Consider the following 115,343-nt stretch of genomic DNA (forward strand, 5'->3'; position numbering starts at 1 on the left):
ATTTCCCTAAAGAGCCGTTGAAGACTACGACGTTGATAGGCAGGGTGTGGAAGTGCAGCGATGCATGTAGCTAACCTGTACTAATTGCTCGTTTGGCTTGACCATACAACACCCAAGTGGTTTGTATGAAAGCTCTAATTAATCTATCTTGTAAAGCGAAAGCTTTAGAATATAATATTTCGATATCACCTTTAACCTTGATTCAGTTAGGTTATAAGTTGGTCGACCATAAATTAAACACTTATAGTCAAAACAATAATAACAGACTCATATCTAACCCCCTTTGCTGACGACAATAGCACGATGGAACCACCTGATCCCTTCTCGAACTCAGAAGTGAAACATCGTCGCGCCAATGGTAGTGTGGTTCGCCCATGTGAGAGTAGGTCATCGTCAGCTCTCTATTCCTGAAAATCCCCCTTACGCGAAAGTGTGAGGGGGTTTTGTTTGCGTGCCTGGTTTAAAGAATAACCAAGAATATTTATAGTATTGTTTTTGCTTGTCATTAATTCTAGTAGAGATTGATGATTTGAGGTATTAGTGCTAAATTTGTATGATAATAAATTGTTAAGAGTTAGGAGTTGTATGCTAGTTTCTAGAAGAACTAAGTTTTCATTGGCTCAATTTTTGAGTGTTATAGAACGCCCGATAGTTTATCAGTTGTTCGATAAACTTGGTTTTGATCCACAATCGGTTTCTTCTCCTGTTAGTATTAGTAATGAAATCATCTCTGGTAAAGATTCCGTTTTATCTGATTTATTAATAGAGGTTATTCAAACAAATAGAACGTTAAGAAATCAAACGTCTCCGAAGTACAAATTCGATGATCAGTATTCAGTTATGCAGAAATCATTATTACTCGATGGTTACTTAGTAGAGAATGAATCTATCATAGCACTGGATCCAAACTTCGTAGGACATGAACCAGTTGAAGACGCATTATTAAAAGAATTAGATAGCTCTACTTTACAGAATAAAGAAGATATAAAACTTGCTGTAAAAGCCTCTGCAGATGATTTCATTAAAGTAAAGCCAGACTATAATGGTAGCCTTACAAATATTCGTATTGCTCTTGAAACTCTTATAAGAGAAATTGCACTAGACAAAGGCTTTACCACAACAAGAAGTGGCAACACATGGGGACCTTCATTGGGACACTTGAAAGTATGCGGTTTTATAGATCAAAAAGATGAAGATGCACTTTCCTCAGTTTTTACTTTTATTAGTAACGGCGCCCATATTCCTCTTGGTTTCAGTCAAGAAGAATTTGTTCGTTTAGGAAGAAATATGTGCTATTCAATGTGTTACTTTGTCATCAAAATGTATAATGCCTAACAGTTTACTCGTTCCTTGTAAATTTTAGCCAGCTATTTTACGACGCAAAGTGCTACGTTAAAGTATAAATTTTTTCTCTAAAATTTGTACTTTAACCAACAATATCTTTGATACCTATATTCTATCAATGAGCTATTATATTTTTCGAAGAAAGAGAACCCTATAATAATCAAAAAGAGAATCATATGACAACTTCAAAAGTAACTTACCAAGGCGACTTGCGTACTACTGCCATCCACTTACAATCAAACAATGAAATCATTACCGATGCCCCAACAGATAATCAAGGCAAGGGGGAAGCCTTTTCACCGACTGATTTATTGGCCACCAGTCTAGCCAGTTGTATGTTGACCATTATCGGTATTAAAGCTCGTGATATGGATATCGATATAGCAGGCACTACGGCTGAAGTGACCAAAGTTATGGCTACTGACCCAAGACGCGTTAGTGAAGTGCATATTGCCATTACTTTTAATCAAGAGTTAGATGACAACACGCAAAAGATATTCTATAACACCGCGCTCACGTGTCCGGTTGCGAAAAGCATCCATACTGATATCATCCAAGAATTGACGATAAATTCCAAAAACCAGTGACCTCTATAAGGATGATTGAGATGACTAGCAAAACCTTACTTATCGTCGCGCATGCGCCATCGCCTAATACCAAAAAATTGGCACAAGCGGCTTATGATAGTGCCAATCATCCCGATATAGACATTAATGTCATATTAAAATTACCACAAGATACCCAGCCTGCAGATGTGCTCGCGGCTGACGCGCTGTTATTAGGGACAACTGAAAATTTGGCTTATATGGCAGGACTGACCAAAGACTTTTTCGATCGCTGTTATTATCCGGTGTTAGAAGAGAAGCAGGGTATGCCTTTTGCACTTTATATTCGAGCCGGTCATGATGGTACAGGTACTAAGCTTGCTATAAAGACCATTACCACTGGACTGCGTTGGGAATGGGTTCAAGAAGCGCTGATTTTACAAGGTGATTGGCAAGAGGCATTTACTGAGCAAATCGAAGAGCTGGCGATGACGCTGGCAGCTGGGGTAGAGGCGGGTATTTATTAGTAATTTATTTATCAGCTGTTCGGGATATTAATTGCCAGATGAAAGAGAAAAGAAGAAGCTATGAATAAAGACAGCGCAACAAGTAATCATCTCTTTGACGCTTCAACCTTACCGTTTTCTCAAGCGTGTAAGAACAATAAACAGCCGATTTTGGAAGTTTTACAAAAAGAATTGAAAGACTCTTTGCATGTGTTAGAAATTGGCTCAGGAACGGGTCAGCATAGTGTTTATTTTGCACCAAGATTGACCCATTTAACATGGCAGACTAGTGACGTGTTAGCCCATCATGCCATTATCAATGCTTGGCATACTGCTTATCCTGCGCCCAATCTATATGCACCGATGGCTTTTGATTTGGCAGTCGATTCATTACCGATGAGTCTTGCTAGCAATCAGCCCTACGATGTGGTATTTACTGCTAATACCCTACATATCATCTCATGGTCTTTGGTGCAAAAATTGTTTGAGTTAGTGGGTAATGCTTTACCTATCAATGGAAAATTGATCATTTATGGACCATTCAATGAGAACGGTGATTATACCAGCGTGGGTAATCAGCAATTTGATATCAGTCTGCAACAACGCGACCCAAAGAGCGGTATTCGTCATTTAGAAGACATAATAGCGTTGGCAAATACGCATATGCTAAAACTGTCTGATAAATATGCGATGCCCGCTAATAACCAGCTATTGGTATTTCAAAAAATTAGATAACGAATCTTTGGCATAAAAAGACCTCTTAATCGATCGTTATAAGATCTTGATTGAGAGGTCTTTTTTTATATCTATAATTGATCCCAAATAAAAAAGATGGGTTATATTGCAACGCGGAACTGGAATAAATTCTTCTTGCGTGCTGTGTCTACGCCGACAGAGGCTGCGAAAAATTTATTCCCGTCCCGCTATATCATTTTAATACTGAATTTACTATATTTAAATTATATACAGTCAAATTATTTATAGGCTTCTGCTAAAAAATCCAAATAACGTTTCCAAGAACGCTCATCAGCGCGAGCATCATATCTATCGCTGCCGAACACACTAAAGGCATGTGGCGCACCACTATAAGTGACCATCTCATGTGGTACTTTTGCCGCTTCTAACGTCTTACCCAAAGTGGCAAAGCTTTCAAGGGAGACGGATTCATCCGCAGAGCCATGAAATACCAGTATTTCGCCAGTCGTCTTATCATAACTTTGGCCTATTGGGGTATCAAAGGCACCGTGGAAAGGGACAAACGCTTTTTGCGGGAATCCTGAGCGTGCTAGCTCTAAAGCAACTGTACCACCAAAACAATAGCCCATCGTCACGCCTGTGCGTGCATCATTACCTTGCGCTTGACCGGCGTTCAATGCGCCTTGTAGCAAGCGGCGCATTTTGCTGCGATCGTCATATAATGCTGCGGTTAAGCGTTTATTGTCTTCTATAGTCGTCGGGCGAATGCCTTGCCCAAACATATCAGCAGCCAGTACGTTATAGCCCTCACTTGCCAACATATCAGCGCGCTTACGCTCATAGTCGGTTAGCCCATCCCAATCATGAATCAGTAATATAAACGGCGCATTCGCTTTGTCGGCTTTGGCGTAATAGCCTTCGTATGCTTGGTTGTCTACCGTATAAGTGATGTTTTTAGTCGTAATGGCTGCAGCAGTTTGGCTAAGTAGTAGTGCTGTTAAGCCTACAGATGCGCTGTACAATAACTTTTCGCCGTAGCGCTTAGGAGATTCAGTAGAATTAAATGTCAATGGAAATGTCATAGGGAGCCTCATTATGTCAGTGAAAAAATAGCAGTGAAAAATAGTGTATTTCAAAATCAATCTACCCTTTGAACCCTAATGAGCAGACATCTATTACAGAATAGCGCAAAGAATAATGACATGACAACGCTATATTGTTAAAAATAATAGGCGTTGAAATCGTTTGTAAGCTTAACTAATGCCTATTTCTCTTAACCAAATATCAACACGCTTAACCATATAGTTGACATACCTGAGCAAGATTTTTGAGTAAGATAATTGTTGATCTCATCATTGCTATCTCAAGAGTGCTTGAGTCAATTTTTATCCTTAACCGTGCTACCACACAGAAAAAAAACGAACATTTGAAGTTGCCATTATCTCTACGGATATAAAAACTGTGTCAGCGCTTATGTAAGTGGCCTATTGATAACCCATTTTTACTCATCAGCTAGCTAGGATATTTTATGAATAAGAATATTGATCATACCGACCCCGCTAAAGATATGAATATGGAACGTGGCAATGGTGGTGAAACCCATCAGCGTGCCAGTGACGATACCAAAGTATTGACTACCCAGCAGGGTGTGCCAATTTCGGACAATCAAAACTCACTCAAAGCAGGACCGCGCGGACCGACGCTACTTGAGGATTTTGTCTTACGTGAAAAAATACATCACTTTGACCATGAGCGTATTCCTGAGCGTATTGTGCATGCACGCGGTAGTGCCGCACACGGGTATTTCGAACTGACCGAATCTCTAGCAGAATATACCACGGCGAAAATTTTAACTGAAACCGGTAAGCAAACCCCACTATTTACCCGTTTTTCGACGGTTGCTGGTAGCAAAGGCTCAAAAGATACGCCACGTGATGTCCGTGGCTTTTCAGTAAAAGTTTATACCGAAGAAGGTAACTGGGATTTGGTGGGTAATGATATGCCCATTTTCTTTATCCAAGATGCGATGAAATTTCCAGACCTTGTCCATGCGGTCAAACCTGAGCCGGATCGCGGTTTTCCGCAAGCGGCGTCCGCTCATGATACCTTTTGGGACTTTGTATCATTAAGTCCTGAAACCATGCACAACGTCATTTGGTTGATGAGTGATCGCGGTATACCGCGTAGCTTACGCATGATCGAAGGTTTTGGTATTCACAGTTATCGCCTAATTAATAAAGACGGCAAAAGTACCTTTATGCGCTTCCACTGGAAACCAGTGCTCGGTGTACAATCAACGACATGGGATGAAGCGGTAAAAATCTCTGGTGCCGATCCTGATTATCATCGCCGCGACTTGTTTGAATCGATTAATAACGGTGATTTCCCTGAATGGGAATTTGGCGTGCAATTATTCACAGAAGAAGAAGCCAATGAATTTCCGTTCGACCATTTAGATGCGACCAAGCTGATTCCAGAAGAAATGGTGCCCGTCAAAATCGTTGGTAAAATGGTGCTAAATCGTTATCCTGATAATTTCTTTGCTGAAACAGAGCAAGTGGCATTTTGTCCATCGCATGTACCGCCGGGTATCGATTTTAGTAATGATCCATTACTGCAAGGTCGTCTGTTCAGCTACTTGGACACTCAGTTGTCGCGCTTAGGCTCACCGAACTTTGCACAAATTCCTATCAATGCACCCAAATGTCCGTTTGCTAATAATCAGCAAGATGGTCATATGCAGATGCAAGTGCCAAAAACGCGCGTGCTTTATGAGCCACAAAGTCTTGATCCAACGCGCCCGCGTGAGAGTGTGAAGAAAGGCTTTGCGTCTTTTTCTGAGACGTTAGATGATGGTGTCAAAGGTCGCGTGCGCGCTGAGAGCTTCGCCGATCATTATAGTCAGCCGCGTATGTTCTATCGTAGCCAAACGACAGTTGAGCAAGCACACATTGCCTCAGCCTATGCTTTTGAGCTTGGTAAAGTAGATACGGCGCATGTCCGCAGTCGCACGCTTAGCCATCTCCGTAATATCGATGAAGATTTGGCAAGTCGTGTAGCAAAAGCGCTGGGTATGGAGCTGCCAGAAGCTGCTGAAGCGGCCGCACCTATCCAAGATATGGAAGTCTCTCCTGCGGTACGAACGATTGGTCTGTCCCCTAAGAGCTTAAAGGGTCGCATGATTGGTATTTTGGTGGCAGAAGGCTCAAAGCATAGTGAAATAGAAAAATACGAAAAGGCGGCGCAAGCGCAAGGTGCCAGTGTCAAAATTATTGCACCGAATAAAGAAGTCAAATTGGACGATGATACCATCATACAAGCTGATGAGCGCGTAGCAGGGGGTCCGTCCGTAATGTTTGATGCCGTGGTTAGTATCATTATGCCAGACCAAGCTAAAAAGCTGGCTAAAGACAGTGCCACGTTAGACTGGTTCACAGACGCTTATGTGCACTGTAAAGCGATTTCTTATTGCGGGGCGACAGATGAGTTCATCTTAAGTAAGCTACCGATTGAAAAAGATGCGTTCGTCACGCCATTATCTGATGTGGACGTTTTTATTGAAAATGCCAAATCGCGTCTATGGGAGCGTGAGCCAAAGGTTCGCGACTTGGCTTAACTTGGCTCAATGTATTTGTATTTAAATCGCTAATAAAGAACTCAGCCACTGTGCTGGGTTTTTTTATGGGAATGTCTTATTTTTTGATCTGAATAGTTTTTAGTCACAAGCGTTCACTGAATATTACTCATAAACCCATATTGAACGTTATAATGACAGAATATATTGCTTAATAAAATGAAGAAGACGGCAATAAATAAGCTGGTTGAAGGTATCTTTACTTTCATATATGGATATTTATAAGTCGCTAATATAATCGTTATATTAGCTAAAGGGATGTTATGAGTTTAGTAGATATCGTTGCGGTAGAGGGATATATCCAGACAACGTACATGGCGGTTTATCCTGACAAGTTGCTATTGTTAGATTCGGGATGTCGATGTGATGTCGATAAAATTTTAGCCTATATTACCGATACCTTAAAACGTCCGGTCGAGCAACTTAAGACAGTGATGGTCACGCATATGCATCCGGATCATGCGGGCGGTGCTAAATTATTGCAACAAAAAACTGGCTGTCAAATAGTCACTGCGATGTCTGACAAACCTTGGTATCATGGTATTTGGGGAAGAGTAGCCCATCTAAATGATTTGGGGTTGACCTATTATGTCGCCAGTCGCCAAGGTAAATCGATCACCAATGTCTGGTACAACCCTATTTTAAAAGCAGATATCAACGTACAAGATGGCGACCGTGTGCCGAACTTTGAAGATTGGATTGTCTTGGAGACGCCAGGGCATACCGATCGAGACTTATCTTTATGGCATCCGCAAAGCAAGCAGGCGTATACAGCAGATCTGATATTACTCATCAAAAATAAATTTGTGTCGCCTTATTTGATTACGTTACCTGATGCTTACCGTGCATCATTAAACAAAGTTAAAGCACTGCAACCAACTATGTTGTTACTAGCGCACGGCAAAAGAGCTGAAATCAGCGATGAAGACTTTGAAAGATTGATAAAATGGACACCAAACGAACCACGCAAAACAACGCTAAAAAATGGTTTTAAACTCATTTTTTCACAAGTTAAGTTTGCTCGTAAAAGGGTGAATACCCCTTAACTAAGTAGCTATAGTGAGTTCAATATAAAAGAGTTACGCTCAGAATAGCATGATGCTGGGATAAATTTCTCTCGCTTGCTGTGCGCTTCGCACTCCAGAGGCTTCGCAAAATTTATCCCAGCACTACTGTGTTCTTTTTAAATTGAATCGACTACATCAAACAGTATAGACAAAAAAAAGCCCAATCATTAAATGAGTGGGCTTTTCTAAATATGGTGGGCCGACCGCGACTCGAACGCGGGACCAATTGATTAAAAGTCAACTGCTCTACCAACTGAGCTATCGGCCCTGAGAAGCGTTAAAAAATTGCATGACAATTTTAGCTTCGCAAGATAAATTTCCTTAAAGGGAAATTTATTAAAACTAGACATCAAAAAGGATGTCTTTAAACTTATTACGCCACTACCGGATAGGGCAGCATACCTAACAAGGATAATACTAAATATGGTGGGCCGACCGCGACTCGAACGCGGGACCAATTGATTAAAAGTCAACTGCTCTACCAACTGAGCTATCGGCCCTGAAGAGCGTATAAAAAAAGCACTGCTTTTTTAGCTCTGCAAGATAAATTTCCTTAAAGGGAGATTTATTAAAACTAGACATCTAAAAAATGTCTGTAAGCTTAACTTCTTTATTTATCGACTGATCAATATCAAAAGAGCCATCAAACTTGTCTCATATTTAGACAATTTGTATCTCTAAACGTGAGAGCACATTATATATATAATTAAGACAAATACAACCCCGAATAAGCAAAAAAGTGAAAAATCTTGTTTAATAATGAGGAATTTTTAAATTTAATGCGGATTTGTTTATCAAGTAAATTCTTATCGCGCTCCATTTTTTACTTTGAAGAGAGTGTTTTAAACTTTTTGCTTAAAATCCTATTAATCTCTAGAGAGTGCTTCTACAGGGTCAAGTTTGGCTGCATTACGTGCTGGTAAAAAGCCAAAAATCACGCCAATCAGCGTTGAGCAGACAAAGGCGGCAATAATGGACGTTGATGAATAAATGACTTTAAAGCTATCGCCGCCGACACGGTTAATCAGCTCACCGATGGCAAATGCCAGTCCAATACCTAACAATCCCCCTAAAATACAAACCAAAATAGCTTCTATCAAAAACTGCTGCATGATATCGCTTTGACGGGCGCCGACTGCCATACGTACGCCAATCTCATTGGTGCGCTCGGTCACGGATACCAGCATGATATTCATGACGCCAATACCACCTACGATGAGCGAGATAATGGCGATAGAGGATATCAGCAAGGTCAGTGCTGCCGTTGTAGATTCAATGGTTTGACGGATAGAGTCAGAATTACGTATGCGAAAGTCATCGGTACCGTGACGGCTTTTCATCAGATCTGAGATAGCAGACTCAGCGGCAGAAGAGGAGATATTATTGTCAATCAGCGCCACAAAGCTTTCGATATAAGTGCTGCCTATGAGCCGTGACATCATGGTGGTATAGGGCATATATAAAGTAGGGGAGTCGACACTTCTACTAAAGCCGCCCTCGTTTGGCTCTAAAACGCCAATTACGCGCCCAGGGACGCTACCTATCAATAGCACCTCACCGATAGGGTTTGCTGTAGTAGGAAAAAAGGTCTTATGCGCATTGCTGTCGATAATAATATCTTGGGTACGGCGTAAGATACTTTGTTCATCAAATCCTTGTCCCATTGCTAGTGTTTCGCCGCTGACATCGAGATAATCTTTACCAACGCCGCTGATGCTCGCGGCTTCTTGGACATTACGATAACGCACGCTCATATTGCTATTGAGCTGCGGGCTGACACTGAGCACATAAGGCTGATCAGCAATCGCTTGAGCGTCTTGTGGGGTCAAGTTGTTATCATTGTACTGGCGTCTAGGATCGCCGTAAGGGTAGCCGTCAGTGACGGTGATGGTATTGGTACCTAGTGAGCTGATATTGGACAATATCTGCTCTTGTGAGCCTTTACCGAGTCCAACGACTGACACCACAGAGGCGATACCAATGATGATCCCTAGCATGGTCAGTAGGGTACGCATTTTGTGGGCCCGCATGGCAAGCAAGGACATTTTAAACGCTTCAAACAAGCGGTCGATAAAGCTGCCAAAAGCGCTCTTACGGTGTTCGTCTATTATCGAAGTAGATTGTGCGGCTGGGCGCTGATAGTTGTCGTTTTTATAATCGGCAATGATATAACCGTCTTTGATTTCAATCACGCGCTCAGCTTGGGCAGCAAGACTCGGGTCATGCGTCACCATAATAATGGTATGACCTTGCGCATTTAAGTCTTTTAAGATTTGTACGACATCTTTGCCAGACTTGCTATCTAGCGCGCCTGTTGGCTCATCCGCTAAGATGATGTCACCACCATTCATCAGCGCTCTTGCGATGGACACACGCTGCTGCTGACCGCCTGATAGCTGGCTTGGGCGATTATTGACTTTGTCCGCCAGTCCCAAGTCTGATAAGAGCTTTTCGGCACGCTCATTGCGTGCTTGACCATCCATCCCTGCATAGACGGCAGGCACAGAGACATTATCACGGGCACTGATATCACCCAATAAATGGTAACGTTGAAAAATAAAACCAAAGTGCTCACGGCGCAGTTTTGCCAGCTCATCAGGAGCTAAGCGATTCACAGATTGACCAAATACTTGATAATCGCCGGCAGTCGCTTGATCTAAGCAGCCTAAGATATTCATCAAAGTTGACTTACCTGAGCCTGATTGCCCAATGATAGCCACCATCTCACCTTGATGGATGGTTAGATTGATATCGTGCAATACACGAATGGTCTGCTCGCCGGCTTTAAACTCTCTGATCAAGCCTTTGACTTGCATCAAAGGCTTACCAGTGGCGGCGTTAGCATAAAGGTCTTGGCTGCTCATTTACTATCCTGCTTATCTCAATCAATATCAAAGCTGATTTTTCGCTCGTTTGAATGTCATTTGAATCTTGTTATGTTTGAGTCTGTAATTGGTGCTAGAACGGTCGACCGCCTTTACCACCGCCGCCTTTACTGCCACTATCAGGTTCTTCTTCGCTTAAGATAACCTCGTCACCTTTTTTAAGACCACTCAATATCTCCGCATTGACGCGGTTATTGATACCGACTGTGACGGCTTGCTCAACCACTGTGCCATCATCTTTAAGAACGCGGACATTCGCCATAGTTGTGCCAGAATCACTGTCAGCATTTGCCGTAGTATTCTTAGTAGTCACATTTTTTGAATTTTTAGATTTTCCAGTTTTACCGGCAGGTTGCAGTGCGGCAGAAGGGATAAGTAGCGCGTCTTTTGCTTGATTAATGACAATATAAACTTGCGCGGTCATATCGATACGAAAGCGGCGCTCGGTATTGGGCACTTCGATATAACCGACATAATAAATGGCAGCATCGGTAGAGCTGGTATCACTAATCTTTTCAGGAGCCGGTTCAATGGCTTTAAGGGTAGCATCATATTTTCGGTCGGGATTGCCGATGATATTAAAATAAACCGGCAAGCCTGCTTTGACGTTAATGACGTCAGCTTCAGAGATTTGTGCATTGATGCGCACGGTAGATAAATCCGCTAATGTCACAATGGTTGGCGCTGTTTGATTGGCGTTGACCGTCGTCCCTTGCTCAGTGGTCACAGATACGACGGTGCCTGACATCGGTGCCCGAATGGTGGTATAGCTTAAATCTTCTTGCGCAGTACTGACGTTGGTCTGAGACTTACGTAACGCTGCCTGCTGACTGTTAATATTCGCGGCACTAGTGGCAATAGCAGCTTTAGCCGTATCGATAGCGGCACGCGCATTGGCGACTGCTGCCTGTGCGGTTTGTACCTTTGTCCCCTGTGTATCATAATCCTGCTGTGATATCGCGTCGATAGCGAGTAAGCCTTGCAAGCGTGAAAAATCTGCTTGGGCTTGTCTTAACTCAGCTTGACGGCTTACAAGATCTGCTTGTGCGCTTTTTAAACCTGCTTGACGACTTAATGACTCAGCACGTGCACTTTGCAGACCCGCTTCACTTTGCTCAAGGCTCGCTTGCTCATTACTTAAACTGTTCTTTTGCGTTACTTGGTCAATCTGTGCAATCAAATCGCCTTTTTGCACTTCATCACCGACTTCAACGAATAGCCGCGTCACTTCACCAGAAACCTGCGCACCAACATCGACAGTATTAAGTGCTTTAACTTTACCCGATGCCATGACGTTATTTTCGATATCACCAATCTCAGCGGTTGCTGTCAGATAATTTGGCATCACTTCTTTTGGCTTAAATGTTTTATAGGCTAAAAACCCAAAAGCGATGATGACGAGGGCAATAATGCCCCATTTAATAGCAGAGTTTTTGCTGATTTTGCGCATGACGACAATCCAATAACAAGGAAATCAAGTATAACTGTAAATGTAACTATAATAGAGGCTCGATGGACAAAAGGGAATGGGAGTTAGTTTGCGAAAGGTTAAGAAGCGATGTTGAGGCAGGTTTTGCAGAGGCTATTTGGATTTGTGCAGGAAGTCTATCGATGAAAAAGCAGGTTAAGAAATACTATCGTTATTAGAGATATTATTGATTATTGAATGATAAATAACTAACTAAGAATTCATAACTTTGGTTATTTAGTAGGGAACAAACGCTTACCTGTTAATTCAAGCGCGGCCTGCAATAACAACTCCCATGCTGGTTGGATGATAAGCCCTTTTATCGCCTGATCACAGCGATAAAGCAGCGCAGGCCACGCGGCTGTTTGCGCTTTTGATTGACGACGACAAGCTTGCTGATATAAGCCTTGTTTACTGCGCCAAATACCTAGCGCTTGCGGATCTTGTCCGTCCATTAATTGCATGATTTGCCGCATATCTTTACTAATAGCCCATAAAACCAAGGTTGTTGGCTCATCCGTGGCTTTGAGCTGAAATATAATTTTGGCAACTTGGGCGCTATTGCCAGAAAGCATTGCATCGGACAAATCAAAGACACTGAACTGCGCATCGCTGACCAATGCCGCTTGCAAGTCTGTAATGTCTAAGGCGACCTGTGACAAGGGCGAGCTAGAATTACTATTTTCTTGAGTAGCGACATTATTATTTGCCATGAGCTGCGGGGCAAACAGATAAGATAAGCGCCATAAGGTTTGATAGGCACTGAGCAAATGATGTTCGGTATGTGACATCAGTAGCTGCCAAGCATCTTGCGATAGCGTTAAGCCAAACTGCTGCGCTTGTATCTGTAATAACTGCTGACGCTGCTGCTCATTATACAAATTGCAGTCGATGACATGACCATATTGCGCAAATGGCGCAAACCATTTGCTGCTCTGAGCGCGTTTGTCTTGTTTTGGGGTCAACCATAATAAGCTATGACCGTGGCTACCTGCTTGAGCATCCTGTGCAAAGCGTTCAAGTTCCGTAATGACTGCCTTATCAGGCTTATGATTGCCTGTGACAATCAAGGCACTGGCATCATCAAATAAAGACTGGCTACCAAGCTCTGACAATACTTCTTGCCAGCTCTTAACTGATATCAATTCTATACGCTTAATGGCATAGTTTTGCGCACGCCAATGCGGTCGCAGTGCATCAACAAGCCATTGACTGAGTAATGGCTCATCACCATGTGACAGCCACAAGCCTGCTACAGCAACTGCGGATTGCTGTAGCTTTGGATAAGCTTGTATAAAAGTATCTTGCATAAAGGCTGACATACACAAAGTTATGAATAAAAAAGCAAAGCTAAAAAATTGCTAAGCTATACTTGAGCTATATCAAGGTTTGGGCACAAGAATCGCCGTAGCGCCTGTACCTTTACCGATTTGTGCAGAAGTAGTGGCGCTGGCAGGTGTCACCTTTGGCAGGGCAATCGCGACATATTGATCGGTGATACGTCTTGCTAAACTGTCATAGAGCCATTCACGAATTTGATCGCCTTGCTGATCGTCGGTGCTCACTGAGGCTTCGTTATACTGATAGCTACGCTCAATCTGAATTGGATTGCTGAGCGTCACAGGCTTACCGTTATCTATGCTTTGATAGCTGACATCCGCTGATATCACCAAGCGAATTTCTGTTAATACGCCGACCAGCTCATAACGCTTAAAACGTAAGTTGTTGACGGTAATCGCAGCGATGGTTTCAGCGCCAACCTTTTGGTTGTTATTAGCGACATCAGCCAAGGTCATGTTATCAATGACGTCAACGCCTAGTGCCTCTAGATGTCTTGTGAGTGGTAACTTCAGTGGAAATGACGTGCGATTGTCTTCGATAATCACCGCTGTTTTTGCCACATCAAACAGCATGGGCGTATCATAACCGCGTAGCTGAAAACCGCAACCGCTGAGACTGGCAGCCGCCCCAACAATGGCAAACATTGGCAACGCTGCCAGTAATGCGGTCGCTAGTTTTTGTCTATTTGACTTATTAGGCATGTGCTTTTTCCCTTACATGATTTTTGATATGACGGCAGAGCAAGGTGCTTATCCGTCATAATCGCTATTCTTATTGTGATAAGAAAACCTAAAATATCCGCGTTTAATCAGCCTTAGCCTGCAACCACAATATTAACCAGTTTATTAGGTACGACGATCTCTTTTTTGATCTCACCGGTCAAGAACTTTGCTACGCTCTCAAGCGTACGTGCCTGTGCTTTTAGCTGCTCAGGATCGCTATTTGGCGCCACATCCATCTTACCGCGCATTTTACCATTGACCTGAATTACCATGGTAATCATGTCATGTACCAGTGCGTGCTCGTCGACTGTTGGGTAGCTGAGCGTCACCGTATCAAGTCCTAATTGCTCAAGTAAATGCTCGCCAATATGCGGCGCATATACCGATAGCATAATCAATAAATCAATCAATGCTTCATGCTGTACTTGTAGCTCTTGCTCGCTATTGGCTTTAAAGTTACTCAGCTCATTAGCAAGCTCCATCAAGCTAGATACTGGCGTATTCAGTGCCAAACGCTGACCCAAATCACTGTCAATCTTGCCAATGGTTTCATGAGTTTTACGACGTAAAGCTTTGGCTTCTTTGCTTAAGCTGTCCGTATTTAAGGCTTCACCATTGAGTGTGCCATTGTTCAGAGTATTAAGGCTCAAATTGGCATCGGTTAACGCCTGTATATGCTCAGAAGCAATGCGCCATACTTTTTTCACAAAGTTATAAGGACCTTTTAGCGCGTCATCTGACCATTCTAGCGTTTGGTCGGCAGGGGCAGTAAATAAGGTATAAAGGCGAACGGTATCAGCACCATATTTATCGATGGTAATCTGTGGGTCAACGCCGTTGTTCTTGGACTTAGACATTTTTTCGATTTTGCCAATCGTCACTGGCTGGCCGTCTGCTTTTAGGATGGCTTTAATCGGCTGACCGCGCTCGTTAAAATCAATATCGATGTCTTCAGCAAAGTAATAAGTGGTGCTGCCATCAGCATTAACACGATAGAAGGTACCAGCAAGCACCATACCTTGGGTCATCAAATTGGCAAATGGCTCATCACCTGATACCAAGTTTTCATCACGCATCAGCTTATGGAAGAATCGTGCATAAAGCAGATGCATAACGGCGTGCTCGACACCGCCGATATATTGGTCAACTGGCAACCATTTATTTGCCGCCGACTTATTAACCATATTGGTCGCATCATGTGGGCTGGCAAAGCGCGCATAGTACCAGCTTGACTCTACAAAGGTATCAAAGGTATCGGTTTCGCGCTCAGCAGGATTACCACATTTAGGACAAGTGGTATTCACAAACTCTGGAATGTTTTTTAGCGGATTGCCGCGACCATCAGGGACGACGTCAGTTGGTAAAATCACTGGCAAATCTTGCTCTTCAACCGGTACCGTGCCGCAATGTTCACAGTTAATCATTGGGATAGGGCAGCCCCAATAACGCTGGCGTGAAACGCCCCAATCACGTAGACGATATTGAATTTTTTTCTTAGCAAGACCTTGTGGCGCAAGCTTGGCTAGCATGGCCTCAAAAGCCTGCTCAAAGTCCATGCCATCAAACTCACCTGAATTAACCAAGGTATTGCGCTCGGTATAAGCACGATTGTCATTACCTTCTTCTACCTCATCAAAATACTTGACAGGAATGTCGATCACTTGCTTAATTGGTAGCTTATATTTGACGGCAAACTCATAATCACGCTCATCGTGCGCCGGTACTGCCATGACCGCGCCTGAGCCATAGCTCATGAGCACATAGTTGGCAACCCATACTGGCACTTCTTCGCCAGTGAGTGGATGGGTCACAGTCAGACCAGTATCCATACCGATTTTTTCTGCTTTGGCTAGGTCTGCCTCTGCAACCGAACCTTTTTTGCAAAGGGCACAAAACTCAGCAATCGCTTTATTATGCTCAGAGGCATATTGGGCTAGCGGATGCGCTGCTGCCACTGCCACATAGGTGACACCCATCAAGGTATCAGGGCGAGTAGTAAAGACATCCAAGCTATTGCTTTGACCGGCAAGCTCATAAGGGAAATGCACTTCCATACCAGCACTACGACCAATCCAATTGCGCTGCATGGTGATGACTTCAGATGGCCAATGACCCTCTAGCTGATCCAAATCATCAAGCAGCTCATCAGCATAATCGGTGATGTTAAAATAATACATCGGAATATCGCGCTTTTCGACCATAGCGCCACTGCGCCAGCCTTTACCGTCGATGACTTGCTCATTGGCGAGAACCGTATTGTCAATCGGATCCCAGTTGACCGTGGCAAGCTTTTTATAGACCAAGCCTTTTTTGTATAATTGCAAAAACAACCACTGTTCCCACTGATAATACTCAGGGCTACAAGTGGCAAATTCACGTGACCAGTCAATAGACAATCCAAGCAATTTTAGCTGCGCGCGCATGCTATCAATATTTTCAAACGTCCATTTGGCAGGCGGTGTTTGATTGGCAATTGCGGCGTTTTCAGCGGGCAAGCCAAAACCATCCCAGCCCATTGGCTGCATGACCTCGAAACCTTTGAGGCGATAATAACGGCTCAATACATCAGAAATCGTATAGTTACGCACGTGACCCATATGTAGCTTGCCGCTTGGATACGGAAACATCGACAGCATATAACGACTTGGTTTATCACTTGGCTCATTGCTCACTTCAAAACGTTTGTCAGTTGCCCATTTGGCTTGCTGCTGCGCTTCGATGAGCTGTGGCTGATATTGGCTATTATCGTTAGAAGTATTATTAGTATGGTTAATATTGGCAGTTTCTGCTGTCACGGCGTTGTTGCTCATAATTGGCTCGAAATGGTTATTACAGATAGATGGGGTGAAATTTTATAATGCCATAGCATAGCGTAATTTGGCGAAAATTGCGACGATATGATGCCGCCTTTGATGGATTACCTATAGTTAAAATATCTTAAAAAACACTACAGTGCTGCTGGTATAAATTTTTTGCAGCCTCTGTCTGAGTAGGCACAGCAAGCAAGAAAAATTAATATCAGCAGTACTTGATGTATCAATATTACTTTTCCCTGACTATAGTGGTTTTTCGGCTTAGATTTATCGCTTGCCGATATCCAAATTTGACATGTGCCAGCTGCAGGCAGTATTTGAGTATAATAGACCGTAACGTTCATTGACGAGGAGTTCTTATGACCATCACCATTTACGGTATTGAGTCTTGTAGTACTATGAAAAAAGCCTTTACCAAGCTTGATGAGTTGGGCATCAGCTATGATTTTCATGATTATAAAAAACAAGGCATCGACAAAGAAACGATACAGCGCTGGGTAAACGAGCTTGGGATAGATAAAGTGTTAAACAAGCGCGGAACCACATGGCGCAAGCTCGACGAAGAGCAAAAGCAAGCGGCAGATAGCAATATGGATAAAGCCATTGATTTGCTGATTGACAACACCAGTATGATTAAGCGTCCGATCGTTGAAGGTGAGTTTCCTGATAAAAATAAGCCGATATTATTATGCGGCTATGATGAAACCGAGTTCGATACAGGCTTTGCTTAAAAAAAGCTGTTTTGTGAATTAAAAAAGCCCGAGCTTGAATGTTAAATGCCAAGCTCGGGCTTTCTAATCAACGATTATCGCTGTTATTTTGACAGCGAATCCAAATCGCGACTGATCAATGTACCGACACCTTCGTTAGTAAATATTTCTAGTAAAGTTGCATGAGGGACGCGACCATCGACGATAACGGCACTTTTTACGCCGCCACGAACCGCATCAAGCGCACACTGAATCTTAGGAATCATGCCGCCTGAAATCGTACCATCTTCAATTAAGCTATCCACCGTCTTAGGCGTCAAACCAGTGACTACCTCGCCATCACGTCCCAATACCCCTTTGATATTGGTTAGTAGCATAAGTTTCTCTGCCTGCAAGAATTCTGCGACTTTACCTGCGACCAAATCCGCATTGATATTATAGGTATTGCCTTCTTCATCGACGCCAAGAGGGGCGATGACAGGGATAAAGTCAGAGGCAATGAGCATATTAATCACGTCTTTATTGACGCTGACCACGTCTCCTACAAAACCTAAATCTACTGGGACAGCAACACCGTCTGCGCCAATTTTTTCCATCATTAATTTCTTGGCTAATATTAAGTTGGCATCTTTACCGGTCAAACCAATGGCACGGCCACCATGCTTATTGATTAAGCTGACGATAGATTTATTGACGCTACCGCCAAGCACCATCTCGACGATATCCATAGTGCTCTTGTCAGTCACCCGCATACCGTCGATACGCTCAGACTGTCGACCGAGTTCTTTTAACAGGTTGTCTACTTGTGGGCCGCCGCCATGGACAACGACAGGATGCATTCCAACCGTTTTTAGCAAGACAATATCGCGGGCAAATGAGCTTTCAAGTTTGGGGTCAGTCATGGCATTACCGCCGTATTTGACCACGATGAGCTTGCCCACAAAACGTTGAATATAGGGTAATGCTGTGGTCAGTACTTCAGCAGTGGTTTTGGCGTCATCTAAATTCAATGTCATTATAAATTCCTAAAATACGGTATTAAGCGGTTGGTTATTGCTATAAAAATGTATGGATAAAAAAGCCATGCCTGAAATAAACTGTGCTAACACTCAAAATTGATTGATATGACGGGTTATTGAGGAGCAATAGCCACAATCTGCGCCGCTAAAGTTTCATCAAAGGGACGGCATAGCGCGGCAAATTTTGCTTGAATATCTTGTAAATGTGCCATGCTGTCTCCTGCAAAGCGCGCCGTTAAATTGTGACTGGTGTTTGATTGGCGTATAACCCCAAAACCATGGGCAAAATCCAAACGTACCCCATCGATGCAGCTCAGTTTGGTACCCACTGGCAACAAGTCTTTGGCTTGCTCTATGCTGATAGGTAGGTTTTTAATAGAGCAACTACAAAGCGCTCGCTGACAGGTGCTGAATGCTTGATGATTCGACAATGCAGCGGTTGCTTCTATAAGTTTTTGCAAATACAGACATAGACGAGTTAGCTGCTCAACGATTGAGCAATCCGTTATAGTATTCGTTGGTAGCGGTAAATAGTGATCGGCAGTACTGACAATATCTGGCAAATTATGAATAATATCAGCAAGATTTGTCGTAGCATTTAGACGATTAGCACTGTTAGCTGCCAGCCAATGTAACAGCCTTAAAGCGGCATAGATGGCATCATCATAGACAATAAAGCGGCTGTCGTTAAAGATAAAATGCCCCGACAACTCGCCAGCGAACACAATGCGCCCAGCAGAGTTTTGCATCTGTTGGCGCATCAGACTACTACCTGTTTTGCTAATAATAGGTTCTGAGCCAAGCGCAGTCAGTAGCTTTGGCAAATGATGTGAGCATTTAATATCAAAGAGAACTTGCGGCGGAGACTGCGACTGGGTACAAGCGACTGGACGCTCAGCCAGTGTCACCTCTGCTAACAAGTAGAGCAGATGATCGGGTGTGACTGTCTGACCCATATTATTGACAATCATTAATCGGTCACCATCACCATCAAAGGCAATACCTATATCTGCCTGATGATTAACGACGCTTTGCTGCAACTGTGTGAGCCGATTCGGCTCAGTAGGATCAGGATTGCCTGCAGGAAAATCTCCATTAGGCGTGTCATTAAGCATGATGACGCGGTGGCAAAAATGCTCAAACAATTGCGGCGCGATATGACTCGTCGCACCATGCATACAATCGATAACAACCACCAAATCTAGCTTGGTAAAAGGCAATTGGGTGCTGGTATGACCGAAAGTATGAGTAGTCGGTTGGTTATTGTACGGATAGAGCTCTTTGAATACTTGTACAATAGCATCGATATAACGGGTCGCTACTTGCTCAGGCGATAAAGACATTTGCTGATTGCTAATAGAGTTATCCACTACATGTCGTGGAGTGCTTAACGCTTTATGGTTTTTTTGATTGTCTTCTACAACAATGGTTTTTCGAACATTGATTGTGTCAAAATCCGTTTTTTGCAGACTGTGCTCATGCAAGCCACTTTTCTCAAGCATGCTGTTGTATAAAGAACGTTGAGTTAACTGCTGATGAATGACTTGCTGGTAAAGCGCCTGAATGTCGTCCCTGCTAGGAGATTGATGATTGACCAACCACTTAATACCTAAAATATCTTTGGCCGAATGACTGGCAGTCACGATAATGCCATGTCCTTGATATTCCTCAGCCCAAAAAACCATCATAGGCGTGGTAATCAGTCCCAACTGGATAACTTGTAGACCACATTGGATCAATATAGTGGCAAGGTTTTGAGCAATAACGTCACTATCACGACGTACATCATAGCCAATCACGACGATGGCTTTTTGGCTAGGGGTGCGATGAGTCAAATGTGGCGCAATTATGCTGTTATCAAAATCATGCTCTACTAGAGATAGAGATAGAGATAGAGAATGGGATGGCGCGTGATAACGATGCGCAAAAGCGTACCCTAAGGCGTGTATAAAGTCAGTGGTGAAATGCTGGCGCGAACCGCGAATATCATAAGCACGAAATAAGGAGTGCTGTGCAGCAAAATACGGCATCGCTTACTCTCCTTATTGTCGTGATTGATAGGCTAATGGTTGATAAAAAATAAATCGTTTAAGAGTGTTAGGCGTATAGCTGATCGTTATTTTAGAATCGCTACTATTGACGACCGGAGTGTCCAAAACCACCAGCACCGCGCGCACTGGTATCGCTAAATTCTGTCACGACTTCAAATTCAGGGCGGGCAACAGGAACAACCACATATTGTGCCATGCGCTCTGCTGGATTTAATACAAAGTCTTGCTGACTACGATTCCAAATACTGACCATCAGCTCACCTTGATAATCCGCATCGATCAAGCCGACCAAATTACCCAAGACGATACCGTGCTTATGACCAAGACCTGAACGCGGCAAAATCATGCCAGCAAAGTTAGGATCTTGAATATAAATCGCCAAACCAGTTCCAATCAAATGCGTGGCACCCGCTTTAATCGTTAAAGGCTCATCAATACAAGCACGCAAATCAATGCCAGCACTACCGTCAGTCGCACGTGTCGGTAAAGAAAATGCGGCATCTTCGGTAATTTTGGGGTTTAAGACTTTAACTTGGACAGCTTGCATAACGCACTCACTTAACGATTTAATGGTTTTATAAACAGAATGAATCATATTTTTAAATTTTAGTTTTCAAATGCTTAACAGCAACTATTATAATAAATAGCTGATGGTTTTTAACTTTCAGCCTTTAACTTTCAGCCTTTAACTTTTAATAGGCGATTGATTATAGTATCAGTACACTTGCCAAGCCCAAAAACGACATAAAGCCGACAATGTCCGTCACCGTGGTTAGGATAACCGAGGCAGACAATGCCGGATCGATATTCATGCGTTTTAGCATCAGCGGAATACTAATGCCCGAGACATTGGCAGCGGTCATATTAATCGCAATCGCCAGACCGATAACGGCACTAATTTTAATGTCATGAAACCACAATTGTGCAATAAATGCCATGATTATCGCCCATATGATACCGTTTATCGCCCCAACCCACAGCTCTTTATTTAATAACCATACGCGGTTAGAGCCACCGATTTGCCCCATTGCCATACCGCGAATGACGACGGTAAGCGTTTGCGAGCCTGCAATACCGCCCATGCTAGCGACCACGGGCATGAGAATTGCCAGTGCCACTACTTGTGCCAATACTTCCTCAAACTGTCCAATTACCGCTGCCGCTAAAAGCGCGGTACATAAATTAATACCGAGCCAAATACTACGGCTTTTGGCACTGGTCAAGATAGGCGCAAACAGCTCTTCATCTTGACTGACACCAGCCAGGTTTTTCATGGTGCTATCGACATCATCTTGGATAATCTCCATGATGTCCTCACCGTTTAGTTGACCAACCAGCTCGCCATGACTGTTAATCACTGGGGCAAAACGAATGTCTTCTGAGCGAAAAATCGCCGCCGCATCTTGAATGTCCAAGCGATCATTGATGGTAATGGCGCTATCAATCAAATCGGCAACTAAGGTGTTTTGGTCATGCTTAATCAAATCAGCGAGACTTAATAAACCAAGCAGTTGCTGACTTTGATCGACAACCAATAGCTCTTGGCTTTCATCGTTGAGCAGCTCAATATCTTCTCGTAACCAGTTTTGGACATCCGCCAGCGTTATATCTTCTCGCACCTGAATAAGCTCAGGATCCATATAGCTGCCGACTTCCCAGTCGGCATAGGTATCGAGTTTATTGACCTGAATGCGTATATCTTCATCCAAAGTCGCCATCACCGAAGTACGCACGCTTTCGGTAACGGTGTCTAAAATCTCTGAAATATCTTGTGCATCAAGATCTTGAGTAAACAGCGATATCTCTTTTGACGAGATATTTTCCATCAATGGCTGGCGTGTATCGAACTCCAGCTCAGCTAACACTTCACCTTTGATATTTTCTGGTACTTGTGCCCAAATCAGTAGTCGGCTCTGAGTTGGGAACGACTCTAATAAGTTGGCAATCTCATATTCTGACTGCTTGCCTAAGAACTCAGTAATCGCCTCATACGCTTTATTCGCAACCAACTCCTGCAAATAGAGTAGTTTATACTCAGCGTTAGATTCAGCCGGATTATAATCTCCCTGTCGTGTTAATGGTCGTGCAGAATTCGGCGTAGGGGCGGGCATAAAAGTTCCAAGTTTCTCAAAATATTAAATAATGATGACTAAAATATATAGTTAATCCACTTTTTAAAAGGTACAGAACTAATGGGGTTAATTATTCGCAGCCTCTGTCTGCATAGGCACAGCAAGCAAGGAAAATTAACCCCATTAGTTCTTTATAACATTTGTACTTTTTTTATTTCGGATCGACTATAGGCGTAGCGTTTAATGGATGAGTTCTGTTAATTGGCTATTTTTTTAAAGGTTAACCATTAGCGATTGCCCAATAAAGCCCGAATATTAGCCAAGTATTCATCAGCAACGGCTGCGGGATCTTTGGTGGCTTTTTGTTTTTTTGCTTTGGCAGGCCAGTCGATATGATCTTCTGGCAACTCATCTAAAAATCGTGATTCAGACGTGACGCGCATTTGACCACCAGCACGGCGCTGAGTGGCGAGCGTCAAAGTCAACTCACGACGGGCACGAGTAATGCCCACATACATCAAGCGCCGCTCTTCGTCGACCGTCTCGCTTAGGATAGAGTTGCGATGAGGTAGCATTTCCTCCTCAAGTCCCATGATATAAACAAAATCAAACTCCAAGCCTTTTGCCGCATGTAAAGTCATCAGATTGACTTTATTGGTATTTTCTTCTTCTTGCTGCTGCTCAAGCATATCAAGCAACACCAGCTTGCGAATAATGGTATCAATCGTCCGATCTTCGTCTTCTTCAGCGCGATTAATCAGCGATTGAATACTGGTATAAAGCATATCGATATTATCAATGCGGTTTTTTTCTTGCTGCGGTGTTTTGGAATCACTGCGGACAAAATCAATATAACCTGTCTCGTCAATCATCTGACGGACGATGGGTACAGGGTCAGGATGCTGATCTAGCTCGCGAGTATAATGCTCAATAAAATCGCCAAACTCTTTTAATGTGCTATAAGATTTTGATGGCAAGACATGAGCAAGACCGGCATGCGTACAAGAGGCCAGTAGCGAGATGCTATGTTCTTGTGAAAATAAGCCAAGTTTTTCGAGCGTGGCTGGTCCCATGCCGCGCTTGGGTGTGTTAATCACGCGCAAAAATGCACTGTCGTCTTCTGGATTCAAAATCAGCCGCAAGTAGCTCATGACGTCTTTGATTTCGCTACGGGCAAAGAACGACTGACCACCGGACAATTTATAAGGCACTTGCAATTGACGCAACTGCGCCTCTAACATGCGCGCCTGAAAGTTACTGCGATAAAGAACCGCATATTGCTCCCACTCGTTGCCAAAACGCAGTTTGTGCGTGACGATTTCTTTGGCGACACGCTCAGATTCATCATCATCATTACGGCAGTTAATAATGCGGATTTTTTCGCCTTGACCTTTGTCTGACCAGAGTTTCTTTTCAAATAAATGCTCATTATTGGTAATCACCGCATTAGCAGAGGTCAAAATACGCGTGGTCGAGCGATAGTTTTGCTCAAGCATGACAATCTTTAATTTTGGAAAATCCTCTTTAAGTAATCCCATATTTTCAGGTTTAGCACCGCGCCATGCATAAATAGATTGGTCATCATCACCAACGACCGTAAAGCGCCCTTGCGGTCCGACCAGATATTTAATCATCTCATACTGAGCCGTATTGGTATCTTGATATTCATCAACCAGCAAATAGCGGATACGGTTTTGCCACTTGTCACGTAGCTCTCTATTTTCACGTAAGATTTTGGTCGGTAGTACAATCAAATCATCAAAATCAACGGCGTTATAAGCCCGTAGATTGCGCTCATATAAAGCATAAAGCGTCGCAAAAATCATGTCTTCTGGATCGTCTAAGGTTTCCATCGCCTTATCCGGCTCAATCAAATCATTTTTCCAATCAGAAATCATTTTTATCGCTTTGCCGACCAACTCACGACTTTCTGCGCCGCTTAAGTTGTCGCGCATCATCAGCTCCATCAGCAAGCGCTTGCTATCGTCGCTGTCCATAATGGAGAAGTTGCCCTTCAATGGCGTATGAAGCAGCTCATAACGTAAAAACTGCAGCCCAAATTGGTGAAAGGTTGACACCGTTAGGCCGCGCATTTTATCGCTTGGCAGCAATTTACTGACCCGCGCTTTCATCTCACGCGCCGCCTTATTGGTAAAGGTCACCGCGGTAATGCGCTCAGCTGGCATGTTGCATTCTTCAATCAGATAGGCAATTTTACGGGTAATCACCGATGTCTTACCGGAGCCAGCACCTGCTAGCACGAGCAATGGACCAGATACGTAGAGCATCGCTTCTTGTTGTTTGGGATTAAGTTGACTCATAAGATGACCTGTAAGACAAAAGCAAAAAGAGGGTAACAGTTGATCGTAAAATGCCACTAGCTGCCATCAAGCGAAAAATACATTCGTTAAAACAGAGGGTATATTGGCATTTTTAATGGGATGACTCACAGAATAATTTTAAAATTTTGTGGCAATCTTTGAGAAAAATTAGGTGAGCTATTATAAAGCAAAACCGAAGCTTTTGGGCAGGAGTTAGTAGCGTGGAATATGTAAGGTTATGAGGTATATATAAGGTACGTCTTAAAAAATGGCTTGGAGAAACATTTTGTTTCAATGGAAAGAGTCAAAAATTTGGCTAACACAAGCTCATTTCCTATGAATAGAAATAAGGAGTTAGACGGCAATACTATTACTTATGAGAGTAGAAGTTAACTAATTATAAGCTGTCACTAAATGTGCGGTTTATATACATTTTTTACCTTATTTGACATTCAATTAATAGAATGTCTTTTAGAGTGACAGAAGGTTTTTAGAGCCGGATGACAGATAATCTATAGCATAGTTTGCGCATAAAAAAACCTATTTCTTTTACTGAGAAAGTGACCGTTCAATACAGTTAAAAACTAGCTTTTGATTGCCAATATGCGTATAGTACGTAAATAATTTATGCCAGTTGTCACGTCATTGTTGACCACGTGTAATGAGCTATTAAATCAATTAAATAAACCATCGAATATGATATTGATTTAATACGTTGATCTTACGTTGTTAGAAGATGCGTTGGGCGACCAGCCTTTATCCGCAAATAAGCGGACACTCTACAGTTGGTTATGTCTGACATCGTCGTCAATAAGCTTGATAATTGGTTGTTACCAGTACAGAACCTAACATGTGACTCAATGACAGTTACTTAAATGCAGCGACAGTTACTTAAGTGCAGTGACAGTTGCTTTGTGTTTTCGTCTGCGTTATGCCTGTCGCTTGACGACCTTAAGTAGGTCGGCACTTGCGGCGTGTAACACTCGATTGGGTGAGGAGCACGTATTATCATGTCTGCTTTTAATTGGTCAGCCATTGCTTTTATTTTAGCCGCCATTGCGCTAGTTGTGTTCATGTTGGTCGTGCCGCGTTTACTTGGCGGTCGCTCTCATGGCTCACAAAAAGAAGAGATATTTGAAGCGGGTGTTGTCGGATCTGGCAACGCCCGTATTCGTTTGTCTGCCAAATTCTATTTGGTAGCAATCTTCTTTGTTATTTTTGATCTAGAAGCCCTCTACTTATATGCTTATGCAGTCTCAGTTCGTGAAGCCGGTTGGCTTGGCTTTGCTGCTGCCGCTATATTTATCACCATCTTGATTATTGGCTTGATATACGAGCTGAGCTTAGGTGCGATGAACTGGGCACCAGCTGATAAGCTGCGCAAAAAAGCCCGCCTATATGCAGCACCCGCGGGATTCAGTTTAGCAGATATCACCAAGTTCGATGGCGTTGATGAGCTCATGGTTGACCCTACAGGCAAGATACCTGCGCAGTCTTCAGGACAGATTAATGTCTCAAACAATATTGAGACCAATCGTCGTCACTTGCAAAACATCGATCATATTAATACCACGGGTAATGTGACTTCTGTGGACTTTGCGACGTCTGCGCAAACAGATAACATTAAGCGTTAATAAATAACAGTGCGCGCTGATTAATAGCATGACACGTAAATAACAAAATTATTTAATAATGAAATTATGGCGATAGTGATGACAAATGATTGTCAAGCATTGCTTAAAATAAAGGTTGTATGTTATGAAATACACATTAACAAAAGCCAACCCTGATGCAGATGTCTATCCTGCTCAGACAAGCCAAACCGTCAATGATCCGATGGAAGATGAAGTCAATAAAAATGTCTTTATGGGTCGCCTAGAAGATCTTGTACATTCAACAGCGAACTGGGGGCGTAAGCACTCATTATGGCCATTTAACTTTGGTACTTCATGCTGTTATGTCGAATATGCGACGACTCTAACGGCGGTTCATGATTTGTCACGCTTTGGTGCCGAAGTTATTCGCGCCTCGCCACGTCAGGCGGATGTGATGATCGTTGCTGGTACTTGCTTTGTTAAAATGGCACCGGTTATTCAGCGCCTATATGAGCAAATGCTTGAGCCCAAATGGGTCATCTCTATGGGTGCTTGTGCCAACTCGGGCGGCATGTACGACATCTATTCTGTTGTACAAGGCGTGGATAAAATTATCCCCGTCGACGTCTATGTGCCAGGTTGTCCGCCACGCCCAGAAGCGCTGATTCAAGGTTTGATGTTATTACAAGAATCTATTACTAAAGAACGTCGCCCATTGGGTATTCATGTCAATGATCAGGGTGTCTATCAGCCGCAGATGACGCCTGAGCGTGACCGTAAGCAAGCGGATCGTATTGCTGTGAAAAACTTACGTAGCCCAGATAGCATTTAGTTAAGCAGTTTGGCGTAGTTATTAATAATTCTTAGAAGTGCGCGTACGCTCATCATAGCTTAGTTATGATTATCATCTTTTTATGGTGATTGTCATGGTTCAGTTATGATTAATGAAGGAATACATCATTCATGGTCACGGTAGTCGAAAACATAGATCCTAAGATCAAGCCTGTCCCAGCAGTTATCAAAGAGCTGGAAGAAAAATATGCTGGTAAGTTCGTTGTGCAGCACACGGTTGATGACATTCCAACGGTTTGGGTGGCACGCGCTGATTTATTAGACGTTCTCTTATTCTTGCGTAAATTGCCAAAACCTTATGTCATGTTATTTGACTTGTCAGCGATAGATGAGCGTTTGCGTCAGCATCGCCAAGGTTTGCCTGACAGTGATTTTACGGTGTTTTATCACTTGATGTCGCTTGAGCGTAATAGTGATGTTCGTATCAAAGTCGCGCTCAGTGAAGAAGATTTAAACGTCCCAAGTGCGACGCAGATTTGGCCAAATGCCAACTGGTATGAGCGTGAAGTGTGGGATATGTTCGGTATTGTCTTTAGTGGTCATCCGCATCTAACGCGTATTTTATTACCTAAATATTGGGAAGGTCATCCACTGCGTAAAGAGTATCATGCGCGTGCAACTGAGTTTACCCCGTATTTCCTAAATACGGCCAAACAACAATACGAGCAAGAAAACCTGCGCTTTGTTCCAGAAGAATGGGGCATGAAGCGCTCGGGTCGTGATGAAGACTTTATGTTCTTGAACATTGGTCCTAACCATCCCTCCGCTCACGGTGCGTTCCGCTTGGTACTTCAGCTTGATGGCGAAGAAGTTGTTGATTGTATTCCAGATATTGGCTATCACCATCGCGGTGCAGAAAAAATGGCTGAGCGTCAAACATGGCATTCATTTATTCCTTATACCGATCGTATCGATTACCTCGGCGGTGTGATGAATGAGCTGCCATATATCATGTCGGTTGAAAAGCTGGCTGGCATTACCATTCCACCGCGTGCTGAAACCATTCGCGTGATGATGAGTGAGTTTTTCCGTATTACCAATAACTTACTATTCGTCGGTACGTTTATTCAGGATGCGGGCGGTATGACGCCAGTATTCTATATGTTTACCGATCGCCAAAAAGCCTATGACGTCATCGAAGCAGTGACTGGCTATCGTATGCACCCCGCATGGTTCCGTATCGGTGGCACAGCGCACGATTTACCGCGCGGTTGGCAGCGTTTGGTACGTGAGTTCTTAGATTGGATGCCAAAACGCTTGGATGAGTATGTCAAAGCGGCACTACAAAACAGTGTGCTTAAAGGTCGTACTCAAGGCGTTGCACAATATAATACCAAGCAAGCACTTGCTTGGGGCGTTACGGGTGCAGGTTTGCGGGCGACAGGTTTGGATTTTGATTTGCGTAAAGCGCGTCCGTATATGGGCTATGAGAACTACGATTTTGAAGTGCCAGTCGGCTATAACGGCGATGCTTATGATCGCTGTATGGTGAAAGTCGAAGAGATGCGCCAGTCGCTACGTATTATCCGTCAATGTATGGATAATATGCCGCAAGGTCCTTATAAGGCGGATCATCCATTGGCAGTACCACCGCCAAAAGACCGTACCTTAAACGATATTGAAACCCTTATTAATCACTTTATCTCCGTATCTTGGGGTCCTGTGATGCCAGCGGGCGAATGTACTACTATCGTCGAAGCGACCAAAGGTCTGAACAGTTATTACATTACTTCAGACAAAGCGACGATGAGCTATCGTACCCGTATCCGTACCCCGACATTCGCGCATTTGCAGCAGATGCCATCCGTCATTAATGGCTCACTGGTATCCGATGCCATCATGTATTTAGCATCGATTGATATTGTGATGGCGGATTGTGACCGCTAGACATCGGCGCTGAGGCGTTTATCATCATTATTTTTTGTGAATGCTAAATGCTAAATATGAGATGTTATATATTAAAAGTAAGACCTGTTCATTAATATGTTATCGCCAAACTGGCACACCAAAACGCTGTTTTCGCGCTATGAGCGCATCTCAAACAGTGGGCTGAGTGAGGAAAGAAAAAGATTATGAGAATTGTTTCCGATAAAATGCCAAAAGTAGATGTGGCAAGTATTTTAACTGCAGAAGAAATTGCGGCTATCCATGAGTTTATGCATCATTATCCGCATCCGCGGGCAGCGTCTTTAGATTCGCTGAAAATCGTGCAAAAGCGTAACGGCTGGGTCGATGATGCGCAAATGAATGCCATTGCAAACCTTTTAAATGTACCGATGACGGATATGGATGGGGTAGCAACCTTCTTTAACCGTATCTATCGTCAGCCGGTTGGTCGTCATATCATCCTTATTTGTGATTCGGTGGCTTGTTATTTAACAGGTTATGAAGCACTGGCAGCTGAGCTCAAAGCGCAGCTGGGCATCGACTATGGTCAAACCACTGTTGATGGTCGTTTTACGTTATTGCCGATTTGCTGTTTGGGCAACTGTGACAAAGGTCCTGCCGTGTTGATTAATGAAGATACTTATGGTCCTGTCCAGCCCACTGAGGTCGCCCAATTGTTGGAGCTATACGCATGAGATTAACTGTTTCAGAGCAGATTGCCCTTCGTAATCAAGGCAAAGCGCCAAGCCAATTAAATGAGCAGCGCATTCCTATCTATGGTGATAGAGCGACTGCTACCAGTGAAACGAAACCATTGACATGGCGCCTAGCACATCACGATGCCGTGCTTGATTTGGCCACTTATGAATCATTGCGTGGTTTTGAAGCGCTAAAAATGGCATTAAATCAATCGCCAGATGACACGTTAACTACCATTAAAGAAGCGGTAGTAAAAGGTCGCGGCGGTGCAGGTTTTCCAGCAGGTATCAAGTGGTCGCTGATGGCACCACCAGATGGCGGCCCACGCTATTTAGTTTGTAATGCCGATGAGATGGAACCGGGTACCTTTAAAGACCGTTTGCTCATGGAGCGTTTGCCGCTTCAGCTTATCGAAGGCATGCTTATTTCTGCTTATGCGATTGGCGCAACCGCTGGTTATATCTTTATTCGCGGTGAATATATCTTAGCTGCTGAGCGTTTAACGGCAGCAATCGAAGAGTTAAAAGCCAATAATCTAGTCGGCGACAATATTTTAGGCACAGATTTTAGCTTTGATTTGCATGTACATACTGGCGCTGGTCGTTATATCTGCGGTGAAGAAACGGCATTGATTAACTGCCTAGAAGGTCGCCGTGCCAATCCTCGTACCAAACCACCATTTCCACAGGTAGCTGGTGCATGGGGTCGACCAACGGTTGTTAATAACGTTGAAACTTTGCATAACGTTTCAGCCATTATTTTGCATGGCAGCACATGGTATCAAGATTTGCCAAAAGCCAAAGGCGTGGTCGAAACACCAGGTACGAAGCTATTCGGTTGCTCAGGTTTGGTTAATGATCCCGGTCTTTGGGAATTGCCATTTGGCTATACGGCACGCGAAATTATCGAAGATTTTGCTGGCGGGATGCAGGAAGGTCGCACGCTCAAAGCTTGGTTACCGGGTGGCGCATCAACGGATTTTTTGACGGCTGAGCATTTAGATACCGTCGTTGATTTTGACACCATTCAAAAAGCCGGTAGTCGTATGGGTACAGGCTTGCTTATGGTTGTCGATGAAGAACAAGATATGGTGCCATTACTGCGCAACCTTGAGATTTTCTTTCAGCGCGAATCGTGTGGTTGGTGTACGCCATGCCGTGATGGTTTACCGTGGGGCGTCAAAATTCTCACTGCCATTAACGATGGTGAAGGGCAGATTGGTGATGTCGAAAAGTTAGAAGGGTTAACCCGTGACTTATGGATCGGTAAAACCTTTTGCGCGCATGCCCCTGGTGCTATGGAACCACTGATGAGTGCAATTAAATATTTCCGTCCTGAGTTTGATCAAAAAATTGCGCAGGCGGTTGGTAAAGATGTCATTGAGGCTGCAGCCCATCAACAGCTAGATGTGAAATAAGGAGAGCGGCATGGCAGTCATACATATTGATGGAACCACTGTCGAAGTAGATAGCGCGGACAACTTGCTACAAGCCTGTTTGTCACTCGGCATTGATGTGCCGTATTTTTGTTATCACCCAGCCCTTGGTTCAGTAGGCTCTTGCCGTCAGTGCGCGGTTAAGCAATATATGACCAAAGAAGATATGGAAGCAGGTCGCGGCCGTCTTGTGATGTCCTGTATGGTCGCCCCAGGCGATGATATGTACATCTCAGTGACTGATGATGAGGCCAAAGCGTTCCGTAAGTCGATGGTTGAGCTGTTGATGATTAACCATCCACATGACTGCCCAACCTGTGAAGAGGGTGGACATTGTCATTTGCAGGATATGACTTATATGTCAGGTCATCATCGTCGTCGCTACCGCTTTACCAAACGTACCCATCACAATCAAGAGCTTGGGCCGTTTATCGCGCATGAGATGAACCGCTGTATTGCTTGCTACCGCTGTGTCCGTTTTTATAAAGACTATGCAGGCGGCGAAGATTTGGGTGTTTATGGCTCAAATGAACGCGTTTATTTTGGTCGTGATAAAGACGGTCAGTTTGAAAGTGAGTTTTCAGGTAACTTAACGGAAGTCTGCCCAACGGGTGTATTTACCGATAAAACGCATTCGGATCGTTATAACCGTAAATGGGATATGCAGTATGCGCCAAGCATCTGTCATGGCTGTTCAGCAGGTTGCAATATCTCAGCCGGTGAGCGCTACGGTGAATTGCGCCGTATTGAAAACCGCTATAATGGCGAGGTAAACCGTTACTTCTTATGTGACCGTGGTCGTTTTGGTTATGGCTATGTCAATCGTGAAGATCGTCCAACCCAAGCGCTTGAGCGTATCAATGATAAACATGTCAAAATCAATATCGACTATGCCCTTGATGAAACCATTAAGCGTATTAAAGACAAAAAAATCATTGGCATTGGTTCACCACGTGCCAGCCTCGAGACCAACTTTGCGCTAAAAAACCTCGTTGGTTTTGAGAATTTCTCAACCGGTCTCAATCATCAGCAGCAAGCACTGGTCAATAAATGTATTGAAGTATTAAGCACCGAGGGTATTTATAACCCAGGTATGACCGATATTGAAAGCCATGATGCGGTACTGATTTTGGGTGAGGATATCACGCAAACGTCATCACGTGTGGCACTCTCTATCCGCCAAGCGGCGAAAAATGAAGCCATAAAAATGGCGGCTGCTACCAAAACACAATCGTGGTTGGCTGAGCCAGTTAAACGTATTGCTCAAGGCGCGCAGAGCCCAGTATATATCATCGATGTGACTCAAACCAAGCTTGAAGATATCAGTAAAGTCAGCGTCGTCGCGACGCCTGAAGACATCACTAAACTTGGTTTCAAAGTCGCTGATGAGATTGCTAAATTTGCTGATGATTTGGCAAAAATAGTTGATCCGCAAACAGTTGAAAAAGATGCCGATACTGGTATGGATGCTATGCAAGCATTGGCTGAGCAAATCGCTTATGATTTGATCCAAGCCAATAAGCCATTGGTCGTATCTGGCAGCAGCTTATCGTCTATTGCTTTGATAGAAGCAGCGGCGCAAATCACGCAAGCATTAAGCCAAAAGCGTGCCGCCATCAAAGCGACTGAGCAGTATCAATTTGAAACTCATAATGCCAGTGTTCGTAGTGCCAGTGTTCGTAATGCCAGTGTTCGTGCGGCTGAAGCACAAGCAACAACCGTGCAGCAAACAGAAGATAAAGATCTATCCGCCAAGCCAAACAAACCTGAAACGGGCGTTAATACCGAAGCGCAAGATAATGTAGAGCGTGAGCCTGCAACCAAACTTGAGCTAAAAGAGGTCAATAACAATTATCATGCCCAAGCGGGTATTTATTTAGCGGTGACAGACGCTAATAGTATCGGTGTTTGCTTGCTTGGTGGTCATTCGGTTGAAGCGTTGTTGGCCACTGATTTTGATGTGGTGATAGTCGCAGAAAATCAGCTGACCGATGCTATTGACGCGAATAAATTAACCCGGTTATTGGCGGATAAAACCGTCATTGCACTGGATCATCAACTGCTTGATTGGCACAAAGACGTCGATATTGTATTGCCAGCCGCAAGCTTCGCTGAAGCAGATGGCACGCTTGTTTCTGCTGAAGGTCGTGCGCAGCGCTTCTTCCAAGTCTATGATAACGACTATTATCATCCGCTTAGCAGCATTAAAGAAGGCTGGCGCTGGTTACATGCTGTACATAGCAGCTTAGAGGGTCGCGATGTTGATTGGACACAGCTTGATGATGTCATCAACGCTTTGATAGCGACCCATCCTAAGCTTGCGGGTATAAAAGAAGCCGCACCTGATGCTGACTACCGAATGGCTGGTCTAAAAATTGCCCGTCAGCCGCGCCGTTACTCAGGTCGTACCTCTATGCGCGCGCCTTTTTCTGTCCATGAGCCAATGCAGCCAAAGGATTTGGATACCGGTTTAACCTTTTCAATGGAAGGCTATAGCGGCAAACAAACCCCAAGCGCGATGATTCCTTTTGCGCAATCTGCGGGCTGGAACTCACCACAAGCGTGGAATAAATACCAAGATAAAGTCGGTGGCAATCTTAGAAATGGTGATCCGGGCGTACGCTTGTTCGACCAGTTAGAGCGCCTAGCTACGCGCCAGTATGTTGCCCCAGAAACGATGTCTTTGACCACGACAGACATGCAGCAAGGACAAGCCAAATTGGTGCCTATCTATAATATCTATGCCAGCTCCATGATGGCATCGCGTAGCCCAGTGGTTGCTGAACAATTACCAGTAGCGGCATGGCGTGTGAGTATCGATGATGCCAAAGACTGGAATATCGCGGCTGGTGATTATTTGGCGATTGAGATTGATAAACAGCAAATCACGCTGCCAGTACAGCTTGTGGGTTATTTAGCAGAAGGCTGTATCGGCTATCCGGTTGGGCAGGTAAGCATTATCCATCCATCAATGCCCGCATCAGTACGCAAAGTAGATGCACCTATTACGATGATGGGTAGCATGGCTAATGACGCTAATGATAGTGCTTTAAACAGCAATACTGACACTAATATTAACCGCGCAACGCCAGCCACTGTAGCTACTACAGCGCCGACCACCACGCAGGAGGTGTAATATGCAAGTGACTCGTATTATCCCTGATGTGCCAAGCTTTTTGGCTGGTATGATGACCTTTGATACTTGGTCCATACTTTTTATGGTCGTACAATCGCTGGTTATCTTTTTAGTCGTCGTCATTGTCGCGGCAATGATGATTATTTATGAGCGCCGGATGCTAGCACTCTGGCAAGATCGTTATGGTCCAAACCGTGTTGGACCGTTTGGTTCACTACAGTTAGTCGCCGATATGCTGAAAATCTTCTTTAAAGAAGATTGGACACCAAATTTTACCGATAAGTTTATGTTTACCTTGGCGCCAGCGGTAGCGATGTTTACTGCTCTGGCCTCATTTGCCATTATTCCTATTTCGCCAACTCTTGGCGTTGCTGATTGGGATATTGGTATCCTATTCTTCTTTGCCATGGCAGGTATTGCAGTCTATGCCGTGCTATTCGGCGGCTGGGCATCTGCCAATAAATTCTCTTTACTTGGCGGTTTACGTTCAGCGGCGCAAACCATCAGTTATGAAGTATTTTTAGGTTTATCGTTGATGGGCGTTGTTGCCTTAACCGGCTCATTTAACTTACGTGCCATTGTCGAAGCGCAGGCTGACGGTTGGTATATCATTCCGCAATTCTTTGGCTTTTTAACCTTTGTAGTCGCTGGTGTTGCGGTCACCCATAGACATCCCTTTGATCAACCAGAAGCCGAGCAAGAATTGGCAGAAGGGTATCACGTTGAATATTCTGGCATGAAGTTCGGTATGTTCTTTATTGGCGAATACGTCAACGTCGTACTGATTTCTGCCTTGATGACCTGCTTATTCTTTGGTGGTTGGTTGGCCCCTTTTAACTTAGATATTCCGTTTATTCCACCAGCTTTTTGGTTCATGATTAAGACGCTGTTCTTTATGACTATGTTTATTTTGGCTCGAGGCTCACTCATGCGTCCGCGCTATGATCAGGTGATGAACTTTGGCTGGAAAGTCTGTCTGCCCGTAACCTTGATTAATCTATTGGTTACTGCTGCAGTCATTTTGATTTTTTCCCCAACGTTGTAATCATCACTAGCCATCACTGATGAACTAGAGTAAAGCTGAGAAGGATAATAATCCCATGTTTACTACGATAAAAAAGACCATCATTGGACTATTTACCATTGTCCGCAGCATGTGGATGGTCAATAGCCATGCCATCAGACCGCGCGACACCATTCTTTATCCTGAGGTGCCGGTACCCGTGCCACCGCGTTTTCGTGGACGTATTATATTGTCGCGTGACCCTGACGGCGATGAGCGCTGTGTTGCTTGTAACCTGTGCGCTGTGGCATGTCCAGTCGGTTGTATCTCATTACAAAAAGCAGAGCGCGAAGATGGTCGCTGGTATCCAGAGTTTTTCCGCATCAACTTTTCACGCTGCATCTTTTGTGGCTTATGTGAAGAGGCTTGTCCAACGACAGCGATTCAGATGACCCCTGATTTTGAGATGGGCGAATACGTCCGTCAAGACTTGGTTTATGAAAAAGAGCATTTGCTGATTTCAGGACCGGGTAAATATCCCGATTATAACTATTATCGCGTGACGGGTATGGCGGTAGCAGATAAACCAAAAGGCGCGGCGCAAAATGAAGCGGCACCGATTGATCTAAGGAGCTTGCTACCATGATGAATATTTTAAACCATCCTGAATTGGCAGGGTTTTATTCGCTTGCAGCCGTGGCAATATTTGCCAGTTTGCGCGTGGTAACCCAAGCCAATCCAGTCCATGCTATTTTATCGATGATTGTGTCGTTATTGGCAATCGCTGGCATATTTTTTGTGATAGGTGCGCCATTTGCTGGAGCACTTGAAATTGTCGTTTACGCGGGTGCCATTATGGTGCTGTTCGTTTTCGTTATTATGATGCTAAATTTAGGTATGCGTAATGATGAGCGGGAAGAGCGCTGGCTTGATGCCGGCACTTGGGCGATACCGACGGGCTTGACGATTATTATCGCGGTTGTGCTGTATGCGATGATTGGTCTTAATCATAACGAAGCTGCCTTGATTGGCGGTACAACTATTTCAGCCAAAGCAGTGGGTACGGTGTTATTTACCAAATATATTATGTTGATAGAAGTAGCCGCATTGCTACTACTCGCGGCCTTAGTTGCGGCTTATCATTTAGGTAAAGAAGCTATCGATGATGAGATTATCGGTAACGATAGCTTAGTAGTCAATCCGAATGTAGGCAGCATTGAGCTATATGAGAATGACAGCACGTACACCAGTAACGATGCGGTAAAAATGGCAAAACCATACGAATACAAAGATGTCGACCCACATGACTATGTGGGTATGAAAGTCGGCATGAAAGCAGGTATGCAGAACGGTATGAAGAAAGTCACGCGCAAGGAGTCAGACTGATGTTACTAGCAGCAAGCGTGGCACAAGATATTGCCAATGTGCCGTTTGCCCATGAAGTAGCAGGCTTAGTGCAGCCAGTTGCTGAGGCGCAAAATGTACTGGGTCTGATACCCATGAGCCATGGATTAATCTTGGCAGGTATCTTATTTGCTATTGGTTTTTGCGGTGTCATGGTACGGCGTAATTTCCTATTTATGCTAATGAGCCTTGAGATCATGATGAATGCGGCGGCACTAGCATTTGTGGTAGCAGGTAGCCGCTGGGTCGATCCAGATGGACAGATTATGTTTATCTTTATTTTGACCTTAGCAGCAGCAGAGGCCGCCATTGGTTTGGCAATATTATTGCGTTTTTATCATCAGCGTGGGCATCTCGATGTCGATGGCGCCAATGAGATGAAAGGATGATGTCATGAGTTTATTACCATTAACCTTTATATTCCCGCTCGTTGGCTTTTTGATTTTAGCCTTTATGCGCGACAAGTTAAGCGAGCAGGTAGCAGCGATTGTCGGTGTCGGTAGCATGCTGCTATCAGCGCTCTGTACGTTGGTTGTTAGCTATACCTTTTTAACGACGAATCCAGCTGGAACCGTCGTAGAGATTCCGCTGTGGACGTGGTTCCAAGTTGGTGACTTTGCGCCGAATTTTGGCTTAAGCTTTGATGGCTTAGCATTGACGATGACTGGAGTAATTACCGGCATCGGCTTTTTAATCCATCTATTTGCCGCATGGTATATGAAAGGCGATACAGGCTTTGCCCGCTTCTTTAGCTATATGAACTTATTCGTCGCCAGTATGTTATTACTGGTATTAGCGGATAACTTGTTCTTGCTATACCTTGGCTGGGAAGGCGTTGGTATCTGTTCTTACTTGCTGATTGGTTTTTATTACCATGACCGCGCTAATGGTCGTGCTGCGATGAAAGCCTTTACTGTTACCCGTGTTGGTGACGTATTTTTAGCCTTTGGTTTATTTTTATTATTCCGCGAATTTGGTACGCTTAATATTCAAGAGATTATTACCCGCGCCCCGGAAGTATTTGATATCAATAACCCAACCATGATTTTGACTACCATGATGCTCGTTGGCGGTGCGATGGGTAAATCAGCGCAGCTACCACTACATACATGGCTGGCAGATGCGATGGCAGGCCCAACGCCAGTATCAGCATTGATTCACGCAGCGACGATGGTTACCGCTGGTGTTTATCTGATTGCGCGTTTACATCCATTATTTATCTTAACACCGGGTGTATTGCTATATTGGGTTGGGGCAGTGGGTGCATTGACGCTCGTTGTTGCTGGTTTCTGTGCATTGGCACAAACCGATATCAAACGTATCCTTGCTTACTCGACCATGAGCCAAATTGGCTATATGTTCTTAGCACTCGGCGTTGGTGCATGGCAAGGGGCTATCTTCCACTTGATGACGCATGCTTTCTTTAAAGCGTTATTATTCTTATCATCAGGTGCGGTCATTCTTGCGGTACATCATGAGCAAAACATCTTTAAGATGGGCGGCTTACGTAAAAAGATTCCATTAGTATTTTGGTGCTATATCGTCGGTGGCGGTGCACTTGCTGCGATACCTTGGGTCACCGTTGGTTTTTATTCTAAAGAAGCGATTCTGTGGGAGAGTTATGCAACCGGTCATATGGTCTTATTCTATATGGGTGTATTCGGTGCTTTCTTAACCGCGCTTTATACCTTCCGTATGATTTGGATTATCTTCTTTGGTGAAGAGAAAACCCACGCCCATAAATTATCTGGTGTGTCGTATTGGTTGCCGCTTAGTGTGCTACTGGTATTATCAACAGCAGTGGGTGCATTTATTACCCCGCCATTACAAGGCGTATTGCCAGAGAGCGTTGGGCACTTACTAGAAGTTGCTGGTCAAGCGCATGGTAAGCATACGGCTGAGTTTATCGCTATGGGTGCGATGGCGGCAGGCTTAGTATTAGCGGCGCTATTATATGTCGTTAATAAAGGTCGACTGCTGACCAGCTTTAAGCGCACGCGTATCGGCGGCGCGTTATATCATTGGTGCTATCACGGTATGGGCTTTGATGCGCTATACGATATAGTTTTTGTAAAACCCTTTTTGTTCATCGGCCGCTTATTTAAAGCCGACCCTATCGATAAAACGTGGCTGCTATTACCTAAGCTGGCATCAGCAGGTAATAAGGTATTGTCTGCGACACAAACAGGGTCACTTCGAGGTTATGCTGCAAGCTTTGGCTTGGGTATGGCTGTGTTACTCGTGCTGGTAATGATGACGGTGGTATAAGATGATTGAGTTACAACAAACGTGGATGCTACCAGCATTAATTGCCATTCCTTTTATTGCAGGACTGCTATGTTGGTTGGTTGAACGCTTTAATAAACGCTTGCCGCGCTGGATTGCTTTAATCGGCATGACGTTGACCTTTGTGTTGTCAATGGTACTGTGGCAATACGGTGATTTTTCTGGCATGAGTAAGCAAGTCATTGCGCCAGGTGGTGCTGTGCCTTGGGTTGCTGAATTCAGTGTGCCTTGGATACCCAGCTTTGGTATCAGCTTTCATTTAGCGCTAGATGGTTTATCGCTCATGATGGTTGCTTTAACTGGGCTACTCGGTGTTGCCGCGGTTGCCTGTTCGTGGAATGAGATTCAGCGCCGTGTTGGTTTCTTCCATCTGAACTTGCTATGGAGCTTAGGCGGCGTCATTGGTGTTTTCTTAGCCATTGATATGTTCTTATTCTTCTTCTTTTGGGAGATGATGCTGGTTCCAATCTACTTCTTGATCGCGATTTGGGGTCATGATGTTGTTGGCAAAACCAAGGAATACGCAGCAACTAAGTTCTTTATCTATACCCAAGCGTCTGGGCTAATCATGCTCGTTGGGATTTTGATATTGGTCATTATTAGCTACGCGCAAAAAGGCGTGGTCAGCTTTAACTATAATGATTTACTCGGTACGTCACTTGGCGGCTGGGAATATCCAATCATGCTGTGCTTCTTTATTGGCTTTGCGGTTAAGTTGCCGATTATTCCGTTCCATGGCTGGTTGCCTGATGCGCATGCGCAAGCACCAACGGCAGGTTCAGTGGATTTGGCAGGGGTTTTGATTAAGACGGCGGCTTATGGTTTGATTCGTTTTGTCTTGCCATTATTTCCAGCGGCGTCACAAGATTTTGCGCCTATTGCTATGACCTTGGGTACGATTGGTATCTTCTATGGCGCATGGCTGGCCTTTATGCAAACCGATATGAAGCGTTTGCTGGCTTATACCAGTATCTCGCACATGGGCTTTGTAGTATTAGCAATTTATGCTGGAACGTTGCTCAGCTTACAAGGTTTGATGATTCAGATGCTCGCACATGGTTTAAGCTCAGCGGCACTGTTTATTATGGCAGGGCAGTTATATGAGCGTCTACATACCCGTGATATAACCTTGATGGGTGGTATGTGGGGTCAGTTCCGTTATTATGCACCGATACTGATGTTTTTCTGTGCCGCCTTACTTGGTATTCCGGGTACGGGTAACTTTATCGGTGAGTTCTTGATCTTGTTTGGTGCCTTTGCTCAGTATCCGGTGTTTGTAGTATTTGCGACATTCAGCCTGGTATTGGCAGGTTTGTACTCACTTATTTTGATTCATCGTGCATTATTCGGTGCTAACAATACTAAAGAATTGGCGCTGCGGGAGACCAAATCACACGGTCTGCCAGAGCGTCCATTAAAAGATTTGGGCAAGCGCGAGCTGTCATTGCTATTGATGCTTGCGGCAGGCTTGGTCTGGCTCGGACTGTATCCACAGCCGTTCCTTGATACGTCAAGTCATGCAATGCAGTGGATTAATAACGCTTATATATACAGTCAAGTAACACAAGTAGATGCCTCGCAGCTGCTTAATGCAATGGAGGCACGTTAAGTCATGAACGATTTTACGATGAATGATTTGATGGGGCTATTGCCTTATGCTCCGATCATTGCGGTAGTGATTACGGTATTGGTGGTGATGATTGCCATCGCTATGAAGCGCTCACATATGGTGACCGGTACTATTTCGGTCATCGGTCTCAATATAGGTCTGTTTATTTTGCTTGGGCAAATGGCAGGCATCATTGACAGTGGGTCGCTCGTGCCAGCGGCTGAGCAGTTATTTGTTATTGATAACTTTGCTCAGTTTAATATGGTGATTATCTTTATCTGTGCATTGGCATGTTGTACGTTATCTTATGCTTATTTAGCCGATTTAAAAGACCATAAAGAAGAGCTGTATCTACTGATGCTGCTGTCAACGGTTGGTGCGCTGCTTATGGTTTGCGCCCAGCACTTGGCATCATTCTTTATGAGTCTTGAGATGCTATCGATACCGCTATATGGCATGTTATCCTATACCTATATGCGCACCCGTTCGCTTGAGTCGGGGCTTAAATATTTGGTACTGTCAGCGACTGCATCAGCAACGCTGCTGATGGGTATGGCATTTATCTATGCAGAAGTTGGCTCGCTTGCATTTAAGCCTATCAGCTTAACATTGACAGATACGTTTGAATCGCCACTGTTAATCTTAGGGGCAGCGATGATGATGTTTGGTATCGCCTTTAAGCTCTCTGCTGCGCCCTTTCATATCTGGACACCAGATGTCTATGAAGGCGCACCTGCTCCTATCGCGACTTATCTTGCGTCGGTATCAAAAGTAGCAATGATGGCACTGGCAGTACGCTTTTTAATTGATACTTCATTATTGGCATTGCCATCGGTGCAGATGTTGCTGATGGTCATGGCAACCTTGTCGATTTTACTGGGTAACTTACTTGCGATACGCCAAACCAGCCTCAAACGCTTGCTTGGTTATTCATCGATTGCTCATATGGGTTATGTGCTAATCGTAATCGTGAGCATTGGTTCTGCTGCTGATAGTATCTCTAGCATGTATATGGCGATTTATGCCTTTACCTCTATCGGTGCCTTTGGTGTCGTGACCTTGATGTCGAGCCCTTATCGTTTATCCGGTGAAGCCGATCAATTGTTTCATTATCAAGGGCTGTTTTGGCGTCGTCCGGTATTGACTGGCGTCATGACTATCATGATGCTATCTCTAGCGGGTATTCCACTGACGGCTGGCTTTATTACTAAGCTGTTTGCGATTCTTGCTGCAGTACAAGGGACCAATTGGTTCTTGGCAGCAATGATTATCTTGGGTAGTGCGATTGGCTTGTTCTATTATTTGCGCGTCTTGCTCACGCTATTCAAGCGTCCAAAACAGTTTATTGAATTTGACGTCTCAAAGCAGTGGGGTCTACGTACTGGTGGTCTCATGGTTATTGCCGTTACGGCAATCATCTTGTTCTTTGGTATATTACCAAACAGTATGATTGAATGGGCAAGCTTGGCTCGTATTTGGTAAGCCTAAAAAATAGGCATACGAAGCTGGGATAAGCAGCGTTATATCCATAATGCTACTGATTGATTGTTACGGTTCGAAAAACAAGATGCGCCCGCTTTGTGATAAGCTTGGCGCATCTTTTTTTGTGTTGCTTAAACTGTTATAAATATAAATGTTAATAAAATATAAGTGATTCATCATTATGAGCGACAATATTCAAACCGTAACAGTGCTAAGCAAAACCACGTGGACGCCAAATTTATTTAGCTTTACCGTCAGCCGTCCGGAGAGCTTTAAATTTACGGCTGGACAGTTTGTACGCTTGGGCCTCAATCCCAGTCAGTTGAAGTATTATAAGCAGCAAGGCAAAGCAGGCAACGATGTCGCTAATGAAGCACTAAACGAAGATATTTTTCGTGCTTATTCGATTGTATCGTCTCCCTTTGATGAGGTATTAGAGTTTTTCTCTATTGTGATTCCTGATGGTGCATTTACGTCACAGTTGCAACACTTAGAAGTAGGCGATGATTTGCTGCTTAATACGATGCCATTTGGCTTTTTGACGTTGGCGCGTTATCAAAAGCCATTACCAAAAGATTTATGGTTGCTGGCTACGGGCACTGGTCTTGCGCCTTTCTTATCGATGCTGCAAGACTTGAAGACTTGGGAAGATTACGAGCATATTATCCTCGCATATAGCGCGCGCTCAATAGAAGAGCTGGCGTACGTTAAGAAGATAGAGAGTCTGCAAGAAGACTTTGGCTCCTTGGTTGATAATCCGGCAAAATTAATCTTTATACCGATTGTTACTCGTGAGCCTGTCGAGGGTGCACTGACAGAGCGCCTGCCAAAATTGCTACTAGATGGAACGCTACAAGAGCGCGCAGACATTGCTTTAGATATCGATAGCACGCACGTTATGCTCTGCGGTAATCCAGAGATGGTTGAGGATACCAAAGAGACGTTAAAAACCTTGGGACTGGTGATGAATCGCCGCGGCGAAGGCAATATTGCGGTAGAAAACTACTGGTAAAAACTGTTATTGCGTATCATTTATAGTCAAAATACTCTAAAAACGCGACGGTACTGCTGGTACAAATTTTTTGCAGCCTCTGTCTGCATGGGCACAGCAAGCAAGAAAAATTGATACCAGCAGTACATCATGTGTCGATATTACTTTTCACTGACTATATTTGAAAGTTGTTAGCAAAAGCAGCAAAAGAAAAACGCCGTATCCTACCAGACGAAAGTCTCCAAGATACAGCGTTTTTTATATGAGATTAAGGCTATAAGAGATTGGATTTATAAGAGCTGAGAGCTTAGGGCGTTTTAAACTTGGCTCGCTACATTTTCTGCATCTAGCGGATGGACAGGACCTTGTACTTGTACTGGTTCGTCTTTTTCGCTGATGATATCTTCATTGCTATTTGAGGATAATAAATCACGATAGTTAATCTGTGCTTTTAAAATCAATTGTTCTTCTTCAAGCTCACCATAGTTAACTTGTGCCTTATGTAACATGCCAATAATTTTCTTATTACTCTTTAGCCAACGATTGATATCAATATAGATGATCTCGCTTTTTGCGCGTGCAATATCGATATAAGATAGGATAAAGCCCAACGGGTCTTTTTTTAGGATACGGTGGTAAAACCAAATAAATAGCTTGATACCTTGGCGCTTAAGAAAGGACTCGCAGCGCAGATTTAGGATATCGGTATAAGTCAGTTGACCAAAAACAAAGCGCTGTACATTACGATCGAGCTGCGCATGTACCAGACGAAAATTACTCGCCACCTCTGCATAAATGCCGCCCGCATCGACGGTGCAATATAACCGAAACCAGTCTTCATGTATCTCAACACGCAGCTCTAAGATGGCTTTGACATTATCCGTGACATAGGTTTTCAGCGCATCATTGACGTAGGCTTGGGTCAGCGGTAGCGCCAGCTCATCTTCTAGCTTATCGGTTGTACGGTTGTATAAGTCTTTAATAGATTGGGTCAGGCGATCCCAACCATCGCTAAATGATTCATCAAAGCGGTAGCCAAGATTCTCAAAAAAGTCATCAAAATGGTCTGAATTATCGACATTATCACTCATATTATTAAAGCTACTCAAACTTATTATCCTTATCATTATAAAAAGCGTGACCGATACTAAGTAGTATATATCAAAAACGAGGCGGGCAAAATCAACGTCTATTACTCATCAGCATACTTTTATTTTAGATATCAAATGCACGGCGCTGATGCGATGAGTGCAATTTAGAGTATAGCTCTCACTGTAAGCAATGATAAATTGTTGAGAAGCTACTGTGAATTTACGGTATACGGTTGTGCTAGCGACACAATTCTGTGTCATGTTATGATGGCGCCGGCATGGGCAATAGATAGGGATATTACCACGTTTATTGACCATCACCTTTATATTCATAAGCTGAGACTGACTACGGTGCATATTAAAGACTCACAGAGCTACCATTTTTCAGCGCAAGCGCCAAAACGTGATATCAGCTTGCCGATGGCGATTGTTATTGCCATTAGCGTGCATGCGTTGATTATTTTTGGCATCAGTTTTTCGATGGGGCAAGACCCCGCCGGATTGATGCAAGACGTTGCCAAAGCGCTGACGGATAATATGCAGCCAAATGAAGATGCGCAGTTTATTGCCAATGCGTCACAACAAGGCGGCGGCACCGTGCAAGAGCAATTGCGCCAAGAAACCGATCAGAGCAGTCCTTTATCCGCTGAACAAATGAGTGAGACGCAAGATGTGATTCGCTTGCAGCGACAAGTGCGCCAGCAGCGTTATCAAGAAAGCTATCTGCGTACGACGCTAAGCTGGCGTCATGCAAGCGTGGAGTCTGATAATGATAGTAAGCAAGCGCAAGATGATATGAGGGTACAAGAAGAGCGCCTACGTAAGCAAATCGCTACTTTAGAAGCTCAGCTGTCGCAGCGTCAGCAAACTTATGCCACCAAGTCAAAAGTGGTGACCATGGACAGCAACTCAACGACACATGGCGCAGCCGCAGATTATATCAATACCTTTCGTGAGCACGTTGAGCGCGTTGGTAATTTGCAATATCCTGCCCAAGCACGAGCGCAAAGTATCACAGGCGAAGTACGTTTGATGGTCATTATCGCAAGCGACGGTAATATCAAAGCCATCCGTTTGCTTGAAAGCTCAAATTCAACTATCTTAGATGAAGCGGCTAAACAGTCAGTCAGGCAAGCTGCGCCATTTGGTAAATTTACCGCAGACATGAAGGACATCGTTGAGTTGCGTCTGATACGTACCTATCGTTATAGTGATACGGTAGAAGTGACGTATTAACACCAGCAGCCTTGCATTTTTAACGTATTAACTAAAACAGTAAATAGATAACACCCAGATATAGAGTAAAGAGTTTATATGGAATTTTTAGGTTTTACCCTTGATGTTGCCACTTTAACCAATAGTGCATTGAGCATTGCTGCCAAAGTAATGTTAGCGTTACTGATATTTATCGTAGGGCGCTGGCTGGCCAACAAAGCGGTAGCGGTTGCGCACAGGCTGATGGTGCGTAGTCGCTTAGATGACACCGTAGCTAACTTTTTAGGTCGGCTGATATATGGTTTGTTGCTGGTAGTCGTAGTTTTGGCGGCACTGAGTAAAGTGGGCGTGCAAACTACTTCAGTCGTTGCCATCTTGGGCGGTGCGGCGGTTGCGATTGGTTTATCGCTTAAAGATCAGCTGTCAAATTTTGCCGCGGGCATTATGATCATAACCTTCCGCCCATTTGTACGCGGTGATTACGTGCAAATTAGTAGCCATACTGGTACGGTGACGGAGATTACTCTGGTTAATACTCATCTAACGACGATAAACAATCACGACGTCATCATTCCTAATAGCGATATTACCACTTCAGCCGTTGTCAATTATACGGCGCTGCCCAATCGCCGCGTCGATATTACTATTGGTATTGGCTATGACGCCGATATCAAAACAGCCAAAGATATCATGCTAAATTTGGCAACGAGCAACCCAAAGGCATTTACGGATCCTGCGCCGGTTATCCGTGTCACCAATTTGGGTGATAATTCCGTTGATTTAACCTTAAACGTCTGGACGACTAATGATGATTGGTGGTCAATGCAGTGTGATTTATTGGAGGAGTTTAAATACGCGCTGGATGATAATAAAATTGATATTCCGTTCCCGCAGCGTAATGTCCATGTGAAAGGGCTTGACCAGATGATTAATCAGATGGACCAAGCACAAAAACTGCTAACGAAAAAAGATTAAAAATAAGGGTTTGGGATATTGAGCCCTGCCAAAATTTCAATCTCAAAGCGTTCCATCTCATCTTGCTCGGCTTGTCCGAGCTCATGATCGAAACCGAGCAAATGCAGTATGCCATGAATTAATAAGTGGCTAATATGCTGCACAGCCTCTTTATTTTGCTCTGCTGCTTCACGTATCATCACCGCATGACAAATGATTAGCTCACCAAGTGGCAGGGTTGGCATCAGTCCAATAATTGCTACTGGCAAGTCGCTTGGGTAGGAGAGGATATTGGTTGCATAATTCTTTTGACGCGCTTCCGAATTCAGCTCGCGACCTTCATCTTCATCCGTAATATAAATATCCAGCGCCTTAATCTTCTCTTGCCACTGCTCAGTATCGATATCGTCAAAGTATGGCAGTATCAGACCGTTTTTTACCTGCTCGTTTATATAGTCAAGCGTTGCCATCATCACAGACAGCAGCTGCTCACGATGATAAAAGTTATCTAAAACTTCGTCATCAATATTGTCACTGGCACTGATATCGAGCGTATCTAAGCTTTCGCTACTATTAAAACTGTTATTAAAATTATCGTCAACATTATTGTTAGCATCGTGATTGCTGTCTTGGTTCATGCCCTAATCCTTTTATTTTCTATAGTCAGTGAAAAGTAATATCGACACATTATGTACTGCTGGTATCAATTTTTCTTGCTTGCTGTGCCCATGCAGACAGAGGCTGCAAAAAATTTATACCAGCAGTACCGTAGCGGTTTTAGCGTATTTTGACTATATGTCAATTTAAAAAGTACCTAACAGTAAAAAACCGGATATCAAATCCGGTTTCCTTCCAGTATACGCCTATCAAGATAGATTAGAGTTTGGCTGCTGCATCAGTCATTGTTTGTTTACGCTCTTGCTCTTTGATACGTTCAAACTTGCGCTTTTCCTGTAAGGCAAACTGCTCGTCATCATAGACATCATAAGCTTCAACGATTTTTTGTACCAACTGATGGCGTACAACATCTTTTGAATCAAACTTGGTGATATGAATCTCTTCAATACCACTTAAGATTTCCATCGCTTGCGCCAGCCCTGACTTGCTGCCACGTGGCAAATCGACCTGCGTAATATCACCGGTAATCACCGCACGTGAACCAAAGCCTAAACGCGTCAAAAACATCTTCATTTGCTCGGGTGTGGTATTCTGCGCCTCATCCAAAATGACAAACGAGTTATTCAAAGTACGACCGCGCATATAAGCAAGCGGCGCAACTTCAATGATTTGCTTCTCAAGCATTTTACCGACTTTCTCAAACCCAAGCATCTCATATAGCGCATCATATAGAGGACGCAAATATGGATCGATTTTTTGGGTCAAATCACCCGGCAAAAAGCCCAATTTTTCGCCAGCTTCTACCGCAGGACGCACGAGCAAAATGCGCTCAATCTCATTACGCTCTATCATATCGACTGCGCAGGCAACCGCGAGATAAGTCTTACCAGTACCGGCAGGTCCAATACCAAAGGATACATCAGATGATAAAATATCTCTGACATAACGCTGCTGATTGCCACCACGTGGAATGATTTTGCCATTACGAGTACGTAGGCTAATGGGTGTAAAGTCACTTGGGGCGTCTAAATCTTCCTCTTCATCCGCCAATTGCGCTTCATCTGCTTCGATATCTTCATCGCGCGAGAGACTCGATTGAATGATGAGATGCAATTCTTCGGCACTGATGTCTTTGGTATTTTGTGCTTCATCGACCATTTTATAAATAATACGTTCGCCGCGTTCGACACCCAATATGTCGCCACTCAGACAAAAGTCGCCTTGGCGTTGGCTGATTTTAATATCGAGACGTTGTTGAATATATTTCATGTGATTGTTGTATTCGCCAAGCACGGTTTTGAGCTGTGCTGGGGTTAAGGATTCAAATTTTATACGGCGGCTCATGGAGTCAGTCAAGCGATTATCCTTGTGTTGGTTGCCCGCTGCTATGGTTATTGCTTCTATGCTGCATAGTCAGACGGGCTTCAGAGATAAAATAGTTAGTCGTGTTTTATATTCTTTAATTTATAGATTTTAGTGTATTGCTTTTAGATAGTAAAAAATGACGGCAAAGTAGTTGTTGGTTTAATGAATAGTAAGTTTGATGAATAATAACTAAATGTCCTGCCTTCATTATGGTAGATAGATTTAAAATTTCAAGCTATATATATAGTTGATTCATTTTAAAAACGATACAGGGCTACTGGCTATAAATTTTTTGCAGCCTCTGTCACGCCTGCGAACAGCAAGCCAGAAAAAATTATAGCCAATAGCACGTTATTACAATCGTATCGCTTTTATTTTGAACTGACTATAGATGCATCTGGCGCTTGGTTTTTTATATGGTGATTGCAACGATAGACGAAAGCATTCAGCAGTCACACTGCAAGAATTTTTTATAGCTGCTACGGATACCGTCAAGACCACAGCATGAGCAATGATTTGTGGTAATCTATGGCTTAGATAATAGAGCAATAACAACTGGGCTGAAAACCATAAAAACATAAGTAATTCTCTAAAAGTGTAAAGATTTTGAGTAAGTACTAACCACGTATAAAAGCGTGCTAAACGGGCAATGATAGGAATAATAATGATGCAAACCACTGAAGCAAATTTGTCAAAACTTAATAATATTAAACACTCTGCGATGACGGAACAACAGGTAATTATCGCTGGTGGCGGTCATGTCGGTTTGTCCTTCGCTTTGCTCTTGGCGCATCATGGTATCGCCAGTACTTTGCTTGAAAAGAACAGCTATCCAACCGTCAGTCCCAATGATGATAGCAATCGCAGCCACTATCTAGACAGTCGCAATACGGCATTATCACGCCGTACGGTACAGATTTATCAAGAGATTGGACTGTGGGATGAGCTACAAAGCCATGCCTGCCGTATTGATGCGGTGCAGATTAGCGAGCAAGGTAGCTTTGGGCGTGCACAATTAAATAAAGCTGATGAAAAAGTAGAGTCATTTGGGCAAGTCATGGAAAATGCTTGGCTCGGGCGTGAGCTATTATTAGCCGCGCAACAAGAGCCGCTGATTACCCTTATTGATAATGCAGATGTGATAGCCGTTGACCAGCAAAGCGACAGCGTGACCCTAAGTTTTAGCTACTATGGTGAAGAAGAGCATGAGCAGCAATTGCAGGGCAGTGTGTTGGTTGCCTGTGATGGTCGTGATTCTACCGTGCGTCAGCTACTCGGTATCGACACAACCACTTATGATTATAAACAAACGGCTATCGTCGGCGTGGTAGAAACGGATAAACCTCATAAGCATAATGCGATAGAGCGTTTTAGCCCAGCTGGACCACTTGCGGTATTACCATTGACTGATCCTGAAGGCGACGGCAATGACGACTATCAAGCGGGTTATAGACGCTCAGTAGTTTGGGTCTGCCCAACCGGTGAAGAGAGTAAATACTTAGAAGACGACGAGCACTTCTTAGCGACCTTGCAGCAAGCTTTTGGCGAGCGGGCTGGCATGTTTAAGACTGCTGGTCGCCGCGGTGCCTATCCATTAACGCGGGTGCTGGCTGACAAGCAAGTCGACGGTCGCTGCGTCATCATGGGTAATGCAGCACACACCTTGCATCCTGTGGCAGGTCAAGGGTTTAACCTCTGCATGCGCGATGCCCATGTACTGGCACAAATGATGAGTGCGCAAGTGCTAAAAGGCGCTGATATCGGTGATCCTACTTTGCTAAAGCGCTATGAAAAAGCCCGTCACACTGACCAAAAACGTGTTATCCGCTTTTGTGATGCCGTCGTACATGGCTTTACCCATCCAAATCCAGCGGTGAAGCTGGCACGTAATGTCGCCTTGGTTGCCTTTGATAAATTACCGAATATTAAACCTTTAATTGCCAATTATGCGATGGGGCTAAAGTCTTAGTATTGATTAGCGATTGAAAACAAAATCTAGAATTCTAGCTGCTGACTGCTATACATACCAGTACATCGTTTAAATAACGATATAATCGATTTAATTGAAAAAGATAAAGTGCTAATGAGAATGAGTGTTTCGTAGCCTCTGTCACGCCTGCGAACAGCAAGCAAGACAAATTTATCTCATTAGCACACTAATATTAAGGACTCTTTTTCATTTAGAGTTGACTATAAAAAGGATGTTTTATGAAAAATAACCATACGCTAATTATCGGCGGCGGTATCGTCGGTGCGACGCTTGCCCTTAAACTGGCACAAGACAATAATCCAGTGACACTCATTGATGCGCGCCCTGAACGTAGCGAGGCAGATTGGCAGCAGGTGCTTGGTCAACGTGATGCCCGTGTTTATGCGCTTAGCCTTGCCAGTATCGAATTATTAAAAGAGATTGGTGCTTGGCAGAAAATAGCAGCGTCAAGTCGCACAGCCGATTACTCACAAATGCAAGTCTGGCAACTAAACGGTAGAGGCGAGCTACTGTTCGGCGATAGTGGTAATAATAATGTTAATAACGATAGTGACAGCAGCAACTCGGCGCCGAAAATGCTTGGTAGTATGGTTGAGCCTGCTATCATTGAATATGCATTATGGCAGCGTTTATTAGCGCCTGATGTCAGTCAATATCTAACCGTCATCGCTGGGCAAAAAGTTGTCGATATGGATTGGCTGGGAAGCACACAAGGCTACCGTGTGACATTAGATAACGGAAGCGTGGTTAATGCGCGTCTCCTAGTTGGCGCCGATGGTCGTGGCTCATTTGTGCGCAAGCAAGCAGGTATTGAGCTTGATGTGCTTGATTATAAGCAAACGGCGATTTGCTGTGCGATTCAAACTGAAAAACCGCATCAAGCAACTGCCCGTCAAGCCATGCTACCGACTGGCACGTTGGCACTGTTGCCGCTCGCTGATATCACTGATGAAGATAAAGCCAATCCACAGCACTGGCAATCGATTGTATGGACATTACCGCGCAATCAGGCATTAGCTTTGATAGCGGAACATCCAAGATACATCGCTGATAAATTGGCTGCTGCCAGTCATTATGAGCTTGGTGCTATCCACAAAATTGAGTCAATCGCCAGTTTTCCACTGGCAGCGCAGCAAGCGAAAAGCTACGTGGCGGATAACTTAGTATTAATCGGTGATGCCGCGCATGGTGTCCATCCACTTGCGGGACAGGGACTCAATCTAGGTATGCTCGATGTGAAAGCATTAAGCGAGCAACTTACCCATGATTATAACCGTAGTGGCGGTACGCTTTGGGGTGCCAATCAAACCTTGCGTAGTTATGAGCGTTTGCGCCGTCCACATAATAGTCTGATGATGCACAGCTTCTCAGCGCTGAACTGGCTGTTTGCAGGCTCGCTGGCTCAGCTACGTCCTATCCAACAACTTCGTAATGAAGGAATGTACCGCGTGAGCAAAATCAAGCCATTGATGCGGTTGTTTGCTAAGCAGGCGAGTGGGGTTTAGAGGTTCAAATGTTGATAAATAACATTAATATATAGAGAATGTTGAATGAGTAAAACTTGGCTTTCATTTGAACAGCAGCTTGTTAGTCTTAAAAATAAAGGCATGCAAGTAGATAATGACTCATTAGCAACTAGCTATTTAGAACGAGTCGGATACTATAGATTAAGTGGTTATTGGTATCCATTTCGGCAGTTCGATAAAAACAATACAAATCAGCACTTAGGATTGTTTGTAGATGATACTCATTTTCAGCATATTGTAGATTTATATGTTTTTGACAAGAAGTTGCGACTGTTAGCAATAGATGCTTTAGAAAGAATAGAGATGGCAGTTCGAGTGGATATTGCTCATACATTAGGTAAAAAAGACCCACAAGCTCATGAACAAGCTGACAAACTAGATGGCAACTTTGCAAAAAAGGCTATAAAGAATGGAAGGAATAAAGGTAAGACGGAGCATCAGCTTTGGTTAGCTAAGCATAGTCAGTTATTGTATCGAGCGAGAAAAGAGCCGTTTATTCTCCATCACAATAAAAACTATCAGGGTATAGTACCTATTTGGGTAGCGATTGAAGTTTGAGACTTTGGCTGTATGTCTAGATTATATGCTGGTATGACCTTTTCAGATAAGACGCTTATCGCTAAAAAGTATGGCGCTAATGCAAAACAGTTTGAAAAATGGTTACGTAGTTTGAACTTTATTCGTAATGTCAGTGCTCATCATAGTCGGCTATGGAACGCAAACATTCTTGAGCAATCAGCTCCCATTAGTTTCGACAGTAAATGGTCAAAACTAGTCAACCATAAACCGTTCTTTTATTTTTGTATTATGCATTATATGTTAAAGGTAATTTGTCCTAGTTCGAGTTGGAATCAACGTTTTAAAAGTTTATTGAACGAGTTTCCTGCTGTACCTGATGATACGGTTAAGCTTAAAGATTTTGGTTTAATAACAAGCTTAGAAGATTGGAGGTTGTGGCAATAGTATGAACGGATGCTGATGAGGAGCTAGAAATAGAGAACCGCCACTTGCAAAAGCAGAGGTGACGGTCATATTGATATACATGATATCACTTAATATGAATTTAGCAAATGCTAAGATGTATCTACCCCAACGCCGAAAACACCACCATCAACACTGGCGAGACGATATTAATAATAAAGCCAAAGCTAATCGCCAATGGCACGACCTTTAGACCGCCAGATTGCTGAATTATTGGTAACGTAAAATCTAAACTGGTCGCACCACCAAGCCCAACTGAGGCAGACGGATATTTACGCATAAACACGGGGATGAATATCAGCGCAAAGAACTCACGTATCAAGTCATTAAATAACGCTACACTGCCCCAAATCGCTCCATAAGCATCGGTCATGACGATAGCTGATAGCGAATACCAACCAAAGCCTGACGCCAGCGCTAAGCCTTTTGTCCAAGACACTTCGCTAAATAGTAGCGCAAAGAGTAGCCCGCCAATCAACACCGCTAACGTAAAGATAATGCTCATCTCCACGCCGCGTTTATTGAGCAGCACTTCTTTGAGCGTAATCCCTGAACCTTTTAGACCAATGCCAACCAGTAGAATCAATATCATTAGTAGCACCGTCATGGTGTTTTCAGGCGGCATATAGGTCGCTGGCAAGAAATAACCGATCACAAAACCTATTACCACACAAATGACTTGGGCGAGGCTACCGCGAATACTAACGCGATGTTCTTTAGATTTGACGACTGGTTTTTTGGCATGCCAAGGTTTTAGGTGATCAAACAGCATCAGTCCAAACAGGCCACTACCGATAGTCAAGAGGGCTAACACAGTGACATACAGCGTAATTTCGCCTACTTGGCTACCCAAACCTTCAATTTGCGATAGTTCAATACCAATCAAAGTCAAAATGATAAACACCAAATAAGACAATCCCTTCTCAGCAAGAGCAGTCATTTTTGTATTAACAGGAATGGCAAAGCCAATAAACATTGGCGTCAATACCAATATGAGAGTAATCAGGCTTTGCATAGGATAAGCTCGAAATATTGGACTCGAAAGGTGAGACTTTGAATAGTGGAATCGTGGCCTTTTTATAAGCGGGCAATTGTATCATATCAGAAGTTAAAATCTGGCTGTTAAAGCTACTATAGTGATGACGTAGACGTTAATTAAGCAAGGTATTGAGATTTTTATTTATGCCAAACAATTCAACATCCAAAAATACTAATAATAAAAATGATCTAGCACCTTTAACTAAACTTCACTTAACAGTTTTCGGTGGTACTAGCGGTATCGGATTGGCTTTAGCTTTGCATCATTTAAAACTATAGTTAAAATATCTTAAAAACGCTACAGTGCTGCTGGTATAAATTTTTTGCAGCATCTGTCTGCATAGGCACAGCAAGCAAGAAAAATTAATATCAGCAGTACTTGATGTATCGATATTACTTTTCTCTGACTATAGGTGTGCTGACGAGCGTATGACCGAGCATCATGTGCATCATTTTGATGCGCAGCGGTGCAACTAATAGGAGTAGCCACATGATCGCACTAATTTGGTGCTAGCCATGAAGTGGTAGATATGACAAGTGTTTATGGCTACTTAGTGGCTACGACCTCAGTATTTATGCCGCTTTGGCGGTGCAAACTAAGCGCGTTGAGATGTGGTTTGTGAAGTTGGCACGGCAGCTGCTATGTGTATCGTGTGCAATGTTTATCGTGCACATCGTGGAATCAATACCGCGAGTCATCCTAAATAGAGTGAATGGAGTTTGACCATGAAACTGACCAAATTATCACATGCTGTTATCGCTGCTTCTTCAATGACTGTCGGCGCAATAGCTCACGCTGAAATTACTACTTCGGGTTCGGTGGCCTTAACTAGCGATTACAAGTTCCGCGGTATCACACAAACATCTAATAATGCAGCTATACAAGGCAGCTTGACTGCATCTCATGATAGCGGTGCTTACGCAACGGTGTGGGGCTCAAGCATAGATAGCTTAGTCGGTGGTTCAGAAATGGACTTTATACTCGGTTATGCTGGCGAATCGAGCGATATTTCTTACGATGTCGGTGTAATACGTTATGCCTACCCGGGTGCTAATAGTGGCAATGCTGGTGGTGCTGAGCCTGATTACAATGAAGTTTATGGCTCTGTAGCTGCTCGCGGCACGAAAGTTGGCGTGGCGTATTCCGATGACTATTTCGCCGAAACCGGCAAGTTTGGTTATGTTTTTGCCTCATACGGTACTGAGGTTTCAGGCGTCGGTGTATCGGCATCTATTGGCTATAACTATTTCTTTGATGACAACAATGCGGCAGGTGAAGGTCTAGGAGCGTTCCTAGGAAATGCAGCTATCACTGATGATGCTTACATCGATTATAAAGTCGCTGTTAGTAAAGAAGTTAAAGACATCGGCTTTGAGTTGGCTTATATCGGCACTGACCTAAACGAGAAAGATGCTGGTGGTCTAAACATCGACGGCTCCTTCGTAGTCACCGCCTCCAAATCCTTCTAGTCCCATTGTTTTCCGGCTGCCTCTCGAGGCAGCCATCTCCCAAACATGGCGTACGCCAACATGAAATTGGTTACTGCCGTTATTAAACCTTAGATTAAAAAATGAAGATAAAACTAAAGAACAGGTCTAATAAATTTAGACAGGCATAGGAGTTGGTTGTAAAGCTTTCTCATCAGCTATCGCTTTCGGTTGCAAGCCATGCGTTTGGAGTTTGCGAATAAACCGTGATTTGCTATCTATACACCATAAACGTTTGATCTCATAACTGCCGCGCAGACCGATCAGTATAAATGGTTGGCAGGCGCTTACGAAAATGCGGTATTGCCAGCGTGCCCCACGTCAAACTGACCACCATCATAAGACCAATAACAAATAGCGTATCAGTAGCCATATACTCAGCACTTTGAAAGATAGAAACGGTAATGAACCGCGTTTGGAATGGCTAGAACAATAATCCTACATTGCTATTATACCATTCACAAAAATTAGAGTAGCAAGGAAAACGAGTGCAAGTGCTACACACTGTAGACTAAACGAGTTTGACACGGCTAATCGTACTTTTTGGGTTTGGTATTAGATATGAGCAACTACTTGTGCTGTTCTAGCCTCTATATGATTGATTATAGGCTGAACCAGACAAGCAATACTATCTTCTTGCTCATTTGCTAATGGCTCAATAATACTTGTCTTAGGCGATACCGCTAGATTTGGATAATCTTTACGATAATGACCACCGCGACTCTCAAGGCGTTGATAAGCCGATTGAACGATTAAAGTCGCTAATTGTAGTTGTCGCGCTAACTGAAAATTGGCTAACTGATTCGAGCTCTTAGAACTGTGCACACTACTTATATTGGACTGATTGGCTTTAGCGTTGACTAGCTGTTGCTGCCACTGCTGAATTTGCTTAAGCGCTTGCTCTAACTGCTCAGCACTGCGACTGATACCCATGTTATTGGTCATTAATACTTTGAGCTGGGCGGTTATTTCAAGAAGCTCATTATCAGTGTTTAATTCGTTCTCTAATTCGTTCTTTAATTCGTTATGCTTATAAGTAGAAAATAAAGGCAGAGTGGCGGTAGATAATATAACGGGCTGGGTTTCTTTTAGTATTGGCGGTGTCCATATATCAATAGCTGGCTGTTCTATATTAATATCATAGGAAGTTGTCGCTGGTTTTTCCATCGCTGTTAAATAGCGCGGTAAGCTGGCAGCGATATTGCGACCGACCACCACACATTCTAATAACGAATTACTTGCCAAGCGATTTGCACCATGCAAACCCGTGTAAGCAACTTCGCCAGCCGCATAAAGCCCTGCCACATCGGTTACGCCATTGGCATCAGTGACCACGCCGCCGCAACTATAGTGCGCGGTCGGGGCAACAGGGATTGGCTCCCTAGTCATATCGATACCGAGATTGAATAATGTTTGATAAATTTGCGGAAAATGCTGCTGTAAAAATACAGCTGGCAAGTGACTGACATCAAGATGTACGTAGCCAAGCCCATTATTATTGATCTGCTCAGCTATTGCGCGGGCAACGATATCTCGCGGTGCAAGTTCAGCGCGCACATCAACATCAAGCATAAAGCGTTTGCCAGATTGAGGGCAGTAAAGCCGACCGCCTTCGCCGCGTAAGGCTTCCGATATTAAAAAACTACTATCGTCCAGTGCCAGCCCCGTCGGATGAAACTGGATAAATTCTAAATTTGCCAAACGGCAACCTGCCTGCCATGCCATGATGACGCCATCACCGACACAGACGTTGGGCGCGCTGGCTCGTTGAAATAATTGCCCTAAACCACCACTGGCTAAAACAACTGCGCGACTATAAAAAGTGAGTTGACGCTGACTGCTATGATCAAAAACTTGTGCCCCTTGGCATCGGTTATCACTGTTATCAGTTAATAAATTCAGTGCTTCGTGGTAGGGCCGTATACTGATATTAGACGCCGCTTTCGCCTTTAAAATCAAAGCTTCCATAACGTAGCGACCTGTCGCATCATCAGCATGGGCAACGCGTCTACAGCCATGACCGCCTTCTTTGGTTAAATGTAAATCTGCAGTTTGTAGTTCAGTGAAAGATTTTTTGTTAATTTCTTGAGCAATCTGGGTAAAAGGCACGCCTTGCTCGCACAGCCATTGAACGGCTTGCTGTCCAGCGCTCAAAATACTGGCTGTATTATCTGCCGCACATAATCCTGCACCCGCGATGAGTGTGTCGGCAATATGGTCAGCAACTGAATCGTTTTTATCTAAACTTGCGGCGATACCACCTTGGGCATAATGGCTTGAGCAGACTTCAAGTTCAGCTTTGCTTAATAGAGTAACGCTCAGCGACTCTGGTAAAGCAAGCGCGGTACTTAGTCCTGCCAGCCCTGCACCAATGATGAGCACATCTGTCTTTATGATAGCATCAAGGTTCTGATGCACATCACAGTTGTCTTTAGCGTTTGACCAAATCGCGCTCATATTATGCTGCTCCAACATTTGCAAACAGCGCACGATCTTTGACGATATCGCCGCTTGCTGCTACCCGCTGTTTTTGTGATTCAGCAAAATCAAGCATACGTTGTAATGGTTTTTTAGCGGCTATCGCTAGCTCAGGCGTCATCAAAACTTCACCGCTCCGCTGTGTCAAGCATTGCTCAATACCTTGCAACCCATTCATTGCCATCCATGGACAAAAAGCACAGCTCTTACAGCTGGCACTTTCACCAGCCGTCGGCGCTGCCAAGAAGCGCTTGTTTGGTGAGCGCTTTTGCATCTCATGTAATATTCCTAAGTCAGTTGCGACGATAAAGGTATCGGCATCCATCTCATAAGTGGATTGCAGCAGCTTACTGGTCGAGCCAACCACGTCGGCAAGCTCCACGACACTATCTGGAGATTCAGGATGTACCAATACTTTTGCTGTCGGATATTCAGCTTTTAATTGTTCAAGCTCAGTGGCTTTAAACTCATTATGTACCATACATGAGCCTTGCCATAGCAGCATATCTGCGCCAGTCTCACGCGCAATATATTTACCCAAATGTCTATCAGGACCCCAAATGATAGGCTCGCCTTGCGCATGCAAATGACGAACAATATCAATGCCCACCGATGACGTCACCACCCAATCTGCCCGTGCTTTCACTGCCGCGCTGGTATTGGCATAAACCACCACCGTACGCTCAGGATGAGCATCACAAAAGGCAGAAAATTCATCGGCAGGGCAACCCAAGTCAAGCGAGCATTCCGCTTCCAAGTCTGGCATAAGCACGGTTTTTTCCATACTGAGTATCTTTGCCGATTCGCCCATAAAACGTACGCCAGCGACGACCAATGTCTGCGCACTATGCGCTTGACCAAAGCGCGCCATCTCAAGCGAATCACCAACACAGCCGCCTGTCGCTAATGCCAAATCCTGAATAAAGGGATCGACATAATAATGCGCGACTAAGACGGCATTATGCTCTTTTAACAACTGCTTAATATTTTCTTCAACTTGCAGTCGCTCACTACGCGGCAAGTCTGCGGGCATTTTTGCTTTGGCATATTCAATATTCATTTGCGTGGCAATGCGATTATCAGTACTCATAATCGGTGCGTCATACGGATACGTTTTCATAAGTACAAGCCTTTAATGCAATAACGACAAATCATCTGCCGCTAAAAGTGAGTCAATAAATACCGCTAAAAAATAAACTGTTTTAATTATGCTCATTTTGAGCATAAATACAAGCAGTTTTTTATACGTTTATTATTTATGCAGGACTCATTTTGTATAATTACAAGCACAAGCTATGATAAGCATCGATTCAAGCTGTCAAAAAGCGAAAGAGGACTCCAACCGAGCTAGTGTGGAGATGAATTTCGTATTTGTTTTTAGCCTTGTTGATTTTGAATATAATGCTTAATAACCTCCAATGACGCCCCACCACAAGACCCTGCAAAATATGAGCGAGACCAAAGTACAGGCTTGGAATAAGCCCCTCTTAAATCCAAAAATTCACCCCTCATTCGTCTACTTGTGACTGACTTCAGGTTATTAACCAACCTGCTCAATTGCACGGTTGGTGGGTACTGAATAAGAATGTGAATATGATCAGCCTCGCCATTGCACTCCTTTAGTTCGGCATCGAATTTTTTGCATATCTCGGCGACACACTCATGGAAATAATTGTGATGTACCTCGCCAAGCACCTTCTTTCGATACTTGGTAATAAAAATCAAGTGAACATGAAGATTGAAGGCAGCATGGCGATTTTTATATATCTCACTCATTGCAATAAAAACTCTTAAATGCTAGCATTATATTGATAATATCAAATACATACTCATTAATAAAGAGAGTATTTATGAAGATCAACAAGGCGTACAAATTTAGGCTTAAGCCTAATGCGGAGCAACAGGTTATTCTAAATAACCTTGTTGGCTCTGCGCGTTTTGTTTGGAATCAAATGTTGGCAATCTCGCTTGAGATGTTTGCTAAAAATGAGTTTATTAATGCGACCAATCTCGTTAATAAAATCATGGAGGTTAAGAATAATCCTGATTTTGAGTTCTTAAAAACCCACTCAAATGCGGTGTCCTTACAGCAAAAGATTCGTGATCTAGCCTCGGCTTGGTCGCGTTTCTTTGATCCTAAAGTTCATATCAGGTTAAAAGAAAATAAGAAGAAACCTAAAAAAGCCAAGTTCTTTAAATTAGCTGATGGCACAGAAATTCAGCTACGCCCGTTGATGCCAAGATTTAAGCGTAAATCTGATGGCCGAGATTCAATCAGGTTGGTTCAGTTTGATAAATACTGTCGTGTTGAAGGCAGTCGTATCAAACTGCCTAATGGCATTGGTTTGGTGAAATTTAGAAAGTCGCAAGATATTATCGGCATCATCAAAAACGTTACCATTAGCAAGAAATCGGGGCACTGGTACGTATCGTTTGGCACTGAACGCGAAGTTGAAAACCCACGCCACCCTGCTACCAGCGCACTAGGTTTGGATTTGGGCATCACAAAGCTGATCACCACCTCAAACGGTGTGACCATCAAACCAAAGAATAGCTTTAAAGCCAATCAAGTGAAACTTGCTAGATTGCAGCGCCAGTTGGCAAAGAAAGTGAAATTCAGTGAAAACTGGAAAAAGCAAAACGGTAAGATTCAAAAATTGCATCATCATATCGCCAATGTTCGCCATGACTACTTGCATAAAATCACAACCACACTCAGCAAAAGCCACGCCATGATTGTCGTTGAAGATTTAAAAGTCAGTAATATGTCGAAATCAGCCAGCGGGTCGATGGAAAACAAAGGACGTAATGTCAAAGCCAAGTCGGGATTGAATAAATCAATTCTGGATCAAGGTTGGGGCATGGCGCTTGATATGCTTGAGTATAAACAGCACTGGCGCGGTGGGTTGCTGATCAAAGTAAATCCAAGATTTACCAGCCAAACCTGCCTTAAGTGCCAACATGTTGCTGTCGATAACAGACAAACTCAGTCAAGATTTGAGTGCGTCAAATGTGGTTATATTGCGAACGCAGATTTCAATGCTGCGCGTAATATATTAGCGGCAGGGCATGCCGCTTTGTCTGTGGAGGGAGGATGCAGTAAAGGTCGCCCGATGAAACAGAAAACTTGTGACACTTGTGAGAAAGTCACCTAAGAGCTAACGCTTTTAGAATCCCACACTTGAGCTTTTCGAAAGTGGCGGGAGTATGTCAAACTGAGCATATGGTCAAGAGCTTATCAGTTGATCTTTATTTCATAATTAAAATAAAAGGTAATCATTAACGTCATGACGTTGTCATATTCACATGCGCATCAACAAGGTAGCGGCACGACTGAAGTTGTCGCAGTACTGGTTGCGATTACGGAGCACACGGCGCGCGTTTTAACCGTTGATCAAGGCAAGCTACTGCCCAATGGTCCACTGATGCCACTACACCGCTCATTGCAAGCAGGCGTGCGCCAATGGGTTGAAGAGCAAACACAGCAGCCACTGGGTTATTTGGAACAGCTATATACCTTTGTTGACACCAATAGACGCAATGATGATGGTCATGCGCTGGTCTATGTCAGCTATTTGGGATTGGTACAAGAAACACAAACGCAGCTACAAAGCCAAGCCTTATGGCGTGAATGGTATGATTATTTTCCATGGGAAAATCATTTAGATGGTATGCCAGTTATCATTATGGAACATATCGTACCGGCGTTATTACGTTGGGCAGATGACGCAAGAGAGCCTGATATTCAGCAGCGTCGGTGTCAGCGTATTGGTTTATGTTGGGGCGTCAGTGAGACGGTTCTAAATAAATCCTCTCAAAATAAAAGCGTATTTTCAAATAAAGAGATAAACAATAAACCAATAAATAACCAAGAATACGAGAATAGGGAATACGAGAACAGAGAATGGGTTGCAGAACATGTCCTTCTGCGCTATGAGATGCTCTATGAAGCAGGTCTTATTGCAGAAGCACCGACTTATCCGCCAAGCTATTTGTCAAATTCTCAATCTGGTAATGCTCAATCTGTCAATTCTCAATCTAACAAGGCGTTTAAATTGTCTGATAACTGGTCACAGTTTATAGGGTCGCCGATGTACTATGACCATCGCCGAGTGATTGCGACGGCCATCTCAAGGCTACGTGCAAAAATTGAATATCGTCCGCTCATTTTCGGCTTAATGCCAGATGTATTTACCTTGTCGCAGTTGCAGCAAAGCGTCGAAGCTTTATCTGGTGTGCCACTACATAAGCAAAACTTCCGTCGGCTACTCGAGTCGCAAAATCTTGTACTAGAAACAGGGCAGAGTAGCAGCGCTCAGCGTGGTCGCCCTGCCAAGCTTTATCGTTTTCGCCATGATATTGAGCTGCAAAGTTTACTGATGGATAGCAAATTGCCCAAGCGTAAATAGCCGCCCAATCTCTATCAGGCTCTATAGTCAGCTCAAAATAAAAGCGATACGATTGTAATAACGTGCTATTGGCTATAATTTTTCTTGCTTGCTGTTCGCAGGCGTGACAGAGGCTGCAAAAAATTTGTAGCCAATAGCACTGATCGTTTTTAAAATGAATCGACTCTATCATCATTAAATCTTATAAATTTATTGAAAATTTTAATTTATGATATTTTCTTGCGAGACAATAAACTTTACGTTATATTTATGCTCATTTTGAGTTTAAATAAAGAAGATTTATCATAATAGACGTATATATCAGTTAAAGACACGCAAAATAAGGACCAAAAATGACAATGAAACAAGAGCCAGCATTGGCTGAAGTATTGCTTAAACCTTTGGTTGAGTTGGCATTAACAGAAGACTTAGGCAGGCGCGGTGATGTCACCTCCCAAGCGACTATTCCAGCAGACATGCAAGCGCAATTACAGATTAAAGCGCGCCAAGCAGGCGTGATATGTGGTATGGATTTAGCGCGCTTATCTTTTGCCTTGATTGATGCAGAGATCGAGTTTATTGCGCACGTCCATGATGGTGAGACGGTCGAAGCAGGCACAGTGTTAGCGATTGTACGCGGCAATGCGCGTAATCTGCTGACTGCAGAGCGTACAGCGCTCAACTTTATGACGCATCTCAGTGGTATTGCGACCGATACCAAAAAGATTGTCGATAGCGTGGCAGAATATCCCGCGCAAATTACTTGTACCCGTAAAACCATTCCAGGCTTACGTATCGTCCAAAAATACGCGGTACGCTGTGGCGGCGGACGCAATCATCGCTTAGGGTTAGATGATGCGATTTTAATTAAAGACAACCATATTGCCATTGCAGGCGATATCAAAACAGCCATTAAGCAAGCGCAAGACTTTGCTGGGCATTTGATTCCAATCGAAGTGGAAGTCGATACATTAGCGCAGTTAGAGCAAGCGCTTGATGCTGGCGTGAGTTTGGTACTTTTGGACAATATGGCGCCTGAGATATTGTTGCAAGCCGTCGCTATGTGTCAAGGTCGAGCTAAAACCGAAGCATCAGGTGGTATCACCCCTGAAACCGTGCAAGCCGTCGCAAAAACAGGCGTAGATTTTATCGCGATGGGTTATTTGACGCATAGCACGACTGCACTCGATATCGGTCTTGATTTTAGCGCATAAAACAACCATCCAATTTTATGGGTTAAATCGTTGATGATTTAAAATACCAGTCATTAACCTGTTAAAATAGCAGCTGGCTATTGAGTCTATACTGATTTAGTGCTAGCAGAGAACTCAAGCAAAGTAATGATTCGTTTGGGTTATCTGCCTATGATACAATGCCGCTGCTACCGACTATAAGGTCATCGCTACAACCGTAGGGTGACCTTATCTTTTTGCCCAGTTTGACCAATAGACAAGCGAGCGCTCAGTGAATACTGAAATTATTAAGATAATCTTAGCCTTTATGGTGTTGATTAACCCCTTTAGCGCATTGACATTGTTCTTGGATTCGACACGCGGTTATTCGATGAATAATCGACGAAAAGTGGCACGCGTTGCTTGTCTAACGATTTTTATTACCATCAGTTTCTTTACCTTAGCAGGCGAAACGCTCCTCAAAGTCTTGGGTATTTCGATCGGCTCCTTTCAATTGGCAGGCGGTATATTGGTATTTTTAATCGCTTTAAATATGATGAATGGCGATGGTAATCCAGTCAAGCCCGATCAAGAAAACTTCGATGTCGATCATCTACAAGGTGCGCCGCCAACGATGGCAGCCGCAGTTGTACCCATTGCTATTCCGATGATGATTGGACCGGGTGGTATTTCAACCGTGATCATTTACTCATCACAAGTTTCAGGTATCCTGCAAGTATCTGCTATTTTGATTGCGGGTTTGTTTATCAGTCTATTTTGTTATTTGGCATTGATGGCAGCCGGTCGTATCAGTCGCTTATTAGGTGATACAGGACTCAATATTATGAGTCGAATTATGGGTATGTTACTGGCTGCCGTTGCTATGGAAATTATCGTCAATGGTCTACGCACGCTATTTCCCAATTTATTGTAGTTTTTTATACTGTACAACCTAGGTAATCAGTCAAATAGAAAACCAAACATTTTAAAAAGTGTTTGGTTTTCTGTTCTTAAGCGCTGTGTTTATTTCTAGCTAAATATGATTGAGCTGAAAATGTCTGTTTTAACTTTGGTATAAATGCCAAGCCAAATAAAGCATCAGTATGCCTATCAAGGCATCGAGGATATTCCAGGCTTTTGGTTTGGCAAATAAAGGTTTGAGTAACTTTGCGCCATAGCCGAGTGCAAAAAAGAAACAGAATGAAGCGCTGACCGCACCTACTGCAAAGGCAAGCTTACTACTGGCACCCGTCGAAACCATTCCAACCAGTACTAAGGTATCCAAATACACGTGTGGATTTAACCACGTAAAACCAAAGCATAGTAACAGCGCTTTTTTTAAACTGATGACGACTTGTCCATCGACGATGAGTGCGTGTGATAAGCGCATACTGGCATATAAGCTTTGCAATCCGTAACCTAACAAAAATAGGACGCCCGCGACCTTTGCAATATTGACCACTTGCGGGTAGCGCGCTGTTACCGCGCCAAATCCGCCAACGCCAGCTGAAATCAACAACGCATCACTGACTGCGCAGAACAGACAGACAAAAAATATGTGCTCGCGTTTCAGCCCTTGTTTGAGGACAAAGGCATTTTGTGAACCAATAGCGATAATCAGCGATAAGCCAAGCAAAAAACCAGAACTATAATCGGTGATATTCATGATGGCTGTCTTATCCTTTAAAAACGCTGACGTTTGCTTACTGGCAGCACGGCAAAAAGCTGTTAAGATAAGGGATTGAATGGTCGAATGCAATCAGTAAATGGGTGAGGAGCAGGGTAAGTCATGGTCATAAGTTTGACAAGAATGCTACAGTCGTTTGGGCAAGCAAACGATGACCTACCAACTATCGCTGCCAAAAATGCTCAGCAAGCAGCCGCTAATAACGTTGCGACTAATGAAAATAAACCTAGTAAAAATGACGATAACAGTACGTCTAAAAATGCTATTTCAGTGCTTAGCGAACCACAGCGTACCGAACGTATTTGTGATGCTTTAGCGCAAGTGTCTGATATTCGCACGCCAACGCCGTTGACCGATCGTTATTTGTCCAACCGTGCTCAAATGCGACCGAGCAATAGACCACCTTTTGACCCAGATACCTTATGGTTTCTTAAACATGGACGTTGTCCAATTATGACTGAGCTTGTAGACGTAGTCGATGAAGCCGCCCTAAATGCGATGCCGATTGAGGCGGTTGCTATATTAGACAGAATTAATGGCAAATTAAAACGTTATCGCGAATGGAGTAGCGAGCTTAATGATGAGCAACAGCAGCAACATAATGAGCGCCAATTTGTCATTGATAAGCTGATATCAGAAAGTATTCCAGAAGCCTTGCATCATTACGAGCAGCTACAGCGATTTAGCCCGCATCGTACTAAGAATAATGTGGGTCAAGGTAAAATGACTGCAGGCGATATGTTGACAGATTTGTTTTTAGAGATTGATTATGAGCTTGATGAGTTGTTAGAGGAGCTGCATCAAACGGTGATGAATCGTCTGGCTTCAACACATCGTTATGTGAAAAGCCGTACGCAGAATTAGTCGCCAGTTTTTGTCCTGTTAAAAAAGTTAGCATCAGTAAACACAAACAACTCAATGCATAACAATATAGGGCTTTTATAAAGCCTTATTTTTTTGTTTAATAAAATCATCGAATACTATAGTTGATCCATTTTTAAAAGAGTACAGCACTGCTGGGGTTAATTATTCGTAGCCTCTGTCTGCGCAGGCACAGCAAGCAAGAAAAATTAATCCCAGCAGTGATTTATAACATTTGTACTTCTTTTATTTGGGACTCACTATATCAAAAATAATAATAAATTTGCCAATTAATACTATTAAATAATAAGGATACTCTTATGACCCAAATCACTGCCATGCTTGTCATGTTTGTTTTATATGGAGTGCTACCCGCAGCAGGTCTGTATTTAGGCTATCGTGGCATCAAAAAAGTGACTGCGCCCAAGATGCTAGCATACAAAGCGATGCCGCAATTGGGTTATATTCCCGAAAAAAGCTTACCGCTTGACGTCAAAACTGCACTGACCCAAATTAATGAGAAAGGTGAAAAGCTGCGCCTTATTTATGGTGATAGCAATAATGATGGCAAGATAGATGATAAAGATACGGTTGACGAAACTTATATCATGATTCAAAACTTAATGGATAAGCATATTCCGCAAGCGATAGCGGATTATCGTCGCTTACATGACTTAGATGTCGGGGAGGGCGCACTGGCTGACAGCACTAAAATTAAACACTCTGATGTCACTGGTAAAGAGGCATTACTAGATATACTCATGACGATTAATACCCAGTTTGATGATCTGCTTAACGCATCCTATCATCAAGATGGGCAAAAGCTGCTAGCGACCAATCGGTATTTACAACAGCGTTTTGACAATCCCACAGTGAGTGCAGATACGCAGTTCCTTAACAATACTACTAAAATAGAGACCATTGAAAAGCTATCGGACGATACCATTAAAAGTACAGATATTAGACTATGAACGATGGATTATAAATGGTCAGCTAGTAATTATGTGCTTAAATGATTAAAAGTGAGTTACGATGAGTATATTGATAGGCGTTGGTGTCATAACGACAGTAAGCGTCTTTTATTTGGGCAGAAAAGGCTGGTATGCTTTCCATAAAGCGGTTGGTATCACACCTGGCGTACTCATTTATCACGATAAAAATGCACCATTAGCGTTAGCTAATATTAATTGGCAACAGCTAAATCTTAACAAAAGGTATCTTAAATCTTTAACAGATAGTCAGCTACGCCAGCTGCATCGTATCGATGAGAAAGTAGCCAGCTATCATGCTTATCAGGCTGAACTTAAATTAAACGAGAAAACACCTGCAATCACCGAGCAGCAGTTTGTATTGCATAAAATGCTGCATACACGGTTGCCCGAAATGCTTAGTAATTATTATCAACTGATGACTATGCATTTAGTGGCTAAAAATTCTAATACTAAAGCTGAAGCTGGCAAGTTGTTGCAAGACGTATTAGATAATATAGAACAGCGTTTAGATAGCTTGTTAGAACAAATGCAGAAACAGCAACTGCAGGATTTGAGAGCTATGAAAAACTATATCGACAGTCATCATAAATAGAGTATGAGTCAGTCCTAAATAAAAGAAATACAAATGTTATAAAGCACTACTGGGGTTCATTTTTCTTGCTTGCTGTAGCTAGCAGACAGGGGCTGCGAACAATTAACCCCAGTAGCTCTGTACTCTTTTAAAAGTGGATCAACTATATGAGTCAATAGAGAGTATTTGCTGAAACCACATACAAAAAAGCTGCTAATGATTATGTATCATTGGCAGCTTTTTATTAGCTACGTTAAATCTAAAACAGATTAGCGTTTATCATTGCGGTCACGAGTATTACGGGTGCCGCGGCTGGCAGGACTGCCACTGGTTTTTGGTTTGGCGCTACTACCAGTGCTATTACGATTATCGCTACGAGTGTCAGTACGACGTGCTTTAAGCGGTTTATTTTTGATACGCTCTTGCTTTTCTTTAGCTGCGCCATGCAGACCAGTACCATAACGTGGGCGTAAGCTCACTAGGTCTGTCAAAGTATTAATATCTTTTCTATCCAGCTCTAAGAAGCGACCTGTACGCAGCTCTTTTGGTAACGCAATATTACCGTAGCTCGTACGTAGTAGACGGCTGACTTTAAGACCTTGTGACTCAAATAAACGGCGAACTTCACGGTTACGACCTTCTTTAAGCTGCACATGATGCCACTTGTTGACGCCTTCACCACCGCCTTCTTTAATATCTTCGAACTTAGCCATGCCATCTTCTAACATGACACCTGTTGTCATCGCTCGTGCCATATCTGGGGTAACATCGCCCAGCACACGTACGGCGTATTCACGGGTCACTTCACTAGACGGATGCATCAAGCGATGCGCCATCTCGCCATCGTTAGTAAATAATAAGAGACCTGTCGAGTTAATATCCAAACGCCCTACCATCACCCAGCGGTCATGAGTCAGCTTTGGCAGGCGCTCAAATACGGTAGGACGACCTTCTGGATCATTGGCTGAGCACACTTCACCTTCAGGCTTATAGTAAGCCAAAACGCGGCGACGTTTCTCATTCTCGGCGGTGTATTTAATCTGACGACCATCAACGCGGATCTCATCACCTTGCTCAACGCGGTCACCGATGGTAGCTGGACCATTATTGACGGTTACACGGCCTGCTTTAATGACTTCTTCCATCTGACGACGTGAACCAAGTCCCATACGGGCAAGTGCTTTTTGCAGTTTTTCATCTTTCATAACGATTTCCTTGAATCGGTGGGTTTACATTTCTCAATGTAGGTATGTTTAGTGCATAAATATGCAGAGGCATATTCTACGCTATTTAAGCTGTTTATGCAGCCCTTTTGGATCTGTAACTACATAAAATCGTTGCCAAATTTTGATTGCAGGAAGTCTAAAAAATTATAGTCGGCAATACCATAGTCACTGTACTACAAAAGAGTTATGCTTTGGATGAATATCATAAAACAATTTAGATAAATCATTTTCCATCTAATCTTGGCGTTGAAACTTCACTTGAGATCATTTCTTCTCGATGGGATTTAGATCAGGGCTGTAGGGTGGTAGCCATAAAATACGATGGCCATGTCTAGTCAGTAGTTTTTGAATACGCCTATTTTTATGAAAAGCTTGTCACTCGATCACAGCTCTCGTCTTGCGCTCGGGCAAAGCAGTGCTTTGCTTTATCTTCGCTCATATCCATCACAATCACACATTTTTTTAAGCTTTGGTATCAGTATGAACTTGCACCAACTATAGAAAACCGCATTATTGATGTTTGTTTTTAAGCAATGGAGTGCAAAAAGCGTTTTGCCATAGAGCACATTAATGACATTGGTTCGATCTTTAGCTTGCCAATTATAACTGTCAATACAGGGGCTACCAATGGGGGGGATAACCATAACGGCGTATCGTCTCACTAATAAAGCCACTCTCATCCATGTATACAATAGCAAAGCCATGAGTAATGTATTCGTTAAGTTTGCTTAGATACTTAGCTCTTTTTACTGGGCCAGCTTTTAGATGCTACAAGTTGTTTTTTTGACTGATACCAATACGCTCTTTCCACTTCTGAATAGTTGTGGACCGATGTCATAGAAAGTAGCAGCTTCAGTAAAGGTCATATCCTCATTTAAGCTTTTAAGAGCTTGTTTGCGATAGTCTAGGGAATAAGTCATCGTTATTTATAGTAATAATTGGTTAGTTGATTTATCTCATAACATTGAAGTCAGGTGACTACATATTAAATACAGCACTTGAAAAATAGAATATAAAAAACTTCTAAAATTTATGGTGCGAATCAATAACTTTGATTAAAAATGAACTGTAGTCCTTTAATCCGCAATCAATTATGGTACTATGGCTTTATTTTATATAATCAATAGAATATTACCTAAAGTATAGCTAGCAACCTTCTTTAATATGAGCTACTGTCATTTACTATACTATGGTTTATAAGGGTCTATCATAATGCGTCAACCGTCTAAGCTAGTAGGTGCAACAAGCTTAATACTCATTAGTTTGCTATCCGGCTGTGCAACTACTACTATAAACTCTGGTCTTCAAGCTGGCGAGTTGCCCAATGCAGGTAGTTTTACTGCTGAAAATGGTCTCCAATTCAATGTTCAACCATTGAGCTTGGCCACATTGCCTCCTAAGAACTTAGTTCGATCTAACAGTGATTTGTCTCGCAGTGACCTGTCTCGTTTAATAAGAGCTTCCAACCCAATAGATTATCGCATCGCTAAAGGCGATATTCTAAGCATTATTTTGGTTGGTTACCCTGACATGTCAGCTGCTGGTGCTAGCGGTTATCCTGTTGATCAACAGGGCTTTGTGCAGTATCCATTGATAGGGCGTATTAAAGCTAGCGGTGTAAGCGTGCCGCAGTTTACTGCAAACTTACGTGCACAGCTGCAACGGTATCTCAAATACTCAGATCCACAAGTAAAAGTTGTTGACTATCGTGGCAACAAATTCTTTATTGATGGTGAGGTCAGCAAATCTGGTGAATTTGCTATAACAGATGCACCTGTTTCTCTATATACTGCGATTTCTATGGCAGGCGGCGCAACAGCTACAGGCGATTCAAATAATATCATATTGAATAGGAACGGTACGACTTATAACGTAGGGCTTCAGTCATTACGCGAGATGAACTCATCCGCCAATAAAATATATCTTCAGGATGGCGACTCAATTCATGTCAATAGCCAAGACATCAATAAAGGGTGGTGTTCTAAAAAGTATGCTGGCATTAGACATAGCCATAATTGACGTAAAAGAATACCATATCAAACACTTTGAAGTGATTATCGAGCTTCTTAGAGAAACAACAGGTTTTTCTAACCGCCCGACGCAATCGGTGTCTAAGGCGGCAATTATTACCTTCTATGCCTACCGTATGCTGCTTACCAATTTGTTTGTGATCACCTTTAAAGGCCGTTATAAAGCTGTCCCAGTTGTCCATGCTAATAGAGTCATAACTGACTTTAAGCTGCTTAAGACGGGCTCTTAACTTCTTAGCCGTTTTTAAGTCACGCCTGCCCCAGACATAAGCGACAATCTCATTGGTAGCACGGTCATAAGCATAGATGAGCCAGACTTTACGTTTCTTGCGATACACGTAAGTCCAAAACTCATCAACCTCTAAACGTTCATAGTAGCTCTTTTTAGGCGCAATCTTATACACGGATGAGCCTATGGTGCTCAATACTTTACCAATACTGATAGACATGACAACAGCAATGTCTCTGATGCCACAACCTCTAACCGTCATCAGCCGTATCTTATCTTCTATTCTAGAGTGACAGCCTTGGTAGGTTAAGGCATGGTCACCTATGAATTGACGTTTGCAGTCCTTACATTGGTAGTTCTGCTTACCATAGCTTTTTATGCCGTTTTTCTTTAAACTGGAACTGTGACAGTCGGGGCAACTGATATCTATTTGTGTCTTCATAACCTCAAATATATCATCTTGCTTTGGCTGTCACCCTCCTTTATTTCCTCAGCATACTTTCTGATACACCACCAAAAATTTTAACGAGCATCTCTTTTCGCAAAAATATTGGCAACCAATGCACCACTAAAGTTATGCCATACACTAAAGATCGCACTAGGCAAGGCAGCGACAGGATTAAAATAAGTCGCGGCAAGGGCAGCACCAAGACCAGAGTTTTGCATACCCACTTCGATCATAATGGCACGGCGTTGTTTCTCAGAGAAGCCGGACAAGCGAGCGATTAAATATCCAAAGGTATAACCCAGCATATTGTGTAAAGCCACGACGATAAATACGATAGCACCACTTTCTAAAATAGTGGCTTTAGAAACCGCAACGACGGCAGCTATGATGATTGAAATGCCCAATACCGAAATCATCGGCAATATCTCGACAGCAAATTCTATTTTCTTACCCAAAAATTTGTGGAAAATAACCCCTAATAATATCGGTAAAATGACGATTTTAGTGATGGTCAGCATCATACTGGCTAAATCAATATCAATCAGTTGACCGGCAAACATATTTAATAGAATAGGGGTCAAAAAAGGCGCAAGTAGCGTAGATATAGAAGTAATGGCGACACTTAGCGCCACGTCGCCTTTGGCTAAGAATGTAATCACATTACTAGACGTGCCACCGGGACAACAGCCAACCAAGATAACGCCAACAGCAATTAGAGGATCAAGGTTAAAGATGACGGTTAGCAAGTAAGCAATCAAAGGCATCAGAGTAAATTGCGCCAGCAATCCTATCAATACAGGCTTTGGTCGCTTAATGATTTCTACGAAATCTTCCGTCTTCAAAGTCATGCCCATGCCAAACATGATGATACCCAATATAGGCACAATCAAAAACGCCAACGAGGAAAAGAATGCAGGAAAAATAAATCCTAAGACGGCACTGACCAATGCCCAAATTGCAAACGTTTTGCCAATCCAACTGGACAGTAGAGCAATTTGTTTCATAATCTTTCTCAAAATAGTGAACTATAGTTAAAATATCTCAAAAACGCTACAGTGCTGCTGATATAAATTTTTTGCAGCCTCTGTCTGCGTAGGCACAGCAAGCAAGAAAAATTAATATCAGCAGTACTTGATGTATCGATATTACTTTTCCCTGACTATAGATAATAATCTAGCATGGTTACAGTCAGGAAATGATAAAAGTATTTTGTTATCAAGGTAGCGATAAGTTTGCAGACGTGAAGCAGGCTATTACTCTATAAAAAATGGCTTACTTATATTAAATAAGTAAGCCCAACATAATTATCAGATGTCTATGAGTTAACTCAACTTTATTCCTACAAATTCGGATTCAACCACTTCTCAGCAGTCTTCATATCCCAGCCTTTACGCTCAGCATAACTCTCTAACTGATCGCTGCTGATTTTACCGACGTTAAAGTACTCACTATCAGGATGTGAGTAGTAAAATCCGCTTACCGATGATGCAGGCCACATCGCATAGCTTTCAGTCAATGTCGTACCGATAGCCTCAACCGTACCAAGCCAGTCAAACAGTTTGCCTTTTTCGGTATGTTCAGGGCAGGCAGGATAGCCAGGTGCAGGGCGGATACCGACGTATTTTTCTTTAATCATCTCATCATTGGTTAAGCTCTCATCAGCCTGATAGCCCCAATAATCCTTACGAATCAGCTCATGCAAATGCTCAGCAAACGCTTCGGCTAGGCGATCAGATAATGCTTGTACCATGATGGCATTATAGTCGTCACCAGCCGCTTTATACTTCTCAGCAAGCGCCTCTGTTCCAACTATCGATACAGTAAAGCCGCCCAGATAATCCGTATGCGTATCCGATGGTGCGATAAAATCTGCCAAGCTAAAGTTTGGCTTACCGCTGGCTTTGTCGCTTTGTTGGCGCAAATGCTCAAATTGATATGTTGCTATGCCGCCCTCAATCGGCGCTTTGTCATAGACAGTGACGGTATCCGCGCCCGTACGACGTGCTGGCATGAGTTTAAAGACGCCTTTAGCGACGATTAATTTCTCATCAATCATCTTTTGCATCAAGTCATTAGCATTATCGAACAAATCACGCGCCGCTTCGCCAACCACATCATCTTGCAAGATTTTTGGATATTTACCCGCCAGTCCCCAAGAGATAAAGAATGGCGTCCAGTCGATATAAGGCAGCAGGTTAGTGATGGGATAATCGTCAAATATCACTTGTCCTAATTTGTTAGGCGTCGGTGGCACATAGTTTTCCCAATCATACTGGAAGCCAATCTCGATTGATTCCACATAAGATATTTTGGCAGCTTTCGGTTGACGCTTGGCCAGACGTTCCCGCACCTTGATATACTCTTCGCGCGTCTCTTCGATTAATTGCGTACGGTTCTCTTTAGAGAGCAGCTTGGTCACCACGCCGACAGAGCGTGAGGCATCCGCCACATAGATGACGCCATTGTTTTGGTATTGTGGTTCGACTTTGACAGCCGTATGCGCTTTCGACGTTGTTGCACCGCCGATCATTAAGGGCAGCGTCATGCCGCGTTCTTGCATTTGCTTGGCGACATAGACCATCTCATCAAGGCTTGGCGTAATCAGACCTGATAGCCCGATGATATCGACTTCTTCAGCAATGGCGGTATCAAGGATTTTTTCACAAGGTACCATCACGCCCAAATCGACGATGTCATAGCCATTACAGCCGAGTACGACGCCGACGATATTTTTACCGATATCATGGACGTCACCTTTGACCGTTGCCATGAGGATTTTACCTTTCTTTTCACCCTCGACTTTTTCTGCTTCGATATACGGGTTCAGCCAAGCGACCGATTGTTTCATGACGCGCGCTGATTTGACTACTTGCGGTAAGAACATTTTACCAGCACCAAACAAGTCGCCAACGATATTCATACCGTCCATGAGCGGTCCTTCGATGACCTCAAGCGGGCGCGGATATTTCTCCCACGCTTCTTTGGTATCTGCTTCGATAAAGGTGGTGATACCTTTAACGAGTGCATGGGCAATCCGTTCTTCAACCGTGCCTTCACGCCAGCTCATATCGACGGTGCTGTCTTTTTTCTTACCGCCGTCTTGATAGTTTTCAGCGATGGTCATGAGCCGTTCGGTGGCATCTTGACCGGTCTCGCCTTGATTGCGGTTGAGCATCACATCTTCGATGGCCTCGCGTGCTTCCTTTGGAATATCATCATATAGCTCAAGCATAGCTGGGTTGACGATACCCATCGTTAAGCCGTTTTGAATCGCATGATAAAGGAATACAGAGTTGATGGCTTCACGAATTGGGTTGCCACGGAAACTAAACGACACGTTAGAAACACCGCCCGATACCATAGCATTTGGCAGGTTTTCCGTAATCCATTTGGTGGCGTTAATAAAGTCCGCACCGTAGTTATTGTGTTCGGTAATACCAGTGGCGACTGCAAAAATGTTCGGGTCAAAGATAATATCTTCAGAGGGGAAGCCTACTTCATCGACCAAGACGTCATAGCTGCGTTTACAGATTTGAGTCTTACGCTCAAAGGTATCCGCCTGTCCATCTTCATCGAATGCCATAACAATAATGGCAGCACCGTAGCGCATACATAACTTGGCACGCTCAACGAACTCAGCGTGGCCTTCTTTTAATGAGATAGAGTTAACGACACATTTACCTTGAGTGCGCTTCAAACCTTCTTCGATAATGTCCCATTTTGATGAATCTAGCATTAGCGGCACACGGCTGATATCAGGCTCGCCAGACACGAGGTTAACGAAGTGAATCATCGCCTGTTTGGAGTCAAGCATCCCTTCGTCCATGTTGATGTCGACGATTTGCGCGCCGCCTTCAACTTGGTCACGGGCGACATCAAGCGCCTCAAGATAGGCTTCAGTTTTGATTAGGCGTAAGAATTTTTTTGAACCGGTAACGTTGGTGCGCTCACCGACGTTGACGAATAGACTGTCTTTATTGATGGTAAATGGTTCAAGACCAGATAAGCGGCAGGCAGGTGGAATTTCAGGAATGACACGCGGTGGGTACTTTGCCACCATATTAGCGATTTGACGAATATGCTCAGGTGTGGTACCACAACAGCCGCCGACGATGTTTAGAATGCCTGCTTTGGCAAATCCTTCTAACAGTGCTGTGGTTTCCTCAGCCGTTTCATCGTATTCCCCAAATTCATTGGGTAGACCAGCGTTTGGATGCGCTGATACATAAGTATTAGATATGTTTGAAAGCGTTTGAATATGCGGGCGTAGCGCATCAGCACCGAGCGCACAGTTAAAGCCAACGGATAGTGGTTTGGCATGGCGAATCGAGTTATAAAACGCTTCCGCCGTTTGACCCGATAATGTCCGACCTGACGCATCGGTAATCGTCCCTGAAATCATAATTGGCAATTCAAATCCGATATCATCAAAGACGCCAGTGACGGCAAAAATTGCCGCCTTAGCATTGAGCGTATCAAAAATAGTCTCAATCAAAATGATATCAACGCCGCCTTCCATTAATGCTAACGTCGCCTCGCGATAGTTCAGCACCAATTCATCAAAGGTAATATTACGAAAGGCGGGGTCATTAACGTCAGGCGATAGCGAGCAAGTACGCGATGTCGGACCAATGACGCCAGCGACAAAGCGTGGTTTTGCTGGATTTTTTGCCGTGTATTCGTCAGCAGCTTCGCGGGCAATCTTAGCAGCCGTTTTATTCAGCTCAGGCACCAGATACTGCATATCATAGTCTGCCATCGACAGCCGCGTACCATTAAAGCTATTGGTCTCGATAATATCAGCGCCGGATTCCAAATGCGCCAAATGAATCTCTTTAATCATATTCGGCTGCGTGAGAACCAACAAATCATTATTGCCACGCACATCTTGCTTGATATCAGCAAAGCGTTCACCACGATAGTCCGCTTCCTCTAACTTATAATTCTGAATATGCGTGCCCATCGCACCATCGAGCATCAAAATCCGTACTGCCATTTGCTCCGTGATACGTGCACGTGCGGTTAGCTGCTGATCCTTATAAGGAAACACAGCAGGCGGCGTCAGTATAAAGTCATTAGGATTGGCATTTGGATTGCTGGTGTCAGTTAGATTGCTGGTGTCAGTTAGATTGGTTGAAGAGGTATCAGTTTGAGAACGGGCTGTTGGGGTCATAGGAGCGCTGCTTATAGAGTCAATGTTATAAAAAAGAAGAGGAAAAAGTCGTTATAATTTTTAATAGAGAAGACGTCAAAACCATCAATACCAGTAAAAAATAGTAAATAAATACAGATGATTTTAGCAGAAAATATATTGCCAATGTCAGGTTATCAAAGTCTATTGCATAAAGCGTGTAGGCACAAATGAATATCATTTAACTTTAGGGTTGCAGAAAGCTTTACTTATGATTATAAACGTAAAAGTATCGCTTTATAATGCAAATACAGATTACATGCACACCACAAAAAGTAGCGTAAATAGACGTTTACAGATATTAACTATATGTTAATTTAATTTCAGAAGGATTGATGTTTCATAAGCGGTGCTTATTAGTAAGGGTTGATGGTCTTATTTGCAGTTTTCCCTATAAGGTATTTTTATGGGTAAATATGCACCATCAAATCAGTAATTAGTACGTTAAGCATTGCTACTAAGGAAAGACAATCTCATCTGTCAGACCGTATAAAAACCAACAGAATATAGATATTTACTCATTAAGGACAATGTTATGAAAATCATCAAAATCGCCGCTATCGGTACGTTAGCTGTTTCAATGGCAGGTTTAAGTGCTTGTAATAATATAATGCCAGCCAAAAGCGCTCCTATGAAAGCGCCCATGCATAGCCAATCAATGGCAAAAATGAATGTGGTACAAATTGCCCAAAGCAATCCTGATTTCTCTGTACTCGTAGAAGCTGTCGTCGCCGCTGATTTGGCGGGTGCGCTCTCTAATCCTAATGCCAACTATACGATTCTTGCGCCAACCAATGCAGCATTCATGCAAGCGTTACAAGAAAATAACATGACCAAAGCGCAGCTTTTTGCCAATAAGCCACTATTGACCAAAATCTTAAGCTATCACGTGATTAATGCCGCAGCACCTATATATGCCAAGGATGTCAGACCAGGTAATGTGACCATGTTAAGCACAGACACGCTTATGGTGACAGCCCAAGGTAAATTGATGGATGAAAGTGGACGTACAGCAAATCTCTTAAAAACCGATATTACTGCCAGTAATGGCGTGATACATGTGATTGATAGAGTTCTGATGCCTAGATAATTTATGGTAAGGTTTTATAAACTAGCCATTATATGAGTATGAGGTCAATCGTTAAGAGCTGCTCTAAGCAGCTCTTAAACGCGTTATAGAGTTAGATAACGAAACGCCTGTGTTATATACGTGATTGATACAGTGCCACTACCTAAGAATATATCAATTAAAAATCAATCAGTTAATATGGTAGATGATTTCAGATAACGTCCCTTTTAAAAGTATCATATATTCTAAGAGCATATATTCTAAGCAGTATTGTGCATTTTAAAAAAACTGTTTATCCATAAATTATTACTTATCCAATAGTTATTCATATCAAAGGAATGTCTTATGTTAAAAAAGAATTTACTATCTATCGCCGTTGTGGCGGCAGCACTGTCATTAGCAGCTTGTAACGATAAAGAAGCGGTTACCGAGCCAGTTGAGCCAGAAGCAACCACTGACGTGGTCGTTGAGCCAGAAGTCGCAGCTGAACCAATGGTCGAAGCGGAAGTTGCCCCTGAAGCAGCGACACAAAGTATTGCTGAAATGGCTGCTGCAAACCCAGATTTATCAATACTAACTGCTGCATTAAAAGCTGCTGGTCTTGACGGTATGATGATGGACGCAGGTACATATACTGTATTTGCTCCGACTGATGCCGCATTTGCTGATGTATTGACTAAATTGGACGTTACTAAAGAAGAGCTATTGGCTAATACCGATTTGCTAAAAAGCGTACTCCCGTACCATGTTGTTCCTATGGTCGTAAACGCCGCTGATATTCCTTATGACACTGCTATCGAAACGGTCAATGGTCAAACCATTATGATCGGTTCTGATAACGTTATTACTGATGCAAGCGGCAATAAAGCCACCATTACTGCAACAGATATGATGGCAACTAATGGTGTGGTTCATGTGATTGATACGGTTTTAATGCCTAAATAAGTTTTGATTAGTAGACTGATTAGGTTTTTATTGTAAAAAGTAGATGATATAAAAATATCTAAAGCCCAGCCATCGAGCTGGGCTTTTTGCTGCCTATTAATGGCTAATAAGATGTTGTAGTGGTTGAACTTTAAAAAGAATCCAGCGTTGCTCGGATAGATATAGTCAATGAAAAGTAATATCGACACATTAGTTACTGCTGGTATCAATTTTTCCTGCTTGCTTTGCCCATGCAGACAGAAGCTGCAAAAAATTTTTACCCGCAGTACCGTAGCGTTTTTAGGGTATTTTGACTATAGCACGTCTCGCTTATTTGTTAGAAAACAGGCAAGGGCGCACACACAAGAAAGCCCAAGACAATGGTCTCGGGCTTTCTTTAATAATTAGCTAGTAGGCAAGTACTTTAAAGAGGATTAGCGATGTTCTTTATTTAAAGGATTTTGTGCTGCCATTCTTTGTTGCTCTTTTAAATGACGCTCTTCCCAATAAGGTGCGTTTTTGATACCGAATTTTGCAGGATCAAATGTATAGCGCGTTACACCAGCTTTACGCTGCGCTTCATAGTCTCTAAGCATGGTAAGCGTCGGACGTGCCACAAAGAAGATAACAAGAATACCAACAATATTGAGCCAAGCCATAAGACCAACACCAATATCACCAATTGCCCAGATATAACCTGCTGAGTTTAGAGCACCATAGGCAACCATTACCATGATTAAGATTTTAACTAAGAACAAACCTGTCTTATTTGCACCGCGCCCGATAAAGCGAGTCAAGTAAGCAACGTTCACTTCAGCGATGTAGTAGTAAGCCAAGATAGTGGTAAAGGCAAAGAAAAATACAGCGATTGCAATAAAGACATTACCAAAAGTACCGTATACTGATTCCATTGCCATTTGCGTAAAGGCAGGCGAATTGATTTCAGTAGTAGCAGCTACATTTTGAAGAATGAACTGACCCTCTGGTAAAGTACCCTGAACATTGTACATACCAGTAGATAAAATCATAAATGCAGTAGCAGAACAAACCAGTAGTGTATCAACATATACTGAGAATGCTTGTACTAAACCTTGCTGTGATGGATGCTCAACTTCAGCAGCAGCAGCAGCGTGAGGACCTGTACCTTGTCCAGCTTCGTTAGAGTAAATACCACGTTTGACACCCCAACCGATCGCCGCGCCAAAACCAGCTTGCGCCGTAAAGGCATCACTAATGATCAAACCAAATACATCTGGAATCAAACTGAAGTTGCTGAACATGATAATTAAAGCTAAGAGAATATAACCGATTGCCATAAACGGTACAGCATATTCGGTAAAGGTTGCAATGCGTTTAATACCACCGAAGATGATGATACCTAAAATCACTAAAATGATAGCGAGACCGACCAGACGCATAGAGCCGACTTCTAATCCTGCAACGTTCATGGTAGTCCCTTCACCCATAAGTTGCGTGAAAGCACTGAGAACGCCATTTGCCTGTACACCTGGTAAGAACATACCACAAGCTAAGATAGAAGCGATTGCGAAGAGGATACCGTACCATTTTTGACCAAGCGCCCGCTCAAAGTAATAAGCAGGGCCACCGCGATATTCGCCAGTGATGACGTCTCTTTCTTTATAAATCTGTGCCAGTGTCGATTCAACATAAGCAGTAGAAGCTCCTAGGAAAGCAACTACCCACATCCAAAATACAGCACCAGGGCCACCGAAACCGATAGCCGCAGCTACCCCAGCGATGTTACCCATACCCACACGCCCAGCTAAGGCTACTGCCAGTGCTTGGAATGAAGAAATACCATCTGCACTGGATTTACCAGTGAATAGCAATTTGATCATTTCACCGAATAAACGTACTTGTACAAAGCGCGTCATGATGGAATAAAATAGACCTGCACCCAAGCATAAGTAAATTAATGCGGGGCTCCAAATAATTCCGTTTACTAAATTGACTAAATCTTCCATATATCTATTCCTTCAACTGTCTCAAAATGACCATATATGAGGATGCATAGAGTGAGTTAACGGTTTAATATCCTTATCAAAGCCAACCACTCATATTATTTGCATTCACTTAATTCTATCTATTAAGTCTCATACGCGCTTAGCCACCAAGAATGGACTGTAGTTGTCTGTATTTACCCACTTGGCTTATTATCAAAGTTTGGCGGTATATTCTCATCTCTTGATATCGCTTATTTAATAAGTATCAATCGATTGACGATGATTGCCATCCTTTACTGTCTCTTTATTTTGTTAATCTGTCATCCTGACGTAAACATAAAAGCTGCTATAAATAGACCAGTGGATAAAACAGGGGGTTATAATTTTCAATACCCATCGTCACGACGAGATTCGATTTACTATGAGCGGTATCGACTGAGTACAATTGCGTAATAGAATTATAAAGCGATGATTTATCTGTCTATTTGTCCTTTTAAAGGATAAATAAGCGAATCGCTAGTACTATGAAGAAAATAAGTCCACTACCAAATGTATGCAAACCGTACAGCTACGTAACTGCAATTTGCCATATTTTTTACCCAATTACTAGAAATTTCTTCTTAGTGGCCTCTGTATATATGTTACCGCAGGCTTTATTAGGACATAAAATACCGTAGAATGAGGCATAAGGTCGATTTATCTTAGATTGGATGGTTTTTTAATGATTTATAATAAGTTAGGTTATATAGATACATATTCAAAACAGAGCGAGAGCTTATGCTACAAGTCGTTGCTTGCGGTTGTGTTTTGGTAACGATGAATTGTAAAAAAAGCGTTATAGCGCCATTATTAGCACAACACATTGCAGCCTACAAAATATCAGTTTATATATAGTCATATAGTTGATTCACTTTTAAAAGAGTACAGCATAACTTGAGTTAATTATTCGCAGCCTCTGTCGGCTAGCTACAGCAAGCAAGAAAAATTAACCTCAGTAGTGATTGATAATATTTGTATTTCTTTTATTTAGGACTGGCTATAGTATTGAAAGCAGTATCAAAAAAAGCGGTCAAAAATCATTTTAAAACCTTGTTATCAGTTGTTTGATATTTATCATTATTAGGAGCATCCACAATGACGCGTCAATCTATTATAAAACCCATTTTGCTATCCGCTGTACTAGCCACGTCTACTGTCGGCTTGACAGGTTGTGGTTATAATAATCTTCAGGCTCAAGATGAGCAAGTGACGGCTTCGTGGTCAGAAGTGGTCAACCAATACCAACGTCGCTCGGATTTGGTGCCAAACTTGGTAAAAGTGGTACAGCAATATGCCAAGCAAGAGCAAGAAGTCTTTACACAAGTGGCTGAAGCACGTTCACGCGCTGGCGGTATCACCGTAACGCCAGAAGTGCTCAATGATCCTGAAGCGATGGAGCGTTATGCTGCGGCGCAAGAACAGATGACGGGCGCACTATCACGCTTGATGGCAGTGTCTGAGCGTTATCCTGAATTAAAGTCGGATGCACTGTTCCAAGATTTGCAGGCGCAATTAGAAGGCACTGAAAACCGTATCGCAGTCGCTCGTAACCGCTATATCCAAGAAGTACAGGGCTACAATACGACCGTACGTCAATTTCCAACCAATATTACGGCCAAAGTATTTGGCATGAGTGCTAAGCCAAACTTTAGCGTCGCTAATGAAAAAGAGATTTCTACCGCACCAAGCGTAGATTTTGACAATGGCGGGTCAAAGGCGGCTCAATAGCAGCAAATCAATCACCTATTAATTTAGTAAAGATCTGACTTGAGGTGGTATACAGTTAATGACTCATTTAAAAACACCCCTAGCAGCGTTGTTATTCGCCCTCACTATTGGTAGCGCGCCTACGTTGCATGCAGCGCCCAATGACAGTACGCCCGCTTCAGATAGCATCACACAAAATCGCAGTGTAGAAGACTTAGTGGCTATTGCAAAAGCCGCTGAATCTAATGAAGCTATTAATGATGCTGTCTTAGGCAATGACGCGATTAACGAAACCATACTCGGTAATGACGCCATCAATCCTAGTGCGTCCAATAACGAGGGCGTGGCAGAGGCAAATGCGACCAAACGTCCCCCTGTGAAATCAACCGCTGACAGTGTCGATGCGGACAAACTGATTTTAAACAATCCCGTCATCGACCAAGCCAATATTTTAAATCCACAAGAGAAGCAGCGCTTAGAAGCACAGCTACGTACTATCTACCAGCAAGGGTTGGCGCAAGCCGCAGTGGTGATTGTGCCGACTACCAATGGTATGCCTATCTTTGATTATGCCTTACAAGTTGCTGAAAAGTGGCAGCTGGGCACTAAAGATATCGATGATGGCTTGCTCATGGTGGTTGCTGTTAATGACCGTGATATGTATATTTTGACGGGTTATGGACTCGAAGGTGTACTACCAGATGCAGCAGTCAATCGTATCATTCGAGAGGATATCACCCCTTTATTTAAGCAAAATAATTATGGCGCTGGGATATTGGCAGGTGTAACGGCATTACAAAGCCGTTTATCTGCTGATCCTGAAGTATTGGCTCGTGCCGATGCACAGGCAGCTGAACGTACTGCCCAACAAGGCTCAGATGAGCTACCATCCCCTATTTTTCTATTCATCATAGCGATGATATTTGGCAGTTTTATTACTCGCATTTTTGGTCGCGTATTTGGTTCTGTGCTGACGGCTGGTGGTTTTGTTGCAGGCTCACTCGCATTGGGCGGTGGTCTATTTATGACCATTATTATGGCGATATTTTTGTGGCTATTCTTGATTTCACGCGGCGGCGGTGGTAGAGGCGGTAGAGGCGGCGGTATGATATTCCTGCCGGGTATGGGCGGCGGTGGCGGCTTCGGCGGTGGTGGTTTTGGTGGCGGCGGTTTCGGCGGCGGCGGTGGTGGTTTTGGTGGTGGCGGCGCTGGCGGTTCTTGGTAAGCACTGGGTAAGTACTGACCAATTGTTTTTCAGCTACTTAATAGCTGCCTAGTGAAAAAAACACTAAATGACCATTAGTAATGACGTACTTGAGGAAATAGTATCATGGCAGAAAATAACGCTTCAGAGTCCAGTTTTGCCCGCTGGTGGCGCCAAGTCTTATTTGTTCCAGTCTTGCATAGTAAGTGGTTGACGCCCGCGGCAAAAGCTCGATTGACAGAGCAGGTGACGCTTGCTGAGCAAGGTCACCGCGGCGAGGTGTTTTTAATCGTAGAAAATCACTTGCCTATTCAAGAGGCTTATCATAGCGATTGCCGTGACCGTGCAATTAATTTATTCAGTGAGTATCGAGTATGGGACACTGAAGAGAATACTGGTGTGCTGATATATGTCAATGTTTGCGAGCACAAGCTTGAGATCGTCGCTGATCGAGGTATCAGTGCCCATGTTAGCCCAACGGTTTGGCGAGCGATGTGTGACAAGGCGGTAGTCGGCATTGCCAATAAAAAGACAGAAGAAAGCTTAACTGAATTACTAGATGAGGTCGGTCAAGTATTGCGCCAATATTATCATCTGGAGCAAAACCCATCAGGCAACGAGCTGTCTGATACAGTGGTTTTTCTAAAATAAACCCTGACGATAATCAATATCAACGATTAAACTAAGTACTTAAATCCATACTTAGTAGATAACCGATATACAACGCACAACGCCAATACTGGAATATTATGATTGATCTAATAAAAAGACTGCCAAAAGCAGAACTGCATTTGCATATTGAAGGCTCGCTCGAGCCTGAGCTTATGTTTAGATTGGCAAAAAAGAACCAGATAGAGATTCCTTATAAAGACATAGAGGATGTGCGTAATGCTTATAATTTTACCAATCTGCAGACGTTTTTAGATATCTATTATGCCGGTGCGGATGTCTTGATTACGCAGGATGATTTTTATGATTTGACGTGGGAGTATATTCTCAAATGTGTTGAGGATAATGTCATTCATACAGAGATATTTTTTGATCCGCAAACGCATACAGCAAGAGGCGTGGCGTTTGAAACAGTCATAACAGGTATCAAGCGAGCACTGGCTGATGCCAAAGCGCAATATGGTATTACCTCTTGTATTATCATGTGCTTTTTGCGGCATTTATCACAAGAGGAAGCGTTTGAAACCTTAGAACAAGCATTACCATTTAAAGACGACATTATCGGTGTGGGTTTGGATTCTTCGGAATTGGGCAACCCGCCATCAAAGTTCAAAGATGTCTTCAAAAAGGCAAAAGAAGAAGGCTTTAAGTTGGTAGCCCATGCAGGCGAAGAAGCAGATTTCTCTTATATTTATGAAGCGTTAGATTTATTGGATATCAGTAGAATTGACCACGGCGTGCAATCGATAAAAAGTGACGAGCTGATGCAGCGTCTAAAAGATGAACAGATGCCGCTCACTGTTTGCCCAAATTCTAATATCGAGTTAAGAGTATTCGACAATTATAAAGCGCACAATATCAAAGAGCTGCTAGATTATGGTCTAAATATCACGATCAACTCAGATGATCCTGCTTACTTTAAAGGCTATATCAACCAAAACTTTATAAATATCAGCGAAAACTTACCGCTCACAGAAGACGATATCATCACCTTGGTAAAAAACTCTTTTAGATCGTCATTTATCAGTGATGAGCTAAAGCAACAGTATTTAGACAGAGTCGACCAAGCGGTAGGCTGATGGTTTGCCTATTATAGTACGTCCATTTTATAGTACGCCCATTCTTTTGACCAACTCTGGCAGGATGACACCCGCTTTTGCTGCTAGAGTAATATTGACTAGCGTATTTGGCGTTGGATAGGGATTTATCTCTATAATTTTGGCACCGTTATGTTTTGCCAATTGCGCCAGTCCGGCAGCAGGATAGACTAGGCTGGAAGTTCCGATACTGATAAACACGTCACAATCAGCCGCTGCCTCTTCGGCTGTCTGCCATGACTGCACCGGTAACGACTCTCCAAACCACACGATATCTGGTCTGATATAACCATCACAATGCTGACAAATAATCAGGGCTTCATCAAAATTGATGCTATCTTCGCTGTCATAACTTCCATTTGATTGGCTTTGATAAGGTGTGTCACATCGGCTACATTTATTACGCCACAGGTTGCCATGTAAGTGGGTAACAACGCTGCCTGCTTGCTCGTGCAAATCATCGACGTTTTGAGTAATGAGGGTCAATTGATGATGGGTCGATCGACTGTGGTACTGCCACTGTGCTAATGCTATATGTGCAGGGTTTGGTTTTTTGCTTGCAACCTGTTGTCTGCGCCATTGATACCACGACCAAACCAGCTTTGGGTCGCGAGCAAAGGCATCTGGTGTCGCTAAGTCTTCAGCGCTATAATTCTCCCACAAGCCAGTTTGCTTATCGCGAAAAGTTGGTATGCCACTTTCTGCTGAAATCCCTGCACCCGTTAAAATACAAATACGCTGTTTTGTTGCCAGTAGTTTGGCAGCACGCTCTACTTCTGCTATTAACCCTGATGGTAATTCTGCTAACATAAGCTAACCCTTGCTAATAATGGATATCCCTTCTTATGATAGACGGAATTTGGTGGCTTGTCATATTGATAGCATTTATCATTGGATTATGGTTGTTTGCAAAAACACGTGCGCCAAAACCGACTGCTCTGCATGACACAAAGCACAAAAGCAAACCAATGAATGATGCGCTGCAAAAAACAGCAAAGATGATTAAGCGATATTTTCCTGATTATGGCGTTACACGAAAGGGCAATCATCTGCTTGTCAGTCGACAAAATATTAAAGTCGCTATGATTACGATTGACCCCAAGCTTGCTGCCAGTCAACGCCGTTTAGGGGATATACCAGTGATTAATTATCACCGCGTGCCTAGTCGTGCGCAATTGGATGCCAATTTACAAGAAGCAGAATAAACGCTGACTATATAGGATTGAGTAACAGCAGAAGCCATTTATTGATATTGATAACACAGAGAGTGTAAGGAAGAAGGGGTGGGATAATACGATGATTGGTGCGCTCGGCGGGAATCGAACCCACGACCCTCGGCTTCGGAGACCGATACTCTATCCAACTGAGCTACGAGCGCAAAAGTGTCTAAAAATAAAGACCGCTTAGTCTAACAAATAAAAGTCATAAAGCCAATGAATGAAGCCAGCTATTGAAGTTTTTTAAGAAAAAACAGCATAGTCCGCAAACAGGCATGGCAATCTACCCGTCTTTTCCCTTATAATGTCAGGGAGAATCCCTATTTATAATCACCGATTACAAGTGCGCTCGCATGCGGGATGGCTGTTTGCTATTGACAATGGTTCGTTGTCAAAGAAGGACAGACAGAATGTCTAAGTCGTGCTGACCCTTGTATACGTAATAAGAGAACGTGACGAATGAGAAAAGTAGTTATGTTATCGGCAGCTGCCATTCTAGGAATCGCTAGTATCGCTGTGAGCCAAGCTGAAAGCGCTGTAGATACGCCTGTCACTATATCTGCTGTTGCAGAAGGCAAAGACGTTGTCGAAAATGCCCCTCAAAAGCTGGGTGATGAGCCTCAAGCGGCTGCAGATACCACCGATGGCGCTGCTTCTGCTGATGCAACTGCGGGAGCAGACGTGGTAGCAACAGATGCACCAGCCGAGGCAACTGCGGCAGCCGCACCAGCTGCTGTCGAAGAGCCAGTGCCAAAAGATACACCGCAAGTACAGAAACTGATTGCGTTATATCCGAATCTAATTGCTCGTATTCAGCCAGTTGGTCAAGTGTGTTTTGAAGAAGGTGAGATTTGTGATGTGACCGCCCGATCGTCTGGCCCGTCAGCCGGTGATGGCCCTCGTGATGGTAAAGCGGTTTATAGCGCAGTATGTCAAACTTGTCATGCAACAGGCTTGCTAGGCTCACCTAAGTTGGGTGATGCGGGTGCTTGGGGACCTCGTATAGCAAAAGGTAAAGATACCTTGTACACCCATGCTATTAATGGTTTCAATGCTATGCCTGCCAAAGGTGGCGCTGATATCCCTGATGAAGAAGTGCAAAATGCGGTTGATTATATGGTTGGTGAAGCCAGTTAATGTAAGTGGTCGCCTTAAGTAGCAACGTTTAGTTTAGAATTTTATATCGTGGTTTTAAACATAATTCTATGACTAAGAGCTTATAACTAAGAGCTTATAACTAAGTCAGGGCTAGCAAAACGCCTATTCCATTGAATGGAGTAGGTGTTTTTTTGCGTTTGATGATTCATGGTCAATGATGAGTCGTACTCATATCATGCTTATTATACGTCGCAGTTGAAATCTATCATAGGTAGCCTCACATTAAGGGTTACATAATTTATTATAGTATTTATTCCATAAAACCAAATCTACAAAGAGGTATTCATGTCTGAAGTACCAGCACTTTCGATCAAGAATTTATCCAAAACCTATGGCAACGGGTTTTCGGCGTTAAAAGACGTCAGTCTTACGGTTCCGCAAGGGGGGTTTTTTGCGTTACTGGGACCAAATGGTGCCGGTAAGTCAACGATGATTGGTATTATCAGCTCGTTGTTTCAACCGACCAATGGTAGTGTGCATATTTTTGGTGTTGATCTATTGGCCAATCCTTCGGTGGCCAAACAGTACTTAGGTGTGGTGCCGCAAGAGTTTAACTTCAACATGTTTGAAAAAGTAGAAGATATTCTGATAACCCAAGCAGGTTATTTTGGTATTTCTGCCAAAGAGGCTAAGCCACGTGCCGAGCGTTTACTCAAAGCATTAGGTCTATGGGATAAACGAGACAGCAAATCGCGAGAGCTATCTGGCGGTATGAAACGCCGCCTGATGATTGCTCGCGCGTTGATCCACAAGCCCAAGCTGCTAATCCTTGATGAGCCCACGGCTGGGGTTGATATTGAGCTGCGCCGTTCGATGTGGGAGTTTATGCAGCAAATTAATATCGAAGAAAATACCACTATTATTCTTACTACTCATTATCTAGAAGAAGCTGAGCAGCTATGTAAGCGCATTGCTATTTTGGATCATGGTGAAATTCGTATTAATACTGAAATGAAAGACTTGCTGGCGCAGTTGTCCGTTGAGACCTTTGTGTTAGATTTGACCCAGCCGCTTACCCAGCCTTTGGTCATTGATAAGGTAACAGAGATTGTCCAGCCTGATCAGCTGACCGTGGAAGTGACTTTGAGTGAAGGTGAGACTCTCAACTGTGTCTTTGAGCAGCTCACCAAGCTTGATATCGAGGTGTCCAGCATGCGTAATAAGTCTAACCGCTTAGAGGAGCTGTTTATGCGGCTAGTAGACAAAAACATTCAGAATGAAGACAGTATGAAGGAGGCAGGGTTATGAAACAGCCAATAACGATAGACCCTAATGAGACTATGTCTTGGGCCAAAATGTGGATTGCTTTTCAGACGATTTTAGTCAAAGAGATTCGTCGAATTCTTCGTATTTGGCCACAAACCCTGTTGCCACCGGTCATTACCATGGCTTTATACTTTGTCATCTTTGGTAAGATGATTGGCTCACGGGTGGGGGAGATGGGCGGCGTACCGTACATGCAGTTTATCGTCCCTGGACTCATCATGATGGCAGTGATTACCAATAGTTATTCTAACGTGGTATCGAGCTTTTTTAGTGCCAAATTTACCGCCAGCATTGAAGAGCTGTTAGTATCTCCAGTCTCTAAGCACGCCATCTTAATGGGTTACATCGGCGGCGGTATTTTTCGCGGTCTGATTATTGCTCTTATTGTCTCTATTGTGGCGCTATTCTTTACGCATCTGGGCATTGAGCATCTATTTGTCACTGTATTTACGGTACTTGGAACGTCTATTCTGTTCTCGCTTGGCGGCTTTATCAATGCAGCTTATGCCCGCTCATTCGATGACATTACTATCATTCCAAGCTTCGTACTAACACCGTTGACCTTTCTTGGCGGGGTGTTTTATTCGATGGAGAACTTATCTACATTTTGGTACAACGTCTCACTACTGAATCCTATCGTCTATATGGTCAATGCCTTCCGTTACGGTATTCTTGGTTATTCTGATGTCAACGTTTGGTATTCGATGGCGGCTATTTTTGTATTTTGTGTGGTGTTCTATGTTATCTCTTATCGTTTATTGAGCGATGGTTCGCGTATTCGGTTGTAGTTAACTATTAACCTTAATGAAAAACTAGCATCATTAACGTTGATAATAAATCCCCACTGACGATCACCACTGACGATCAATAGTGATTAATAATAAAAATTAGGTATTATTAGGAAGTATGAATGAGTATTCACGGTATCTTGGGTGAGCAAACCACCGATTATCCAACTGAGTATAGTCCAGAGACGTTATATCCTATCGCTCGTAGTATAGGGCGTGATGCTATAGGCTGGCAAGCCGCTAAATTAACGGTTGGCGTCGATTGGTGGCAGGCATTCGAGATGTCTTGGCTTAACCAGCAAGGTATCTCGCAAGTCGCCATCGCGCGCTTTGGTATTCCTGCCGCCTCACCATTTATCGTTGAGTCAAAATCGCTCAAGTTGTATTTAAACAGTATCAACTTTACAGAGTTTGGCAGTTGGGCAGAAGTGCAAATACTGATTGCCAAAGATTTATCTAAATGCGTACAGTCAGAAGTACAAGTTGAATTGTTTGGCTTAGATGACGACTTGCATGATGAGATATCAGGGTTGTTGATTGCTCAACCTGAGGGTATCTGTATTGATGATGCGCTAGCAGGTAGCACGGATAAAGTTGGGCTGACTATGCATCCTGAGGCGTCGCTGCTAAGTAGTAATGACGCAGAATCCAGCGCTGTTAAAGCAAACGATAGCGACAGTCGGTCATATAACTTTTATTCTAACTTGCTGCGTAGTAATTGTCCGGTCACCAATCAGCCAGATTGGGGGACATTGGCAGTTTCGATAACCAGTAATAAGCCAGTTAATAACGCAAATATGCTGCGTTATATCTTAAGCTTTCGTCAGCATAATGGCTTTCATGAGCAATGTGTGGAGCAAATATTTGCTGATTTAAGTCAATATTATCAGCCAAGTACGCTCATAGTACGTGCTTGGTATACACGCCGCGGCGGTATTGATATCAATCCTTGCCGCGTGAGTGATATGAGCTTGTTGCCTAAGCCAAGTCGTTTGATTCGTCAGTAAATTAATGTTGGTTATTAGCTATCATAAATTGCCATTAGCTCATATACTTAGCAAACATTATTTTGCTTACATTAGGGTGTAACTATGAAGGTAGTAACTGGTTTTTTTACTGTGATAAGTATAGCAGCATTGTCAATGACGGCAGCACAAGCTGCTTTTGTGGAAAATAAATATAACTGTGAAATGTCAATGGAAGAAGCTGTTGACTGTGGTGAAAGTGCGGTTAAAGTAGAGAAAAAGCGCCTTAACAAAATATATATGAGCGCACATCGTACGCTATCTGCTAAGCAAAAATCACAGTTAGATAAAGAGCAAGCCGCATGGTTAAAAAATCGCAATAAACAGTGCGAGTTTAAGCAAGAAGGATCAATGAATAACATGGCAGTATGGGGTATGATTAGTGCTGATGTTTGCACCGCTACTGAGAATCAAAAGCGTAGTAAAGTACTTGCTAAAAAGTATCATATTAAATAGTTTATTTTAGCTAATAAAAAAGGCGCCTATCTCACTCGATGAGATAGGCGCCTTTTATGGTTCAGATTTTATCTTTGGACTATTTGCCGCTTATTTTAGCCAATACGTCATCATGGCTAAGCAATTGCTTTTCGCTATCACGGCGATTGACGTACTCGTACTTATCTTCTGCCAAGTTGCGATCAGAGACCACGATACGATGCGGAATACCAATCAGCTCAAGGTCAGCGAACTTCACGCCTGGGCGCTCATTACGGTCATCAAGCAATACATTGATACCAAGGGCTTTTAGCTCATCATACAATGCGATAGCAGTTTGCATGACCGTATCTTCTTTTGATTTCATTGGCACGATAGCGACTTCAAACGGGGCAAGAGAATCGCTAACATTTGGCGTTTTTGGCCACATGATGCCATTGTCATCGTTGTTCTGCTCAATAGCAGCAGCAATGATACGGCTGACGCCAATACCATAGCAACCCATCATGAGGGTGACCGGTTTGCCATCTTCACCTGAAACGGTGCAATTCATCGCTTGTGAGTACTTATCACCCAACTGGAAGATATGACCGACTTCGATACCACGTTTGATTTGTAGCGTACCTTTACCATCAGGAGAAGGATCGCCTTCATGGACATTACGAATATCGACAATCTGAGTGATGTGCGCGTCGCGCTCCCAATTCATACCAGTCGTGTGTTTGCTAGTTTCATTGGCACCAGAGACAAAGTCTGACAGCGCTGCTGCGGCACGATCGACAAAGATAGGCATATCAAGCTCAACGCCGATATAGCCTTTATGCAGACCAGCCGCTTTTAATTCTTCTTCAGTTGCCATCGTCAAAGGGACATTGGCGGCATCAATTTTTTCAGCTTTAATAGTATTTAAGGTATGGTCGCCGCGTAATACCACAGCGATAAGCTGCGGTTCACCTTCAGCAGTATGACCTTGTACAATCAAGGTTTTAACAGTGGTCGCAAGTTCAATGTTTAAGTGCTCAGCAACGGCTTCACAGGTTGGCATATTGACGGTATCGACATTCTCGCGCGGCATCGTCGCAGGCTGGCGTTCTGTAGTACTCACAGACTCGGCAAGCTCGACATTGGCGGCATATTCAGACGAATCAGAAAAAGCAATATCATCTTCGCCGCTGTCTGCTAGGACATGAAACTCGTGCGAGGCAAAACCACCGATTGAGCCGGTGTCGGCTTGTACGGCACGGAAATCAAGACCCAAACGAGTAAAGATGCGTGTATAAGCGTCAAACATCTCGTCGTAGGTTTTAGCCAATGACGCTTGGTCAACATGGAACGAATACGCATCTTTCATCGTAAATTCGCGCGCGCGCATCACCCCAAAGCGTGGACGAATCTCATCACGGAACTTATTTTGAATTTGAAAGAACGTAATCGGTAGTTGTTTATAACTGCGCAGCTCGCCTTGGGCAAGATTGGTGATCACCTCTTCGTGCGTCGGTCCTAATACAAAATCGCGGTCATGACGATCTTTAAAACGTAACAGCTCAGGACCATAGTCGTTAAAACGTCCGGTCAGCTGCCAAAGCTCAGCAGGCTGGGTCATCGGCATAAGCACTTCTTGAGCGCCGATATTTTGCATCTCTTCGCGAACGATACGCTCGACTTTTTGCAACACGCGCAAACCCATTGGCAACCAGATGTATAGTCCAGAAGCAATTTTGCGAATCAGACCGGCTCTAACCATTAATTGGCTCGAGGCTATATCCGCATCATTAGGCGTTTCTTTTAGCGTGGCAAATAAAAATTGACTGGCTTTCATAAATAAAGCGGAACCTTATCAACGATAAAATAAATAAGAAATAGTAGGATGTTGAGCGTGTGGTTTGATGGCCGACGCAAGATGACCTTTTATTACTTGGTAATAGTGTAGGATATGCTCTAGCTAGAAAGTACTGCAACAGACAGTAAGCAGTGCGTTCGTAAACAGCATCTTAAAAAGGATATAACATATTATTTTGTATAAAAATACCAATCTTTACCAAGCAGTTTTTCAAGCATAAAGCCCAAATAACGCCTGTATACCGATATTTTAAGTATACAACCTGACTATGTTAGGTAAAGTTTGCCTAAGACGCAATGAATTTTTGTTTTTTCAGAGCGAAGGTTACTTAAAGGGTTAAATTAGACAGCTATAACTCGATTATTTATCATTTTTGAGTGTTATTTATGGCAAATAAAAAGGTGTTTTTTGAAGATGCCATCATGAGTGATTATGTAGAGTATTGGTAGTCATTACTTGAAGTTACTGCTTAAAAATAGCATTTAGCATTTGTATAGTGAGTTTACTACAAAAGTGTTATAGCGCTATTGGTATGAATTTTACGCAGCCTCTGGGAACGCAGCACGCCAGTAAAATTTATACCAATAGCGCGTCTAAATTTTCATAACATTTTTATTTTCATCTGACTATAGTACGTGGTTTTTTGTGCAGTTCTAATAACATGTCATTATAAAAATAATCGATAAAACTTTAAAGGTGTTTATATGAACAATCCTGATAATCGATCTCCTATTGATAATAATACGAACAACTCAAAAGCGAAAAAATCCATCGCTATGATGTCGTGGATCGTATTGCTTGCCGGTCTCGCAGCCATCGTTTTTGCTATCTATACTGTACAAAATATAACCAAAGAAGAGCCCATACAAACCATCACTCGTGAAGGTGTAGTAACGCAAATTCAGAAACTAAATCGATTGGAGACGGTGGCATTCAGTGTTGATACGGTCATCACCAGTCAGCGCTCAGGGAGTTGGATGAAGCTGTGGCAAGATGAGCAAAAGGCGCTGTTTATCGCTCGTGGTCGCGTAGAGGCGGGCATTGATTTGAGCGCATTGACACCTGAAATGGTACAAGTGATACAGCCTACCGAGTCGGAAGTAAATGATGCTGAAAAAGCTGATGTTAATGCCCCCATTTCTATCATGCCAAAAATTAATATTACGCTGCCACCATCAGAGATATTTTCAGTATACCTAGATGATATCGAGATATATGATTGGCAAACCGGCGCTTTTGGGTTGATGAAAGTCGATCCAAAAATCTTGCAACAAGCACAAAGTATGGCCAAAGAAGAAGTGCTTGAACGCGCGTGCCGCGGTGATGTCATGACTATGGCGTTAGAGAATGCACAAGCGCAGTTGCAACAGCTGTTTGCGTTAACTGGTGCAGTAGTGACGGTCACGACGCAAGGTGCTGGCTCGTGTCAGATGCCGTCAGTCGCTTCAGCGTCAGCTACTGTTAACAAATAATAAAACCAATTTTCAGTAGATAATGGTTTTATAGTCAGGGAAAAGTAAGATCGATACATAAAGTACTGCCGATATTAATTTTTCTTGCTTGCTGTGCCTACTTGCTGTGTCTACGCAGACAGAGGCTGCAAAAAATTTATACCAGCAGCCCTGTAGCGTTTTTGAGATATGTTAACTGTAGATACTACTCTTTTTTAAATTCAGCAATTGCCAATTGGCGTGCCAGTTTATGCTCAACGATTGGTACAGGATAATCAATGTTGGCAAAGGTATCATTCTTATTCAGTGCTTTGCGCATTTTATCCTCGCTGTGCAAGATACTGGAAGGGATTGGCTTTAATTCAGGTAGCCAAGTCTTAATAAATATCCCATCAAAATCATGGGTTTTGGCTTGGCTAAAGGGATTCATAATACGAAAATAGGGCGCAGAATCTGTACCTGTTGATGCGCTCCACTGCCAGCCGCCATTATTAGATGCAAAGTCACCATCTATCAGCTGCTGCATAAAGTAGCGCTCGCCTAAGCGCCAATCAATCAATAAGTCTTTGGTCAAAAACATCGCCGTCACCATGCGCAAGCGATTGTGCATAAAGCCTGTGGTATTTAAGCAACGCATCGCTGCATCGACTAATGGCACTCCTGTTTTGCCCTCACACCATGCTGCAAAAGCATCTTCATCATACGACCAGTTGATTTTCTTATCAGTCTCATGTTTATAAGCCTGATGGCGAATAAGCTCAGGCTTATAGTCTAAAACATGGCGATAAAAATCTCGCCAAGCCAGCTCGCTTATCCAGCGGTTGATGTCGTTGTTGTCACTGCTGTCACTGCTGTCAAAGTTGTCGCCGTCATTTCTATGTAATTCCCCTAGCGCCTTAGTAGCTTGTAAGTAGCAAAGTCTGGGACTGATTGCGCCAATAGTAAGATAGGCTGATAACTGACTGGTCGCGTGTAAGCTTGGCACATCGCGGCTCACATCATAGTTATTGATATCATCCGCGATAAAGTGCTCTAATCGATGACAGGCTTCCGCTTCTCCAGCAGGATAGGCAGTACGAGCTTGGCTAATTTGCTTATCTGTATCTATATGTTGATAGGATTTATGAGTTTGGAGATATTGTTGATAGTCGTGGACAGTTTTGTTGCACAATGCCTCTATATCTTGAGTAGTATTTGCACTGATTTCTGATGATGTTAAATGAACTTTTTCATTATTCGTGATGCCAGGTGCTGTATGGATTTGTATGTCACTCACCTCCAAGGTATGCCGCCATTTTTTATAAAATGGGGTAAACACTTGATACATGCTGTCATCATTGGTAGTGATACTTTGCGGTGGTAAGATACATTGATCATGCCAGCGGATAAACTCAATATCAGTCTCGAGGAGCTGTTTGGTTAATTGCTCATCACGTGCAATCTCATTGCCCTCGTACTCATGATTTGCCATCACGCAGCTGATATTATTTTCCTCACATAATGCGCTCAACGTAGCTATACAATCAGTAAAACTAGGGCAGATTTGCACGGTTAAAATGATGTTCAAGCGGTTCAGTTTTTCTGCGAGGATAGGGAGTGTTCGCGCAATATGATCAAGCTGTGTAAGCGACATATCATGTGTCTGCCACTGCTCAGGGGTGAGAAAAAACACTGCGCTGAGCTGAGCATTGTCTTCGTTTGCACGCTCACAAATGGCAGCCAAAGCAGTATTGTCATGAACGCGTAGATCAAGGCGAAACCACATGAGATAATGCAGCTGATGATTATCCTCAACATTGCTGTTGGCATCACTTTCTATTGCTCCCGCGGTTTTAGACATTCATCTATCCTTATATTAATCAATCGCAATCATAAACAAAACTATGAATAAAAGTATGCTAGGATAAGTTTTTGGATGCAATTGATTTGCTCCTTTATTAACAAATCATCATATTCAGTCTCTCGCAAGGTCATCTCATGCACGTTAAGTTTTGTGGATTTACTCAACTTGATGATATTAAAGCTGCTGTTAAGCTCAATGCGGACGCTATCGGTTTGGTGTTTTATCCGCCAAGTCCTCGTGCGGTTACAATCGAGCAGGGGCAGATATTAAGTGCGGCGGTACCGGCTTTTATTAGCGTGGTGGCTTTGGTCGTCAATATGCCTGAAGATGAGCTTATTGAACTGGCGGACAATATCCCTTTTGATATCATCCAATTTCACGGCGATGAAACGCCCGAGCAGTGCCGTCAGCTAGCAAGCAGCGTCAATAAACGCTGGATTAAAGCGTTGCGTGTCAATGCTGAGCAAGATACGCTCGATAGTGTGAAGATGCAAATTGACAATTTTGCCACAGCAGGGGCGAGCAGCATCTTACTAGATGCCTACCATCAGCATAAGTATGGCGGCACGGGCGCACGCTTTGACTGGAGTTTGATACCGAGTGACAGCTCACTACCGATTATCTTAGCGGGTGGGCTTGATGCTGACAATGTCGCTGCCACAATAGAGCTGCCTATTTACGCAGTCGATGTCAGCGGCGGTATTGAGATTGATAAAGGCAAAAAAGACCCCGCCAAAATGCGCGCCTTTATGAAAGCGGTAAAACGCGATCGATGGCAAAACGAGACGCTTAGCGAACCTTCGAATATAAATAGCTAGCTTTAAAGTTGCAAATTTTATAGCTGCAAACTCTCAAAGCTAACTATGTAAATTGTTTTCCCTATTAGTTATTCCAAAAAATAGTTATTCCAAAAAATAGTTATCCCAAAAATACCACTTATTATAGTAGGAATTATCATGAGTCATGTCACTAACAAAGATTTATCTACCGCAGCACAATCTGTGAATACTTTTACCAATCCAACTGATGTGCAAGACTTCAACCAGTATCCAGATGCGCGTGGACATTTTGGTGTCCACGGCGGACGCTTTGTCTCTGAAACCTTGATGGCAGCGTTAGAAGAGCTAGAAACGTTATATAACACAGTCAAAAAAGATCCTGCATTTTGGGAAGAATATCACAATGACTTGGTCAATTATGTCGGTCGTCCAACACCGCTCTATCATGCCAAGCGTCTGAGTGATGAGATTGGCGGTGCGCAAATTTACTTTAAGCGTGAAGACTTAAACCATACTGGCGCTCATAAGGTTAATAACACTATTGGTCAAGCACTTCTTGCCAAAATGAGTGGCAAAAAACGTATCATTGCAGAGACTGGAGCAGGGCAACATGGCGTTGCGACGGCGACGATTGCCGCGCGTTTAGGGCTAGAATGTATCGTCTATATGGGCGCTGATGATGTTGAGCGCCAAAAAATGAACGTCTACCGTATGCGCTTATTGGGCGCGACGGTGGTGCCGGTGACCTCTGGCTCACGTACCCTTAAAGACGCGATGAATGAAGCCATGCGCGATTGGGTCACCAATGTCGATAGCACCTATTATATTATCGGTACGGTTGCAGGTCCACATCCTTATCCGCTACTGGTGCGTGATTTCCAAGCGATTATTGGTAAAGAAGCGCGTATTCAGCATTTGCAAATGACGGGTAAATTACCAGATGCGCTAGTCGCTTGTGTTGGCGGCGGCTCAAATGCCATAGGACTATTCTTTGATTTCCTAAACGATACCGACGTTAAAATGTATGGCGTGGAAGCAACAGGCGATGGTATTGAAACCGGTCGTCATTCAGCACCACTCGCAGCAGGTCGTATCGGTGTCTTGCATGGCAACCGTACTTACCTAATGGCAGATGATGAAGGTCAAATTCAAGAAACTCATTCTATCTCGGCGGGACTTGATTATCCTGGTGTTGGTCCTGAGCATAGCTTCTTAAAAGACATGAAGCGTGTTGAATACGTTGGTTGTACCGATAAAGAGTCGTTAGAAGGTTTCCATGAAGTCACGCGTAAAGAAGGCATCATCCCTGCGCTTGAGTCTGCTCATGCCGTCGCTTATGCATTGAAGCTGGCTAAAACGATGACGCCTGACCAAACCATTATCGTCAATATGTCAGGTCGCGGTGATAAAGATTTGCATTCAGTGATGAAAGCAGAAGGGATTGAGTTGTAATCACAACTATCTTTATCAGTGATTGAATTATCCTTTATAAGTATAAGAGACATTGCTTAACGCCCTTTATTATCAAATAAATTTTATTTAATAATAAAGGGTCAAGTAAGCCAGTTTATAATAATTAAGAGACCACTATGACCCGAATTGAAAGCACTTTTGAAACCTTAAAAGCACAAAATAAAAAAGCACTTATCCCTTATGTCATGGCCGGTGATCCCAATCCAAGCAACTTTGTTGGTTTGCTACATGATTTAGTGAAGCACGGCGCAGATATGATTGAAGTGGGTTTGCCATTTTCTGACCCAATGGCAGATGGTCCAACGATTGCGCTGGCAGGCGAGCGTGCGCTAGCAGCGGGCACCAGTACTCGTGACGCGCTAAAGATGGTCGCAGAGTTTCGTCAGCAAGACACGCAGACGCCAATTATCCTCATGGGCTACCTCAATCCAGTGGAGATTATCGGTTATGATAACTTCGTTGCGTTATGCGAGCAGTCAGGCGTTGATGGAATTTTGATGGTTGATTTGCCACCAAGCGAGGCGGGTAGCTTTACTCAGCATTTGACTGACAACTCGATGAATGAGATTTTCTTACTGTCTCCAACCACTTTGCCTGAGCGCCGTGAGCAAGTATTGACCCATTGCGGTGGATATATCTACTACGTGTCTTTAAAAGGTGTGACCGGCTCAGCAACGCTAGATACTGACGATGTGGCGACTCAAGTGCAAGCGATTAAAGCAGAGACAGATTTGCCAGTATGTGTGGGCTTTGGTATTCGTGATGCAACTTCTGCCAAAGCGATTGGTGCTCATGCGGATGGTATTATCGTTGGTAGTGAATTGGTGCAGAACTTTGCTGATATCGATAGTAATGATGCGACTGCTGTTGCTGCCGCTCAGCAAAAAATCATGGCAAAAATGACTGAGCTGCGCGAGGCATTGGACAGTTTAAGCGGCTATTCAAATGGCTAAATGCACCCATGGTAATACTGTTCAAATGGCTAAATGCAACTGTGGCGATAAATACTGTTTAAATGGCTAAATGCAAACGTGGCGATACTATTTAAGTAAAATATGATTGTCACGCTATTTATAAAGGCGTCACATTCTTTATAAAAACACTGTCAACGTTTATAAAAACACCGTCAAATGACTTTGCTAAAGTTAGTTTACGTGTGTAAACTAACATCATCTATAAATGGTCACAGTGACGCATTAGCGTGCCTTATAATGGCTAATGTTGTGAGGGTATGTGACGATTAAACTGATTCTTATAAATGGACTTTTACGGACAAGTGCACAAGTGAGCTTGCCAATAAGCCTTAGATAATGGCGAATAATATGACTGATACAATAACAAAACCCGATACCAATAACGATAGTACTAGCCCGCAGCAGAATGGCAATACAGCCGGGCAATCATGGTTTGAGCGCCCGATTCCAGGTATCAAACAGCAACTAACGGCGCAATTGACCGCTGTAGAGACAGAGCCTTCTACAAAATGCAGCAGCTGCCATTCGATCATTACCAATACAGCGCTGATTTTTAACTGTTACGTGTGCCCGCATTGTGACCATCATCTGCCAATGAGTGCTCGTGAGCGCTTGAACTGGCTGCTTGATCAAGTAGAAGGCGAGCTTGGGCAAGAGTTTACTGCCAAAGATCCGCTAAAGTTTGTAGACAGTAAGCCGTATCCAAATCGTATGGCAGAAGCACAAACCAAAACGGGCGAGAGTGAAGCGCTGATTGTGCTATATGGCAAATTGCGCAATCTTGATGTGGTTACTTGTGCGTTTGACTTTCGTTTCATGGGTGGTTCAATGGGCTCGGTAGTTGGCGACCGTTTTGTCCAAGCTGCCGAAAAAGCCCTCGCAGATAGAGTACCTTTGGTTTGCTTTGCTGCCTCTGGCGGTGCGCGTATGCAAGAGGGTTTGCTGTCACTCATGCAAATGGCACGAACTGCTGCTGCGATTGAACGCTTAAGAATTGCTGGCGTGCCTTATATTGTGATATTGACCAATCCCGTTTATGGCGGTGTGACGGCATCACTTGCGATGCTTGGTGATATTCATCTGGCAGAACCAAAAGCAATGATTGGCTTTGCTGGTAAGCGTGTGATTGAGCAGACGGTACGTGAGACACTAGAAGAGCCGTTCCAGCGTGCAGAGTTCTTGCTAGAGCACGGTGTGGTTGATGAAGTCGTGCATCGTCATCAGATGATTGATACTATTTATCGTCTGCTGGCAAAACTGTGCAGCGTACCCAATGTTGATGTTTAGCAGCAAATAGACAGCTGATGAGGTTTATCCCTTTTATAACTGTATAGCAGCGTGCTAATAGCTGTCAAATATGTAAAACTAACAAATAGCATTTATCGTGGATAACGGTAAATGCTATTTTTGCTTTGTAGCAAGCCCGTTATACTGTCTCTATTCATATGAGTTTCATTCTTCATTTTACGCGTTATCTTTTATTTCAAACTTTGATATAGGTTTTGTCCATGTCTGATTCTTTAGTGTCTCATAGCCTTAGCAGCCGTAGTCCTGATAACCAAGCCACCTTGACCGAATGGCTGAATTATATGCAGCAGATTCATGTCTCGGCGATAGACATGGGGCTGTCACGTGTATTGCCAGTCGCTGAGGCATTGGGAGTGGTACAATCAGCCAAAGATGACGCCTATGTATTTACGGTTGCAGGTACCAATGGTAAAGGCTCAGCGACTGCAGTCATCGCGCAGATGTGTCAAGCCGCAGGGTATAAAACCGCCTTATATCAATCGCCACACCTGAGTGTCTTTAACGAGCGCGTGCGCGTCAATGGCGAGATGGTCAGCGATGAGATATTGATTGCAGCCTTTAGAAAAGTAGAGCAAGCCCGCTTGCAGTGTGATTTAACCTTGTCGTTTTTTGAGATGACAACACTGGCAGCTTTATTGATATTTGCGGAAGCAGATTGTGATGTTTGGGTGCTAGAAGTCGGACTGGGTGGTCGCCTTGATGTGGTCAATATCATTGATCCTGATATGGCAGTGATCACCAATATCGCCATCGATCATGTCGACTGGTTGGGTGATAATGTTGAAGCCATTGGTGCGGAAAAAGCAGGTATTTTACGTGATGGTATTAGTGTTATTTGCGGTGCGGCAGAGATGCCAAATAGTGTACAGCAAGCAATAGATAAGCATCAGGCGACTTGTTATCAAATCGGCAAAGACTTCAGCTATGACGAAAATGATTCGAGCACTTGGCAATATAGTAATGCCGCTTTGACGTTGCAGTTGCCAAGACCCGCACTGTCATTGACCAATACGGTCAATGCTCTGTCAGCAGTGCTTGCAAGCCCCTTGAACGTTGGTAAAAATGCCATCGAGCAAGCGCTACAAACGGTCAAACTTGCCGGTCGCTTTGACTATCGTGAGGTACATGAGCGTCATTGGTTGTTTGATGTTGCCCATAATGAGCAAGGCGTTGAGTTTTTATTGGCACAATTATTACCACTTTGGCAGCAGCATTTGGCACAGCAACATACAGCTGATCAAGATAACCAAGCTACAGATAAACCTGCCACCATTAAAATGCTGTTTTCTATGCTAGGCGATAAAGACATTAATAAAGTCGTGCAGCGTTTGACGACAGCAGGCTTGCCAATCAGTGATTGGTTTATCGCTGAAATTGATTATCCACGCGCTGCCACTACGGAGCATTTGCAAGGTATCTTAGCGAGCTATGTCGATGATGCTCAGATACATGAGTTTGCGCGTTTGCAAGAAGCCACTTATGCGGTTATAAATGCCAGTCAGCCACAAGATTTAATCGTGGTCTGTGGCTCTTTCCATACGATTGGAGAGGCATTGTCTGCACTTGAAACACGATAATTTAAGGTATCGTTAATCTACTTTTGAAAAGATACAGAACTAACGGGGTTAATGATTTGCAGCCTCTGTCTGCGTAGGCACAGACACAGCAAGCAAGGAAAATTAATCCCATTAGTGCTTTATAACATTTGTACTTCTTTTATTTAGGATCGACTATAAAACAGTGACCTTTTAATGTTAGTCTTAGTCATATCGTGGTGGCAGACAGCATAAAAAATATGCTTTATACTCAAAGTGATTTAAACCTAGCACATCAGTGTTGAACCGAATGGGCGCAACTGGCGCTAATGGCTTGCTGATTTAAGCTATCTATAATATAGTCTTAAGAGGACAGCTGCGCCGCCCAATCAACCTTATTACCAACTAAGAGACGTAAACGGATGAATTTTTCGAGACAAGCCTTATTGGGCATTGGGATGATTATCGGTGGTAGCGTGATGCTATATGCCATGGTGCAACAAATTGGTGATACCAATAACTCACAGCCAGCGTCGGCCATGATCGATCAACCAAGTGCTGAGCCTACGTCTGTGCAGCCACTGACGACAGATATCGAAACAGAAAAACGTATTTTGGCACAAAAACAAAAAGAGCGAGCCGCTCGCGTGGCAGAACAAGAAAAGCGTGCTCAGCAGTTCTTAACTGAACAAGAAGCGGCAGAGGCACAAGCCTTGGCAAAAGCACGGGCTGAAAGTCAGCAATATCTGGCGAGTACCATGCCTAGTGTTGAAGACAACGTTAAAGACAGTACTAAAGACGATACTACTGACAATACAAATAAAGACGCGACAAAAAACACACTTGCGACAGCAACGTCGCCTGCTAATGACGCATCTACTACCAATGCAAGTGCTAGTGATAAGCAAAAGGTTGAGCAAGCAGCCAAGAGACAAGCCGACGCTAAAAAGCAGGTTGCAGCGCAAGTAGCTGCGGAAAAAAAGCGCGAGGCGGATGAAGCCGTAAAAAAAACCGAACCTAAATCGCCCTCTGACTATCAAGTCAAAAGAGGAGATGGGCTGATTAAACTGGCACGTCAGTACGATATGCCGGTAGAAGTCTTGGCTCAAGCAAATAATATCTCACCATCGACCTCGCTACAGCTTGGTCAAAACATCACCATACCATCACGTAATCAAGTACAGCGCTTAGAGCGTGAAGCGGCTAATGCCGAGCAAGCGCGTGAAGCAAGTCGCCAAAAAGAAGAGGCGTTGGCTAAAAAGTCAACGGATGCTAAGCGAGAAGCTCAGCAAAAACTCAGTGAAGCCCGTAAAGAAGTCAAAGAGACCGATGCTAAAGGGAGCTTTGGGGTACAAGTAGCGCTAGCAAACGACCAATCCAAAGCGGATGAGATGGCAAAAAAATTCCAATCTGCAGGTTATCAAGTTAAGACCAGCCCGACGAGTCGCGGTGTACGGGTTATTGTCGGTCCTGAGCGCGGCAAAGTCGCAGCCTTAGCCTTAAAGGATAAGATTAATAGTGACCCTAAAGTGAATACTACCAGTGCTTGGGTATTATACTGGCGCTAGATTTTGTTAAACTGCTAAACGCATGATAATGAAATAGCAGCTAAAATCTTAATGAGAGTGCTTTCATTTATTATCATTTGATGCCTCTATGATTAAAACACGACATATATTGTCGTGTTTTTCGTTTTAGTGTTTGTCCATTTGCTCATACTTAGTTACCATGAGCACCATTTTTGTTTCTCTCTGTATAACCTGTTAGCCCATAAGGGTTGACCTGCTGCAGTTAAAGGTAGTTTGTTATGTTAGCTAGGCTAGCATATAGGCAAGCTATCTAACTGCTTAGATATTGTATAAGGTAAAACCATGTCATTTGGCGCTATATTTTTAATATTGGCAGTTGGCTTTTTGGGGCTGATTACTTTACCAAAACTGTTTTCCAATAAACAAGTTGCTGAGCCTGAACCGCCATCTGTACGCGGTGACGAGTTGGATATTTGGCCATTTGCGCCGATGCCTATCATGACCGCGACCGAAGTGATATTTTTTAATAAGTTAAAAAATGCGCTGCCGGAATATCATATCTTTGTGCAAGTTCAGCTGTCACGGATTATCGAAGCGAACAGTGATGAGACGTCTGAGCGCAGCTTTTGGTTCAATCGCATTTGTCGCCAAAGCGTTGACTATGTCATCGTTGATATCGATGCGCAGACTACCTTGGTTGCTATCGAGCTTGACGATTGGACGCATAGCAGTAAGGCACGGCAAAAAGCTGATGATAAAAAAGACAAGGCGCTTGCCAGTGCAGGCATTGCTATCGTGCGTTTTCATGCAGCGCGCATGCCGAGTGCAGATATGCTGAGATATGAGTTGATGCAGGTGATTGAGAGCTATTGATAAGGTGAGTCAATGTGATTTACTTTAAAACCGATACAGTGCTGCTGGAATATATTTTGCGCAGCCTCTGTCAGCGTAGACACAGTAAGCAAGTAAAATTTATACCAGTAGCACGGCAATATTGAGGTATCGATTTTATTTTGAACTGACTATAAAAGCTTAAGGTTGATCTGCTGCTAAGTCATGAAGCTTAGGATAAATGACAATTGGTCTATCGCCTGCAAAGTATAAACCTGTTTTTAATATACCATTTTCAGACTTCATCAGCGGCGACTGACCGCCATCATAAAAGTCGCGTTTGCTAAACCATTCGATGTAATGAGCCGAGCGCAAAGCGGTTATGTCGATTGTCTCAAGGTTTGTGCTATCAGTCTCATCGCACCATTCATGTATCGGGAAGGTTTGGGATAGCCAAGTCGGGTAATCAAAGCCTTTGGTATTTATCGGCAAAAAGAAACGTCCTTTTATCACCCCAAAACGCTTCTCAATCTTAACTTGTCCATGCTTTTCAGTACTGACCCAAATGCTACCAAACTGCTTGGTTTGCATGTGGGTCATTTTACGCTGTAGATTGTCATTAGAATTGATACCAACCCAGTTTATCGGCTCAAACGGCGCTGACCCCATAAAAAATTTAATCGCAAGTTCCCAATGTTCAGTGAGTTTGTCTTTATGATTATATAAAATTAAATCAAGCTCGCCCGTCGTCTGTTTGCCGTTAAATAGTTGCACATTATTAGCCAGTGTTTCGTACGGATGTAGCTTGCGTGCAAAACCATCTTCTAACCAAAAGGATAGTAATCCTTCAAAGTGAAAACCCAAACGATTGGGACTTGGGCGCTTTAGTAAATAGCGCGTTAGCTCTTGATAAGCATTGGTGCTATCAAGCTCATTCAAACGTTCGCGATAGGCTTCAAACTGCATTTGCCAAAAGCTTGTGCTATGAACCGCAATCGTTGGGTTATTTTGATGCGGCGCAAAATCTATCCACTCAGTTAAGACATTGGGGCAGGCCAGCACATATGCCAAGTCACGAACATAAGGGCGCTTGTAAGCTTCCCAAGGCGCGTTATCGCTAATGGCGGAACGACTAGGAGAGAAGTGAGCAGTTGGCTCGAGCATAAGTTGAACCATTATAACGGTAAAGCATTTACCTTAACGGCTCGCTCTATAAAAGTCTATAGTTTGTCATCGCTCATTTCTGATAATAACTGGTACAAAAAAAACCAACCATTGAAAACAATGATTGGCTTTTTCGTATTGCTATATCTTTGGTCGGAACGGCAGGATTTGAACCTGCGACCCCTACACCCCCAGTGTAGTGCGCTACCAGACTGCGCTACGCCCCGAATGACTGACTATTTTACGCAAAATTAGGTATATTGCAAGAGCTATTTATTTTAGCCAAAATCTACAATCATATTTTACCTATAACAGTCAGCTGAATTCACCAGCCATTAACCTAGCAGCTCTTTTAGGATTTCATTTACTTGCTGCGGGTTGGCACTACCGCGACTGGCTTTCATCACTTGCCCGACCAGACCGTTAAAGGCTTTTTCTTTACCGCCGCGATACTCTTCAACCATTGCTGCATTCTTAGCAATGACCTCTTCAACGATAGCTTTGATAGCGCCGGTATCCGTCTCTTGCTTCAGCCCTTTTTCTTCGATGATTTTATCAGCTGCATCATCGGCATCGCCGCCTTCGCGTTCATATAAGGCACTAAAGACTTTCTTCGCTAATTTGCCAGATAGGGTGTCATCTTTAATACGTGCTAGCATACCAGCCAATTGCTTGGCGCTGATAGGGGAGTCGATGATGTCTGTATCATCTTTATTCAGCGCGCCAAGTAAATCGCCCATCACCCAGTTAGCCGCCATTTTGGCGTCTTGCTCACCAATCTCAGCAACGACATCTTCGAAATAATCGGCAATTTGACGGCTACCGGTTAAGATACGAGCGTCATATTCTGATAGACCAAGTGCCTGTTCAAAACGTGCGCGACGGGCAACCGGTAGCTCAGGCATAGCCGCACGAATGCTATCAACTGTATGCTGCTCAATACGCACAGGTAGCAAGTCAGGATCAGGGAAATAGCGATAGTCATTGGCGTCTTCTTTGGTACGCATAACACGAGTTTCGTCGCGCTCTGGATCATAAAGCATCGTCGCTTGCACAACTTTACCGCCATCCTCTAAAATATCGATTTGACGCTCGATTTCACGATTAATGGCGCGCTCGATAAAGCGGAACGAGTTTAAGTTTTTTAGCTCAGTACGGGTACCAAGCTCGCTTCCAGGTTTACGGATAGAGACGTTACAATCACAGCGGAACGAGCCTTCTGCCATGATAGCATCTGAGATACCCAGCCACGTCACTAGCTGGTGAATGGCTTTGATATAGGCTAGCGCTTCAAACGCTGAACGCATATCAGGCTCAGAGACGATTTCGATTAATGGCGTACCAGCACGGTTTAGATCGACACCCGTCATGCCATCGACGGCATCATGTACTGACTTGCCAGCATCTTCTTCTAAATGGGCGCGGGTGATGCCGATACGCTTAGGATATTCGTTCTTTTCACCTTCATTAACGACGACGTCAATATAGCCTTCGCCAACGATAGGATTGGCCATTTGGGTGATTTGATAGCCCTTAGGCAAATCAGGGTAAAAGTAGTTTTTGCGGTCAAAGGTATTAAATAATCCAAGCTCTGCGTTGACGCCGATACCGAATTTTAGCGCACGATCGACCACGCCAGCATTTAACACTGGCAAGACACCAGGCAGACCTAAATCTACAATGCTGGCTTGGGTGTTTGGCTCGTGACCAAAGTCAGTCGGTGCGCTGGAGAATATCTTACTTTCTGTGTTCAGCTGGCAGTGAATCTCGATACCGATGACCACTTCATAACCATCAACGAACAGCTCTTTACGCACATCGTGTTTGCGGACAGCATTATTATCAATAGTAGTTGCTGTGTTCATTATACCGTCTCCTTGGCGATGGCAGAGTGTTGCAGATGATGATCTGTATGCTGCTGGAATAAATGAGCAGTACAGAGCAGTTGGCTCTCACACCAATATTTTCCAATCAATTGCAAACCAATAGGCAAGCCTGCTGAGGTTAAACCAACAGGCTGACTAAGCGCAGGTAGACCCGCTAAATTGACACCAATGGTATAAACATCACCCAAATACATCGTTGCAGGGTCGAGGTCTTCACCAAGTTTATAAGCCGCTGTTGGTGCCGTTGGACTGGCAATCACATCACAGTTGGCAAAGGCATTTTCGAAGTCTTTAATGATGATACGGCGCACTTTTTGTGCTTTGGTGTAATAAGCGTCAAAGTAACCAGCAGATAGGGCATAAGTACCTGACAAAATACGGCGCTGTACTTCAGGACCAAAGCCTTCAGAACGTGAGCGCGTGTATAAGTCAATCAAGTCTTTTGGGTTTTCACAGCGATAGCCAAAGCGTACGCCATCGAAGCGTGATAGGTTCGATGAGGCTTCAGCTGGTGCCAGCATATAGTAAGTTGCTAGGGTAATCTCAGGGTCAGTGATAGTCACCTCTACAATGGTTGCGCCAAGCTCTTCGTATTTCTTTAATGCTGCACGAGCCGCTTGTTCGACTTCAGTATCAAGTCCTTTACTGAAGTATTCTTTAGCAACGCCAATACGTAAACCGGCAAACGGCTTATCACCAGCGCTGGCTGCTGCATCATTTAAGTCTTGTGCATAATCTGGCATGTCGTATTTGATAGAAGTCGCATCGCGTGGGTCATGCCCAGTCATTGGCTGTAATAGGAAGGCACAGTCCATGGCACTGCGACCCATACTACCGGCTTGATCAAGGCTTGAGGCATAAGCAATCATACCGAAGCGAGAGACGCGACCATAAGTCGGTTTGATGCCCGTTAAGCCGCAGAATGAGGCTGGCTGACGAATAGAGCCACCAGTATCACTACCCGTCGCGACTGGTACAAATCCCGCCGCAACTGCTGCTGCACTACCGCCCGATGAGCCACCAGGAACGTGGTCTAGATTCCAAGGATTGTGTACTGCACCATAATACGAGCTTTCGTTGTCCGAGCCCATCGCAAACTCATCCATATTGAGCTTACCAAGGCTGATCATGCCCGCTTTATCAATATTGGTGACGATGGTCGCATCATAAGGAGAGATAAAGTTGTGTAGCATCTTAGAGCCACAGGTGGTCAATACGCCTTGGGTACAAAAAATATCTTTGTGCGCCATCGGTACGCCGAGCAGTGGACGCTTATCACCTTGCAGACGCATCTCGTCTGCCGCTTTTGCTTGTGTGCGCGCGGTCTCAGAGGTATGAGTGATAAAACTGTTGATCTTGCCATCTAACGCATTGATACGTTTGATATAGTGGTCAGTTAATTCCGCGCTGCTAAATTGTTTGTCTTGCAGACCAGTAATAAGCTGCTGGGTACTTAATAGATGAAGTTCAGACATAAGGTGTCGTCCGTCAAAATGTTAATAGCATAAAATAAGATAAGAATTCAGAGAGCGACAGTCGCCTACTCAATCACTTGCGGTACCAAATATAAGCCATCTTCCACGGCAGGGGCGACCGACTGATTGCGTTCGCGGTTGATATCATGTTTGGCGATATCAGCACGCAGGTCTTGGCAGGCTTCATGAATATTTGATAAAGGTTTGATATCGGTGGTATCGACATTGCCAAGCGTATTCATCAGCTTGAGTATTTTAGAGATATCAGCAGCGTAGCTAGCGGCCGTATTTTTATCGACACCTAAACGGGCAAGGTTGGCAACTTCTAGGATTTCTTCACGGCTGACAGTGTTGTCAGACGTTAATGATTGCTGTGACATAGTGTCTCCAGTGACGGACAGTTTTTGTTAGAGTAGGGTATGGCTAAATAAGTAGACATTAAAATAAATAACGACTAAAAAAAGCTAAAACAAGGTATCTCTATTAATATGCGAATAAATAGTGGGCTTATTATAAAGCATCTGACCCAAGTTTACAGAGCATGAGGTTTGATTGCTGCACAATCTTTACTAAGACGGAATGTTTTGCAAATTTGACTGGGTAGTTAGAGCTTGATAAGCAATTGCTTACCATTCAATGACGAAATACGTTACAGTAGGCAGCTGCTGTTAAGCAAGTTATCAAGCCAAGTATTTAATAAATACTATAGGACAGTAGCTGCTGGTTAGTGATTGAATTAAAGGCTGTTTCATCAAAGCAGCTGGTATGGTCTGCGATTTCAAACTTTGTAACAACTTTTAGCGCATAAGCGCAAAATCCTAGCGTCCTGATGCAAATATCTGTGTTTTTTTTGAGCCAAATCGGTATAATTTAGCTCAGTTTTTTCATTTCATCATTATAGCTTCGGTTTGACTTGTTACGATGATAAACTCTCGCCACGGGTAATCTCTAAAGACGACCTGCTCAATACTGACGAGTAATCCTTCGGTCACTCTCATTTGCCTCATTCGCCTCATTTGTAATACGCTGGAAATATTAGTCATGAACCTGTTTGGATTTTTATCAAATAATATCGCAATCGACCTCGGTACTGCGAACACCCTTATTTTTATTCCTGGTAAAGGCGTGGTGCTCAATGAGCCTACAGTGGTCGCTTTAAGAAGCAATCGTACACAGCACCCTACCGTTGCTGCTGTTGGTATTGATGCCAAGCAGATGCTTGGTCGTACGCCTGCCAACATCACCGCTATCCGCCCATTGAAAGATGGGGTGATTGCTGACTTTGAAGTGACGCAAAAAATGCTTAAGCATTTTATCGCCAAGGTAAAAGCCAAGCGTTTTATGGCACAGCCTAATGTGGTGGTTTGCGTGCCTTGCAAGTCTACCCTTGTTGAGCGTAAAGCGATTCGTGAAGCGGTATCGTCAGCGGGCGCTAGCAAAGTATTGTTGTTAGAGGAGCCAATGGCAGCAGCAATCGGTGCTGGTATGCCGGTTCATGAGGCCAGCGGTTCTATGGTCGTTGATATCGGCGGTGGTACCACTGAGATAGCTGTTATTGCCTTGTCAGGCTGCGTCTATGCAGAGTCGATTCGCATCGGTGGCGATATGTTTGATGAAGCCATCATCACTCATGTACGCCGTACCCATGGCTGCGTGATTGGCGAAACCACGGCTGAACGTATCAAACAAGAAGTGGGTTCTGCATTAAACGAAGACAGTCAGTTAGAAGTAGAAGTGCGTGGACGTAGCATGGCAGAAGGCGTGCCAAAGGCCTTTATCGTCAATTCAGAAGAAGTACAGAAAGCATTGAGCGATCCACTAAGTGGCATCGTTAGTGCAGTAAAAGCAGCACTTGAGCAAACGCCGCCTGAGCTGTCATCGGACATCGCTGAACGCGGTATTGTATTGACTGGTGGTGGGGCGTTACTGCGCGATTTGGATAAGCTTATTTCAAGAGAGACGGGTCTGCCAGTGACGGTCGCTGAAGATCCATTGACTTGTGTCAGTCGTGGCGGCGGTATTGCGCTTGATTTTATCAATAACAAAAGCCTAAATATGATTTTTGTATAAATCATTGTTTATCAAGCATTGCCATATTATCAATGCTTGATAAGGCTGAAGTTAACGATAAATAGGTATGAGAAAGGGTAGATAAATAACAGTAAAGGTAGCCACTAAGGTTACCTTTACTGTTATTTATCTACCGTTGACAGTTACTGAGCATTTTTTAATACCAACTCCCTCTTATATATAGTTAAAATATCTCAAAAACGCTACAGTGCTGCTGGTATAAATTTTTTGCAGCCTCTGTCTGCATAGGCACAGCAAGCAAGAAAAATTAATATCAGCAGTACTTGATGTATCGACATTACTTTTCTCTGACTATAGTGCTATTCAGTGCTGGCTACTGCTCACATTAAAACTTCTACATTAGACGAACTATGACTCCAAGTATTTTTGCTCGCCAGCCACTCGCACTTCGTATGACTGCTGTTTTATTGATAGTGGCATTGATACTGATGTGGTTCGATAGCAAAAATCCAGAATGGTTCAAGCCTATACGCTCAACCAGCCACGCCGCGATGCAGCCTATTTATGAGCTGTCATTATTACCCAGTTATGCAAAACACTGGTCAAGCGGTAGTCTGCAATCAAAAGAAGCGCTGCGCCGCGAAAATATGCAGCTTAAGTCCCAGCTCATTCACGCCCAAGCCAAATTGCAGCAGCAAGATTATATATTGGCGCAAAACGCCCGCTTGCAAGGTATTCTATCGACCACGCGTCCAGAGCAGTTTGATTTAAACTTGGCACAAGTGATTGGTACCGACACCAATTTACTGCGTCAAATTGTGGTTTTGAATAAGGGTGCTCAAGATGGCGTGCAAGTTGGACAAACGGTCATCGATGAAGCCGGCATATTAGGGCAGATTATCAATGTCTATCCTAATACCAGCCGTTTATTGCTGATTACTGATGAGCAGCAGTCCGTCGCCGTTACTGTCAAACGTACTGGTCAGCGCGCGATTGTGACCGGTCAAGGGATACCCACTTCATTAAGTCTCAATTATGTCTTTAAAACCTCAGATGTGCGCGTTGGTGATGAGCTGGTATCGTCCGGATTAGGTGGGCGTATCCCTGCAGGCTATCGCGTTGGTCGTATCGCACATATTGAAGACACGCAAGCGGATAATTTTAGAAGCATCAAAGTCACACCCGCGGCAAACTTTGTCGATAATGCTTATGTATTGATACTGCAAGATAAGCTGGCTAATGAAAACAATATTGGCATCACTGAGCCTTAAGAGTGACTTTCGAAATAATAATTGTCCGATATTTAGTCGCTATTCTATCTAAGCGCGCTGTTTGACACCTCGTTTTTTATTCCCTGCAATGCTGAATTCATCATTAAGTAGCTGCTAAACATCCGCTAAAGGTAAGTATTCATGGCATATCCTGATTCTGATCATGCAAATGGGCTGCTGCATGCCATGATTGTACTGAGTTTTATTATTGCCTCGTCGCTCATTGTTTACCCATTAAGTCCTAGTATGGCCACACTGCGTCCTATGGTCATGATCATGGTATTGATTTTTTGGTTATTGTTCCAACCGCGTTATGTGGGTATTTTTAGCGCCTTTACCATTGGCCTTATTGCTGATTTGCTGATGGATACTCATTTAGGACAACAAGCTTTTTCTGCTGTCATAGTGGCGCTTGTGATAAAGGTCACCAGTATCTATATCAGACAGCTAAACACGGGTAGTGCATGGATCGTAGCAAGTTTGGGCTTGTTTGTGTTTCAAGCGAGCTTATGGATGCTACAGATTTTTGTACAAAATGTCTTTGTTGCCCAATCTGTTTATTCTTTATTGATGAGCATCATCAGCTGGCCGTTGGTGCTTTTAACGTTACGAAAATTCGTACGCTAATCAGGTCGTTTACTGTAGCGATTGTCAGTATAAGTATTTTCATCACAAATAATTTTCATAAGCACCTACTATAAACGCCGCTCATTTATTTTAGGCTAAGCCTAAGCCTATTAATACCGAGTTTTTTCATCAGAAGAGAGTAGCGATGGATATCATCTTAGCATCTGGTTCGCCGCGTCGTCGCGAGTTACTAAGTAGAGCGCAACTGGAATTTACTGTCATCAGCGTTGATATCGATGAAACACCCTATCAGCATGAATCGCCCAAAGACTATATTCTTCGTATGGTCGCCGCCAAAGCAGAGGCAGCGACTGTAGAGCTAAATAGACAACTAAAAAATAATGACGCTCAATCAAACAAATCAATCATATCTCAGCCTATTATTTTACTGACCTCTGACACCATCGGTGTATTACCAGATGGCAAAACAGTGTTGGTCAAACCAAATAATCGTGAAGATGCTTATCATATGTGGCAGCAAATGTCGGATAGCACTCATGAAGTATGGACGGCGGTACAAGCGACGCAACTCTCATTACCGTCTAAGCACCTTGATAAATTCGATACTGAGCAAGTATGGAAAACCATCAATCAGCAACAAATCATTGAACGCACAGAAGTCACCTTTGTCGCGCTTACTAAAGAGATGATGAGTGAATATTGGGACAGTGGCGAGCCTGCTGATAAAGCAGGTGGCTATGGCATTCAAGGACTGGGCGCGGCGTGGGTTAACCGTATTAACGGTAGCTATACCAATGTAGTGGGTTTACCGCTTGCGCAAACGCTGGCATTGATTAAAGAGATGACCAACACTGCTACGCTTTAAACTTCTGATGCTTAAATAGCTAAAACTTAATAAAGTTTAAATGTTGAAAAAGGTGAGAGTAAGGGTATTGATTCAGCAGTGCTTGAAGTTAAAACTTAATATCAAATCATCTGCACATAATGACACGGTTGTGTCATGGGCAAAAGCAAGTTGCATTTGTTACACTGTCAGGCTACCAAACTATGAATGCTTCACCAGAAAGCTAAGTGATAAGAGAAAACACTATGTCCGAAGAGCTGCTGATTAATATTAGCCCCATGGAGTCCCGTGTCGCCGTATTAGATAACGGTATCTTGGGCGAGATTTATATTGAGCGTCATCATAAACTGGGTTTGGTTGGTAATATCTACTTAGGTACAGTGGTACGTGTTCTGCCGGGTATGCAAGCAGCCTTTGTCGATATTGGTCAATCACGTACCGCATTCTTACATGTTAATGATATGCAGCGCGAACCACGTCCAGCTGCTAAAAGCAGTAAAGTCGAAAAGGCTGACGATGAGCTCACCATTATAGAGGCGGCGGCTGATGATCTAGCGGTCACGCCGCCCGTAGTCAGTACGCAGAACACAGAAGTCATGCCAGTTTCGAAAACCCTTATTCAACATCGTCTGCATGAAAGTCAGCGCATTTTGGTACAAGTTACCAAAGATCAGTTAGGTAGTAAAGGCGCGCGCTTAACGACAAACATATCGCTGCCATCTCGCTATTTGGTCTATTTACCATCGAGTGAGCATATTGGTATCTCGCAACGTATTGATGGCGAAGAGGAGCGCAGTCGCCTAAAGACCGAGCTTACTAGCCTAATGCAAACCGTCAATCTTAAAGG

General features: G+C 43.4%; 91 protein-coding genes, 4 tRNA genes, 2 rRNA genes and 2 pseudogenes (1 of these 99 running past the window's edge). 62 read left to right on the forward strand and 37 right to left on the reverse strand.

Annotation, left to right across the window (positions count from 1 at the left end):
* From JMW90_RS04090 to JMW90_RS04115, 6 genes are all read left to right on the forward strand, one after another.
* A 23S ribosomal RNA gene (locus JMW90_RS04090) occupies positions 1 to 105 on the forward strand; the annotation flags it as partial.
* Between the two features lie 180 nt (positions 106 to 285).
* A 5S ribosomal RNA gene (gene rrf / locus JMW90_RS04095) occupies positions 286 to 399 on the forward strand.
* A gap of 186 nt (positions 400 to 585) precedes the next feature.
* Entirely contained in the window at positions 586 to 1,335 is a 750-nt protein-coding gene (locus tag JMW90_RS04100; protein WP_201561827.1) for a hypothetical protein, read from the forward strand.
* A gap of 185 nt (positions 1,336 to 1,520) precedes the next feature.
* Positions 1,521 to 1,931 carry an OsmC family protein gene (locus tag JMW90_RS04105; RefSeq protein WP_201561828.1) on the forward strand — a complete coding sequence of 137 codons (411 nt, stop codon included), beginning with the start codon at positions 1,521 to 1,523 and terminating at the stop codon, positions 1,929 to 1,931.
* Between the two features lie 20 nt (positions 1,932 to 1,951).
* On the forward strand, positions 1,952 to 2,416 hold the full coding sequence (locus JMW90_RS04110; RefSeq protein ID WP_201561829.1) for a flavodoxin family protein: 465 nt from the start codon (positions 1,952 to 1,954) through the stop codon (positions 2,414 to 2,416).
* Positions 2,417 to 2,476: 60 nt separating this feature from the next.
* Positions 2,477 to 3,130, forward strand: a complete 654-nt coding sequence (locus tag JMW90_RS04115) for a DUF938 domain-containing protein (protein ID WP_201561830.1) — start codon at positions 2,477 to 2,479, stop codon at positions 3,128 to 3,130.
* Positions 3,131 to 3,369: 239 nt separating this feature from the next.
* Here the strand turns inward: JMW90_RS04115 and JMW90_RS04120 are convergent, their stop codons facing one another.
* A complete protein-coding gene (locus JMW90_RS04120) occupies positions 3,370 to 4,173 on the reverse strand; it encodes a dienelactone hydrolase family protein (protein ID WP_201561831.1) in 804 nt (267 codons plus the stop codon).
* A 446-nt stretch (positions 4,174 to 4,619) separates the two neighbouring features.
* On the opposite strand from JMW90_RS04120, the gene JMW90_RS04125 reads away from it, so the two are divergent.
* The gene (locus tag JMW90_RS04125) at positions 4,620 to 6,707 is read left to right on the forward strand and encodes a catalase (protein ID WP_201561832.1); all 2,088 of its coding nucleotides are present in this window, start codon (positions 4,620 to 4,622) and stop codon (positions 6,705 to 6,707) included.
* Positions 6,708 to 6,988: 281 nt separating this feature from the next.
* Positions 6,989 to 7,771, forward strand: coding sequence for an MBL fold metallo-hydrolase (locus JMW90_RS04130; protein WP_201561833.1), 783 nt, complete (start codon positions 6,989 to 6,991; stop codon positions 7,769 to 7,771).
* Between the two features lie 213 nt (positions 7,772 to 7,984).
* On the opposite strand, the gene JMW90_RS04135 is transcribed toward JMW90_RS04130, so the two are convergent.
* The 7 genes from JMW90_RS04135 to leuS all read right to left on the reverse strand — a co-directional run bounded on the left by JMW90_RS04135 (position 7,985) and on the right by leuS (position 17,018).
* Positions 7,985 to 8,060: transfer RNA gene (locus tag JMW90_RS04135), tRNA-Lys, on the reverse strand.
* 156 nt (positions 8,061 to 8,216) lie between these two features.
* A tRNA-Lys gene (locus tag JMW90_RS04140) sits at positions 8,217 to 8,292 on the reverse strand.
* A 366-nt stretch (positions 8,293 to 8,658) separates the two neighbouring features.
* Positions 8,659 to 10,656, reverse strand: a complete 1,998-nt coding sequence (locus JMW90_RS04145) for a MacB family efflux pump subunit (RefSeq protein WP_201561834.1) — start codon at positions 10,654 to 10,656, stop codon at positions 8,659 to 8,661.
* Between the two features lie 94 nt (positions 10,657 to 10,750).
* Entirely contained in the window at positions 10,751 to 12,127 is a 1,377-nt protein-coding gene (locus JMW90_RS04150) for a permuted SH3 domain-containing protein (RefSeq protein WP_201561835.1), read from the reverse strand.
* A gap of 251 nt (positions 12,128 to 12,378) precedes the next feature.
* Positions 12,379 to 13,455 (reverse strand): DNA polymerase III subunit delta, encoded by a 1,077-nt coding sequence (gene holA, locus JMW90_RS04155; protein ID WP_201561836.1) that lies wholly within the window; start codon positions 13,453 to 13,455, stop codon positions 12,379 to 12,381.
* A gap of 72 nt (positions 13,456 to 13,527) precedes the next feature.
* Entirely contained in the window at positions 13,528 to 14,187 is a 660-nt protein-coding gene (locus tag JMW90_RS04160; RefSeq protein ID WP_201561837.1) for an LPS-assembly lipoprotein LptE, read from the reverse strand.
* A 113-nt stretch (positions 14,188 to 14,300) separates the two neighbouring features.
* On the reverse strand, positions 14,301 to 17,018 hold the full coding sequence (leuS, locus tag JMW90_RS04165) for a leucine--tRNA ligase (RefSeq protein WP_201561838.1): 2,718 nt from the start codon (positions 17,016 to 17,018) through the stop codon (positions 14,301 to 14,303).
* Positions 17,019 to 17,380: 362 nt separating this feature from the next.
* Here leuS and JMW90_RS04170 point away from each other — a divergent pair, with 362 nt between their 5' ends.
* The gene (locus tag JMW90_RS04170) at positions 17,381 to 17,752 is read left to right on the forward strand and encodes a Spx/MgsR family RNA polymerase-binding regulatory protein (protein ID WP_201561839.1); all 372 of its coding nucleotides are present in this window, start codon (positions 17,381 to 17,383) and stop codon (positions 17,750 to 17,752) included.
* A gap of 83 nt (positions 17,753 to 17,835) precedes the next feature.
* On the opposite strand, the gene argB is transcribed toward JMW90_RS04170, so the two are convergent.
* The 5 genes from argB to JMW90_RS04195 all read right to left on the reverse strand — a co-directional run bounded on the left by argB (position 17,836) and on the right by JMW90_RS04195 (position 25,194).
* Complete coding sequence (argB, locus tag JMW90_RS04175) at positions 17,836 to 18,747, reverse strand: acetylglutamate kinase (protein WP_201561840.1); 912 nt, start codon at positions 18,745 to 18,747, stop codon at positions 17,836 to 17,838.
* A gap of 116 nt (positions 18,748 to 18,863) precedes the next feature.
* Positions 18,864 to 20,780: a phosphohexomutase domain-containing protein gene (locus JMW90_RS04180; protein ID WP_201561841.1), complete on the reverse strand. Its 1,917-nt coding sequence runs from the start codon at positions 20,778 to 20,780 to the stop codon at positions 18,864 to 18,866.
* Positions 20,781 to 20,883: 103 nt separating this feature from the next.
* A complete protein-coding gene (gene dut, locus JMW90_RS04185; protein ID WP_201561842.1) occupies positions 20,884 to 21,348 on the reverse strand; it encodes a dUTP diphosphatase in 465 nt (154 codons plus the stop codon).
* 160 nt (positions 21,349 to 21,508) lie between these two features.
* Positions 21,509 to 22,912, reverse strand: coding sequence for a magnesium transporter (mgtE, locus tag JMW90_RS04190; RefSeq protein WP_201561843.1), 1,404 nt, complete (start codon positions 22,910 to 22,912; stop codon positions 21,509 to 21,511).
* A gap of 248 nt (positions 22,913 to 23,160) precedes the next feature.
* Positions 23,161 to 25,194: a UvrD-helicase domain-containing protein gene (locus JMW90_RS04195; protein WP_201561844.1), complete on the reverse strand. Its 2,034-nt coding sequence runs from the start codon at positions 25,192 to 25,194 to the stop codon at positions 23,161 to 23,163.
* A gap of 1,010 nt (positions 25,195 to 26,204) precedes the next feature.
* On the opposite strand from JMW90_RS04195, the gene ndhC reads away from it, so the two are divergent.
* The 14 genes from ndhC (at position 26,205) to JMW90_RS04265 (ending at position 43,594) form a co-directional block, all read left to right on the forward strand.
* Positions 26,205 to 26,828 carry an NADH-quinone oxidoreductase subunit A gene (gene ndhC / locus JMW90_RS04200; RefSeq protein ID WP_201561845.1) on the forward strand — a complete coding sequence of 208 codons (624 nt, stop codon included), beginning with the start codon at positions 26,205 to 26,207 and terminating at the stop codon, positions 26,826 to 26,828.
* A gap of 124 nt (positions 26,829 to 26,952) precedes the next feature.
* Positions 26,953 to 27,621: a NuoB/complex I 20 kDa subunit family protein gene (locus tag JMW90_RS04205; RefSeq protein WP_011512925.1), complete on the forward strand. Its 669-nt coding sequence runs from the start codon at positions 26,953 to 26,955 to the stop codon at positions 27,619 to 27,621.
* 131 nt (positions 27,622 to 27,752) lie between these two features.
* A complete protein-coding gene (gene nuoC / locus JMW90_RS04210; protein ID WP_201561846.1) occupies positions 27,753 to 29,528 on the forward strand; it encodes an NADH-quinone oxidoreductase subunit C/D in 1,776 nt (591 codons plus the stop codon).
* Between the two features lie 185 nt (positions 29,529 to 29,713).
* Positions 29,714 to 30,223, forward strand: a complete 510-nt coding sequence (nuoE, locus tag JMW90_RS04215) for an NADH-quinone oxidoreductase subunit NuoE (protein WP_201561847.1) — start codon at positions 29,714 to 29,716, stop codon at positions 30,221 to 30,223.
* A complete protein-coding gene (gene nuoF, locus JMW90_RS04220; protein WP_201561848.1) occupies positions 30,220 to 31,644 on the forward strand; it encodes an NADH-quinone oxidoreductase subunit NuoF in 1,425 nt (474 codons plus the stop codon). Before nuoE ends, nuoF begins: the two co-directional genes overlap by 4 nt.
* 10 nt (positions 31,645 to 31,654) lie before the next feature.
* Positions 31,655 to 34,798 carry an NADH-quinone oxidoreductase subunit NuoG gene (gene nuoG / locus JMW90_RS04225; RefSeq protein ID WP_201561849.1) on the forward strand — a complete coding sequence of 1,048 codons (3,144 nt, stop codon included), beginning with the start codon at positions 31,655 to 31,657 and terminating at the stop codon, positions 34,796 to 34,798.
* Between the two features lie 49 nt (positions 34,799 to 34,847).
* Complete coding sequence (nuoH, locus tag JMW90_RS04230; RefSeq protein ID WP_041757924.1) at positions 34,848 to 35,843, forward strand: NADH-quinone oxidoreductase subunit NuoH; 996 nt, start codon at positions 34,848 to 34,850, stop codon at positions 35,841 to 35,843.
* Positions 35,844 to 35,898: 55 nt separating this feature from the next.
* The gene (gene nuoI / locus JMW90_RS04235) at positions 35,899 to 36,447 is read left to right on the forward strand and encodes an NADH-quinone oxidoreductase subunit NuoI (RefSeq protein ID WP_201561850.1); all 549 of its coding nucleotides are present in this window, start codon (positions 35,899 to 35,901) and stop codon (positions 36,445 to 36,447) included.
* Positions 36,444 to 37,187, forward strand: coding sequence for an NADH-quinone oxidoreductase subunit J (nuoJ, locus tag JMW90_RS04240; protein ID WP_201561851.1), 744 nt, complete (start codon positions 36,444 to 36,446; stop codon positions 37,185 to 37,187). The genes nuoI and nuoJ overlap by 4 nt, the downstream gene beginning before the upstream one ends.
* 98 nt (positions 37,188 to 37,285) lie before the next feature.
* The gene (gene nuoK, locus JMW90_RS04245) at positions 37,286 to 37,594 is read left to right on the forward strand and encodes an NADH-quinone oxidoreductase subunit NuoK (RefSeq protein WP_201561952.1); all 309 of its coding nucleotides are present in this window, start codon (positions 37,286 to 37,288) and stop codon (positions 37,592 to 37,594) included.
* Between the two features lie 4 nt (positions 37,595 to 37,598).
* Entirely contained in the window at positions 37,599 to 39,473 is a 1,875-nt protein-coding gene (gene nuoL / locus JMW90_RS04250; protein ID WP_201561852.1) for an NADH-quinone oxidoreductase subunit L, read from the forward strand.
* 1 nt (position 39,474) lies between these two features.
* On the forward strand, positions 39,475 to 41,100 hold the full coding sequence (gene nuoM / locus JMW90_RS04255) for an NADH-quinone oxidoreductase subunit M (protein ID WP_201561853.1): 1,626 nt from the start codon (positions 39,475 to 39,477) through the stop codon (positions 41,098 to 41,100).
* A gap of 3 nt (positions 41,101 to 41,103) precedes the next feature.
* Complete coding sequence (locus JMW90_RS04260) at positions 41,104 to 42,582, forward strand: NADH-quinone oxidoreductase subunit N (RefSeq protein WP_201561854.1); 1,479 nt, start codon at positions 41,104 to 41,106, stop codon at positions 42,580 to 42,582.
* 181 nt (positions 42,583 to 42,763) lie between these two features.
* Positions 42,764 to 43,594 (forward strand): ferredoxin--NADP reductase, encoded by an 831-nt coding sequence (locus tag JMW90_RS04265; RefSeq protein ID WP_201561855.1) that lies wholly within the window; start codon positions 42,764 to 42,766, stop codon positions 43,592 to 43,594.
* Positions 43,595 to 43,890: 296 nt separating this feature from the next.
* Here JMW90_RS04265 and JMW90_RS04270 read toward each other — a convergent pair whose 3' ends face one another.
* Complete coding sequence (locus JMW90_RS04270) at positions 43,891 to 44,700, reverse strand: hypothetical protein (RefSeq protein WP_201561856.1); 810 nt, start codon at positions 44,698 to 44,700, stop codon at positions 43,891 to 43,893.
* A 228-nt stretch (positions 44,701 to 44,928) separates the two neighbouring features.
* On the opposite strand from JMW90_RS04270, the gene JMW90_RS04275 reads away from it, so the two are divergent.
* Both JMW90_RS04275 and JMW90_RS04280 read left to right on the forward strand, forming a co-directional pair.
* Complete coding sequence (locus JMW90_RS04275; protein ID WP_201561857.1) at positions 44,929 to 45,900, forward strand: energy transducer TonB; 972 nt, start codon at positions 44,929 to 44,931, stop codon at positions 45,898 to 45,900.
* Positions 45,901 to 45,978: 78 nt separating this feature from the next.
* The gene (locus JMW90_RS04280) at positions 45,979 to 46,854 is read left to right on the forward strand and encodes a mechanosensitive ion channel family protein (protein WP_201561858.1); all 876 of its coding nucleotides are present in this window, start codon (positions 45,979 to 45,981) and stop codon (positions 46,852 to 46,854) included.
* On the opposite strand, the gene ybeY is transcribed toward JMW90_RS04280, so the two are convergent.
* A complete protein-coding gene (gene ybeY, locus JMW90_RS04285) occupies positions 46,851 to 47,471 on the reverse strand; it encodes an rRNA maturation RNase YbeY (protein WP_201561859.1) in 621 nt (206 codons plus the stop codon). The genes JMW90_RS04280 and ybeY overlap by 4 nt on opposite strands.
* A gap of 238 nt (positions 47,472 to 47,709) precedes the next feature.
* Positions 47,710 to 48,795 carry a PhoH family protein gene (locus JMW90_RS04290; RefSeq protein ID WP_201561953.1) on the reverse strand — a complete coding sequence of 362 codons (1,086 nt, stop codon included), beginning with the start codon at positions 48,793 to 48,795 and terminating at the stop codon, positions 47,710 to 47,712.
* Positions 48,796 to 49,483: 688 nt separating this feature from the next.
* Here JMW90_RS04290 and JMW90_RS04295 point away from each other — a divergent pair.
* From JMW90_RS04295 to JMW90_RS04305, 3 genes and pseudogenes are all read left to right on the forward strand, one after another.
* Positions 49,484 to 50,785: an FAD-dependent monooxygenase gene (locus JMW90_RS04295; RefSeq protein ID WP_265089219.1), complete on the forward strand. Its 1,302-nt coding sequence runs from the start codon at positions 49,484 to 49,486 to the stop codon at positions 50,783 to 50,785.
* 239 nt (positions 50,786 to 51,024) lie between these two features.
* A complete protein-coding gene (locus JMW90_RS04300) occupies positions 51,025 to 52,311 on the forward strand; it encodes an FAD-dependent oxidoreductase (RefSeq protein WP_201561860.1) in 1,287 nt (428 codons plus the stop codon).
* 102 nt (positions 52,312 to 52,413) lie between these two features.
* Positions 52,414 to 53,295, forward strand: a pseudogene (locus JMW90_RS04305) (Abi family protein).
* A 121-nt stretch (positions 53,296 to 53,416) separates the two neighbouring features.
* On the opposite strand, the gene JMW90_RS04310 reads toward JMW90_RS04305, so the two are convergent.
* Complete coding sequence (locus JMW90_RS04310; RefSeq protein WP_201561861.1) at positions 53,417 to 54,328, reverse strand: LysO family transporter; 912 nt, start codon at positions 54,326 to 54,328, stop codon at positions 53,417 to 53,419.
* A 749-nt stretch (positions 54,329 to 55,077) separates the two neighbouring features.
* On the opposite strand from JMW90_RS04310, the gene JMW90_RS04315 reads away from it, so the two are divergent.
* Positions 55,078 to 55,821, forward strand: a complete 744-nt coding sequence (locus JMW90_RS04315; protein WP_201561862.1) for a TorF family putative porin — start codon at positions 55,078 to 55,080, stop codon at positions 55,819 to 55,821.
* A 259-nt stretch (positions 55,822 to 56,080) separates the two neighbouring features.
* Here the strand turns inward: JMW90_RS04315 and JMW90_RS13890 are convergent, their stop codons facing one another.
* The 4 genes from JMW90_RS13890 to tnpA all read right to left on the reverse strand — a co-directional run bounded on the left by JMW90_RS13890 (position 56,081) and on the right by tnpA (position 60,093).
* Entirely contained in the window at positions 56,081 to 56,212 is a 132-nt protein-coding gene (locus JMW90_RS13890; RefSeq protein WP_265089218.1) for a hypothetical protein, read from the reverse strand.
* Positions 56,213 to 56,394: 182 nt separating this feature from the next.
* A complete protein-coding gene (gene nadB / locus JMW90_RS04320; RefSeq protein ID WP_201561863.1) occupies positions 56,395 to 58,296 on the reverse strand; it encodes an L-aspartate oxidase in 1,902 nt (633 codons plus the stop codon).
* 1 nt (position 58,297) lies between these two features.
* On the reverse strand, positions 58,298 to 59,437 hold the full coding sequence (nadA, locus tag JMW90_RS04325; RefSeq protein WP_201561864.1) for a quinolinate synthase NadA: 1,140 nt from the start codon (positions 59,435 to 59,437) through the stop codon (positions 58,298 to 58,300).
* 257 nt (positions 59,438 to 59,694) lie between these two features.
* The gene (gene tnpA, locus JMW90_RS04330) at positions 59,695 to 60,093 is read right to left on the reverse strand and encodes an IS200/IS605 family transposase (RefSeq protein WP_201561865.1); all 399 of its coding nucleotides are present in this window, start codon (positions 60,091 to 60,093) and stop codon (positions 59,695 to 59,697) included.
* Between the two features lie 74 nt (positions 60,094 to 60,167).
* Between tnpA and JMW90_RS04335 the strand changes: the two genes are divergently transcribed.
* The 4 genes from JMW90_RS04335 (at position 60,168) to JMW90_RS04350 (ending at position 64,811) form a co-directional block, all read left to right on the forward strand.
* Positions 60,168 to 61,472, forward strand: coding sequence for an RNA-guided endonuclease InsQ/TnpB family protein (locus JMW90_RS04335; RefSeq protein WP_201561866.1), 1,305 nt, complete (start codon positions 60,168 to 60,170; stop codon positions 61,470 to 61,472).
* Positions 61,473 to 61,604: 132 nt separating this feature from the next.
* A complete protein-coding gene (locus JMW90_RS04340) occupies positions 61,605 to 62,726 on the forward strand; it encodes an NUDIX hydrolase (protein WP_201561867.1) in 1,122 nt (373 codons plus the stop codon).
* 332 nt (positions 62,727 to 63,058) lie between these two features.
* Positions 63,059 to 63,919 carry a carboxylating nicotinate-nucleotide diphosphorylase gene (gene nadC / locus JMW90_RS04345; protein ID WP_201561868.1) on the forward strand — a complete coding sequence of 287 codons (861 nt, stop codon included), beginning with the start codon at positions 63,059 to 63,061 and terminating at the stop codon, positions 63,917 to 63,919.
* A gap of 250 nt (positions 63,920 to 64,169) precedes the next feature.
* On the forward strand, positions 64,170 to 64,811 hold the full coding sequence (locus JMW90_RS04350) for a MarC family protein (protein ID WP_201561869.1): 642 nt from the start codon (positions 64,170 to 64,172) through the stop codon (positions 64,809 to 64,811).
* A gap of 129 nt (positions 64,812 to 64,940) precedes the next feature.
* Here JMW90_RS04350 and JMW90_RS04355 read toward each other — a convergent pair whose 3' ends face one another.
* Complete coding sequence (locus tag JMW90_RS04355; protein WP_201561870.1) at positions 64,941 to 65,543, reverse strand: LysE/ArgO family amino acid transporter; 603 nt, start codon at positions 65,541 to 65,543, stop codon at positions 64,941 to 64,943.
* A gap of 144 nt (positions 65,544 to 65,687) precedes the next feature.
* Here JMW90_RS04355 and JMW90_RS04360 point away from each other — a divergent pair, with 144 nt between their 5' ends.
* The 3 genes from JMW90_RS04360 to JMW90_RS04370 all read left to right on the forward strand — a co-directional run bounded on the left by JMW90_RS04360 (position 65,688) and on the right by JMW90_RS04370 (position 68,009).
* Positions 65,688 to 66,428 carry a hypothetical protein gene (locus JMW90_RS04360; RefSeq protein WP_201561955.1) on the forward strand — a complete coding sequence of 247 codons (741 nt, stop codon included), beginning with the start codon at positions 65,688 to 65,690 and terminating at the stop codon, positions 66,426 to 66,428.
* Positions 66,429 to 66,745: 317 nt separating this feature from the next.
* A complete protein-coding gene (locus tag JMW90_RS04365) occupies positions 66,746 to 67,396 on the forward strand; it encodes a hypothetical protein (RefSeq protein ID WP_201561871.1) in 651 nt (216 codons plus the stop codon).
* A gap of 61 nt (positions 67,397 to 67,457) precedes the next feature.
* On the forward strand, positions 67,458 to 68,009 hold the full coding sequence (locus tag JMW90_RS04370) for a hypothetical protein (RefSeq protein ID WP_201561872.1): 552 nt from the start codon (positions 67,458 to 67,460) through the stop codon (positions 68,007 to 68,009).
* Between the two features lie 248 nt (positions 68,010 to 68,257).
* Here the strand turns inward: JMW90_RS04370 and rluB are convergent, their stop codons facing one another.
* Positions 68,258 to 69,193 carry a 23S rRNA pseudouridine(2605) synthase RluB gene (gene rluB / locus JMW90_RS04375; protein WP_201561873.1) on the reverse strand — a complete coding sequence of 312 codons (936 nt, stop codon included), beginning with the start codon at positions 69,191 to 69,193 and terminating at the stop codon, positions 68,258 to 68,260.
* A gap of 294 nt (positions 69,194 to 69,487) precedes the next feature.
* Positions 69,488 to 69,583 (reverse strand): annotated as a pseudogene (locus JMW90_RS04380) (transposase); the annotation flags it as partial.
* A gap of 843 nt (positions 69,584 to 70,426) precedes the next feature.
* On the opposite strand from JMW90_RS04380, the gene JMW90_RS04385 reads away from it, so the two are divergent.
* Positions 70,427 to 71,233 carry a polysaccharide biosynthesis/export family protein gene (locus JMW90_RS04385; RefSeq protein ID WP_201561874.1) on the forward strand — a complete coding sequence of 269 codons (807 nt, stop codon included), beginning with the start codon at positions 70,427 to 70,429 and terminating at the stop codon, positions 71,231 to 71,233.
* On the opposite strand, the gene JMW90_RS04390 is transcribed toward JMW90_RS04385, so the two are convergent.
* The 3 genes from JMW90_RS04390 to metH all read right to left on the reverse strand — a co-directional run bounded on the left by JMW90_RS04390 (position 71,214) and on the right by metH (position 77,094).
* Positions 71,214 to 71,915 carry an IS1 family transposase gene (locus JMW90_RS04390; protein ID WP_201561875.1) on the reverse strand — a complete coding sequence of 234 codons (702 nt, stop codon included), beginning with the start codon at positions 71,913 to 71,915 and terminating at the stop codon, positions 71,214 to 71,216. The two genes, JMW90_RS04385 and JMW90_RS04390, sit on opposite strands and share 20 nt — an antisense overlap.
* 80 nt (positions 71,916 to 71,995) lie before the next feature.
* Positions 71,996 to 72,925: a bile acid:sodium symporter family protein gene (locus JMW90_RS04395; RefSeq protein ID WP_201561876.1), complete on the reverse strand. Its 930-nt coding sequence runs from the start codon at positions 72,923 to 72,925 to the stop codon at positions 71,996 to 71,998.
* 335 nt (positions 72,926 to 73,260) lie between these two features.
* Positions 73,261 to 77,094, reverse strand: coding sequence for a methionine synthase (gene metH / locus JMW90_RS04400; protein ID WP_201561877.1), 3,834 nt, complete (start codon positions 77,092 to 77,094; stop codon positions 73,261 to 73,263).
* Positions 77,095 to 77,647: 553 nt separating this feature from the next.
* Between metH and JMW90_RS04405 the strand changes: the two genes are divergently transcribed.
* Both JMW90_RS04405 and JMW90_RS04410 read left to right on the forward strand, forming a co-directional pair.
* Positions 77,648 to 78,202 (forward strand): fasciclin domain-containing protein, encoded by a 555-nt coding sequence (locus JMW90_RS04405; protein ID WP_201561878.1) that lies wholly within the window; start codon positions 77,648 to 77,650, stop codon positions 78,200 to 78,202.
* Positions 78,203 to 78,526: 324 nt separating this feature from the next.
* Complete coding sequence (locus JMW90_RS04410) at positions 78,527 to 79,126, forward strand: fasciclin domain-containing protein (RefSeq protein WP_201561879.1); 600 nt, start codon at positions 78,527 to 78,529, stop codon at positions 79,124 to 79,126.
* A gap of 413 nt (positions 79,127 to 79,539) precedes the next feature.
* Here JMW90_RS04410 and JMW90_RS04415 read toward each other — a convergent pair whose 3' ends face one another.
* A complete protein-coding gene (locus JMW90_RS04415) occupies positions 79,540 to 81,090 on the reverse strand; it encodes an alanine/glycine:cation symporter family protein (RefSeq protein WP_201561880.1) in 1,551 nt (516 codons plus the stop codon).
* Positions 81,091 to 82,203: 1,113 nt separating this feature from the next.
* Here JMW90_RS04415 and JMW90_RS04420 point away from each other — a divergent pair.
* The 4 genes from JMW90_RS04420 (at position 82,204) to JMW90_RS04435 (ending at position 85,767) form a co-directional block, all read left to right on the forward strand.
* Entirely contained in the window at positions 82,204 to 82,836 is a 633-nt protein-coding gene (locus JMW90_RS04420; RefSeq protein ID WP_201561881.1) for a LemA family protein, read from the forward strand.
* A gap of 58 nt (positions 82,837 to 82,894) precedes the next feature.
* Positions 82,895 to 84,040 carry a TPM domain-containing protein gene (locus JMW90_RS04425; RefSeq protein ID WP_201561882.1) on the forward strand — a complete coding sequence of 382 codons (1,146 nt, stop codon included), beginning with the start codon at positions 82,895 to 82,897 and terminating at the stop codon, positions 84,038 to 84,040.
* A gap of 105 nt (positions 84,041 to 84,145) precedes the next feature.
* Positions 84,146 to 84,670 (forward strand): TPM domain-containing protein, encoded by a 525-nt coding sequence (locus JMW90_RS04430; protein WP_201561883.1) that lies wholly within the window; start codon positions 84,146 to 84,148, stop codon positions 84,668 to 84,670.
* A gap of 98 nt (positions 84,671 to 84,768) precedes the next feature.
* Positions 84,769 to 85,767: an adenosine deaminase gene (locus JMW90_RS04435; protein ID WP_201561884.1), complete on the forward strand. Its 999-nt coding sequence runs from the start codon at positions 84,769 to 84,771 to the stop codon at positions 85,765 to 85,767.
* 27 nt (positions 85,768 to 85,794) lie between these two features.
* On the opposite strand, the gene JMW90_RS04440 is transcribed toward JMW90_RS04435, so the two are convergent.
* Positions 85,795 to 86,595: an NAD-dependent deacylase gene (locus tag JMW90_RS04440; RefSeq protein ID WP_201561885.1), complete on the reverse strand. Its 801-nt coding sequence runs from the start codon at positions 86,593 to 86,595 to the stop codon at positions 85,795 to 85,797.
* A gap of 35 nt (positions 86,596 to 86,630) precedes the next feature.
* Here JMW90_RS04440 and JMW90_RS04445 point away from each other — a divergent pair, with 35 nt between their 5' ends.
* Complete coding sequence (locus JMW90_RS04445; protein WP_201561886.1) at positions 86,631 to 86,990, forward strand: hypothetical protein; 360 nt, start codon at positions 86,631 to 86,633, stop codon at positions 86,988 to 86,990.
* A gap of 96 nt (positions 86,991 to 87,086) precedes the next feature.
* Here JMW90_RS04445 and JMW90_RS04450 read toward each other — a convergent pair.
* A tRNA-Arg gene (locus JMW90_RS04450) sits at positions 87,087 to 87,163 on the reverse strand.
* Positions 87,164 to 87,461: 298 nt separating this feature from the next.
* On the opposite strand from JMW90_RS04450, the gene JMW90_RS04455 reads away from it, so the two are divergent.
* From JMW90_RS04455 to JMW90_RS04475, 5 genes are all read left to right on the forward strand, one after another.
* Positions 87,462 to 88,139, forward strand: a complete 678-nt coding sequence (locus tag JMW90_RS04455; protein WP_201561887.1) for a c-type cytochrome — start codon at positions 87,462 to 87,464, stop codon at positions 88,137 to 88,139.
* A gap of 306 nt (positions 88,140 to 88,445) precedes the next feature.
* Positions 88,446 to 89,408, forward strand: coding sequence for an ABC transporter ATP-binding protein (locus JMW90_RS04460; RefSeq protein ID WP_201561888.1), 963 nt, complete (start codon positions 88,446 to 88,448; stop codon positions 89,406 to 89,408).
* 32 nt (positions 89,409 to 89,440) lie between these two features.
* A complete protein-coding gene (locus JMW90_RS04465) occupies positions 89,441 to 90,214 on the forward strand; it encodes an ABC transporter permease (protein ID WP_201561957.1) in 774 nt (257 codons plus the stop codon).
* Between the two features lie 122 nt (positions 90,215 to 90,336).
* The gene (queF, locus tag JMW90_RS04470; RefSeq protein WP_201561889.1) at positions 90,337 to 91,221 is read left to right on the forward strand and encodes an NADPH-dependent 7-cyano-7-deazaguanine reductase QueF; all 885 of its coding nucleotides are present in this window, start codon (positions 90,337 to 90,339) and stop codon (positions 91,219 to 91,221) included.
* 84 nt (positions 91,222 to 91,305) lie between these two features.
* Complete coding sequence (locus JMW90_RS04475; RefSeq protein WP_201561890.1) at positions 91,306 to 91,695, forward strand: lysozyme inhibitor LprI family protein; 390 nt, start codon at positions 91,306 to 91,308, stop codon at positions 91,693 to 91,695.
* A 79-nt stretch (positions 91,696 to 91,774) separates the two neighbouring features.
* Here the strand turns inward: JMW90_RS04475 and JMW90_RS04480 are convergent, their stop codons facing one another.
* A complete protein-coding gene (locus JMW90_RS04480) occupies positions 91,775 to 93,493 on the reverse strand; it encodes a proline--tRNA ligase (RefSeq protein ID WP_201561891.1) in 1,719 nt (572 codons plus the stop codon).
* A gap of 725 nt (positions 93,494 to 94,218) precedes the next feature.
* Between JMW90_RS04480 and JMW90_RS04485 the strand changes: the two genes are divergently transcribed.
* The gene (locus tag JMW90_RS04485) at positions 94,219 to 94,986 is read left to right on the forward strand and encodes a DUF4230 domain-containing protein (protein WP_201561892.1); all 768 of its coding nucleotides are present in this window, start codon (positions 94,219 to 94,221) and stop codon (positions 94,984 to 94,986) included.
* Positions 94,987 to 95,170: 184 nt separating this feature from the next.
* Here JMW90_RS04485 and JMW90_RS04490 read toward each other — a convergent pair whose 3' ends face one another.
* Positions 95,171 to 96,805, reverse strand: a complete 1,635-nt coding sequence (locus JMW90_RS04490; protein WP_201561893.1) for a cryptochrome/photolyase family protein — start codon at positions 96,803 to 96,805, stop codon at positions 95,171 to 95,173.
* A 137-nt stretch (positions 96,806 to 96,942) separates the two neighbouring features.
* Here JMW90_RS04490 and JMW90_RS04495 point away from each other — a divergent pair, with 137 nt between their 5' ends.
* The 7 genes from JMW90_RS04495 to JMW90_RS04525 all read left to right on the forward strand — a co-directional run bounded on the left by JMW90_RS04495 (position 96,943) and on the right by JMW90_RS04525 (position 105,279).
* Positions 96,943 to 97,626 (forward strand): phosphoribosylanthranilate isomerase, encoded by a 684-nt coding sequence (locus JMW90_RS04495; RefSeq protein ID WP_201561894.1) that lies wholly within the window; start codon positions 96,943 to 96,945, stop codon positions 97,624 to 97,626.
* 210 nt (positions 97,627 to 97,836) lie between these two features.
* A complete protein-coding gene (gene trpB / locus JMW90_RS04500) occupies positions 97,837 to 99,039 on the forward strand; it encodes a tryptophan synthase subunit beta (RefSeq protein WP_173936725.1) in 1,203 nt (400 codons plus the stop codon).
* Positions 99,040 to 99,176: 137 nt separating this feature from the next.
* On the forward strand, positions 99,177 to 100,013 hold the full coding sequence (gene trpA, locus JMW90_RS04505; RefSeq protein WP_201561895.1) for a tryptophan synthase subunit alpha: 837 nt from the start codon (positions 99,177 to 99,179) through the stop codon (positions 100,011 to 100,013).
* A 357-nt stretch (positions 100,014 to 100,370) separates the two neighbouring features.
* A complete protein-coding gene (accD, locus tag JMW90_RS04510) occupies positions 100,371 to 101,321 on the forward strand; it encodes an acetyl-CoA carboxylase, carboxyltransferase subunit beta (RefSeq protein WP_201561896.1) in 951 nt (316 codons plus the stop codon).
* Between the two features lie 221 nt (positions 101,322 to 101,542).
* Positions 101,543 to 102,919, forward strand: a complete 1,377-nt coding sequence (locus tag JMW90_RS04515) for a bifunctional folylpolyglutamate synthase/dihydrofolate synthase (RefSeq protein WP_201561897.1) — start codon at positions 101,543 to 101,545, stop codon at positions 102,917 to 102,919.
* A 380-nt stretch (positions 102,920 to 103,299) separates the two neighbouring features.
* A complete protein-coding gene (locus tag JMW90_RS04520; protein WP_201561898.1) occupies positions 103,300 to 104,445 on the forward strand; it encodes a LysM peptidoglycan-binding domain-containing protein in 1,146 nt (381 codons plus the stop codon).
* Positions 104,446 to 104,748: 303 nt separating this feature from the next.
* Positions 104,749 to 105,279 (forward strand): DUF2726 domain-containing protein, encoded by a 531-nt coding sequence (locus JMW90_RS04525; RefSeq protein WP_201561899.1) that lies wholly within the window; start codon positions 104,749 to 104,751, stop codon positions 105,277 to 105,279.
* A 159-nt stretch (positions 105,280 to 105,438) separates the two neighbouring features.
* Here JMW90_RS04525 and JMW90_RS04530 read toward each other — a convergent pair whose 3' ends face one another.
* From JMW90_RS04530 to gatC, 5 genes are all read right to left on the reverse strand, one after another.
* A complete protein-coding gene (locus JMW90_RS04530) occupies positions 105,439 to 106,401 on the reverse strand; it encodes a DUF1853 family protein (RefSeq protein WP_201561900.1) in 963 nt (320 codons plus the stop codon).
* A gap of 150 nt (positions 106,402 to 106,551) precedes the next feature.
* Positions 106,552 to 106,628 (reverse strand) — tRNA-Pro (locus tag JMW90_RS04535).
* Between the two features lie 108 nt (positions 106,629 to 106,736).
* Complete coding sequence (gene gatB, locus JMW90_RS04540) at positions 106,737 to 108,266, reverse strand: Asp-tRNA(Asn)/Glu-tRNA(Gln) amidotransferase subunit GatB (protein WP_201561901.1); 1,530 nt, start codon at positions 108,264 to 108,266, stop codon at positions 106,737 to 106,739.
* Entirely contained in the window at positions 108,266 to 109,762 is a 1,497-nt protein-coding gene (gatA, locus tag JMW90_RS04545; RefSeq protein ID WP_201561902.1) for an Asp-tRNA(Asn)/Glu-tRNA(Gln) amidotransferase subunit GatA, read from the reverse strand. The genes gatB and gatA overlap by 1 nt, the downstream gene beginning before the upstream one ends.
* 65 nt (positions 109,763 to 109,827) lie before the next feature.
* Positions 109,828 to 110,142: an Asp-tRNA(Asn)/Glu-tRNA(Gln) amidotransferase subunit GatC gene (gene gatC / locus JMW90_RS04550; protein WP_201561903.1), complete on the reverse strand. Its 315-nt coding sequence runs from the start codon at positions 110,140 to 110,142 to the stop codon at positions 109,828 to 109,830.
* A 652-nt stretch (positions 110,143 to 110,794) separates the two neighbouring features.
* On the opposite strand from gatC, the gene JMW90_RS04555 reads away from it, so the two are divergent.
* From JMW90_RS04555 to JMW90_RS04575, 5 genes are all read left to right on the forward strand, one after another.
* Positions 110,795 to 111,832: a rod shape-determining protein gene (locus JMW90_RS04555; RefSeq protein ID WP_201561958.1), complete on the forward strand. Its 1,038-nt coding sequence runs from the start codon at positions 110,795 to 110,797 to the stop codon at positions 111,830 to 111,832.
* 371 nt (positions 111,833 to 112,203) lie between these two features.
* The gene (gene mreC / locus JMW90_RS04560) at positions 112,204 to 113,064 is read left to right on the forward strand and encodes a rod shape-determining protein MreC (RefSeq protein WP_201561904.1); all 861 of its coding nucleotides are present in this window, start codon (positions 112,204 to 112,206) and stop codon (positions 113,062 to 113,064) included.
* Between the two features lie 141 nt (positions 113,065 to 113,205).
* On the forward strand, positions 113,206 to 113,691 hold the full coding sequence (gene mreD / locus JMW90_RS04565; protein ID WP_201561905.1) for a rod shape-determining protein MreD: 486 nt from the start codon (positions 113,206 to 113,208) through the stop codon (positions 113,689 to 113,691).
* 145 nt (positions 113,692 to 113,836) lie between these two features.
* Positions 113,837 to 114,517, forward strand: a complete 681-nt coding sequence (locus JMW90_RS04570; protein WP_201561906.1) for a Maf family protein — start codon at positions 113,837 to 113,839, stop codon at positions 114,515 to 114,517.
* A 224-nt stretch (positions 114,518 to 114,741) separates the two neighbouring features.
* Positions 114,742 to 115,343: the 5' portion of an Rne/Rng family ribonuclease gene (locus JMW90_RS04575; RefSeq protein ID WP_201561907.1), read on the forward strand. Its footprint extends 985 nt past the window's final position; the window shows 602 of its 1,587 coding nt (coding positions 1-602); the start codon lies at positions 114,742 to 114,744; its stop codon lies beyond the right edge, outside the window.

This window comes from Psychrobacter glacincola, from assembly GCF_904846215.1.
Classification (GTDB): domain Bacteria; phylum Pseudomonadota; class Gammaproteobacteria; order Pseudomonadales; family Moraxellaceae; genus Psychrobacter; species Psychrobacter glacincola.

Coding starts and splice junctions, on each gene's coding strand:
- JMW90_RS04100 (WP_201561827.1), top strand. CDS start 586: ATGCTAGTTTCTAGAAGAACTAAGTTTTCATTGGCTCAATTTTTGAGT.
- JMW90_RS04105 (WP_201561828.1), top strand. CDS start 1,521: ATGACAACTTCAAAAGTAACTTACCAAGGCGACTTGCGTACTACTGCC.
- JMW90_RS04110 (WP_201561829.1), top strand. CDS start 1,952: ATGACTAGCAAAACCTTACTTATCGTCGCGCATGCGCCATCGCCTAAT.
- JMW90_RS04115 (WP_201561830.1), top strand. CDS start 2,477: ATGAATAAAGACAGCGCAACAAGTAATCATCTCTTTGACGCTTCAACC.
- JMW90_RS04120 (WP_201561831.1), bottom strand. CDS start 4,173: ATGACATTTCCATTGACATTTAATTCTACTGAATCTCCTAAGCGCTAC.
- JMW90_RS04125 (WP_201561832.1), top strand. CDS start 4,620: ATGAATAAGAATATTGATCATACCGACCCCGCTAAAGATATGAATATG.
- JMW90_RS04130 (WP_201561833.1), top strand. CDS start 6,989: ATGAGTTTAGTAGATATCGTTGCGGTAGAGGGATATATCCAGACAACG.
- JMW90_RS04145 (WP_201561834.1), bottom strand. CDS start 10,656: ATGAGCAGCCAAGACCTTTATGCTAACGCCGCCACTGGTAAGCCTTTG.
- JMW90_RS04150 (WP_201561835.1), bottom strand. CDS start 12,127: ATGCGCAAAATCAGCAAAAACTCTGCTATTAAATGGGGCATTATTGCC.
- holA (WP_201561836.1), bottom strand. CDS start 13,455: ATGCAAGATACTTTTATACAAGCTTATCCAAAGCTACAGCAATCCGCA.
- JMW90_RS04160 (WP_201561837.1), bottom strand. CDS start 14,187: ATGCCTAATAAGTCAAATAGACAAAAACTAGCGACCGCATTACTGGCA.
- leuS (WP_201561838.1), bottom strand. CDS start 17,018: ATGAGCAACAACGCCGTGACAGCAGAAACTGCCAATATTAACCATACT.
- JMW90_RS04170 (WP_201561839.1), top strand. CDS start 17,381: ATGACCATCACCATTTACGGTATTGAGTCTTGTAGTACTATGAAAAAA.
- argB (WP_201561840.1), bottom strand. CDS start 18,747: ATGACATTGAATTTAGATGACGCCAAAACCACTGCTGAAGTACTGACC.
- JMW90_RS04180 (WP_201561841.1), bottom strand. CDS start 20,780: ATGCCGTATTTTGCTGCACAGCACTCCTTATTTCGTGCTTATGATATT.
- dut (WP_201561842.1), bottom strand. CDS start 21,348: ATGCAAGCTGTCCAAGTTAAAGTCTTAAACCCCAAAATTACCGAAGAT.
- mgtE (WP_201561843.1), bottom strand. CDS start 22,912: ATGCCCGCCCCTACGCCGAATTCTGCACGACCATTAACACGACAGGGA.
- JMW90_RS04195 (WP_201561844.1), bottom strand. CDS start 25,194: ATGAGTCAACTTAATCCCAAACAACAAGAAGCGATGCTCTACGTATCT.
- ndhC (WP_201561845.1), top strand. CDS start 26,205: ATGTCTGCTTTTAATTGGTCAGCCATTGCTTTTATTTTAGCCGCCATT.
- JMW90_RS04205 (WP_011512925.1), top strand. CDS start 26,953: ATGAAATACACATTAACAAAAGCCAACCCTGATGCAGATGTCTATCCT.
- nuoC (WP_201561846.1), top strand. CDS start 27,753: ATGGTCACGGTAGTCGAAAACATAGATCCTAAGATCAAGCCTGTCCCA.
- nuoE (WP_201561847.1), top strand. CDS start 29,714: ATGAGAATTGTTTCCGATAAAATGCCAAAAGTAGATGTGGCAAGTATT.
- nuoF (WP_201561848.1), top strand. CDS start 30,220: ATGAGATTAACTGTTTCAGAGCAGATTGCCCTTCGTAATCAAGGCAAA.
- nuoG (WP_201561849.1), top strand. CDS start 31,655: ATGGCAGTCATACATATTGATGGAACCACTGTCGAAGTAGATAGCGCG.
- nuoH (WP_041757924.1), top strand. CDS start 34,848: ATGATGACCTTTGATACTTGGTCCATACTTTTTATGGTCGTACAATCG.
- nuoI (WP_201561850.1), top strand. CDS start 35,899: ATGTTTACTACGATAAAAAAGACCATCATTGGACTATTTACCATTGTC.
- nuoJ (WP_201561851.1), top strand. CDS start 36,444: ATGATGAATATTTTAAACCATCCTGAATTGGCAGGGTTTTATTCGCTT.
- nuoL (WP_201561852.1), top strand. CDS start 37,599: ATGAGTTTATTACCATTAACCTTTATATTCCCGCTCGTTGGCTTTTTG.
- nuoM (WP_201561853.1), top strand. CDS start 39,475: ATGATTGAGTTACAACAAACGTGGATGCTACCAGCATTAATTGCCATT.
- JMW90_RS04260 (WP_201561854.1), top strand. CDS start 41,104: ATGAACGATTTTACGATGAATGATTTGATGGGGCTATTGCCTTATGCT.
- JMW90_RS04265 (WP_201561855.1), top strand. CDS start 42,764: ATGAGCGACAATATTCAAACCGTAACAGTGCTAAGCAAAACCACGTGG.
- JMW90_RS04270 (WP_201561856.1), bottom strand. CDS start 44,700: ATGATAAGGATAATAAGTTTGAGTAGCTTTAATAATATGAGTGATAAT.
- JMW90_RS04275 (WP_201561857.1), top strand. CDS start 44,929: ATGATGGCGCCGGCATGGGCAATAGATAGGGATATTACCACGTTTATT.
- JMW90_RS04280 (WP_201561858.1), top strand. CDS start 45,979: ATGGAATTTTTAGGTTTTACCCTTGATGTTGCCACTTTAACCAATAGT.
- ybeY (WP_201561859.1), bottom strand. CDS start 47,471: ATGAACCAAGACAGCAATCACGATGCTAACAATAATGTTGACGATAAT.
- JMW90_RS04290 (WP_201561953.1), bottom strand. CDS start 48,795: ATGAGCCGCCGTATAAAATTTGAATCCTTAACCCCAGCACAGCTCAAA.
- JMW90_RS04295 (WP_265089219.1), top strand. CDS start 49,484: ATGCAAACCACTGAAGCAAATTTGTCAAAACTTAATAATATTAAACAC.
- JMW90_RS04300 (WP_201561860.1), top strand. CDS start 51,025: ATGAAAAATAACCATACGCTAATTATCGGCGGCGGTATCGTCGGTGCG.
- JMW90_RS04310 (WP_201561861.1), bottom strand. CDS start 54,328: ATGCAAAGCCTGATTACTCTCATATTGGTATTGACGCCAATGTTTATT.
- JMW90_RS04315 (WP_201561862.1), top strand. CDS start 55,078: ATGAAACTGACCAAATTATCACATGCTGTTATCGCTGCTTCTTCAATG.
- JMW90_RS13890 (WP_265089218.1), bottom strand. CDS start 56,212: ATGGCTACTGATACGCTATTTGTTATTGGTCTTATGATGGTGGTCAGT.
- nadB (WP_201561863.1), bottom strand. CDS start 58,296: ATGAGCGCGATTTGGTCAAACGCTAAAGACAACTGTGATGTGCATCAG.
- nadA (WP_201561864.1), bottom strand. CDS start 59,437: ATGAAAACGTATCCGTATGACGCACCGATTATGAGTACTGATAATCGC.
- tnpA (WP_201561865.1), bottom strand. CDS start 60,093: ATGAGTGAGATATATAAAAATCGCCATGCTGCCTTCAATCTTCATGTT.
- JMW90_RS04335 (WP_201561866.1), top strand. CDS start 60,168: ATGAAGATCAACAAGGCGTACAAATTTAGGCTTAAGCCTAATGCGGAG.
- JMW90_RS04340 (WP_201561867.1), top strand. CDS start 61,605: ATGACGTTGTCATATTCACATGCGCATCAACAAGGTAGCGGCACGACT.
- nadC (WP_201561868.1), top strand. CDS start 63,059: ATGACAATGAAACAAGAGCCAGCATTGGCTGAAGTATTGCTTAAACCT.
- JMW90_RS04355 (WP_201561870.1), bottom strand. CDS start 65,543: ATGAATATCACCGATTATAGTTCTGGTTTTTTGCTTGGCTTATCGCTG.
- JMW90_RS04360 (WP_201561955.1), top strand. CDS start 65,688: ATGCTACAGTCGTTTGGGCAAGCAAACGATGACCTACCAACTATCGCT.
- JMW90_RS04365 (WP_201561871.1), top strand. CDS start 66,746: ATGACCCAAATCACTGCCATGCTTGTCATGTTTGTTTTATATGGAGTG.
- JMW90_RS04370 (WP_201561872.1), top strand. CDS start 67,458: ATGAGTATATTGATAGGCGTTGGTGTCATAACGACAGTAAGCGTCTTT.
- rluB (WP_201561873.1), bottom strand. CDS start 69,193: ATGAAAGATGAAAAACTGCAAAAAGCACTTGCCCGTATGGGACTTGGT.
- JMW90_RS04385 (WP_201561874.1), top strand. CDS start 70,427: ATGCGTCAACCGTCTAAGCTAGTAGGTGCAACAAGCTTAATACTCATT.
- JMW90_RS04390 (WP_201561875.1), bottom strand. CDS start 71,915: ATGAAGACACAAATAGATATCAGTTGCCCCGACTGTCACAGTTCCAGT.
- JMW90_RS04395 (WP_201561876.1), bottom strand. CDS start 72,925: ATGAAACAAATTGCTCTACTGTCCAGTTGGATTGGCAAAACGTTTGCA.
- metH (WP_201561877.1), bottom strand. CDS start 77,094: ATGACCCCAACAGCCCGTTCTCAAACTGATACCTCTTCAACCAATCTA.
- JMW90_RS04405 (WP_201561878.1), top strand. CDS start 77,648: ATGAAAATCATCAAAATCGCCGCTATCGGTACGTTAGCTGTTTCAATG.
- JMW90_RS04410 (WP_201561879.1), top strand. CDS start 78,527: ATGTTAAAAAAGAATTTACTATCTATCGCCGTTGTGGCGGCAGCACTG.
- JMW90_RS04415 (WP_201561880.1), bottom strand. CDS start 81,090: ATGGAAGATTTAGTCAATTTAGTAAACGGAATTATTTGGAGCCCCGCA.
- JMW90_RS04420 (WP_201561881.1), top strand. CDS start 82,204: ATGACGCGTCAATCTATTATAAAACCCATTTTGCTATCCGCTGTACTA.
- JMW90_RS04425 (WP_201561882.1), top strand. CDS start 82,895: ATGACTCATTTAAAAACACCCCTAGCAGCGTTGTTATTCGCCCTCACT.
- JMW90_RS04430 (WP_201561883.1), top strand. CDS start 84,146: ATGGCAGAAAATAACGCTTCAGAGTCCAGTTTTGCCCGCTGGTGGCGC.
- JMW90_RS04435 (WP_201561884.1), top strand. CDS start 84,769: ATGATTGATCTAATAAAAAGACTGCCAAAAGCAGAACTGCATTTGCAT.
- JMW90_RS04440 (WP_201561885.1), bottom strand. CDS start 86,595: ATGTTAGCAGAATTACCATCAGGGTTAATAGCAGAAGTAGAGCGTGCT.
- JMW90_RS04445 (WP_201561886.1), top strand. CDS start 86,631: ATGATAGACGGAATTTGGTGGCTTGTCATATTGATAGCATTTATCATT.
- JMW90_RS04455 (WP_201561887.1), top strand. CDS start 87,462: ATGAGAAAAGTAGTTATGTTATCGGCAGCTGCCATTCTAGGAATCGCT.
- JMW90_RS04460 (WP_201561888.1), top strand. CDS start 88,446: ATGTCTGAAGTACCAGCACTTTCGATCAAGAATTTATCCAAAACCTAT.
- JMW90_RS04465 (WP_201561957.1), top strand. CDS start 89,441: ATGTCTTGGGCCAAAATGTGGATTGCTTTTCAGACGATTTTAGTCAAA.
- queF (WP_201561889.1), top strand. CDS start 90,337: ATGAGTATTCACGGTATCTTGGGTGAGCAAACCACCGATTATCCAACT.
- JMW90_RS04475 (WP_201561890.1), top strand. CDS start 91,306: ATGAAGGTAGTAACTGGTTTTTTTACTGTGATAAGTATAGCAGCATTG.
- JMW90_RS04480 (WP_201561891.1), bottom strand. CDS start 93,493: ATGAAAGCCAGTCAATTTTTATTTGCCACGCTAAAAGAAACGCCTAAT.
- JMW90_RS04485 (WP_201561892.1), top strand. CDS start 94,219: ATGAACAATCCTGATAATCGATCTCCTATTGATAATAATACGAACAAC.
- JMW90_RS04490 (WP_201561893.1), bottom strand. CDS start 96,805: ATGTCTAAAACCGCGGGAGCAATAGAAAGTGATGCCAACAGCAATGTT.
- JMW90_RS04495 (WP_201561894.1), top strand. CDS start 96,943: ATGCACGTTAAGTTTTGTGGATTTACTCAACTTGATGATATTAAAGCT.
- trpA (WP_201561895.1), top strand. CDS start 99,177: ATGACCCGAATTGAAAGCACTTTTGAAACCTTAAAAGCACAAAATAAA.
- accD (WP_201561896.1), top strand. CDS start 100,371: ATGGCGAATAATATGACTGATACAATAACAAAACCCGATACCAATAAC.
- JMW90_RS04515 (WP_201561897.1), top strand. CDS start 101,543: ATGTCTGATTCTTTAGTGTCTCATAGCCTTAGCAGCCGTAGTCCTGAT.
- JMW90_RS04520 (WP_201561898.1), top strand. CDS start 103,300: ATGAATTTTTCGAGACAAGCCTTATTGGGCATTGGGATGATTATCGGT.
- JMW90_RS04525 (WP_201561899.1), top strand. CDS start 104,749: ATGTCATTTGGCGCTATATTTTTAATATTGGCAGTTGGCTTTTTGGGG.
- JMW90_RS04530 (WP_201561900.1), bottom strand. CDS start 106,401: ATGCTCGAGCCAACTGCTCACTTCTCTCCTAGTCGTTCCGCCATTAGC.
- gatB (WP_201561901.1), bottom strand. CDS start 108,266: ATGAACACAGCAACTACTATTGATAATAATGCTGTCCGCAAACACGAT.
- gatA (WP_201561902.1), bottom strand. CDS start 109,762: ATGTCTGAACTTCATCTATTAAGTACCCAGCAGCTTATTACTGGTCTG.
- gatC (WP_201561903.1), bottom strand. CDS start 110,142: ATGTCACAGCAATCATTAACGTCTGACAACACTGTCAGCCGTGAAGAA.
- mreC (WP_201561904.1), top strand. CDS start 112,204: ATGACTCCAAGTATTTTTGCTCGCCAGCCACTCGCACTTCGTATGACT.
- mreD (WP_201561905.1), top strand. CDS start 113,206: ATGGCATATCCTGATTCTGATCATGCAAATGGGCTGCTGCATGCCATG.
- JMW90_RS04570 (WP_201561906.1), top strand. CDS start 113,837: ATGGATATCATCTTAGCATCTGGTTCGCCGCGTCGTCGCGAGTTACTA.